This is a genomic window from Alistipes sp. AF14-19 (genome assembly GCF_003461645.1).
In the GTDB taxonomy this organism is placed as follows: Bacteria; Bacteroidota; Bacteroidia; order Bacteroidales; family Rikenellaceae; genus Alistipes; species Alistipes shahii.
Map to the genome: position 1 here is coordinate 57,672 of NZ_QTXM01000003.1, position 115,343 is coordinate 173,014.

The 115,343-nt window shown below is 60.2% G+C and carries 89 protein-coding genes (2 of these 89 cut by a window edge); 35 read left to right on the forward strand and 54 right to left on the reverse strand.

Annotation, left to right across the window (positions count from 1 at the left end; all coding sequences use genetic code 11):
- From DWW03_RS03990 to DWW03_RS04110, 25 genes are all read right to left on the reverse strand, one after another.
- A protein-coding gene (locus DWW03_RS03990; RefSeq protein ID WP_022061084.1) for a DUF4296 domain-containing protein crosses the window boundary here: on the reverse strand, nt 1–164 show its 5' end (the start). The gene continues 667 nt to the left of window position 1, outside the view; only the first 164 of its 831 coding nucleotides appear in the window; it begins with the start codon at nt 162–164; its stop codon lies off the left edge, out of view.
- Nucleotides 161–1,369 carry an ABC transporter permease gene (locus DWW03_RS03995; protein WP_022061085.1) on the reverse strand — a complete coding sequence of 403 codons (1,209 nt, stop codon included), beginning with the start codon at nt 1,367–1,369 and terminating at the stop codon, nt 161–163. Before DWW03_RS03995 ends, DWW03_RS03990 begins: the two co-directional genes overlap by 4 nt.
- A 120-nt stretch (nt 1,370–1,489) precedes the next feature.
- A complete protein-coding gene (gene rbfA / locus DWW03_RS04000; RefSeq protein ID WP_015546836.1) occupies nt 1,490–1,831 on the reverse strand; it encodes a 30S ribosome-binding factor RbfA in 342 nt (113 codons plus the stop codon).
- 12 nt (nt 1,832–1,843) lie between these two features.
- Nucleotides 1,844–2,653 (reverse strand): outer membrane beta-barrel protein, encoded by an 810-nt coding sequence (locus DWW03_RS04005; protein WP_022061086.1) that lies wholly within the window; start codon nt 2,651–2,653, stop codon nt 1,844–1,846.
- Nucleotide 2,654: 1 nt separating this feature from the next.
- Nucleotides 2,655–4,691: an Ig-like domain-containing protein gene (locus DWW03_RS04010; RefSeq protein WP_022061087.1), complete on the reverse strand. Its 2,037-nt coding sequence runs from the start codon at nt 4,689–4,691 to the stop codon at nt 2,655–2,657.
- The gene (locus tag DWW03_RS04015; RefSeq protein ID WP_015546839.1) at nt 4,688–5,641 is read right to left on the reverse strand and encodes a hypothetical protein; all 954 of its coding nucleotides are present in this window, start codon (nt 5,639–5,641) and stop codon (nt 4,688–4,690) included. Before DWW03_RS04015 ends, DWW03_RS04010 begins: the two co-directional genes overlap by 4 nt.
- 7 nt (nt 5,642–5,648) lie before the next feature.
- A complete protein-coding gene (gene folK / locus DWW03_RS04020) occupies nt 5,649–6,140 on the reverse strand; it encodes a 2-amino-4-hydroxy-6-hydroxymethyldihydropteridine diphosphokinase (RefSeq protein WP_022061088.1) in 492 nt (163 codons plus the stop codon).
- A 3-nt stretch (nt 6,141–6,143) separates the two neighbouring features.
- Nucleotides 6,144–7,289 (reverse strand): ATP-binding protein, encoded by a 1,146-nt coding sequence (locus DWW03_RS04025; RefSeq protein WP_118406355.1) that lies wholly within the window; start codon nt 7,287–7,289, stop codon nt 6,144–6,146.
- 1 nt (nt 7,290) lies between these two features.
- A complete protein-coding gene (locus DWW03_RS04030; RefSeq protein ID WP_015546841.1) occupies nt 7,291–7,473 on the reverse strand; it encodes a hypothetical protein in 183 nt (60 codons plus the stop codon).
- Between the two features lie 7 nt (nt 7,474–7,480).
- The gene (locus tag DWW03_RS04035; protein ID WP_015546842.1) at nt 7,481–8,182 is read right to left on the reverse strand and encodes a peptidylprolyl isomerase; all 702 of its coding nucleotides are present in this window, start codon (nt 8,180–8,182) and stop codon (nt 7,481–7,483) included.
- A gap of 15 nt (nt 8,183–8,197) precedes the next feature.
- A complete protein-coding gene (locus DWW03_RS04040) occupies nt 8,198–9,664 on the reverse strand; it encodes a lipopolysaccharide biosynthesis protein (RefSeq protein ID WP_022061090.1) in 1,467 nt (488 codons plus the stop codon).
- Nucleotides 9,665–9,804: 140 nt separating this feature from the next.
- On the reverse strand, nt 9,805–10,350 hold the full coding sequence (locus DWW03_RS04045; protein WP_022061091.1) for a KdsC family phosphatase: 546 nt from the start codon (nt 10,348–10,350) through the stop codon (nt 9,805–9,807).
- A complete protein-coding gene (locus DWW03_RS04050) occupies nt 10,326–11,105 on the reverse strand; it encodes a Rossmann-like and DUF2520 domain-containing protein (RefSeq protein ID WP_118406423.1) in 780 nt (259 codons plus the stop codon). Before DWW03_RS04050 ends, DWW03_RS04045 begins: the two co-directional genes overlap by 25 nt.
- Nucleotides 11,106–11,119: 14 nt before the next feature.
- Nucleotides 11,120–12,424 (reverse strand): YhjD/YihY/BrkB family envelope integrity protein, encoded by a 1,305-nt coding sequence (locus DWW03_RS04055; protein ID WP_022061093.1) that lies wholly within the window; start codon nt 12,422–12,424, stop codon nt 11,120–11,122.
- A 31-nt stretch (nt 12,425–12,455) separates the two neighbouring features.
- Nucleotides 12,456–13,601 carry a THUMP-like domain-containing protein gene (locus tag DWW03_RS04060; RefSeq protein ID WP_022061094.1) on the reverse strand — a complete coding sequence of 382 codons (1,146 nt, stop codon included), beginning with the start codon at nt 13,599–13,601 and terminating at the stop codon, nt 12,456–12,458.
- A complete protein-coding gene (locus DWW03_RS04065; protein ID WP_118406356.1) occupies nt 13,598–15,076 on the reverse strand; it encodes a ComEC/Rec2 family competence protein in 1,479 nt (492 codons plus the stop codon). The genes DWW03_RS04060 and DWW03_RS04065 overlap by 4 nt, the downstream gene beginning before the upstream one ends.
- A gap of 34 nt (nt 15,077–15,110) precedes the next feature.
- On the reverse strand, nt 15,111–15,512 hold the full coding sequence (locus DWW03_RS04070) for a hypothetical protein (RefSeq protein ID WP_022061220.1): 402 nt from the start codon (nt 15,510–15,512) through the stop codon (nt 15,111–15,113).
- Nucleotides 15,505–15,930 (reverse strand): phage holin family protein, encoded by a 426-nt coding sequence (locus tag DWW03_RS04075; protein ID WP_015546846.1) that lies wholly within the window; start codon nt 15,928–15,930, stop codon nt 15,505–15,507. Before DWW03_RS04075 ends, DWW03_RS04070 begins: the two co-directional genes overlap by 8 nt.
- On the reverse strand, nt 15,905–16,378 hold the full coding sequence (locus DWW03_RS04080; RefSeq protein ID WP_022061219.1) for a hypothetical protein: 474 nt from the start codon (nt 16,376–16,378) through the stop codon (nt 15,905–15,907). The genes DWW03_RS04075 and DWW03_RS04080 overlap by 26 nt, the downstream gene beginning before the upstream one ends.
- 560 nt (nt 16,379–16,938) lie before the next feature.
- Nucleotides 16,939–18,165, reverse strand: coding sequence for a phage portal protein (locus DWW03_RS04085; RefSeq protein WP_022062678.1), 1,227 nt, complete (start codon nt 18,163–18,165; stop codon nt 16,939–16,941).
- A 69-nt stretch (nt 18,166–18,234) separates the two neighbouring features.
- On the reverse strand, nt 18,235–19,212 hold the full coding sequence (locus DWW03_RS04090; protein ID WP_022062677.1) for a hypothetical protein: 978 nt from the start codon (nt 19,210–19,212) through the stop codon (nt 18,235–18,237).
- Nucleotides 19,213–19,397: 185 nt separating this feature from the next.
- Nucleotides 19,398–20,270, reverse strand: a complete 873-nt coding sequence (locus DWW03_RS04095; protein WP_118406357.1) for a Clp protease ClpP — start codon at nt 20,268–20,270, stop codon at nt 19,398–19,400.
- A 2-nt stretch (nt 20,271–20,272) separates the two neighbouring features.
- Nucleotides 20,273–20,533: a hypothetical protein gene (locus DWW03_RS04100; protein WP_022062675.1), complete on the reverse strand. Its 261-nt coding sequence runs from the start codon at nt 20,531–20,533 to the stop codon at nt 20,273–20,275.
- The gene (locus DWW03_RS04105; RefSeq protein WP_022062674.1) at nt 20,533–22,893 is read right to left on the reverse strand and encodes a hypothetical protein; all 2,361 of its coding nucleotides are present in this window, start codon (nt 22,891–22,893) and stop codon (nt 20,533–20,535) included. Before DWW03_RS04105 ends, DWW03_RS04100 begins: the two co-directional genes overlap by 1 nt.
- Nucleotides 22,884–23,933, reverse strand: coding sequence for a hypothetical protein (locus DWW03_RS04110; RefSeq protein WP_015546852.1), 1,050 nt, complete (start codon nt 23,931–23,933; stop codon nt 22,884–22,886). The genes DWW03_RS04105 and DWW03_RS04110 overlap by 10 nt, the downstream gene beginning before the upstream one ends.
- Nucleotides 23,934–24,289: 356 nt before the next feature.
- Between DWW03_RS04110 and DWW03_RS04115 the strand changes: the two genes are divergently transcribed.
- Both DWW03_RS04115 and DWW03_RS04120 read left to right on the forward strand, forming a co-directional pair.
- Nucleotides 24,290–24,847: an MqnA/MqnD/SBP family protein gene (locus DWW03_RS04115; RefSeq protein ID WP_118406358.1), complete on the forward strand. Its 558-nt coding sequence runs from the start codon at nt 24,290–24,292 to the stop codon at nt 24,845–24,847.
- A gap of 69 nt (nt 24,848–24,916) precedes the next feature.
- Entirely contained in the window at nt 24,917–25,900 is a 984-nt protein-coding gene (locus tag DWW03_RS04120) for a CorA family divalent cation transporter (protein WP_015546853.1), read from the forward strand.
- Between the two features lie 111 nt (nt 25,901–26,011).
- Here the strand turns inward: DWW03_RS04120 and DWW03_RS04125 are convergent, their stop codons facing one another.
- Together DWW03_RS04125 and kbl are read right to left on the reverse strand one after the other, a co-directional pair.
- Entirely contained in the window at nt 26,012–26,485 is a 474-nt protein-coding gene (locus tag DWW03_RS04125) for an Lrp/AsnC family transcriptional regulator (RefSeq protein WP_022061173.1), read from the reverse strand.
- Nucleotides 26,486–26,494: 9 nt separating this feature from the next.
- Nucleotides 26,495–27,682, reverse strand: coding sequence for a glycine C-acetyltransferase (kbl, locus tag DWW03_RS04130; RefSeq protein WP_022061174.1), 1,188 nt, complete (start codon nt 27,680–27,682; stop codon nt 26,495–26,497).
- 225 nt (nt 27,683–27,907) lie between these two features.
- On the opposite strand from kbl, the gene galE reads away from it, so the two are divergent.
- The 3 genes from galE to pth all read left to right on the forward strand — a co-directional run bounded on the left by galE (nt 27,908) and on the right by pth (nt 30,333).
- A complete protein-coding gene (gene galE, locus DWW03_RS04135; RefSeq protein ID WP_022061175.1) occupies nt 27,908–28,939 on the forward strand; it encodes a UDP-glucose 4-epimerase GalE in 1,032 nt (343 codons plus the stop codon).
- Nucleotides 28,940–29,187: 248 nt separating this feature from the next.
- A complete protein-coding gene (locus tag DWW03_RS04140) occupies nt 29,188–29,760 on the forward strand; it encodes a 50S ribosomal protein L25/general stress protein Ctc (protein WP_015546855.1) in 573 nt (190 codons plus the stop codon).
- A 9-nt stretch (nt 29,761–29,769) separates the two neighbouring features.
- Nucleotides 29,770–30,333, forward strand: a complete 564-nt coding sequence (pth, locus tag DWW03_RS04145) for an aminoacyl-tRNA hydrolase (protein WP_015546856.1) — start codon at nt 29,770–29,772, stop codon at nt 30,331–30,333.
- Nucleotides 30,334–30,769: 436 nt separating this feature from the next.
- Here the strand turns inward: pth and DWW03_RS04150 are convergent, their stop codons facing one another.
- The 15 genes from DWW03_RS04150 to DWW03_RS04220 form a co-directional block, all read right to left on the reverse strand.
- Nucleotides 30,770–31,165 (reverse strand): RNA-binding S4 domain-containing protein, encoded by a 396-nt coding sequence (locus DWW03_RS04150; RefSeq protein WP_015546857.1) that lies wholly within the window; start codon nt 31,163–31,165, stop codon nt 30,770–30,772.
- A 52-nt stretch (nt 31,166–31,217) separates the two neighbouring features.
- On the reverse strand, nt 31,218–32,276 hold the full coding sequence (locus DWW03_RS04155; protein WP_022061176.1) for a TlpA disulfide reductase family protein: 1,059 nt from the start codon (nt 32,274–32,276) through the stop codon (nt 31,218–31,220).
- Between the two features lie 10 nt (nt 32,277–32,286).
- Nucleotides 32,287–33,660, reverse strand: coding sequence for an FtsW/RodA/SpoVE family cell cycle protein (locus DWW03_RS04160; protein WP_118406359.1), 1,374 nt, complete (start codon nt 33,658–33,660; stop codon nt 32,287–32,289).
- Nucleotides 33,661–33,663: 3 nt separating this feature from the next.
- Entirely contained in the window at nt 33,664–35,013 is a 1,350-nt protein-coding gene (gene murD, locus DWW03_RS04165) for a UDP-N-acetylmuramoyl-L-alanine--D-glutamate ligase (RefSeq protein WP_022062120.1), read from the reverse strand.
- Between the two features lies 1 nt (nt 35,014).
- Nucleotides 35,015–36,259: a phospho-N-acetylmuramoyl-pentapeptide-transferase gene (mraY, locus tag DWW03_RS04170; protein ID WP_022062121.1), complete on the reverse strand. Its 1,245-nt coding sequence runs from the start codon at nt 36,257–36,259 to the stop codon at nt 35,015–35,017.
- Nucleotides 36,260–36,356: 97 nt separating this feature from the next.
- Nucleotides 36,357–37,811 carry a UDP-N-acetylmuramoyl-L-alanyl-D-glutamate--2,6-diaminopimelate ligase gene (locus tag DWW03_RS04175; RefSeq protein WP_118406360.1) on the reverse strand — a complete coding sequence of 485 codons (1,455 nt, stop codon included), beginning with the start codon at nt 37,809–37,811 and terminating at the stop codon, nt 36,357–36,359.
- Nucleotide 37,812: 1 nt separating this feature from the next.
- Entirely contained in the window at nt 37,813–40,074 is a 2,262-nt protein-coding gene (locus DWW03_RS04180) for a penicillin-binding protein (RefSeq protein ID WP_118406361.1), read from the reverse strand.
- A 6-nt stretch (nt 40,075–40,080) separates the two neighbouring features.
- Nucleotides 40,081–40,596, reverse strand: coding sequence for an FtsL-like putative cell division protein (locus DWW03_RS04185; RefSeq protein WP_015546864.1), 516 nt, complete (start codon nt 40,594–40,596; stop codon nt 40,081–40,083).
- A gap of 4 nt (nt 40,597–40,600) precedes the next feature.
- Nucleotides 40,601–41,503 (reverse strand): 16S rRNA (cytosine(1402)-N(4))-methyltransferase RsmH, encoded by a 903-nt coding sequence (rsmH, locus tag DWW03_RS04190; protein ID WP_022062125.1) that lies wholly within the window; start codon nt 41,501–41,503, stop codon nt 40,601–40,603.
- Nucleotides 41,504–42,556: 1,053 nt separating this feature from the next.
- Nucleotides 42,557–43,552, reverse strand: coding sequence for a hypothetical protein (locus DWW03_RS04195; RefSeq protein ID WP_118406362.1), 996 nt, complete (start codon nt 43,550–43,552; stop codon nt 42,557–42,559).
- Nucleotides 43,542–43,835, reverse strand: coding sequence for a helix-turn-helix domain-containing protein (locus DWW03_RS16745; protein WP_220399776.1), 294 nt, complete (start codon nt 43,833–43,835; stop codon nt 43,542–43,544). The genes DWW03_RS04195 and DWW03_RS16745 overlap by 11 nt, the downstream gene beginning before the upstream one ends.
- Before the next feature lie 229 nt (nt 43,836–44,064).
- On the reverse strand, nt 44,065–45,744 hold the full coding sequence (locus DWW03_RS04205) for a hypothetical protein (RefSeq protein ID WP_118406363.1): 1,680 nt from the start codon (nt 45,742–45,744) through the stop codon (nt 44,065–44,067).
- A 380-nt stretch (nt 45,745–46,124) separates the two neighbouring features.
- Nucleotides 46,125–46,697: a hypothetical protein gene (locus tag DWW03_RS04210; protein WP_118406364.1), complete on the reverse strand. Its 573-nt coding sequence runs from the start codon at nt 46,695–46,697 to the stop codon at nt 46,125–46,127.
- Entirely contained in the window at nt 46,690–47,610 is a 921-nt protein-coding gene (locus tag DWW03_RS04215) for a helix-turn-helix transcriptional regulator (RefSeq protein ID WP_118406365.1), read from the reverse strand. Before DWW03_RS04215 ends, DWW03_RS04210 begins: the two co-directional genes overlap by 8 nt.
- Nucleotides 47,611–47,679: 69 nt before the next feature.
- A complete protein-coding gene (locus DWW03_RS04220) occupies nt 47,680–48,882 on the reverse strand; it encodes a tyrosine-type recombinase/integrase (RefSeq protein ID WP_022062131.1) in 1,203 nt (400 codons plus the stop codon).
- Between the two features lie 413 nt (nt 48,883–49,295).
- On the opposite strand from DWW03_RS04220, the gene DWW03_RS04225 reads away from it, so the two are divergent.
- From DWW03_RS04225 to DWW03_RS04235, 3 genes are all read left to right on the forward strand, one after another.
- Nucleotides 49,296–50,129, forward strand: coding sequence for a hypothetical protein (locus DWW03_RS04225; RefSeq protein ID WP_022062132.1), 834 nt, complete (start codon nt 49,296–49,298; stop codon nt 50,127–50,129).
- A gap of 21 nt (nt 50,130–50,150) precedes the next feature.
- Nucleotides 50,151–51,161, forward strand: coding sequence for a GNAT family N-acetyltransferase (locus DWW03_RS04230; protein WP_015546867.1), 1,011 nt, complete (start codon nt 50,151–50,153; stop codon nt 51,159–51,161).
- A gap of 122 nt (nt 51,162–51,283) precedes the next feature.
- On the forward strand, nt 51,284–52,795 hold the full coding sequence (locus tag DWW03_RS04235; RefSeq protein ID WP_015546868.1) for a BACON domain-containing protein: 1,512 nt from the start codon (nt 51,284–51,286) through the stop codon (nt 52,793–52,795).
- Between the two features lie 122 nt (nt 52,796–52,917).
- On the opposite strand, the gene DWW03_RS04240 is transcribed toward DWW03_RS04235, so the two are convergent.
- The 3 genes from DWW03_RS04240 to DWW03_RS04250 form a co-directional block, all read right to left on the reverse strand.
- Nucleotides 52,918–53,196: a hypothetical protein gene (locus tag DWW03_RS04240; protein ID WP_015546869.1), complete on the reverse strand. Its 279-nt coding sequence runs from the start codon at nt 53,194–53,196 to the stop codon at nt 52,918–52,920.
- A 260-nt stretch (nt 53,197–53,456) separates the two neighbouring features.
- A complete protein-coding gene (locus DWW03_RS04245) occupies nt 53,457–54,815 on the reverse strand; it encodes a sigma-54-dependent transcriptional regulator (RefSeq protein WP_118406366.1) in 1,359 nt (452 codons plus the stop codon).
- Between the two features lie 5 nt (nt 54,816–54,820).
- Nucleotides 54,821–57,271, reverse strand: a complete 2,451-nt coding sequence (locus DWW03_RS04250) for an ATP-binding protein (protein ID WP_022062135.1) — start codon at nt 57,269–57,271, stop codon at nt 54,821–54,823.
- A gap of 112 nt (nt 57,272–57,383) precedes the next feature.
- On the opposite strand from DWW03_RS04250, the gene DWW03_RS04255 reads away from it, so the two are divergent.
- Nucleotides 57,384–57,782: a hypothetical protein gene (locus tag DWW03_RS04255; RefSeq protein ID WP_015546871.1), complete on the forward strand. Its 399-nt coding sequence runs from the start codon at nt 57,384–57,386 to the stop codon at nt 57,780–57,782.
- An 80-nt stretch (nt 57,783–57,862) separates the two neighbouring features.
- Here DWW03_RS04255 and DWW03_RS04260 read toward each other — a convergent pair whose 3' ends face one another.
- A complete protein-coding gene (locus tag DWW03_RS04260) occupies nt 57,863–59,233 on the reverse strand; it encodes an MFS transporter (RefSeq protein ID WP_015546872.1) in 1,371 nt (456 codons plus the stop codon).
- A gap of 9 nt (nt 59,234–59,242) precedes the next feature.
- Nucleotides 59,243–60,157, reverse strand: a complete 915-nt coding sequence (locus DWW03_RS04265) for a glycerophosphodiester phosphodiesterase family protein (protein WP_015546873.1) — start codon at nt 60,155–60,157, stop codon at nt 59,243–59,245.
- A 599-nt stretch (nt 60,158–60,756) separates the two neighbouring features.
- Between DWW03_RS04265 and DWW03_RS04270 the strand changes: the two genes are divergently transcribed.
- The 18 genes from DWW03_RS04270 to DWW03_RS04355 all read left to right on the forward strand — a co-directional run bounded on the left by DWW03_RS04270 (nt 60,757) and on the right by DWW03_RS04355 (nt 94,014).
- Complete coding sequence (locus tag DWW03_RS04270; protein ID WP_118406367.1) at nt 60,757–61,677, forward strand: ABC transporter ATP-binding protein; 921 nt, start codon at nt 60,757–60,759, stop codon at nt 61,675–61,677.
- A gap of 87 nt (nt 61,678–61,764) precedes the next feature.
- On the forward strand, nt 61,765–63,087 hold the full coding sequence (locus DWW03_RS04275) for an ABC transporter permease (protein ID WP_015546875.1): 1,323 nt from the start codon (nt 61,765–61,767) through the stop codon (nt 63,085–63,087).
- A 158-nt stretch (nt 63,088–63,245) separates the two neighbouring features.
- Complete coding sequence (locus DWW03_RS04280; RefSeq protein WP_015546876.1) at nt 63,246–64,508, forward strand: phosphoglycerate kinase; 1,263 nt, start codon at nt 63,246–63,248, stop codon at nt 64,506–64,508.
- A 79-nt stretch (nt 64,509–64,587) separates the two neighbouring features.
- Nucleotides 64,588–66,621, forward strand: coding sequence for a M13 family metallopeptidase (locus tag DWW03_RS04285; protein ID WP_370803541.1), 2,034 nt, complete (start codon nt 64,588–64,590; stop codon nt 66,619–66,621).
- A 308-nt stretch (nt 66,622–66,929) separates the two neighbouring features.
- Entirely contained in the window at nt 66,930–71,021 is a 4,092-nt protein-coding gene (locus DWW03_RS04290) for a two-component regulator propeller domain-containing protein (protein ID WP_022062138.1), read from the forward strand.
- Between the two features lie 461 nt (nt 71,022–71,482).
- Entirely contained in the window at nt 71,483–74,512 is a 3,030-nt protein-coding gene (locus DWW03_RS04295; protein ID WP_022062139.1) for a SusC/RagA family TonB-linked outer membrane protein, read from the forward strand.
- Between the two features lie 13 nt (nt 74,513–74,525).
- On the forward strand, nt 74,526–76,220 hold the full coding sequence (locus DWW03_RS04300; protein ID WP_118406369.1) for a RagB/SusD family nutrient uptake outer membrane protein: 1,695 nt from the start codon (nt 74,526–74,528) through the stop codon (nt 76,218–76,220).
- A gap of 87 nt (nt 76,221–76,307) precedes the next feature.
- The gene (locus DWW03_RS04305; RefSeq protein WP_118406370.1) at nt 76,308–77,567 is read left to right on the forward strand and encodes a SusE domain-containing protein; all 1,260 of its coding nucleotides are present in this window, start codon (nt 76,308–76,310) and stop codon (nt 77,565–77,567) included.
- Between the two features lie 115 nt (nt 77,568–77,682).
- Entirely contained in the window at nt 77,683–79,260 is a 1,578-nt protein-coding gene (locus DWW03_RS04310; protein ID WP_022062142.1) for a hypothetical protein, read from the forward strand.
- A 13-nt stretch (nt 79,261–79,273) separates the two neighbouring features.
- Nucleotides 79,274–81,148, forward strand: a complete 1,875-nt coding sequence (locus DWW03_RS04315) for an FAD-dependent oxidoreductase (RefSeq protein ID WP_118406371.1) — start codon at nt 79,274–79,276, stop codon at nt 81,146–81,148.
- A 10-nt stretch (nt 81,149–81,158) separates the two neighbouring features.
- A complete protein-coding gene (locus DWW03_RS04320) occupies nt 81,159–81,923 on the forward strand; it encodes a DUF5040 domain-containing protein (protein WP_118406372.1) in 765 nt (254 codons plus the stop codon).
- A gap of 10 nt (nt 81,924–81,933) precedes the next feature.
- Complete coding sequence (locus DWW03_RS04325) at nt 81,934–83,991, forward strand: alpha-galactosidase (RefSeq protein ID WP_118406373.1); 2,058 nt, start codon at nt 81,934–81,936, stop codon at nt 83,989–83,991.
- Nucleotides 83,992–84,013: 22 nt separating this feature from the next.
- A complete protein-coding gene (locus DWW03_RS04330) occupies nt 84,014–85,798 on the forward strand; it encodes a glycoside hydrolase family 2 protein (protein WP_181989602.1) in 1,785 nt (594 codons plus the stop codon).
- A gap of 6 nt (nt 85,799–85,804) precedes the next feature.
- Nucleotides 85,805–86,995 carry a glycoside hydrolase family 88 protein gene (locus DWW03_RS04335; RefSeq protein ID WP_118406375.1) on the forward strand — a complete coding sequence of 397 codons (1,191 nt, stop codon included), beginning with the start codon at nt 85,805–85,807 and terminating at the stop codon, nt 86,993–86,995.
- Nucleotides 86,992–88,275: an alpha/beta hydrolase gene (locus DWW03_RS04340; RefSeq protein WP_022062146.1), complete on the forward strand. Its 1,284-nt coding sequence runs from the start codon at nt 86,992–86,994 to the stop codon at nt 88,273–88,275. Before DWW03_RS04335 ends, DWW03_RS04340 begins: the two co-directional genes overlap by 4 nt.
- An 18-nt stretch (nt 88,276–88,293) precedes the next feature.
- Nucleotides 88,294–91,011 carry a sugar-binding domain-containing protein gene (locus DWW03_RS04345; protein WP_118406376.1) on the forward strand — a complete coding sequence of 906 codons (2,718 nt, stop codon included), beginning with the start codon at nt 88,294–88,296 and terminating at the stop codon, nt 91,009–91,011.
- Nucleotides 91,012–91,023: 12 nt separating this feature from the next.
- Complete coding sequence (locus DWW03_RS04350) at nt 91,024–91,800, forward strand: hypothetical protein (protein WP_022062149.1); 777 nt, start codon at nt 91,024–91,026, stop codon at nt 91,798–91,800.
- A 12-nt stretch (nt 91,801–91,812) separates the two neighbouring features.
- A complete protein-coding gene (locus tag DWW03_RS04355) occupies nt 91,813–94,014 on the forward strand; it encodes a glycoside hydrolase family 3 N-terminal domain-containing protein (protein ID WP_022062150.1) in 2,202 nt (733 codons plus the stop codon).
- 116 nt (nt 94,015–94,130) lie between these two features.
- Here DWW03_RS04355 and DWW03_RS04360 read toward each other — a convergent pair whose 3' ends face one another.
- Nucleotides 94,131–95,225 (reverse strand): glycoside hydrolase family 43 protein, encoded by a 1,095-nt coding sequence (locus tag DWW03_RS04360; protein WP_022062151.1) that lies wholly within the window; start codon nt 95,223–95,225, stop codon nt 94,131–94,133.
- Nucleotides 95,226–95,477: 252 nt separating this feature from the next.
- Between DWW03_RS04360 and DWW03_RS04365 the strand changes: the two genes are divergently transcribed.
- Nucleotides 95,478–96,416 (forward strand): glycoside hydrolase family 43 protein, encoded by a 939-nt coding sequence (locus tag DWW03_RS04365; protein ID WP_044054248.1) that lies wholly within the window; start codon nt 95,478–95,480, stop codon nt 96,414–96,416.
- A gap of 67 nt (nt 96,417–96,483) precedes the next feature.
- On the opposite strand, the gene DWW03_RS04370 is transcribed toward DWW03_RS04365, so the two are convergent.
- The gene (locus DWW03_RS04370) at nt 96,484–98,781 is read right to left on the reverse strand and encodes a patatin-like phospholipase family protein (protein ID WP_022062153.1); all 2,298 of its coding nucleotides are present in this window, start codon (nt 98,779–98,781) and stop codon (nt 96,484–96,486) included.
- 76 nt (nt 98,782–98,857) lie between these two features.
- Between DWW03_RS04370 and pheS the strand changes: the two genes are divergently transcribed.
- From pheS to mnmG, 6 genes are all read left to right on the forward strand, one after another.
- The gene (gene pheS / locus DWW03_RS04375; protein ID WP_015546893.1) at nt 98,858–99,883 is read left to right on the forward strand and encodes a phenylalanine--tRNA ligase subunit alpha; all 1,026 of its coding nucleotides are present in this window, start codon (nt 98,858–98,860) and stop codon (nt 99,881–99,883) included.
- 14 nt (nt 99,884–99,897) lie between these two features.
- Nucleotides 99,898–101,703, forward strand: a complete 1,806-nt coding sequence (locus tag DWW03_RS04380) for a tetratricopeptide repeat protein (protein ID WP_118406377.1) — start codon at nt 99,898–99,900, stop codon at nt 101,701–101,703.
- Nucleotides 101,704–101,710: 7 nt separating this feature from the next.
- A complete protein-coding gene (locus DWW03_RS04385) occupies nt 101,711–102,832 on the forward strand; it encodes a murein hydrolase activator EnvC family protein (RefSeq protein ID WP_022062155.1) in 1,122 nt (373 codons plus the stop codon).
- 84 nt (nt 102,833–102,916) lie between these two features.
- Nucleotides 102,917–103,354 carry an rRNA maturation RNase YbeY gene (gene ybeY, locus DWW03_RS04390; protein ID WP_022062156.1) on the forward strand — a complete coding sequence of 146 codons (438 nt, stop codon included), beginning with the start codon at nt 102,917–102,919 and terminating at the stop codon, nt 103,352–103,354.
- A 5-nt stretch (nt 103,355–103,359) separates the two neighbouring features.
- Nucleotides 103,360–104,292, forward strand: coding sequence for a hypothetical protein (locus DWW03_RS04395; protein ID WP_118406378.1), 933 nt, complete (start codon nt 103,360–103,362; stop codon nt 104,290–104,292).
- Nucleotides 104,289–106,310 carry a tRNA uridine-5-carboxymethylaminomethyl(34) synthesis enzyme MnmG gene (mnmG, locus tag DWW03_RS04400; RefSeq protein WP_118406379.1) on the forward strand — a complete coding sequence of 674 codons (2,022 nt, stop codon included), beginning with the start codon at nt 104,289–104,291 and terminating at the stop codon, nt 106,308–106,310. The genes DWW03_RS04395 and mnmG overlap by 4 nt, the downstream gene beginning before the upstream one ends.
- A gap of 119 nt (nt 106,311–106,429) precedes the next feature.
- Here the strand turns inward: mnmG and DWW03_RS04405 are convergent, their stop codons facing one another.
- The 5 genes from DWW03_RS04405 to DWW03_RS04425 all read right to left on the reverse strand — a co-directional run bounded on the left by DWW03_RS04405 (nt 106,430) and on the right by DWW03_RS04425 (nt 114,206).
- Nucleotides 106,430–107,443, reverse strand: coding sequence for a branched-chain amino acid aminotransferase (locus DWW03_RS04405; RefSeq protein WP_044054252.1), 1,014 nt, complete (start codon nt 107,441–107,443; stop codon nt 106,430–106,432).
- A 46-nt stretch (nt 107,444–107,489) separates the two neighbouring features.
- Entirely contained in the window at nt 107,490–109,532 is a 2,043-nt protein-coding gene (metG, locus tag DWW03_RS04410; RefSeq protein ID WP_118406380.1) for a methionine--tRNA ligase, read from the reverse strand.
- A gap of 154 nt (nt 109,533–109,686) precedes the next feature.
- On the reverse strand, nt 109,687–111,783 hold the full coding sequence (locus DWW03_RS04415) for a S46 family peptidase (protein ID WP_118406425.1): 2,097 nt from the start codon (nt 111,781–111,783) through the stop codon (nt 109,687–109,689).
- 39 nt (nt 111,784–111,822) lie between these two features.
- Nucleotides 111,823–112,764 (reverse strand): quinolinate synthase NadA, encoded by a 942-nt coding sequence (gene nadA, locus DWW03_RS04420; protein ID WP_022062162.1) that lies wholly within the window; start codon nt 112,762–112,764, stop codon nt 111,823–111,825.
- Between the two features lie 389 nt (nt 112,765–113,153).
- Nucleotides 113,154–114,206: an Mrp/NBP35 family ATP-binding protein gene (locus DWW03_RS04425; protein WP_022062164.1), complete on the reverse strand. Its 1,053-nt coding sequence runs from the start codon at nt 114,204–114,206 to the stop codon at nt 113,154–113,156.
- Between the two features lie 255 nt (nt 114,207–114,461).
- On the opposite strand from DWW03_RS04425, the gene sppA reads away from it, so the two are divergent.
- Nucleotides 114,462–115,343 carry the 5' portion of a signal peptide peptidase SppA gene (gene sppA, locus DWW03_RS04430; protein ID WP_015546903.1) on the forward strand. Its footprint extends 885 nt past the window's final position, so only the first 882 of its 1,767 coding nucleotides appear in the window; the start codon lies at nt 114,462–114,464; the stop codon falls past the right edge of the window.

The window sequence follows — 115,343 nt, forward strand, 5'->3', positions numbered from 1 at the left end:
AGCGAGTCGGTCTTCACGCCCTCGCTGCCGATGTAGGCGTTGGTGAGGAACGCATCGTGGAAAATCTGCGCCAGCGTGTCGTCGGGGATGATCTTGTGGCGGGCGCAGGCGGACAGCAGCAGCACGAAGGCCGCGGATGCCGCCATGCGGAGGAATCGTTTCATAATCGGTCGGTTTTAATCATACTGCGGACGGTGATGTTCGAAAGGAGGGCGGCCACGGCGGCGAACGACGCGGCGACGACCGCCAGATCAGTCGGTCGGAATTCGACGGGATAGCTCTTCGTGAGGAAGGTCTCGGCCGGGATCTCGATCAGCCCGAAATATTGCTGCGAGAGAGTCGTGGCAACGCCCAGCGTCATGCCGGCGACAGCGCCCAGACCGCATATCAGAAACCCTTCGGTGCGGAACACGGCGCGGACGAGGCCCGTGTCGGCCCCCAGGGCGCGGAGCGTGGAGATGTCGTCCCGTTTTTCGACGATCAGCATGGCCAATGCCCCCACCACCGAGAACGAAGCGATGATGAGCACCAGCAGGGCGATGAAGAAGATGCCCCACTTCTCGTAGGTCATAATGCGGTAGAACGAAGCGCGCAGTTCGTCGCGCGTGCGGACGCGGAATCCGTCGCCCGCAGCCTCCGCAACGGCCTTGCGGACCGCCGCGGCATCGGCCCCGGGAGCGAGGCGCACGACGAGCGCCGAGGCGCGGCCCGGATAGCCGAACAGCTCCTGCGCCAGCCGCAGCGAGGCGAGCACGTAGGTGCGTTCGGTTTCGAGGTCGAGGGTATAGACGCCGCCCACGGGTTCCGTGCGGCGCGTGTAGTTTTCGAGCGGCAGCAGCGAGGAGAACGATCCCCGCCGCACGGCGTAGAGCGTGACGTCGGCATCGGCCAGCGAGCGGATGCCCAGCATCCACGCCATCGACTGTCCGACGACCAGCCGTTCCAGATCGCCCAGCCGCACGCGCCACTCCCCGGCGGAAACGGCATCGCCAAGCTGAAAGACAGCCCCGTAGGCGTCGTCGACGCCCCGGATCGTGGCGGTGGCCTGACGCCCTCCGTGTTCGAGCAGGGCGCTCTGCTCCAGGGTGAACGACAGCGCGCCGACCCCCGGGATGCGTGCGAGGGCCGCGGTGTCGAGATCCCGCTGCGCAAAGGTCTGCCCCTGCCGCGGGGAGACGGTAAGATCGGCGTCGAAAGCCGAATACATCGACTTGACGAGCGATTCGAAGCCGTTGAAGACCGACAGCAGGATGATCATGGCCGCAACGGGCATCGCCACGGCCGCGACGCTCAATCCCGAGATCAGGTTGACCACCGACCGGGACTGGGACGAAAAGAGGTAGCGACGGGCGAAGAGCTGCGGCAGCATGGCGGGCGACGGATTAGAGCGTAAATCCCGAAGCCCCCGCCTCGGCAGAGGTTCGGGGGCGGATCGGACTTGCAAATGCCGCCGCAGGCAGCGGGAACAACCGGCAGAAGCGCATAACTGTCAATCTTCTTTCAACGCCTGCTCTATATGCTCGATGTATTCGAGCGAATCGTCGAGCAGGAACTGAATTTCGGGGACGTTCTTCAGCTGGTTGCGGAGCCGCTGGCCCAGGGCGCGGCGGATGAACCAGTTTTGGTGTTCGAGCCGCTTCATCACCTCGCCGCTCTGCTCAAAGGGGAAGATGCTGACGTAGATTTTGGCGTAGCTGAAATCGGGGGATATGCGTACGGCGGTGACCGTTACGAGCGAGCCGCGCACGATCGGGGCGCCCTCCTTCTGGAAGATTTCGGCAACGTCCTTCTGGATCTGCTTGGCGATTTTCTGCTGACGGGTAGTTTCCATAATTTGTGTTTTTTACAGCCCGAATTTGAAGACCTCGCGGTTCTTCTCCTTCTTGGGTCTTGGTTTCCAGGCCTCGAAGCCCTGTTTGTTGAAGCGGTAGTTCAACCCCACGGAGATCATAAGGTTGTCGAGCGGCGAACGCAGCGGAGTGGCCCAGAAGGGATTTTCCGCGCCGTCGCTGTTGTTGTCGTAGTATTTGTTGCGGTTGCGGACGATGTCCGAATAACCGAACGAGTAGCGCACCCGGAAATTCAGCTCGAAACGGCGGATCAGGAAAGCGATGCCGCCGCCGCCCGCCAGTCCGTAGCCCCAGCGGTTGTCGCGCGCGAGCTTGAAGGGATAGTCGCCTTTCCAGCCGGCGGAGCCGTTGGCCCGGGCCTGCTCGTTCTCGTAGGTGGACGAGATGTTGTAGGAGAAGGTCGCGGCCGCTTCGAGGTAGATGCGGACGTGGTTGCGCAGCATGTAGAAGTGCGGCTGCCAGACGATCGGCAGCACGACGGAATTGACATGCCGCGTATAGTAGAGATAATCCTTCTTCTCCTCGACCTGCGAAGCGTTGGTCGCAAACGAAAAGCCCTGCTGCTGGAACTCCAGATCAATGCCGAAGCCCCCCACGAAGCGTTGCTTGCCGTAGTAGCGCCACGAAAGGCCCCCGCTGTAAAGTCCCCAGATCGCCCGCATCTCCTGCTGGGGCTGGAAGCGGCCGTTGCCCATGCCGTAGCCCACCGTGAAGCCGAGCGTATGCTGCGCCGAAGCCCCCTGCCATGCGGCGAGGGCCGCAAGGGCGAAGAGCGCCGTCCGGATATGTCGTTGCATCGTCATCTTATCTGAAATTATTGAACATCCCGCCCGCAGCGTTGAAGTTGCTGTTATTGTCGTTCTGCTGCCGGTTGCGGTCCTGATCGCGCTTCGGACCCTCCTTGGCCCGTTTCTCCGCCTCGCGGCGCAGGCGCTGCGACTCGCGTTCGTCCAGCAGGCGCGAGAGCGACTGCATCGTGACCGGCGCGAAGATCCGGTTCATGTCCATCGAGAATTCGATCTCCCAGTTGGTCTTCGTGGCGAAGGTGTCCTCGCCCTGGTCGTTGGCGTAGATCTCGGCCCGCTCGGGCTGGAGACGTTCGACCACATTGCCCGAATCCCACTTGCCGTTGCCGTTGCGGTCCTCGATGACGCGGAACTTGATCTCGCCGGCGGGAACGTAATTGAACCGGATGTCGCCGGTCGTCACGTCCCGCTTCTCCTGCTTGAGCGCGTTGCTGCCGTCGAGCAGCTGGACGATATACTTCGTGCCGTCGTCGCGGCCCCTGACGTGGATGAGCACCGTGGCGAATTTCTCGGGGTCGAGAACCGTGTACTTCCTGATGATCGAGTCGTTGGAGAGGCCCGCAACGTCGGTAATGGCGCCCTCGGGGATGGTCAGCGTATACTGTCCGCCCAGCTTCCACGGGGCGCGGACCTGCCAGCGGCGCAGCATCCCCGTATCGCGCACCATGCGCACCGGAATATCCTCGATCGAGTTATCCTCGAGCAGGCGCGTCAGCAGCAGTTCAGCCGAATCGAGCTTCACGAGCGGATAGTCGAAATCGACCGTCAGGTGATTCTCGGGGTTGATCTCGCCCGAAGTGGGCATCTTGAAGGCGAAGGGGTTCTCCTTCTTGGGTTCCACCCACTCCTCGCCCGCGGCCTCGGCCTTGCGGCGTTCGCGTTCGAGTTTCTCGCGTTCGCGCTCCTGCTCCTTGGTCTCGATCAGACGCCAGGCGAGCTTCAGCGGCTCGGTGACCTCCTGCAACTGGTTGACGGTGTCGTGTTTGAAATAGGTGATCTCGCCCTTGATCGTATCGGGAAGCGACGACGAGGGGACGTTGAACCACAGGGCGATCGTATCTCGGCCCACGGTCTGCGGATCGACGATCACCCGGTCGGCCGGAATGCTGTCGAAACGGAGCCGGGTGATCTTCGGACGCGCCGCGGCGAAGTAGAGCATCGCCTTGTGCTGCAACGGCCGCTCGGTCTGCGAAAGCACCTGGCGGCGGAACGCCTTGTCGGTGAACATGCGGAAATAGAGCTGCGGTTCGGCGGTCACGTACCGGCGGATCGAGTCGTACCACATGCCGAAATCGGGCATCTCGGCAGGGTTGTAGGTCCCTTCGAGGAAACCCACCTGGTCGCTACCCGGCTCGTACATCTGATTGTCGTTCTTATCCTGAACGGCATAGACGCGGTAGGGGATCGGCTTGAGGTTCTGGGCGATGAAGATGCCGTTGTTCTCGGCACGGGCGATGGCCGCGGGTTTGTACTTGAAGATCGTGGAGTCGTATCCGGCGACCTGCTCGACCGAGTCGGCCGGGAAGAACCAGATGAAGCTCTTCGACACGGAGTCGGCCTTGTAACTGTCGGCCGTATAGCCCGAAAGGACCATCGAGTCGATCTCGGGACCCGTCGAGAAGACGTAGCGCATCGAATAGAGCGGGTTGCCCTCGTTGTTGTCGCGGATGGCGCTGCCGAAATTGAGCGCATAGGTCGTATTCGGGGCCAGCGTGTCGCGCAGCTGCACGACGATGCCCCGGCCGCGCAGGGTGATGAGCGGCTTTTTCTTCATCGCCGGCGAGGTGAAGAACTCCTTCTGCTGGTCCTTGAGCTGCACGAACTCATCGAACTCGATGTAGATCTTCCCGTGGCCGACCGTCGGCCGGCCGGTCGCGAAGTTGTCGGGCGTCATGTTCACGATGACGGGGGGCAGCGAGTCGCGGGGACCTCCCGTGGGGGTCATCATGCTCGCACAGCGGCTCATAAGGGCCGAAGCGAAGAGCAGCGCCACCGCAAGGCGCAGCACGTTAAGCATATGTCGCGGAGTGTTCATCGGCGTCGGGATTGTGTTTGGGGTTTCGTTTCAGGCGCGCGCGACGCATCGACGAAGCGCCAGCCGTCCTCGACGTAAATCCACGTCGCACGCCACGGACGGAAGACCACCGGCAGGGTCACGGTCTCGCCTTCGAGGTCGACCACCTGTTTCGAGTAGGCGTAGAGGCGGTTGGTGCGGTCGACCACGACCACCATCAGGGTCGAGGAGCTGACCTCCATCTTGTAAAGCCCGGTCTCCTTGTCCTCGTAGGCCGAGAACGGCGTGGCGGGCGGGGTGACGCCGGCGGTTTTCGCCGTGAGCTTGCCCGACACGGCATCGTCGTACGAGGCGATGTAGAACGCCGTGGTGTCGGCGGCATAGGCATACGCCTTCACGTTGGCGATCTCCGAGGTCTCGCCGCCCTCGGCAAGCTGGACCGAGGGGTCGATCAGGCAGTCGAGGTAGACGGGAGGCGCATAGAACTCGTTGTAGAAACTCCAGTTGCCCTCCTTGTAGGAAAAACCCTTCCAGGGTTTGAAAATCAGCGACACGTAGAGGTTGGGAAGGTTCACGTCCAATTCCTGCTGTGTATAGGCATAGACCCTGTTTACCGGGTCGACAGCCACGACCATCTGCGTCTCGGCCGAAAGCGGCATCTGCACCCAGCCCACGGTCCCCTCCCGCACGCAGGGTTCAGCCGCGGCGACCGGGGAGGCGATCCGGTCCGAAAGGTCGTCCTTCCGCGCAATGACGCCGTTGAGCGCATCCTCGTAGGAAGCCACGGTGTAAAAGGCCGTATCGGCGTCGAAAGCATAAGCCTTCAGCCCCTCGAACGGCTCGACAGGATCGACCGTCTGCGCCTGCGCAAGGGGTTTGAGGACGTAGTTCGTCTTGTACGACACGTCCTTGAAACACCCCGCGAGCAGCGCGGCGGCGGCCAGAAGCGGTAATATTCGTTTTGCCTTCATACCCGTTCTATTTGTTTCGGAGCGCGTCGAGCATCTCGCCGACGGTAGCTCCCGTCACGGGATGCCGCCGCTGGCGCATGATCTCGCAAAGCGGCACCAGCGCGAATTCCCGCTCGGCGAGCAGCGGATGGGGAACCGTGAGGCGTTCGTCGCCGATCACCTCGTCGTCGTAGAAAATGATGTCGATGTCGATCGGCCGCGAGCAGTAGACGGCTCCGGAAGAGGCCTTCTCGACCGCCTCGGCGGCGCGGTTGCGGCCCAGTTCCCGCTCGATCCGCTGGCAGGCGTCGAGCACCTCGTGCGGCGTGAGGTCGGTGGAGACCTCCAGCGCCTGGTTCGAAAAACGCTCCGCGGCCGGGAATCCCCACGGCTCGCTTTCATAACGGTGAGAGCAGCGCAGCACGGCCCCCACACGGGAGTTGACAAGCTGCTGCGCCGTTTGCAGGGTCCGTTTCACATCGCCCTGATTACCGCCTAAAAGAAGTGCCACACGTGCCATAAATCACAAATGTTTTATCATCTTGCTCACCGAGAGGGCAAAATGGGTGAATACGATCGTCGGATTGCCGTTCTGCGCAATCTGCGCGGCGGCGCTCTCGATCTCGGCGATCAGCGGCTCGATATTCCGCGGGCCGACGAAAGGGGCGAATTTCGAACAGAAAGCCAGCTCCTCGCCCCAGAGATAGCTGACCTCGCGGATACCGGCATGGAGCATGAAGCTCTCGCGCAAAAGCCGCGCCGCATCGCGCAGAAACGCCCGCTGCTGCTCGCGGGTGAGCTGCGCGGCATCTTCGGCCCAGGCGACCAGTTCGAGGTGCCGGTCATTGTAGCTCAAACGCATGAGGCTGCAAAAAAGGTCGAAATGCTCCTTGCGCATCGCATCGCTCTCGCCCGCCACCAGATGGCCCAGTTCCAGCAAATCGCCGCCTGCCAGGCGCGCCATGTTGCGGGCTTGCAGCGGATCGGCCACGCCCCGCTGCTGCGCCACCCGCTCCAGCACGTCGGACGCGATGCGCGGCACGCAGACCTCCTGCGTACGCGAAACGATCGTCGGCAGCAGGCGGTCGGGATGTTCGCAGACCAGGATGAAAAGCGTGCGGTCCCACGGCTCCTCCAGAATCTTGAGGATCTTGTTCGCGGCCTCCTCGTTCATCGCCTCCGGAAGCCAGATCAGCATGGTCTTATAGTCGGCCTCGAAACTCTTGAACGACAGTTTGCGGATGATCTCGTCGGCCTCGCGGGCCGCGATCATGCCTTTGAGCGTCTTGCCCAGGTCGAGACGGTCGTACCAGTCCTGCGGCGAGAAGTAGCCCCCGCGCTCGGCGAACAGCGCGCGGAACTGCGGCAGGAACTCGTCGCTGCGCATCACCTCTCCCGACTTCTTGCCCTGTTTGTTGACCGGGAAAACCAAATGCAGGTCGGGGTGCGCCAGCGCCGCGATCTGTCGGCAGTCGGGGCATTCGCCGCACGAGTCGCCGCCCGAGCGGTGGCGGCAGCAGAGATACTGGACATAGGCCACGGCCACGGCCAGCGCCCCGGAACCCGCCGTACCCGTGAAGAGCTGGGCATGGCTCACGCGACCGGCATCGACCGACTGCGTCAGATGCCGTTTCAAATCCTCCTGTCCTGTAATGTCCGCAAAACGCATTTTACTCCTTATTTTTCATCCGCCGGAAGGTCTGCACCCCGGCAATCGTCAGCAAACCCGCGAAAACCACCGCGAGGATCACGGTCCGCGCCGTGCCGCGCTCCAGCTGGAGCGCCCCGGCCCCGCAGAGGAAAAGCGCGAAACTGGCGCCCATCACGGCGATTTTTCCGGTCGTCTTCTTCATGTTCAGTCTATTTTCGAACCGCTTCGGCCCGGATGATCCGCACGTCCTCCAGCGGCCGGCCGACCGAATCGGTCGCCACGCCCTGAATGGCCTCCACGATCTCAAGCCCCTCGGTCACACGGCCGAAAACGGTGTACTGTCCGTCGAGGAACGGCGTGCCGCCGGTGGTTTCATAGATCGTCCGCAGGGAATCGGGGATCACGATCTCCCCGTTCGTCGCAGCGGTCACGCTCTGCTGAATCCGGTCGAGCGTCGCTCCGTCGAAGGGCTTGCCCCAGACGATGTAGAACTGGCTGCCGGAGGATTTCCGTTCGGGGTTCACCTCGTCGGAAGTCCGGGCCGCGGCCAGCGCGCCGCGCGTATGCGCCAGCGCCGGATAGACGATCTCGGCGGGAATCAGGTAGCCCGCATCGGACTCGCCCAGCATCGTGCCCGCCGGGGCGCGGCGCGAGGCGGGATCGCCCGCCTGGATCATAAAATCGGCGATCACACGGTGGAACAGCACCGAATCGAAAAACCCTTCGCGGGTCAGTTTCAGGAAATTGTCCCGGTGAAGGGGCGTCCGCCCGTCGAGTTCGATGCGAATGTCGCCCGCCGTGGTATGCAGCAACACCTCGGCCGGGCCTTCCGGACGGGACTGGCCGCAGGCGGCGAGGAGCAGGAGGGCCGAAGCCGCGGCTGCGATTCTGGGGAAAAGTCGTTTCTGCATACTCCGATTCACTTTTTACCTGTGCAGGAATGCGCGCAGCATCGCCCCCAGGTCGATCCGCTCGCAGCGGACGAGGTAGGCGGCATACAACGCAAAGAGCACTATATTAAACGCATAGCTTACAAACATATTGTCCGCAGAGGCGGTCAAAGCCTCGCAAACGGCGAAAACCGCGAGCGCCGCGGCGACGTATTCGCCGATGCGCCGCCAGTCGTAGGGCGTCGGGTAATAGCGGCGGTTGAGCCACCAGCTGACGGCGACCATCACCGTTTCGCTCGCCAGGCGCGCCCACGCGGCCCCGTAGTAGCCCCACAGCGGGATGAGCCAGAACCCGAAAGCGACGATGGCGACCAGTCCCGCACCCGTGACGACGATGGCCAGCGACGTGCGCTCCTCGCGCTTGTACCAGAACGAGAGGTTGAGCCACACGCCCGTCAGCACGTTGGCCCCGAGCACCACCGGAAGGATGAAGATACCCTCGCGGAAACTGCGCCCCACGATCAGCGCAAACACGTCGCGGAACAGCGCGATGCCGAGGAAAATCAGCATCGAGGCCATGACGTAGTATTTCAACGCCGCGGCGTTCATCGCCACGAAGTCCGATTTCCTGAAGTTCGAGAGGAAGAACGGCTCGGCGGCCAGGCGGTACATCTGGTAGAAGAGCATCATCACCACGGCGATCTTCGTGATGGCCCCGTAGATGCCCAGCTGGGCCATGGCGCCCTCGGGAACGAGGTACTTGATCAGCTGCCGGTCGATGAACTCGTTGGCCGTACCGGCAAGCCCGCCCACCAGCAGCGGCAGCGAGTAGGCGAAGATCGCGGCGAGCAGCGCCCAGTTGATCTTCGGAACGGTGCGGTCGGCGGTCCCGAGGATCGCCAGCCACGTCACGACGCTGGCGATCAGGTTGGCGACGAAGACCCATCCCACGCCGAAGTCGGTGGCGAACAGCCCGGCGGCGCCGAACCCGAAGGCCAGCGCCACGTTCAGAACGACGTTCATGGCTTTCAGCCCCACGAACGTCATGGCCCGGCCCTGTTCGCGCAGCCGCGAGAAGGGGATGCAGGCCCAGACGTCGAAAAGGATGATCAGGCCGACCCAGACGACGTATTCGGGATGCGCGACATACGCCTCGCCCATCATGCGGGCGATGCCGTCGCGGAAAAAGGCCGTCGCCAGGAAGAACACCGCCGCGGCGAGCGACGTGACGCCCCACGTCGTGGCGAAAAGCCGCCGCTTGGCCGCCTTCACATCGCCGCCCGCCTCCTCGGCCTTGGCCGAAAAACGGAAATAGCTCGACTCCATGCCCATCGTCAGCAGCGTGAGCGCCAGCGGGATAAGGGCATAGATGTCGGTGACGACGCCGTAGGTCTCCTGCCCGAACACACGGGTGTAGTAAGGCGTGAGCAGGTAGCTCAGGAACCTTACGACGATGGTGCTGATGCCGTAGACGGCAGTTTGTTTGGCCAGTTTTTCGAGCATGACGGAGGCTTATAGCCCGGCAAAGATACAAATTTTAGCCGGAAACCCCGCATTGTTTCCCCTTCTTTCAGAGAAAGAAGGGAAAGGCGGCCGCGCCTTTTCGTCGGCCGGGAAGGGAACCGCGTCTCTTCCGGAACGCCTTACCGCGACGCCGCGAGCGACGAGGGCGTGACGCCCTGCGAGTCGCGCGCCCAGTCGCCGCGGGCGCGGAGCACCTGCTCGACGATGTCGCGGACGGCCCCTTCGCCGCCCCGGAACTCCGAGACGTAACGCGACGCCTCGATCACCTCCGCCGCCGCGTCCGCCGGGCAGACCGGAAGGCCCACTTCGCGCATGCAATCCAGATCGGGGATGTCGTCGCCCATGTAGATCACGTTGGCCGGATCGAGCCCCTGGCCCGCCATGTATTCGCGGATGGCCGTGATCTTGTCCATGCAGTCGACGTAGAAATGGTCGATACCGAGCATCCGAAGGCGGTTTTCGAGCGTCCGGCCCCGGCCGCCGGTGATGATGCAGACCTTGTAGCCGATCTTGATCGCGTAGGCCAGCGCATAGCCGTCCTTGGCGTTGTAGCGGCGGATGAAGTCGCCGTCGGGCGTGGGGATGATGCCACCGTCGGTCATCACACCGTCGACGTCGAAGACGAAGGCTTCGCAGCGCGCTATATCTTCTTTGAAGTTTCCCATATGCTTTGACTTATCGTTGAGTAGATGTTTTTCAGTCGGAGGTCGAAGGCCAGCAGGTCGCCGTGGCGGGCCTTCGTGGCGAAATCGTTGCGCACGGCGGGTCCCGTCTGCACGTCGAGCGGCGAACGGGCGTCGCAGGCCTTGGCCGCGGTTTCGGCGATCAGCGGTTTCAGCACGTCGAAATCCAGCCCCGCACCGCGGACGATACGTTCGCCCACGGCATACATGTGATTGGCGAAGTTGCAGGCGAAAACCGCCGCGAGATGCACCTTGCAGCGCTGTGCCGAGTCGGCCCAGATGACCGTCCCGGAGAGTTTCCGGGCGAACGCCTCCAGCTCCGGACGCAGTTCGGGCGACGGCGCTTCGAGAAACACGGGGATCACGGAAAAGTCCGCTTCGCGCCCTCTGGTGAAGGTCTGCATCGGATAGAAAACGGCACGCCGGGCGAATCGTTCGGGGATGGCCGTGACCGGCACGCTTCCGGCCGTGTGGGCCACCGCAGCCTCTTCGGGAATCGGGAGCGTTGCGGCCACCTCCGCCACGGCGCGATCGCTGACGGCGATCAGGTAGATGTCGGCATCCTTGCGGAGCATTTCGGGGCGCGTCTCCCAGCCGGTCGCGGCCAGCTCCGCAACGACGCGCGCCCGCTCGGCGTTGCGGGCGAAAATCTGCACGAGTTCCAGTTCGCTCTTGGCGACGGCGCGGGCCAGCGCTTCCGCGAGGTTCCCGCTGCCGATGATGACGGTTTTTTTCAATTCAGAATTCATAATTACAGCAGGTCGGTCAGCCGCACGTTGTCCTGCGACCGGCGGGCCGACTCTTTGAGCGTCTCCAGTTCGCGGTCGATGCGCGCCAGTTCGGGCGTCTGCCCGAGGTCGAAAGTGGTCTGCCCCGACCGTTCGACCGCCTCCAGCACGCCGTAGACGGTCATCGACGCGATGTCGTGCGCCGGAGTGAAGGCCGTTTCCCGCTCGCCGTCGCCGCTGCGCACGGCGATCAGCTGCCCGGCCTGCACGAGCTGGAACAGCACGTCGTTGACGATGCGCGTGGGCAGGTCGAGGCGTTCGCGGATCTCGTCCGCAGGCAGCGCCCCGCCCCGGTCGCGGAAATTCCGCACGACGGTGAGCATCACCGCGAGCAGCACCTTGCGCCGCTGGTCGTAGCTGATCAGGAGCGATTCGCGCTCCTCGCCGAAACGCGCGATATTCTGATAGGCGAACGACAGCTCGCCGCCGAAAAGGAGTATCTCCCACGAGGTCTGCATCCAGATCAGCAGCAGCGGCAGGGCCGCGAAACTGCCGTAGATGGCGTTGTACGAGGTCATCCACCGCTGCACGTAGACGTAGCCCCACTGGAAGAGCAAGAAAATCGTCCCGGCGACGATGCCGGCCATCAGGGCGCTGCCGAAACGCACTCTGGCGTTGGGTATGACGATGTAGAGGAAGGTGAACATCACCCAGATGACGATCATCGAGGCAAGGTGCGACAGCAGGTTGAAATACCAGCTGTCGTCGAATCCGAGCAGCTGCTCGGCATAGTTGCCCACGGCGTTGGCCACGATCCAGAGGATCGGCACGATCATCACCACGGCGATGTAGTCGGTCCACTGGCGGGTGATGCTGCGCTCGACCTTGACCTCCCAGATGTTGTTGAAGGCGCTTTCGATCGACCCGAAGACCCGGATCACGGCCCAGAAAAGCATGACCAGCGCCACGGCGGCCACCACGCCGCCCTGCGTACGTGCCAGGGCGTTTTCGGCGAAGTTGACGATGTAGTCGACAATGTCGGGGTTTCGGGGGAAGAGACCGTAGAGGTTTTCGATCAGTCCGTCGGCCAGCCCGAATCCTTTCACCACGGCGAATACCACCGCGAGAATCGGCACCAGCGACATCAGCGTGTAGAACGTGAGCGCCGCCGAACGGACGATGGTTCCGTGTTCGAGCAGGCCGCGGGCCGTGTAGAACAGCAGGCGGTATTGCTGCACGAGCCACCGCACGACGGGGTTGCGCCATTCGGTGACGTCGCGCCGGAAAATCGTGTCGGTGAAGTATGTCAGAAAATCGCTGAATTTCATAAGTCGCAGCCTGGCAATCAGGCAAATGTAGCTATTTTAAACGGATAACCCAAAAATCGTTCCCGATTTTCGTGAAGGCCAGCCGCAGGCCGGCCCCGGCATGCAGCCCCAGGCGGCGCATCAACTCCTCGGCAGCGAGCGGGAAATCACGCTTGAGCACCTCCGCCTCGCGGCCTTTCAGTTCGCGCTTGAGCCGTTTGGGATCGTAGGGTTCGATGCTTTCGACGGCGAAGGTTCGTCCCAGCACGCCTTCCGGCTCCTCCACGGCGAAGCCGTAGCCGTTGTCGCTCCAGATGTCGGCTTTTCCCGCAAGGTGAATCCGCGCGAGACGGGCCTTCTGCAACGACACGTCGGGGATCACCAGATAGCCGTAACGCTCCGGGTCGAAACGGCCCGGAGGGGGTGCGGTCTCGCCCGGAGCGGCCGAAAAACTCCCGCGCCCGAGAGCCGTGGCGGTGACGAGCGGTCCCGAGCCGTCGTCATAGACCACGACCTCCTTGCATTCGTCGCCGAGCGAGAGCACCTCCACGCGGCTGTCGGGAAAGAGCCGGAGGGCCTCGCCGACGTCGAACAGCGGGGAGTTCTTGACGCACAGACGCCCCGAAACCTGCTTCAGACGCGGCTTCAGGGCGACGATGTCGGGCGAACAATCCTCCAGCCGCACCAGTTTGCGGCCCTTGTCCGAACGGCGGTCGGGATCGGCGTAAATCCAATCGAAACGCAGGCCGTCGCGTCGGAGATACTCCTCGGCGGAGGCATTCACTACGTCGACATTCGCGACGCCCATTCTGGAAAAATTCTCCGCGGCCACGCGGGCCAGCATTTCATTGCGTTCGAGCGTCACCACACGGCGGAAGCGGCGGCTCAAAAAAAGGGCGTCGGCACCCAGCCCGCAGGTGAGGTCCAGCACCGTGTCGCCTTCGAGGAGTTTGTGGGCGGCGCACGCCTCGCTCGACGCCTGCTCGAAGGCCAGCGGCGGCAGGATGCACTGCGCCGCGGCGTACGAAGGGAGTTTCTGCGCAGCCCGCGCGAGGTACTTGACCTGCGTGGCCACGAGCCGGGCGTGGGGGACGGTGCGGTCCAGAGCCACCTCCAGCGGGTCGCGGCCCCGTGCGGCGGCGACGGCGCGCCGCACTTCGTCCGTGAGCAGGAGGGAGTATTCTTCGGGGGTAATCACGTCCGCAAAGGTACGTTTTTTTTCGGTTCGCCGCTCCACGCCGCAAGGGTCGCAAGCGCAAAAACGGCGTAGACCGCCGCCGTCGGCCATCCGCCGAGGGTGTAATCGGCCGCACCTCCGGGCAGCGAGGCGGTCAGCCGGGCCAGCGCGCTGATCCCTTCGGCGGCGCTCCCCGTGACGAACCCGAACGCCGGGGCGAGGAATCCGACGGGTGCGAGCATCCACAATGCGCCGCCGAACACCACGACCCCGGCCAGCGCGATGGCCAGCGGATTGACCACCAGTCCGGCCAGCGGCACGACGCCGAACGTGTGCGAAACGAGCGGCGCAGTGGCGGCAGTCGCCACGAACCCGATCAGATAGGCGTCGACGACGACGTTCACGCCCTTCCACCGGGTCCGGCAGCGGCGGCAGAGCGGCACGCCCCAGGCGAGGATGGCCGCCACGGCGACGAACGACAGCTGAAAACTGATGTCGCCCAGCCAGTTGGGATTCCAGACCAGCATCCCGAATCCCGCCGCGGCCAGGGCGTTCAGCCCAACGTATTCCGACGCCGAGGCCAGCGCCGCCTGCAGGACCGTGCACATCGCCGCGGCCCGGACGGCGCTGGGCGGAAACCCCGCCGCCGCGACGAAAAGCCACACGGCAACGGCCGCCAGCAGGTTTTTCAGCAGGTGTCCCCGCCTGAAAAGCGGCAGCCACCACAGCGCGAGATTGACCAGCGCGAAAACGATCCCCGTGTGGAGTCCCGATACGGCCAGCAGGTGCGACAACCCGCTCCGGGAGTACGCCGTGCGGAGTTCGGGCGTGACGCCGCGCCGCTCGCCCGCCGCCATGGCCTCGACGACGGCCGCAGCCCCGGCGCTCATCGGCAGCCGGGAGAGCCTTTCGACCGCCCTGCGGTGCAGGCCTGCATGCCGGTCCGGAAGCCGTTCGAGAAGCGTCCGCTCCGCAATCCACAGGGTTCCGGCGTAGCCCCGCCGCGCCATCAGGCGGCGATAGCTTTCCGCACCGCCGCGAAACGGCCGCACCGCGCCCCGGCAGCGGATGCGCTCCCCGGCATGCAACCCCGCAAGCGAATCGGCGTATAGCCGGATACGGGCGTCCGAAGCGTGCCAGCGTCCGTCGGCCGGATCGCGCCATGCCGCCACCGACGCATCGGCGACGGCATAACGGCCCCGGTCGGCCGGAAACCCCTCGACCGTAACCTCATAGACCGTGTGCACGCCCCGCGGCACGGTGGCCCGGGGCGCACGGAACTGCGCCGCGGCGAACCCCGCCGTGAGGATCATTGCGGCCGTGGCGGCCGACGAGCGCAGCGACAGGGCCAGCACGCCCGTCACGACGAAAGCCCCTGCGAGAAACCACAGGGGCAGTTCGTAGCGGTCCGCCAGCGCGATTCCCGCGGCGAAAAACACGAGAATCTTGAGCATCGGCATACGGTCGAGCCGGTCGGGCAGGCGGGAAATCTTCATCCGGACAGTCTATTGAGCCGTAAAGATAGCAAAATCAGTCGGAAAACAGCGCCCAGCCGCGCTCGATTTCGCCGCGGTCCGCCGCCGTGCCGTTTTCCACGCGCGAGATGGCGGCGGCCAGGGGGATCATCGTCGCCGGGTCGAGCGTGTCGAGCGGCTCGTCGGGGTCGATGCCCGTGTCGGCGGCCACGGCGCGGATGTAGGCTTCGGTGTGATTCTCCACGGGCGGCGCCCAGCGGGAGATCATCCCGCGGACGGTCCGCAGGCCGTGGCGGACCCGGTAAGTATGCAACAGCACGAAGACGGCCCGGTAGCCCCAGGCCAGCGACTCGAACTGCTTGAAGGCCGGGTCCCGGGAGGGCTGCACTTCGCCCTTGTAACGCACCTTCGACTGCCGGATGTTCCCCGGATTGCAATTCGACAAACCCCTACTCATCGCCTGCCTCCTTCCGGATGCGGCGGTGCACGTAGCGGCGCAGCCAGCGGAACAGCGGAGCGTCGGAGAGCTGCGCGGCGTTTTCGAGAAACGACCACAGTTCCACGCCGCAGGTGAACCCCGTAAGAAGCCGCGCGAGGTTCAGCCGCATGAAATCCAGCACGCAGCTGTCGATCAGCCACGCCATCGAGATCGCCGTGAGCGCGAGGGCGAGCTTGAGCACCGTGCGCCACGCCTTGCAGCTCTCGAAATACCATGCGCGCCCTTCGCGGAGGGCCGCAGCGCGGTCGGCCGCCACTCCCGAGAGGAAATCGACGCCGATGAAGACGACGGTCGTGGCCGCCAGCGGCCCGATCGGTGCGAACAGCGCGGCGATCCCCGCCGCCACGCCGCTAACGAATCTGAACAAAGCCTCCATCGGTCGTACAGCGGTTGAAGATGTCGTTTTCGGGATCGTATTCCGGGAATTCATCCCGGTGTGCGCGAAGGTGCTCCGCGGCGCGGTGCAGCAGCGTGCGGGCCTGGGCCAGCAGGGCGCGCCGCAGGTGTCGGCGGGCCGTGTCCCCGGCCGGCTGGGCATAGGCGGATTTCGGAGCCGTCGTGCCGCACTGCCCGGTGCGGACGTCGAGCCGCGGCTGGAGGACGGCGCGCGTGAAGAGGGCTGCCGGGGAGGCGAGGTATTCGGTCCGGAAATCGGGATAGGAGCCTGCGAGGAGCTTTTCGTAGAGCGCCCGTCCCACGACGGGGACGATGTGACGCTGTTCGGCTCCGGCAATGTCGGCTTCGGCAATGATCTCCGGCGGCAGGTATTCCCCTTCGCCGAAGGCGAGTTTCAGCACCTGGAGGGGTGTGACTAACGTATTCATAAGGTGGAAGGTTAAAAGTGAAAAGTTGAAAGTTTGCCGATGTCACGTGATGAGAATCCCGCTCGGCAAAAAGCGTAAAGCGGTTTGAAACCGCTTTCAGGGGCGACGGCAGGATACTGCGATCCCGTTCTGTGCAAGCACCCATAAAACAGGCGTCTCACGCCTGCGCCGCCTTTGGCGGCGAAAGATCCCGGCCCGATGCCGGAGCCGTGAAACGAAGGCCCGGCTAAAAGTGGCAAGAAACGGGGCCGGGTTGCTTGCAAACCCGCGAATAGGCGCCCGTTTCGAACGTTAGACGGGACAAAGTAGGCAAAGGCATCCGCCGGGGAGTTTTTGGGTACCTTTTTGCGGAAAAAAGGTACAAAACACCCGCGACATCGTCGCGGATTTCTCTGTACTTTTGATGTCAACCGACGCACGCAGCACGAGCAGAGACCGCTTGCGGGCTATGCCGTGCCAGAAGGAGGAAAACGAGCGTAGCGAAGTTAAAAGCGCCAAAACCATCCGCATGTCGCTTTTCGCGGCAAAAGCGGCAGAATGCCCCGCGGAAGCTATGCATTTTATTCGATACTTCTAATATTATACTTCGTAATCTCGGATAAAAACGCCTGCTGGCGTTCATCCTCCGGGTCGTAGTCGAGTCCGTCGGCCTTGCGGGCCTCCCAGACCTTCATGTAGATGGGTTTCGAGCGGGTCGGCGGGCGGTTGACGATTTGCAGCGACGTCGTGTCCAGCCCCAGCACCGAGGCGATGACGGCGCGGATCGGCTCCGTCAGCTCGTCCTGCTCGGCGAGGATCACCGTGTTGAGCGCCACCTCGTATTCGTGCAGAATGCGTTCGGCGCTGAATCCCGCAGCGTAGTCCAGTCCGCTCAGCGTCCGGAACCACGAGTGGGCCACGACGATGTCGCCGACGGCCTGTTCGTGCAGCGCCTGCCAGTCGCCCTCGTTCTGCGCGGCAATGGGGATGAAGCGCGAATTGTCATCCTCGCCGCCGTCGCGGATGACGAACATCACCTGCCCGGGGTTCCCGGCGAACTTCTGTTCGGCGAGCCGCACGATGCGTTCGGCCTCGGCCTCGTTGTCCACCGACGAGTCGAGCATCATCACGCCCGACAGCTGGAACGAATTGTCGAGGCGCGAGATGTTCCAGCGGTCGGTCTTCCAGGCGATCGCCGAGACGCTGAACCCCGCGATGTAGGGCGGCACGCCGTAGTGTTCGAACATCGGTTCGTAATCCTTGTAATGGACGATCGAGCGCAGCGTGCCGTCCTCCTGCGCTTCGAAGTCGGGGTAGAGCGGCAGCGAGCGCGCCTCGGCGGGCTTGAACGCCGCCCAGTCGTGGTGCAGCAGGACGTGCTTCGAGTCGCGGGCCACGCGGCAGCGCGAGGCGTCCTGGTGGTAGAGCGACAGAAAGGTGTGCCCGGGGTCGGTGACCGCTTCGAGGAACGCGTTGCCGAACAGCGACTTGTCGAAGGCCAGTTTGCCCAGCACCTGGCGAAGGCTCTCGCCCCGGCCGTTGACGCACCGGACGAAGGCCGCCAGCTGCGGCTGCTGCGCCTCGTCGCACGTGAATCCCTTGCCGGAGATGTAGTCGGCCTTGTCGTTGATGATGCGCCGGTGGGTCGTCGAACGCCGGGCCATCAGCGCCAGCGCCGCCGGGAAGAGGTTGTCGTCGCCCCAGCGCCAGAATTTGTCGCTCTCGACCCGCGACGAACCCAGCGCATAATAGGGGTCCGTGCGGTCGGCAACCCCCACGGCCGTCTTGATTTTTTTCGTTTTGCTCATGGCGTTTTTCGGATTTCAGGGACGCGGCATCCGCGGGGAAAGCCCCTGCGGATGCGCGTTCCCGGGTTTTTACTGCTTGTATGCAAAGGAGATCAGCGCCTCGTCGAGGATCTGGGTTCCGGCCATGAAGACCGCACGCTGGCGGTTCTCCATCTCGTCGGGGTTGTACCACATGCGCACCTCGTTGCCGGGCATGTCGGCCGTGTTGACGGCCAGCACGAGGTTGCGGCGGTCGGTGAGCATGACGAACGACTGGCGGAAGGAGGTGGCGCCGAGGTAGCTGCCCAGCCTTACGTCCACGACCGGAATTCCGTGGTAGGCCAGCGTCCGGCGGCCGTTCATCGCATCGGCGTAGGCCGCGTCGGCGCCCTTTGCATCGAGGTACTTCTCGTAGAGGCGGTAGATGTCCGACGAGACGAAGTAGGCCAGCCGGTCGTCGGCCTTGAGGCCCGGGATGCGGGGATCGGCCCCGGCCCACAGCTTGTCGAACAGCTCGACCACATAGGCCGGGTCTTCGAGCGCGGCCGCCTGGTAGGAAAAGTTATAGACGCCGTCGTCGTCGACCAGACCGTTGATGCGCTTCAGCAGTCCGTCGAAGGTGTTGTAACCCGACGCCGCGGAGGTGTCGCCGATCCACATCGTGACGCGGATATTCTCGGCGAGGGCCTGTTTGAAAAGCGCCGTTTCGGCCTGTTCGAGCTCCGTGCCCGAGAGGTCGTCCATGTGGGTGTTGACCAGCGACGAGACCTTCTCGTAGACCATCGAGAAGTAGTTGGCGGCCGAGAATCCCAGTTCGGCCTTCACCCGGTTAAGATTGACCGTCTTCTCGTACTTGGTCGCCGCTTTGCCCCCGGCCCAGCCTGCGGAGGTGAATTTCTGGAGGATGTTGCGCTGGCCGTCCCAGAGCTGGACGTGCGTGGGCTGGGGCATGTTGTAGAGTACGCGCACGCCGAGGTCCTGCGCCGACTCCCCGGTGAGCATCGGGCGGAAGAAGATGTTTTCGAGGTCGGAACCGGTGTACTGTTTCGAATTTTCGAGGTAAGTCATGGTTGTTTTTGGTTTTAAATGGTTGATGAATTTGGTTGTTTGTTTTGCCTCCGCAGGGCGGGTATCGCCGGACTTCCATTTTAGGCCGAAACCTCCTTTTGTTCCTGACCGGCAGATTTTCGATTCGCCTCCGGTGAATCGGCAGCCCGAAGCCCCCCCGCTTGGCAATTTTCAATTCTTAATTTTTAATTGCGCATGCGCCTGGCGTCTTCGGCATAGGCGCGTTCGTTGGCCGAGCGGACCGTGTCGCCGCAGGAAGGGTCCTCGCGCGGCTGCGTGGAGGTCGGCGCGGCCTGCCGGCGGGCTTCGTCGGCCGCAACAGCCGAACGGCTGCGCAGAGCCTGCACCTCCCCGTCGAAATGGAGAACGTTGCGGTCGGCGGGAAGCGCCGGGCCGGGCCGCAAACCGATATTGGCCAGCAAACGCTCCCAGCCCCGGGCGATATTCCGCGCCAGCGAGGACGCCGGCTGCTCCGCAGCTTCGACCACTTTGTCGGCCAGTCCCGCCGCAACGGCCTCCTCGGGTGCGAGCCAGCGGCCGTTGCCGTTGTTCTCGGCCATCAGGGCCTCGAACTCCGCGGCCGGACGCCCCGAACGGGATGCATAGACCGCGGCGATACGCGCATCGGTCTGGTGCAGCAGGTCGATCTTCCCGGCGATCTCCGCGGCATTTCCCTCGGTCGAACAGATGGCCGTGTGGATCAGATAGAGGGCATTGGCCGACAGGAGACGGCACCCCTCCGACGCCGCCTGGGCGATGATCGTCGCAGCCGAGGCCGTATAGCCGTAACAGCGGGTCGTGACCCGCGCCGGGAGCTGCCGGAGCGCGTCGTGGATCAGCAGCGCGTCGTTCACGTCGCCGCCCGTCGAGCGGATGTTGACCACCACCTCCGGGGCCTCGATCTCCGCAATGCGCCGCAGGGTGTCGCGGAAACGCTCGTAGGTCGCCACCCGGGCGTCAGGCTCTTCGAACTGCCACTCCTCGGGTACGCCGATGGTCCCTTCGATGTCGATCTGGCAGACCCCGGCCGTGTTGTTGATTTGAATTTCCGATTTCATGATTAATGTTTGTAAGTGTTGTAAAATGCGTTGCGCACCTTCTCGTAAGAGCAGCAGAATTTCCCGGCTGTGACCTCGAAGGCTTCGCAACGGGACATGCCCTCCTTTTCGAGCCGCCCGATTTCGTCACGGATCGCGCGCTGTTCACACCCCCGGCGACTGACCAGCCCCAGTTCGAACAACCGCAATACCGCCTGCCGGGTCGTAAGCCCCCGGACCTCCCGAAGCACCGCTTCGGCCAACAGTTCGTCGTGCCGCGTCATCAGTCTTCCATGAGGCGGTTGAACGTGCAGCGCACCGAGGCTTTCGCCGGGTCGTAGTCGCCAACGGCGTGCAGCGCGGCCCGCACCACGCCCGCTCCGGTGTCGATGCGGAAGACCGAACGGATGTCCGGCGCTCCCGTTCCGGGCGTCAGAAGGGCTTCGAATTCGTGAGGCGCGAGCCGCAGCGAGAGGATGATCCGCTCACGGGAGGCCTCCCGGCGCACCTGCCCGTCGTAGAAGCGGTGCAGCCCCTGTTGTCCGTCGCGGTCCTCGAAACAGAGCGTGAACCCCTCCGCAGCGTCGTCCCCCGCGAAATGGAACGCCGCGAGCGGATACTCCGAACGCCCCGAAGGATACCCCCACCGCTCGTCGCCGGGCAGCGGATGCATCCCGGCGTAGCGGACGATGCGGAGCGTGAAGTTGGTTCCGTCCTCCTCCGCGTCGTCGCGGTCGCCGACCTCGGGAATCAGCGCCGACGGCGCATTGAGGTAATGCCCCGCGGCATTCAGCGAGGGACTGAACAGCGGATTGCGCAGCACCTTTTCGCCCTGCATCGCGGCGTAGGAATCCGCCGCAAAACTCCACGCCCCGAGCGGAGCCTCCTCCCCGGCGTCGAAGCGCGCCACCGCGCCGTCGCCGTCCCGGTACCGCCACGTCCGCACCTCGTGAATCTCCGGGGCGACCGGCCGCCGCTCGACAGGCTGCGAAAAGTCCGTCCTGCCGCTCCAGTCCGTCTCCGGCCCCGCACCGAAAAACTCCCCTTCCGGCTCGATCCAGACCCTCCGCGTCGCCTCCTCGGTGTAGAACCGCAGGTTGAACAGATGCGCGAGGGCATCGAGCAGTTCCGACTGCCGGATACGGTGCTGCGCCACGTCGGCGAATGCGATCCGCGACCCGAATCCCGGAGCCGAGAGGAAGCGCGGCCGCAGCGAGCACTCCTTGTGCAGGGTCAGCGCCATCCCGGGCTCCGCCCCCGCGAAGTAGATCAGATTGAAATACTTGGGCGATGCGGGCGAAACGCTCTCGGCGGCCGTGCGGAGCCGCACCTCGACCATCGTCTGCCCCGTCTCGCCGACGTAGCCGTTGTAGAGCGCCCAGTCGCCGCGGTAGGCGACCCACTGCGAACCGCTGCGGACCAGCAGCACGGGATCGGCGACGGTCCCCGAGGCCGGGGTGGTGACCTGCGCCGAACGGGCCGCAAAGTCGGTCCACACCGTGCCGGGCACGCCGTTGCGGGTGTAGGTCAGGCGGTACTGCGCCCCGGCGAGGTGATCGAAAACCAGCGCGCGGTAGGTGAAATTCGGCGCAACGGCCTCGCGGAGGTCCCTGTACCGGTTGGCCAGCTCGAACCGGAACTCGGCCCCGGGACCGAGATACACCGTATCGAAGCCCTTGAGCCGCGTCCGCGAGACGATGCGGTGGGCGGTGGTGTATTTCAGGCGGTATTCGAACCCGACGCTGATCTCCGTCGGCGGCGTGAAGACGATCTTGCCGTTGTCCGTCGAGAAACAGTTGCCGTTGTTGAAAAGCCCGTCGATCGCCTCGCCGTCGGCGTCGACGCTCTGGGGCGTGGCCGTGTCGACGATGTTGCCCACGGTGTTGGCGACGGCCTTGGGGTTGGCCGAAACCCGCCCCAGTTCGTTCGCCGCAGCCGTCGCTGGAGCCAGCCGCCGCGCCGAGAAGCCCATGCGGCCGGCCGCCGCCGTGGTGTCGCGCGAGGAGTAGGCCCCGCTCATGTAGAGCGACCGGAAAAACGCCGATTCGAAAAAGCGGCTCTTCACCTCGTAATCCGCCTCCCGAAAAATCTGCCCGACGAGCGTGGCGACGTGCAGGAACGGGTGGTAGTCCTCCACCGAGAGCAGGCGTTCCGCCGGAAGCAGGTCCGAGGAGCTGTTCTGCCGACGGTATTCGTCGCGGTGGATGGGGAAGAACTTCACCGGGGAGTCGTCCGTCCAGCTCTCGACGATCGCCGTCGGGGTCAGGACATTGTCCCACGCCACCCCCAATCGGGAAAACATGCGGCGGGCGGCATTTTCGGCCCATCCGGCCCCTCCGTCGCGGATTTCGAGCGTGTACCCCTCTCCCGACGCGGCCAGCAGACGCACCGTTCCGCCGATCAGCACCGAACCTTCGGCCGACAGCTCCGCCGTGTGGAGCGCGTCGTTGAACCCGCCGGCGGCGTGCGGGTCGCAGGCAAACCCCACGAGCGCATCGTTGCGCGGCGTCGCGGGAATCGGGATTTTCAGCGACCGCCCTTCGCGGCAAGCCTCCGGATCGGCGAGCCGTGCGGCATCGTAGCCGGGAACGGCAATGCTCCCCGCCTTCAGGTCGCAAATCTGTCCGTCGATTTTCAGTTCCATGCTGCGTGTTTTTTACGTTTGGGGCGAATGGCGATCTCCAGACAGCTCAACGTGCCGCGCCGCTGTACGACGGCCTCTTCGGTGGCGATGTCTACGGGTATATAACGCTTTTCGGTGACGATCCATGCCGCTGCCGTCGCTGTCAGTTCGGCCAGCGGCTCCAGCATGCTCCGGGTCTCGTAGGCCGATACGAGCACTATTTCGCGGTCTGTTTCCGCCGCCGCGACCACACGTCCCTGCGGACCCTCCGCCTCGCGCCTTTCGGTGCGCACGGTTGTCGTCCGCACGATGGGAAAGGTGTAGTGCTCGACCGATCCGGCGCTGCTCCGCCAAGCCAGCCGCACCTGTCCCTGAACGGCCGGAGTCACGGAATAGACGACCGTGCCGCACGTCCCGGCATCGACCGTCACACGCTCCGCGCCCGGGAAATCGCGCATGTCGAGACGAAACAGGTGCAGCCCCGCCTCGCTCGCGCGGTAACTTTCGGCCGTCGCGGTGTCCCCGGCCTCGGCCGTCACCGTCACGATGCAGGGTCCGTCGGTCAGCAGCGTCAGTTCGTCGCATGCGTCCTCCGGGATCAGACGCACGAGCGGCATCGAGGTCCGCAGGCCGGGCGTTCCGGGGGCGTCGCCGGGCAGAAACGTGCGCGCCGGAGCGACCGCCGCGGCCGCTTCCCCATCCGTCCCGGCAGCCTCGACGACGGCCGTGACGGTCCGTCCTTCGGCGGGGTAAAATCCGGTCCGCCCCGTTGCGGGCGTGAAATGCAGCCGTCGCCGGAGGTAGGGCGCCGCATCGAACGCGGCCTCGGCGACGGCCGCAAAACGTTTTGCACCCAGCAGCGCACTGCCGTCGCCGACCGGTCCGCGCGTGCCGGCTCTGTCTGCACCGCCGGGCGAGACCGCCGCGCCGATTCCGGCTGCGGACCCGGCCGCCGCATCGACGATGCGGATGTCGATGTTTCCGGCCGTCTCCTGACTGACGGCGTAGCGGAGTTCCCCGCCGAGCGGGGCGTACTGTTGCGGAATTCGAGTAAATAGCATAATGGATTTTTAAGAGAGATGACTGTATTCATTCGCCGCAGGACACGGCGCAATGCGGCATGCGGATGCTTTTGACACTTCCGGCATCACAGGCACAGAGGCGACCGGATTGTTGACAACGGGTTTAAAACTTGTCGATAAATGGAGATAACAATTCACAAAATGCGGAAACAGAAGCGTTTCCCGATGTTGATAACTTTGCCGTCCCTGCCGGCCGGCTGTGAATCGTACGGCAAATATACGACACCGGACACCCCCTTGTCAAGACCCCGATGCACTTTTTCCACATTTTATAGAAAAACTTCGGGATTTTGTCGTACCTTTGTTTCGCAAACCAACAGTTTTACACCTTATGGATGATGGTCATAGTTCCACGTATAGCCGTCGTGTCGTGCTTCAGCACGACGCCATTCATCTATGGTATCCAGCACGAAGATAACCTCCGCGCCGGATTGCTGTTGTCCGACCCCGCCGAAACAATCCAAGCCTTTTCCGAGCACAAAGCCGACATCGCCCTGATTCCGGCCGCCGCCATGCCGTCGCTGACAGACGCGCGCATCGTCACCGAATACTGCGTCGGAGGCGTTCCCGCATCGAAGGAGGCCCTGCTCGCCAGCGACGACGCGCTGGTCGGGGCGTGGAAACCGTTCGGAAAACTTCCCTGCGCCTTCGCCGTCTGGGCGGCGCACGCCGACACGGACCCCGACGCCGTCGAGACCTTGCAGCATGCCCTGACCTACGGACTCGAACACGGCTACGAGGCGATTCTCGAATCGGCTTTCGCGGCCGATCCCGGGCGCGCCTACGCGGAACTCGCACATTTCGACTACATCTTCGACAATCAGAAAGACAAAGCGCTGAAAAAGTTCTGGAACTCGGGCCTCAAGGCGGTTCCGAGAGCCAATCCCGGCTGAAGAGCTTAGCGGACCGGAGATCCGCCTCTCTGCACGTAAACGGATTCACGAACTTTAAGAGAGCGTCTTATGATTACAATTTACCTCAAGCAATACAACAAGATCATCCGCAATGCCGACACCAAGCTCTTCGATGAACTGGGCTACGACGACATCCTGTGGATCGACATGTTGCTGCCCACGATCAAGGAGCAGAAGGCCGTCGAGAACTTCATGGAGATCAGCCTCCAGACCAAACAGCAGGTCGAGGAGATCGAGTCGACGTCGAAATACTCCGAGAACGAGAACTCCATCATCTCCAACTCCAACTTCTTCGTCCCCACGGGCGACTCGTTCATCGTCGAACCGGTGTCGTTCATCATCTCGAACGAGGGTGTGCTGGTCTCGGTGCGCAGCGCCGAGTTCCGGACCTTCCGCGAGACGGAAAAACGGCTCCAGATGAACTACCGCAGCTATTCGACGGGCTACCACCTCTTCATTTCGCTGCTGGAGGTGCGCATCGACTTCGACGCCGACCTCGTGGAGCTGATCGCCAAGCAGGTCGCGGCGCTCTCGAAGGACATCAACTCCGAGAATTCGATCGACAAGGAGGTGCTGCACCGCATCAGCGCGTTGCAGGAATCGACCATGTCGCTGCGCGAGAATATCTTCGACCGCCAGCGCGTGCTGTCGGGCATCCTGCGTTCCGAACGTTTCCCCAACGACATCTATCCGCGCCTGCAGCTGATGATCAAGGACGTCAACTCGCTGATCAACCACGCCGATTTCAGTTTCCAGCGACTGGACTACATCCAGGACGCGGCGCTGGGTCTGATCAACATCGAACAGAACGAGATCGTCAAGATCTTCTCCGTGGCGGCGGTGATCTTCATGCCCGCGACGCTCATCGCTTCGATCTACGGCATGAACTTCAAGTTCATGCCCGAACTGGACTGGACGCTGACGCTCGGCAACGGCTGGAACATCCCCCTGGGCTACATCTTCGCCATCGGGCTGATGATCTTCTGCTCGGCCCTGACGATCTGGTACTTCAAGTACAAAAAATGGCTCTGACACTTCAAGTTCCGGCAGGACGCGGATTGCACCAAAACGCACAAGGGGGCTGTATTGTATACAGCCCCCTTGTGTGTCATCAGTACGGAGATACCTCCGGCAATCTGCAACCTATTCGTCGATAAAGTCGATATTCACCTCGCGCTGGAACACCTCCTGCAACGAAATGTTCGTCTCGGTGGTGGCGATGCCCTGAATGCGCAGAATGCCGTCGAAAATCGTACGCATGAGGTGTTCGTTGTCCACGCAGTAGAGTTTGACGAGGATGTTGCCCTTGCCGGTGATGAAATGCGCCTCGACGATCTCGGGGATTTTCCGCAGTTCCTCGACGGTCTGTTTCAGCAGCTGCGGGTCCTTGAGCGTGATGCTGATGTGGGCGCAGACGTCGAAGCCCATCATCTTGGGGTCGACGATCAGGCGGCTCCCGAGAATCACGCCCGACTCGTCGAGCTTGCGGATGCGCTGGTGAATGGCGGCGCCGGAGATGCCGCATTCGCGGGCGATCTCCAGAAAAGGCATGCGCGCATTCTTGATGAGGTATTTGAGGATCTTGCGGTCGATCGCGTCCAATGCGGTTTTAGCCATGGCAGTAAGTTATTTGATGACATTCAGTTCTTTGCCGACCTTCGTGAAGGCGGCGATACAGCGGTCGAGCTGTTCGATGGTGTGGCCTGCGGAGACCTGCACGCGAATGCGCGCCTGACCCTTGGGAACCACCGGGTAGTAGAATCCCGTGACGAAAACGCCCTCGTCCTGCAATTTCGCGGCGAATTCCTGCGACAGTTTGGCGTCGTAGAGCATCACGGCGCAGATGGCCGACTGGGTGGGTTTGATGTCGAAACCCGCCGCCATCATTCCGGCACGAAAATGTTCGACGTTGGCCACCAGCCGGTCGTGCAGTTCGTGGCTCTCCGCGAGCATCTTAAAGGTCTCGATCCCGGCGCCGACCACGGCAGGGGGCAGCGAGTTCGAGAAAAGGTAGGGACGCGAACGCTGGCGCAGCATGTCGATGATCTCCCTGCGGCCGGTGGTGAATCCGCCTACGGCGCCTCCGAATGCCTTGCCGAGCGTACCCGTGAGGATGTCCACCTGCCCGCGCAGGTCGTAGAGTTCGGTGATGCCGCGGCCCGTTTCGCCCAGCACGCCCGCCGAATGGCACTCGTCGACCATCACCAGCGCGTCGTACTTTTCCGCCAGAGCGCAGATCCGATCGAGCGGTGCGGCGTTGCCGTCCATCGAGAATACGCCGTCGGTGACGATGATGCGGAACCGCTGGGCCTGCGCCTTCTTCAGGCACTCCTCCAGTTCGCCCATGTCGGCATTGGCGTAGCGGTAACGCACGGCCTTGCACAGACGCACGCCGTCGATGATCGAAGCATGGTTCAGCGAATCGGAGATGATGGCGTCCTCCTCCGAAAAGAGCGGTTCGAACACGCCGCCGTTGGCGTCGAAGCAGGCGGCGTAGAGAATCGTGTCCTCCGTACCGAAATAGTCGGCGATAACCTTCTCCAGCTCCTTGTGGATGTCCTGGCAGCCGCAGATGAAGCGCACCGACGACATGCCGTAGCCGCGGGCATCCATTGCTTTCTTCGCCGCCTCGATCAGCCGCGGATTGTCCGACAGTCCGAGGTAATTGTTGGCACAGAAGTTGAGCACCTTCCGACCTGCAACCTCGATCTCGGCCCGCTGGGGCGAAGCGATGATCCGTTCCCGTTTGTAAAGCCCTGCCGCCTCGATTTCGGCGAGTTCATGTTGCAGGTGCTCCTTGATTTTCCCGTACATATCCGTTAATTTTTTGATGAAATTCCGAGTGCAAAGTGTCGATCTGTTACAAATGTACGATAAATTTCCGAAAACAGACACTCCCCGAACGCTTTTTTCTCACGCCGGGTTACAATTTGTTATTCGCCACGCCACCAAGGCTTCCGGGCGGTTTTTTCGGCGGCGTTTTTTTGCCGCCGCATAATTTTTTAATACCTTTGTTGCTCAAATAACAACCAGCTACCTATGAAAAAATCGTGTGTATTGGTCAGCGGCGGTGCAGGCTACATCGGCTCGCACACCTCCGTGGAACTCATCAACGCCGGCTACGACGTGGTGATCGTCGACAACCTTTCGAACAGCGACCTCAACGCCGTCGAAGGCGTGCGCAAGATCACCGGCGTGGACATCCCCTTCGTCGAGGTCAACTGCTGCGACCGGGCGGCTTTCCGCAAGGTCTTCGAACAGTACGAATTCGACTCGGTGATCCACTTCGCAGCGTCGAAAGCCGTGGGCGAGTCGGTGCAGAAGCCGCTCGAATACTACGGCAACAACCTCACCTCGTTTATGAACGTCATCGGCCTGATGCGTGAATTCGGCCGCCGGAACATCGTCTTCTCGTCGTCGTGCACCGTTTACGGCGAGCCGGAGAAGCAGCCCGTGACGGAGCAGACGCCCCGCAAGCCGGCCACTTCGCCCTACGGCAACACCAAGCAGATGTGCGAGGACATCCTGCGCGACTCGCTCGCCGCCTACCCCGGCATGAAAGGCATCGCGCTGCGCTATTTCAACCCCATCGGCGCACATCCTTCGGCGCTGATCGGCGAACTGCCGCGCGGCGTGCCGCAGAACCTCGTGCCCTTCATCACGCAGACCGCCGCCGGACTGCGCGAGTGCCTCTCGGTCTTCGGCGACGACTACCCGACGCCCGACGGGTCGTGCATCCGCGACTACATCGACGTCGTGGACCTCGCCAAAGCCCACGTGGCGGCGATCAACCGCATGGCCGGCGACAAGAACAAGCAGGCCTACGAGATTTTCAACGTCGGCACGGGCCGCGGCGTCTCGGTGCTGGAACTGGTGCGCAAGTTCGAAGAGGTCAACCACCTGAAGCTCAACTACAAGATCGCACCGCGCCGTGCGGGCGACATCATCGCCATCTGGGCCGATCCCACGCTGGCGAACACCGAACTGGGCTGGACTGCCGAGCGCACGCTCGACCAGACGCTCGCCGCCGCCTGGGCCTGGGAGAAGCACATTCGGGGAATTAAAAATTAAAAATGAAAAATTAAAAATTGGGCGAGTCCCGACTCTGATAAAGTCGAGGCTCGCTTTTACAACTCACCGCAGACGTCCAAACGTTTTGGACAATTGCGGGTTGTGAAACAATTTTTAATCCCTAATTTTTAATTCTTAATTATTTACCTTATCTTTGCGCTCCCAAAGCAGGCGGAAATGGGATGCGGTCCGCGAGTCCGCATTGAGAACCGCCGAAGGCAACACACATTAAAAAACAAATTTTCATTATGAAAACCATTTCAGTCAAGGCCGTAAAACGCGCTGATTTCGGCAAGAAGGCCGCCAAGGCGATTCGCCGCGAGGGCATGGTCCCCTGCGTACTGTGCGGCAACGGCGAAACCGAGACCTTCTCGGTAGACCCCCGCGAGATCAAACCCCTGATCTACACCCCGAACTCCTACATCGTAGAGTTCGACATCGAGGGCAAGAAAGAGCAGGCCGTGCTGCGTGAGGCACAGTTCCACCCCGTACGCGAGGAGATCCTCCACCTGGATTTCTACCGCATCGCCGAGGGCAAACCCGTATCAATCGCCATTCCGGTACGCCTGACCGGCAACGCCGAGGGCGTGAAGGTCGGCGGTAAGCTGGCCCTGTCGGCCCGCAAACTGGTCGTCAGCGCACTGGTCGAGAACCTTCCCGACGAAATCGTCGTGGACGTTACGGAACTGGGCGTAGGCAAGACCATCTTCGTCGGCGACCTCGAGTTCGAGAACCTGAAGTTCATCACCCCCGCTACGACCGCCGTCTGCGCCGTTCGCGTAACCCGTGCGTCGCGCGGAGCTGCCGAGGCTGCGAAATAAGCCGGGAATATGAAATACCTCATTGTTGGGCTGGGGAATATCGGCGCCGAATACGCCGAAACCCGTCACAACATCGGTTTCAACGTGTTGGACGCCCTTGCAGAGGCGTCCAACACTGTTTTTACCACCCAACGTTACGGCGACGTGGCCGAAGCGAAGTACAAGGGCCGGACACTGGTGTTGCTGAAACCCTCGACTTACATGAATCTCTCGGGCAAGGCCGTCCGCTACTGGATGGACGCCGGGAAGATTCCGCCGGAGAATCTGCTCGTCGTTTCGGACGACATCGCGCTGCCTTTCGGCACGCTGCGCCTGCGCCCGAAGGGGAGCGCCGGAGGGCACAACGGACTGAAAAACATCTCCGAACTGCTCGGAACGGAGGAGTATGCCCGCATGCGCTTCGGCGTGGGCGGCGATTTCCCGAAGGGGCACCAGGTGGAATACGTACTGGGCGAATGGACCGACGAGGAACGGAAGGCCCTTCCCGAACGGCTGAAGGTCTTTGTCGACGCCATCCGGTCGTTCGCGACCGTGGGAACCCAATTGACCATGACCAATTTCAACAAGAAATAGGAAAAGCGGCTTTCGGGCCGCTTTTTTGCATTTCCGCTTTTTTTCGTTACCTTTGAGGTTGTACGACCCTTTTAAAGGTCCGGAGGTTTTGCCGAACCGCAAGACGGTTCGGTTTTGGATACGTTCCGGCTTTTTAGTACCTTTGTAAGGAGAGTTCCGACTTTATTGCGTTCTTGACATAGTACGTTGTATCGAAGCATCTGAAATTTTGGCGAATTTTATGCACAACAGATACAGCACCCCCGGAAGGGTGTGTGCTGTTTTCTGGTTGTGCAGGGCCCGCCAAAAGCCTCAGATGCCGGGATTCGGCGCCGCCCTTTCGTTTTGCGCGGACCTGCCGGATTCCGCTGAAAAAAGAACCCGGCAGGATGCCTTCTTTTTCTCTTCAAATTCTTCAGGAAAAAGACGGGATTGCGCTCCTGCCGGGATTCTCCTTTTATTCCTCCTCGTCGTAATAGATCTCCTCCATCAGCCCGTCCAGTTCGCGCCGCTCCTTCTTGGTCGGACGGCCCGTACCGCGGTCGCGGACGATGAAGATCGTCTCGCGCGGAACGTTGAGTTTGTCCAGCTCCTCCTGCGGAGTAACGTTGAGACAGTAAAGAGGCACGTTTTTCGCCGGCTGACGGCTCGACACCAGATCGAGCACCTTGTAGGAATAGGTCACCTGCATTTTGCGCACGGCGATCACATCGCCGATTTTCACCTCGCGCGAAGGCTTGGCATAAGCGCCGTTTACCGTCACCTTGTTCGTGCGCACGGCATCTGCGGCATCACTGCGGGTCTTGAACACCCGCACCGCCCAAAGATACTTGTCCAAACGAATATCGTCCATATCACTTGATGTTTTGCTCCATTTTTTCCAGCAGGCTCCCCTTGCCGTAACCCTACCATACATCCTGAATCCGGCCGTCGGGAGCGATCAGCACGAAATGCGGAATTTCCTTTACCCCATAACGCATCCCAAGCCTGGTATCTCCGTCTACAAGTTCGTTCCATTGGTTTCCGACCAACTGCTTTTCGGCAATAAACTCCTTCCACACCGGCTTCGGGTCTTGGCTGATGCTCACAACCGCAACCCTGCCGGCATACTTTCGTGCGATCTCTTGCAGTTCGGGAATCGCCTGTACGCACGGACCGCAGCCCGCACTCCAGAAATCGAGCAAAATATATTTCCCGATGAATTCCGCCAGGCGATGCAGATTCCCATCCGCATCGTACAGATCCCCGTCCACCAGCCGGTCTCCGACTCCGACCGCCGGAGCCGGATTGAGATAAGCGTCAATCCGCCGGCCCATCGGAGACTGCCGCTGTTCTTCCGTCATCCGGTCGTAAAGCGCAAGCATTTCGGCCTTGTGAGCTGTACCTATTCCGAACTGCAAAAGACGGGCGCATTCGGCCAGTTTGTTCAACCAGACCCGCGTCACGGGAGCCGTCTGCATACGACGGACGGTTTTCTCCGACACTTGCCCGAACAGCTCCATATAACGGGCAAAATCCTGCTGTGTATTCAGCATGTCCTGAAACCAATTCAACTCACAGATTTGAGGTTCGACCAGAGCACGGTACATGTCTTCGTCCGCCTGCTCCGCAATGTCCGAAGCGGCCTCCCAAAGCCAAGCCTGCTTATCCTCACCACGGACCTCGATACGTTTGCCGGGGGCAACCCAAACATCGAGCGTACCGCCCCGGTAATCCCCAACCGTCACACTGATCTGAACAACTTTCGGGAAAGCGACCGTATCCCGGAAGGAAAACCGACCGCCTGCCAGCGTATCCACGCCTATTCCCCGCAACATTTGCCCCTGCGGTTCATACAGACGCACTACCGCGCCGTCGGGCACGTTCTCGATTTTTCCGACAATCCGGAATTCGCCGGCGGGAACGGCGGGAGCGCAAGCCGTTGCGGCCACCGCGGCAACAAGCAGGGAGAGCGGTTGTTTCATCGGTTTTCTCCTATTTTTCGTACAACGTTTCGCTTTTCGGCCGGTCGTGCGACTGTTCGTCGTTCTGGCGGCTGACGCTCAGGATCATCCCGAAGGCGATCATCGTGAAGAGCATCGACGAGCCGCCGCGCGAAATCAGCGGCAGGGTCTGCCCCGTCTCGGGGATCAGGTTCACCGTCACCATGATATGCAGCAGCGCCTGACACGTGATCAGCAACGCAAGCCCCAGCACCAGCAATCCCGGAAAGGCGGTTCCGCACCGCCGGAATATCTCGATTCCCCGGAAGAAGACCCACAGGTAGAGCATCAGCAGCAGCACGGCCAGGATGAAGCCGTACTCCTCGACGAAAAAGGCATAGGCATAGTCGCTCTCGGGGTGGATCATCTCCACGCGCATGGCGCTCTGCCCGGCGCCTTCGCCCAGGATGCCGCCGTTGTAAATGGCGATCATCGAACGCTCCGTGTCGGAGAGGTGTTCGATGGGTTTCTCGGTCTGCGACTTGGTCCAGAGGTGAATCCACGTCGAAACGCGCCCTTCGGCGGTCTCGCTGCGCCCGAGGTTCAGCGTCATAATAACGACGATGGCCGCAACGCCCCATCCCACGAGTTTCATCAGCTCCCCGAAACGGACGCGTCCGATGAGCATCATCACCCACGACGCCAGGCACACCAGCACGGCCGACGAAGTGTGCGCCGGAAAGATCACCATTGCCGAAACGACGACCGGCAGCAGAATGGGGCGCGTACCCTCGCGCCAGATTTTTCGCTGCACGGGCGACGAACGCCACGTCCAGAACTTCCACGTCGGCACGATGCGTATCTTGTCGATCTTCGACTGCCGTCCGGCGAGCTGCCGGGCGAGGAACAGCACCGTGGCGACCTTCAGCGCCTCGGAGGGCTGGAACTGGAAGGGGCCGAGCGGAATCCAGCGGGCTGCGCCGTTGGTCGTTGCTCCGATGAAATAGACGGCGACGGTCAGCGCCACCGAAAGAAAATAGGCCGGCCGGGCCAGAAGATTGTAAATGCGGCAGTTGATCTTCTGCACGGCGACCATGATCAGCAGGCTGCCGACCAGCAGCAACAACTGCTGACGCAGGAAATGCGCCGTCGTACGGGCCGTATGGGCGTCGTAGGCCATCTTGGCCGTCGAGGAGTAGACCACCAACACCGAGATCACCGCCAGCGCGGCGACGATGATCCACAGCACGCGGTCGCCCGTAAAGAGGCGGAACCCCGATTTCCCGGCCGTTCCCGTCCCGCAGGCGCACTCCTCGCCGGAGGCCGCGTCACCGCTCCCCGAAGTCCGCCTGCCGCCGCGCGGCGCAGCGTCGCGCGCCGCCTCCGCCGTCGCCCGGTCGTCGTATCTGCTCTCGTCCCGCACCATCGGCTATGCTTTTTCTTCGACCCAGTTCTTGAACAGTTCGCCGCGGTTCTCGTAATTCCGGAAAAGATCGAAACTCGCGCAGGCAGGCGACAGCAGCACCGCATCGCCGGGACGCGCCGCGGCCTTCGAGGCCGTCATGGCCGCTTCGAGCGAATCGGTCGAGACCACCTCCGGGACCACGCCCGTGAACTCCCGGACCAGTTTGGCGTTATCGAGACCCATGCACACCAGCGTGTGCACCTTCGCCCGGGCGAAGGCCTTCAGCGGCTCGTAATCGTTGCCCTTGTCGGTCCCGCCGGCGATCCACACCACGGGGCGCGTCATGCTCTCCAGCGCATAGTAAACCGAATCGACGTTGGTGGCCTTCGAGTCGTTGATCCACAGCACGCCGTCCTTTTCCGCCACGGGTTCGAGCCGGTGTTCGACGGGCGCGAAGGCGTAGAGCGATTTGCGGATCTTCGCCGGGGCGACGCCCGCCGCAAGGGTCGCGAGGGCCGCGGCCATGGCGTTGTAGGCGTTGTGAAGCCCCTTGATCTGCAACTTTGCGGTGTCGATCTCCACCGACGCCTTGCCGGCCGTTGCGGTGAATTTTCCGTCGCAGAGAAACGCGTCGCCCGCACCGCTCGCCACGGCGTTTTTAGCGGCGAAGGGCAGCTGGCGCATCCTCAAATCGTACTTCGGAATCTCGTTCCAGATCACCTCGTCATCGCCCGAGTAGACGAACCAGTCGCGCGAGGTCATATTCTGCACGATTCTCATTTTCGAGTCGGCATAGTTCTGAAAACAATGGTCGTAGCGGTCGAGGTGATCGGGCGTAATGTTCATCAGCACCCCGACATGCGCCCGGAACCGATACATTCCGTCCAACTGGAAAGAGCTCAATTCCAGCACATACCAATCGTAGTCGCCCGTAGCGACCGACCAGGCGAAACTCTCGCCGATGTTGCCGCCGAGGGCGACGTTCATCCCCGCGTCGCGCATGATCTTGTAGATAAGCGACGTGGTGGTGGTCTTCCCGTTCGATCCGGTGATGCAGATACATTTGGCCTTGCCCATATAGCGGCCCGCGAACTCCATTTCGGAGATCACCGGAATGCCCGCCTCGCGGATCTTGCGCACCATCGGGGCCGTATCGGGAATGCCGGGCGACTTGACGACCTCCGTGGCCGCGAGGATGCGCTCCTCGGTGTGGCCGCCCTCCTCGTAGGGGACCTCCCATTCGTCCAGCTTGGCCTTGTAACGGTCGGCAATGCGCCCCGCATCGGAGAGGAAGACCCCGAACCCCTTCTTTTTGGCGAGGATCGCGGAACCGTAGCCGCTGATTCCCCCGCCCAGAACGACGATCTGTTTCATATTATCTTATTTTCAGCGTTACCAGCGTAATGGCCGCCAACAGCAGCGAGATGATCCAGAAACGGAGAACGATCTTGGTCTCGAAGATGCCCTTTTTCTGGTAGTGGTGGTGGACCGGAGACATCAGCAGGATGCGACGCCCTTCGCCGTAGCGGCGTTTGGTGTACTTGAACCAGCCGACCTGCATCATCACCGAGAAGCTCTCCACGAGGAAGACGCCGCACAGCAGCGGCAGCAGCAGCTCCTTGCGGATGCAGAGCGCGAAAACGGCGATCACGCCGCCGATGGCCAGCGAACCCGTGTCGCCCATGAAGATCTGGGCCGGGAAGGAGTTGTACCACAGGAAACCCACCAGCGCCCCCACCAGCGCCGCGGCGAAGACCACCATCTCGCCGCTGCCCGGGATGTACATGATATTGAGGTAGTCGGCATAGACGATGTGGCCCGAAAGATAGGCCAGCACCCCCAGCACGGCGACGATCGGGACCGAAACTCCCGTCGCCAGACCGTCCAGGCCGTCGGTGAGGTTGGCGCCGTTCGACACGGCCGTCACCACGAAAATCGCGACCAGCACGTAGAGAATCCATGTGGCAACGGAGTTTCCGCCCGTCAGCCATCCGTAGTCGAACTCGTTGTTTTTGACGAAGGGGATGGTCGTCTGCGTGGTCTTGAGGCTCTCGGAGCTGACGACCACGTGGCGCTGAACCGTTTCGAGCACCGTGCCGTTCTCGTTCAGATAGACCGTCTGCACGGGCTGCGTGACCTTCTCGCGCACGACGATGTCGGGCGAGAGCCACATGGTCGTTCCGACGATGACGCCGAGGCCCACCTGCCCCACGATCTTGAAACGGCCCTTCAGCCCCTCCTTCCTGTGGCGGAAAACCTTGATGTAGTCGTCCAGACCGCCGATCAGGCCGAGCCAGACCGTCGACACGAGCAGCAGCTGGATGTAGACGTTGTCCAGCTTGCCGAAGAGCAGCATCGGGACCAGGATGGCGACGAGAATGATCACGCCGCCCATCGTGGGCGTGCCTTTCTTCTGCAACTGGCCCTGAAGCCCGAGGTCGCGGATCTCCTCGCCGATCTGCTTGCGGCGCAGGAAGTCGATGATCGAACGTCCGAAGATAATGACGATCAGCAGCGAGAGGATGATGGCTGCCGCGGCGCGGAAGGAGATGTACTGGAACATTCCCGAGCCGGGGAGGTCGTAGGCCTCGTCCAGGTACCTGAATAGATGGTAAAGCATGGTTTCAATTAAAAATTAAGAATGAAAAATTAAAAATTACCATACGATGGCATTACGACAAGCGAACAAATGAAAAACAATTCTTAATTTTTCATTTTTAATTGAGAAGCGCAAAGCGCTTCTTTATCTCTTCCCGGTCGTCGAAAGGATGTTTCACGTCGCCGACAATCTGATAGGTTTCGTGCCCCTTGCCCGCCACGAGGATGATGTCGCCCGGACGCGAGAGCATCACGGCCGTGCGGATCGCCTCGGCGCGGTCGGCGATGCGCAGGTAGCGCGCACCGGGCTCCAGCCCCGCGACCATGTCGTCGAGAATCGCCTCGGGCGACTCGTGGCGCGGATTGTCGGAGGTGAAAACCGCCGTCGTGGCATACTTCACGGCAATGGCCGCCATCTCGGGACGCTTGGTCCGGTCGCGGTCGCCGCCGCAGCCGCACACCACGATCAGCTGCTGGCCGGGAGTGCGGATCTCCTCGATGGTCTGAATCACGTTCTCCAGCGCATCGGGCGTATGGGCATAGTCGACGATGGCCGTCGTGCCGTTCGCCGCGCGGATCTTCTCGAAGCGGCCGCTCACGGCGTGCAGCATGCTCAACACGCGCAGCACCTCGCCCCGGTCGAGTCCCAGCAGCGCCGCCGCGCCGTAGACCGCCAGCAGGTTGTAGGCGTTGAACCGCCCCAGCAGCCCCACCCACAACTCCTGCCCGTCGATGCGCAGAAGCATGCCGTCGAGGTGCATCTCGACGATCTTGCAGCGGAAATCGGCCATCGCGCGCAGCGAATAGGCGCTCACCGCCGCCGCGGTGTTCTGCACCATCACGCGTCCGTTCCGGTCGTCGGCGTTCGTCAGAGCGAAAGCCCCCTTGGGCAGCCCGTCGAAAAAGAGCTTCTTGGCCCGGATGTACTCGGCGAAGGTCTTGTGGTAGTCGAGGTGGTCGTGCGTGATGTTCGAAAAGATGCCGCCCGCGAAATCGAGGCCCCGCGTGCGTTCCTGCACGATGGCGTGCGACGAACACTCCATGAAACAGTATGCGCACCCGGCGTCGGCCATTTCACGCATCATAGCGTTCAGGCGGATCGAATCGGGCGTGGTGTGGGTGGCTTCGACCTCGCGGCCGTCGATCTTGTAGACCACCGTCGAGATCAGCCCGGCCTTGTAGCCCATGGCCCGCACCAGGTCGTAGAGCAGCGTCGCGGTCGTGGTCTTGCCGTTGGTCCCGGTGATGCCCACGAGTTTCAGCTCGCGGCTCGGGTAGTCGTAGAACGCCGCGGCCATATCGGCCATGGCCCCCGCCGAGTCCCCGACGAGAACATAAGCGACGCCCTCCGCCGCATCCGCCGGCATCCGTTCGCAGACGATTGCCGCCGCGCCTTTTTCAACCGCCATGGGAATATAGTCGTGTCCGTCGCTCTGCGTGCCCGGAACGGCGAAGAAGCAGTCGCCCGGTTTCACGGCGCGCGAATCGTAGACCAGCCCGCCAATGGCGGCGGCAGTATCGCCGCACACCTCCCGGACGGGGGTATTTTTCAGAATATCGGTTAATTTTTTCATCTTATTTCAACGTTATGACGACCGCCGTGCCCGGTGCTATGCGCGCTCCGGCGGTGATACTTTGCTGCGTTACGGCTCCCCGTCCCGAGAAGCGGACCTTCAGTCCGCGGCTTTCGAGCACGAACAGCGCGTCTTTCAACCCCATGCCGCGCACGTCGGGCATCACGCCCCGGTCGCCGGGCAGGCTCGTGATGACGACGTTCGAGAGGCTGTCCACCGCGACGTGCCCCCAGCCCGTGCGGCTTTCGAACGAGGCGCGGGGCGACAGGCGGTCGGCCACGCGGCGGACCTGCGCGATGTCGCCACCCTTCATCCGGTCGGGATAGCGGCGCGGACCGCCGTCGTCGACACGGCCGTACCAGTCGCGGCCGCGGTTGAAGATGTAGTCGACCATGCGCTTCACGACGGGACCCGCCAGCGGTCCCCCGTAGTAGGCTTTCCCGGCCTGGGCGCGGGTTTCGATGGTCGTGAGCACCGTGTAGCGGGGCGCGTCGGCCGGGAAGTAGGCCACCATCGAACCCAGGTAGTAACGGCCCTCGCGGCTGCGGGCGTCGGTGATCTGCGCCGTACCGGTCTTGGCCGCCACCCGCAGGCGCGTCGTGTCGCGGAAAAAAGCGCTGGCCGTACCCTCGGTGCAGACCGCCTGCAAACACTGCTGCACCTCGCGCAACGCCGCCCGCGAGGCGATCGACGAGGCGATGGTACGGCTTTCGAAACGCTCCTCGACCCGATCGCCGCGGCGCAGTTCACGCACCAGCACGGGCGAAATCATCTTCCCGCCGTTGGCAATGGCGTTGTAGAAGGTGATCATCTGGATCGGGGCCAGCCGCACACGGTAACCGTAGGACATCTTCACCAGCATCACGCCCGGGTCGGGAACCTTCCAGTCCGTGGTGACGGAGGGCTTCCGCTCGCCGAGCCGCTCCAGCCCCACGGTCTGGCCCAGATGCAGCTCCTTATGGAGAAAATCGCTGTATTCCTGCTTTCTGCCCGTACTTCCGTAACGGTCCCAGATCGCCTTGGCGAAGTAAACGTTCGACGACGAAGCCACGGCGCGCCGGAAGTCGATTTCACGGTCGCCGCGGTGCGAATCGCGGATGTTCCTGGCCGGGCCTACCGTCACCGGATCGCCGTTGTGGGTGTCGTAAACCGTCGAGACGGGCATCCGGGCGTCGTCGAGCAGCGTGAGCATCGTCGCCAGCTTGAACGTCGAACCCGGCTCCATGCTGCGGCCCAGGGCGTAGTTCTCCCGTTCGGCGAAACTCCCGTCGGCATTGCGGCCGAGGTTGACCATCGCCAGGATTTCGCCCGTATGGACCTCCATCACGATCGTCGTGCCCCACAAAGCATTCTGGGCTTCCAGCTGTCGCCTCAACGCCTTGTCGGCCACATCCTGCAGGTCGAGGTCGAGCGTCGTGACGATGTCGAAGCCGTCCACCGGGTCCTCGTGGTCCCCGCCCGCCACCCGGCCGTAAAAGCCGCGCGCGATGCGCTGGCGCAGGGCTTTGCCGTCGCGGCCCGCCAACTCCTCGCGGTAGGCCTCCTCGATGCCGTAATTGCCCTTGTCGCCCGTCAGTCCGATCGTACGGCGCGCCAGTTCGCCCTGGGGATAGATGCGTTCGTCGCGCTCGATCAGCCGGTAGACCATGCCCATGTTCCAGTTCAGCAGCGGATAACGCCGCAGGGTCTCCCACTCGGCGAAATCCACCTCGCGGGGAAAGATATTCACGGGCGTATGGTCGCGGATCGTGTCGTAGATGCGGCGTTTGACATATTCCTCGCCCCGCATGCGGTCCATCATGCGCGAAATCCACCCCTCGGAACGCAGGTAGGAGGTGTCGCGCGGATTGACCAGCCGGTAACGGCGGGCGTGCTCCTCGCGGAAACGTTTGGCATAGGCCGAGGCGGGCTTGTCCCGGAAGAAGGCAGCCAGCAGTTTCGCGAGCGAGTCGGCCTGTTCGCGGAAGGTCTTGAGCGAATCCAGCCCCGGCGACGCGAAGTCGAAGGCGGCCTGATAGCGGAAGATCGAGGTGGCGAGGGGTTCGCCGTCGCGCGAAAGGATGCTCCCTCGCTGCGCCGGGATGACCTCCTCGGTGAAGATGCGGCTGGCGAGGCGGTCGGCATTGTAGGCCACCTCCGCACTGAACAGCTGCACCCAGACGAGCCGTGCGAGCACGATGGCCCCGGCGAGGATGAAGAGCACGTACAGAAGCCTCACCCGCAGCAGAATATCGCTTTTGACCTTCGAACGTTCCTGCTTCATCGCCGTTTAGTTTTCGATGATCTCGCCCGGCGCCTGCGGGTCGTAAAGCTCGATGCCCCGCGCCCGGAGCTGTTCGACGATGGCCGAATGGGTCGTGCGCTGGTAACGCTGCTCCTGAAGGCGGATCGAGCGTTCGCGGAGTTTCTGCACGTCGCGCTCGAGACGCGTGTAACGCATGTCGAGGTGCAGCGACCAGAACATCACCATGATGCTCAAAAAGAACATCCCGGCGATGGTCAGCATATAGGGATAGTATTTCGAGACGCCCTCGCGCACGAGGATCGTACCCGAGAACAGCTGCCAGAAGGTGCTGGACCTGCGGCGTCGCTCGCGGCGTTCGCGTTCTTCGGCTTCGGCCCGCTCTTCGGCCTCGCGCTCCTCGTCGGCGCGGATGTCCTCTTCGGCTTCGCCCCGCTCCATGCGCCGCACCTCGCGGCGCACACGGCGCGCGAACTCCTCCTCCTGCTCGCGGCGGGCCTGCTCCTCGGGGGTCACCGGGTCGAATTCGTGGTCTCGGTACATCGTATCAGCGTTTTACGGCCGCCCGGAGTTTCGCCGAACGGGAACGGGGATTGCGGTCGAGTTCTTCGGCCGAAGGGGTCACGGCCTTGCGCGTCACGAGGTCGAACGGGGCCTGCGAACGACCGAAAAAGTCCTTTTCGACCTGCCCCGAGAAGTTGCCGCTGCGCATGAAATTCTTCACCAGCCTGTCTTCGAGCGAATGGTAGGAGATAACGACCAGCCGGCCGCCGGGCTTCAGCACCCGCAGGCTCTGCTCCAGCGCCATTTTCAACGCCTCCATCTCGCCGTTGACCTCGATGCGCAGGGCCTGGAAAAGTTTGGTCAGGAATTTCGCCTCGTCCTTTTTGGGCGTGCAGGGCTTCACGGCTCCGACCAGCTGCGCCGTGGTCGTCACGGGCGCCGCCGCACGGGCCTTGACCAGACAGTTGGCAACCTTCCACGGTGTTTCTACCTCGCCCCAGTCGCCCAGAATGCGGGTCAGGTCCTCCGCGGTGTAGTCGTTCACCACGTCGGCCGCCGTGAGCCGCCCCCTCTGGTTCATGCGCATGTCGAGCGGAGCCTCTCCGCGGAACGAGAATCCGCGCTCCACGGCGTCGAAATGGTGCGACGAAACCCCCAGGTCGGCCAGAATGCCGTCGACCTCCGTCACGCCGCGCAGCCGCAGCGCCCCCCGCAGGAAGCGGAAATTGCTCTCCACGTAGTGAAAACGCGCATCGTCGGGACGGTTCTCCAGCGTGTCGCGGTCCTGGTCGAAACCGTACAGACGGCCTTCCGGCCCCAGGGCGGAGAGGATGCGGCGCGAATGGCCGCCTCCGCCGAAAGTGAGGTCGGCGTAAGTGCCCGCAGGTTCGACAGCGAGCAGTCCCACAGACTCTTCCAGCAGTACGGGAGTATGGTATTGCGACATAATAGTTATTTGCAAAGGTCTATTTGGGTGTAAAGTTAGGGATTTTTCAAAAAAGAATGCCTATATTTGTAAATATAATCGGCAATAATTTCCCGCCTCATTCTAAGTCGTTTACGGGAGCGCAAAAATTACGAGGGTTAAAATTAGGGTTAAAACACGATCATTTTCAACAATTCAAACTCTCTAACAATCATCTCAATACACGAATAGTTAATAATAAATCACACTTTCAATAGTGTACCATTACACCCTCTATTCGTCCGGATCGCTGGGTAGGCTTCAATAGTACACCGTCGTAACAAACGCTCCAACGCAGAACTCGCTATTACAGCCGTCAATTCCAATAGAGCAACACTCCTTTTAGCACACGCCAATCCTTCACGTCAGCAACAGCCCGTCCATACAACGACAAGAGGGACGATCTCCAAGCGTTTCCATAGCCTACCGGGCAGTAGTTCGCCGGAGGCTTCAACGATCTAAAATCGGGTTCTCCAAGAGTTTCCCGTTTTCACGCCACGACATCGCGCCAAACGTAGGTATAGGCAGGCTGGCAGATAGCGGTCGATCTCCAACAACACCCCGCGCCGCGGCCCGAAATAATATCCGTTCGTATTTAGGGTATTTCTCCAATACAAAGACCCGTCTAAGACCTCCGAGCGCCAATAATTAGGAGCTTCGCCTACAAGGCCGAAAACAGCGATTTCCAGGAGGCCTTTCCTTCGGGCGGGTAAATACTCCTTCGAAGCGGCAGGAGCGTAGAAATCGGCATTTACAACAGCATAGCGGAGAACGCCGTGAGAGCTGGCCGAGGGCGCGTATTATAGAATGTCGAGGAGCCTGACGGGGCGCGGCTCGAAATAATATACGACGTTCCTCCTATTAGGCAAGGACGAGATCATCAAGGAGCTCTTATTACAACATACGGCGTTTCTATATACAACGATTTCATTACAGCAGTCTCTATATTTACATTATAACGTTTACAGCATTTACAGCGAGAGACATTACCCAGCTTTATTCAGCGGGTAATTTCCCCTCGTTTTTTATCTTATATCATAAGTCAATATTATCACGCCTCTGGCGGTTATTCAGCCTAATCAAATCTATCAAGTGCCACTTTATCGCCTCGGTAAATTCAATACGGTAATCCGGGTATAAGTAATCCTTTTCCCGCTCGTGACGCCTTCGCAGCCACTTTCTAAAGTCGCGCTGCGCCCCTTTCGACAACAGCCCGGTATAGCCGTCCAATTCAGCATGAGATAGGCTCGCCAATCCCAGAACCACGAAATAATCGGTCAGTTCCTTCAAGCTCCCCCGTTTGGGGTGAAACGACGGCCGACGGCCTATATTATCAAAGGCAAAAGCCTGACAATTCCGCCAAAAGAAATTCACAATCCGGGTATATTCTTCAAGCAGTCCACCGAGCGTTCCTTCCTTCAACCGGGAGAGTACCTTCCGTCGCCCGCCTTTCAACGTAAATTCAACCCGAAGGGCGTTTTTCTCCGGGTAGAGGTCCGGATTCCGTATTAGCACGTTCCGATTATCTTTATTTATTTCAGCGATTTTATCATAAATTTTAGCAGTGAAAAATCCCGAAACAAACTTTCGGCATGTAGGACGCGAATCGTTCAACTCGTAGCATTTCGACTTAAATGCACGGATTCGGTGTATCATTTCGACACATTCCATATCAAACGGGACATTCAGCCCTATTTCAATCTCGGAAATTTCAAAGGTTCTCAACGTATCGAACGAGATGCCAAGTCGTTTGGCCACTTTCCGCCAAGCCTTTTCCAAATCCGTTTTAGTCAAATCATCCAACGAAGTCGCGCCGTAGTACCACTTTCGGATACTACCGTAAATTTTCATAAAGTCTTCGTAAAATTCAATTATCAGATCATGCGCATCATCCCCGGATTTCCCATTATTTAATACCAACTTATCATACCATCTCCCATTTATCCAATTCGATTTTTCAACGAAAGTTCCATAACGCAGGTGATGATAGACCTCCTTATCGTAACATTTCAAAGTAATATTATCGACCATATTTTTTCAATTTCAAAAGTTCGTCTTTACAATACCTCTTAGAACGCCCGTAGCGCATAGGCGTAATCAAACCTTTTTTCTCCCAACGATAGAGCGTCGAGCGACTGACCTTCATCGAGCCTTCAACCTCTTTCGCAGTCAGCAACTCCGCTCCGAGGAGAGCCTTCGTAAGATAATTAATAATCCAATCCCGATTCTGGGCTATCCCCACTTTAATCAGCGTTTGGAGCATCTTCGGAGATACGATAATCTCACACTCCGTTTTAATTCTTAAATTATTCATAGCTTTATATCAGAATTAGCGGGCGATTTCTCGCCCTTTATTTCCTAATATATAATGGTGGATAATACGAAGGTCCTTTTTTAGATAATTATTTATATATCAATTAATTAACATTAAAACGGCTCCAAAACAACCCCAAAAGAGGGTCAAAAGATCATTTTTGCCGACTTACAGAACACAAAAAACCGCCCCGGTCAGGGGCGGTCTACATAACCTACACAAACAAATTTTATTCAGTTAACGCGGTTTTAATTATTTCGAATCCGCCGTCTTTACAATTCTTTTCAGACAGACACGCATTCCGGATACTACTCAGTTCAACGCAGGTGGCATTCTCCAATTCCGGAACAAAATCAAGCCACTGGGCCTTACTTCGGGCATATACGAATATAACATTTTTATCAATCAGATATTTTACCAGCCGTTTCGTATACTCCTGAGAAGGAAGCAAGCCCATTTTCGCCGGAAATGGCTTATATTTCCTGGAATGATAAGCCATTAGCTGAACCGCCGCTATCTTCGTTTCAGCTCCGGGAACAGCTTCCCGAATTATCCGCGTTTTCTTCGCCCAATACCAATCCTGCTCCTCATTAAACGGCTTATATTCCGGACCGGAATAAAAAATCGCACGATCTTCGAGTAGCATCGCTTGGGTCTGCGCCCGAATGACGAAGCGTTTTTCTTCATCGCTCATCTTTTCATGAGCTTCGATATTCGACGACACCTTATAACCCGGGTTTGACATTAACAGTACGACCCGCGCACCAAGAACATCGCCGATAAACGGATAAGGCAATATTTCGGTATGCAACTGATACTCGGGCTCGTTTTTCGTTCGCTCATTAAATTCTTCGATAAACGGGATGTCATCGGCATACGCATTCAACTTTTCCAATCGCATATAGCCGTTCTTCTCGATTTTTTCGGCTAATACCCGCCACGGGTTTTCTTTTAACAAGGTTTCTTTCGTTTCCATAATAAAAGGTTTAATAGTTAGGTTCCCAAAGATAAGATATTCTCGCCCTTTTTCAATATCGAGGGTGGTGATAATTTCATCCATTTTTTCTTCGCCCCGGTAGTCGATCCCGACCGTCCACGCGCTATTCGTCCCGCCATCCCAGCAAAACACCTCTTCCAGACGTTCGCGGAGTTCGGCAGTAAGCAGGGCCGTCAGCCGACTTTCGGAGAGGCAGGCCTTTTCCAACAGAAAATAATGTAACACGGAGGTCGCTTCACCCGTCCGCAGGTAGCTGATATAGTACGCCAACGAGTGGGGAATCCGGTCGGCATAGTCGGGGTGGTTCTCTTTATAGCGAGCCAAAACGACCTCCAAATCCCCGCCGTAATGGATATACAAGGCGAGGTTCAGTAACTTTTTCTCCCAGCCAATCCGCCCGAACTCGAAACACAGATCGTCCCAATAAGCCCGTCGGGCGACAAGGTCGTCATAGATTTCCCGCTTTTCAGCAACCGGCATCGCCGGGTCGCCGAGGGATTTCGAGACCGGGGTGGCTTCATCCCGGTATTTTTTGACGACGAGATCGTCGGCGCTGACGGAATCGGCCTCCATCCACCTCTGCAACCATTCCGATTTTTCGGCGTCCTCCAACTTTTCAAAATCGCCGCTCTTTAATCCGTTTCTCGACAGATAGTGTCGAAATTCTCGCTCCAATCTCGCTATCCGGCTCCCTTCGGCGGCGGCATACAGGAATTTCGGGGGCAGGTCCTCAATCCACATCGTCGAGCGGATTGCCTCCCGAAACCGTATCGCCTCGATCATATCCAGCAGGGGAAATTCCCCGCGAAAGGGAATCAGCCGCGACGGAATTTCCCGGTCTACAAGCAGGCCGGCCATACCACCCGCCACGGAGCACATTCGGTCCCTCGTCGAAAGTCCACTCTTTTCCATATCCCGTTATTTCGGTTAAAAACTCTTTACGGCAAAATTATCAGTCGCTTCCGCCAACCCCCGGCGCAAGGGCAGATTATTTTTCAACCGTCAAAGAGGCAAATAAAGAAAGCGTGGCGCTGAAGGCTTATTCTATACGGCAGGCTCTGGAATAGCCCGAATACTAAAATAAGCATCAGCCCACGCCCTTTTTCAAGGACATAGGAATAACAACGCTTATTCCCGTATTCATCAGAATTTTCCAGATTCGCCGTAGAGAATAAACTTACGCTTTCGCGTCTATCAATATGTCATAGACAAAAGTACAAAGATTTCGCGGATTTCCAACAAAAAAGGCTTCGACCTAAATCGAAGCCCCTTCAAAATTCATTCATCGTCAATCAAAAAAAATCGGCCGTTTCAGTTTTATAGCATCCTATGGGTGTCTCAATCCATATTAATTTATCTCCCCAATCGCATTCGTTCTCAGGAAACGTATACCATAATACAAAAATTATTAGATTCAAGTCTTTCGCTATTTTCATCACCTCTAAATAGAATTTTTCATCTTCCCCCTTTTTCAAAAGAAAATCTGGGAAAGCCCTATCATCAAGAGAAATTACAATCGCTTTCAAATCATCTTCAATGGCAATTTTTCGTATCTCGTTTAATATTAGAACATAGTCTTTTACAGCACGAGAACGCAACTTAACAAACGGATTAGCACTCTCCCAATGGAGTAGTCCCGTAGATATTTTAGCTTTCTCTAAAAATGAATGTAACACGGGGCCTAACATCAGCATTATATCTTCAACATCATAAATTTGGTTAGGCGTAAAAATCGTTATTACCTCCGAATATTTACAGATAATAGGACGAGCATTTTCCGCATCAAAAGTTAGATACACTCCTTCCTTACACGAACTAACAGATATATTATCGCGTCTTAATTTTACAATAATTTTTTCACTCATATCTATCCATCATTTTAGCAACCACATTTTTCACCTCTTCCCGGAACCACGCAGGTTGCAACACCTCTACATCCGCGCCGTTCGAGAGCAGTTCCATCCGAAAATCGTAAGTCGGTGCCAACCGGTATTCGAACACCGAATATTCCGCGGTCCGCTCGGTTTCACGCTGGGTAGGGTGCAGGGGCAGAGCCCGGACGTAGTTCGCCTGCTTCCCCAAGACGCGGATTTCGACCCGTTCGGCCTTCCGGTCCCGTTCACGGATAATTCCGAAGGCGTCGGCATAGAATCCGGCACAATCGAAATCAGAGGGGATTTCAGCCGCTTTCGCCGTCGGAACCATACTTCGTACCCGGTCAAGGGCGAACGCGTAAATTCCGCCCATTTCCACGCTATTGGCGATCAGGTACCAGCGCCTCCGGAACGCCTTCAATCCGTAAGGCTCGACCTCGTAACGATTTTCTCGTTTTTCATCGTAGGTATGGCGGTAGACGATCTCCAAGCATCGGTTTTCCTCCATCGCCCGGAGTACGGCAGTCAGATAGGCGTAGCCCGAAGGGATCGGCTCCAACGCGATCCGTCGGCGCAGGCGTTTACTATTTACCAAGAGGTCGTTCACGGCGAAGGTTTCCAACAGCCAGCGTCGCAGATCGTCGCGCACCAGGTCGTCGCCGCATTCGACGTAGTATTCGTTCGTACGGCGGTCGCAGGCGATATTCACGTCGAACAACTCTTCAACGGCTTTCCGGTGGTTCTCAAAGGTCTTTCGGGGCAGTTCCTCGCCGCCCGACATCTCGTTCCGCTGCCAACGGACGCGGATTTCATCCAGGGTGATACGGCCCGCGGAGTAAATCACGTCCAAGAGCCACAGATAACGGCGAAACAAGGTCGCGGTGTTATTCGTCAAGGCGTTCATCGTTCAAAGGTTTTTCACAAAGATAAAAAAGGCTTCCGCCAAAACTCGGCGGAAGCTCTCGTTTTTTTATCAGGCACCCAGTTTTTTCATCGCTTCGATCAGCTCCGTTCGTTCGGTATTCGTATAGACCCGGTGTACCATATCGAGGCTTTTATCCCCCAAAAGTTTCGCTACCATATAGAGCGGGGTGCCCGCGTTCGCCAAATGGGAAGCGAAGGTATGCCGACCGACGTGGAACGAGAGGCGTTTCCCGATTCCGGCTTTCTCAGCCAACATTTTCAGTTTCCGGTTTATACAACCATTCGATAGACGCGGAAAAACATGCTCGCCCGTGGACACGTTCCGGTACTTGGCAAGCAGGACCTTCGGCCATTTCAACGTCACCGGAATTTCAACCAGTTCTTTCGTCTTGCATTGAATCTTAGAAATATAGGTCACGCCTTTAATATTTTTCAAGTGCGTCCACTTCAGGTCCAATACGTCGCTGAACCGCAAGCCCGTTTCACAACTGAAAATAAACAGTTCTCGTGTCAGTTTCATCGCCGGATCACCTTTATCCGGCAGGGCCTTTTGCAGGAACGCGTCGTATTCATCCTTTGTCAGAAAAACCGTCCGGGGTTTCGAGCGGTTTAGGAATTTCAATCCCTTCCCGAACGGATCGTCGATCGGATAGCCCAGCCGTCCGGCCCATTTCACCACCGAACGCAGGCGGTTCAATTTCGTATTAATCGTATTATCCGCATTCCGACGGACCGTCCGCAAATACTTTTTATACTCCTGAATAAAGAGAATATCGAGCTGGTCGATCGTCCGTTTCTTACTCCGTTTCGAAAATTTCGCCATATCCTTTTTAAGGTCCAATATACCTATAATCGTTCGCTCGCAGCGGTTATCCGTCCGCAGTTTATCTACATAGGCATCGAAGATTTCATCGAGGGTGGCGTTCGTCTTTTCACTCGGAGCCGTCCGCGCCTTTCCGGTGAGTATTTCCCGGATTCGCTCCAGGTCCACGGTTTCACCCAACATCTCGCACTGGAACAGATAGCGTTCGTATTCGGTTTCCTTCCCGTTCAGATAGCCGTTAATTACGCTTTTTTCAGGGCAGTTTCCGACAACACGTCCGGATTTCTTATCCCAGCAAGCCGGGGCAATCGAATAGGGAGTCGCAAATTTCGTTTGGCGGCCGTCGAGATATACACGCAGGTCGATACGTTTTTCCAAACCTTTCCTCGAAAGGTCATCACGCAGAATAGGTCTAATCGTTTTTTTCATAACTATTCGTTTTACGATTTTGCTTTTTAATAGTGGCTGGTTCCAAGAAAAATCGAGGAAATTTTTCCCGCAAGGACTAATTTAGGCTCAAAATACTGATTGACAAAGAGTTCTTTCGATAAAAATTCTCGAAAAATTTTACAACGTCCTCCAATCGTCATCCAGCCGAGATTAGGCAACAAACTATTTTTACAAGAAATTCACCGGAAAAATCAACCCGAAAAAAGGGGGCTAAAAAAAGCCCTTCAAAAACAACAAGGGTTAAAATTAGGGTTAAAATTTCGACACAAAGCGAAACAAGGTGAAAGACCTACCCTTCGCCAAAACGCGTTCTAACGACGATTAACTTTCAACAAGGTGCATCTTATAGCAAAAAAACCGTATATTTGTGGATATAATTTTCCGAACATTCCATGCCCAAAATCGACATCGGCGCCGTACTCAGGCAGAAAGCCCCGCGGCTGGCTCGCTGGATTCCCCGTCCGGTCGTGAACTGGCTGCGCCGCACGATCCACGAGTCGGAAATCAACCATATCCTCGAACACTACTGGTCGCTGCCTCCGCAGGAGTTCATCCGCGCCTGTTTCCGCGAATGGCAGGTCACCTATTCGATCGAAGGACTCGACAAGCTCGCCCCCGGAGGCCGTTACCTCTTCGCCTCGAACCATCCGTTCGGGGGCATGGACGGCATGATGCTCGCCGACAAGCTGATCGACCGTTTCGGCGACGCGCGGGTGGTGGTCAACGACCTGCTGATGTACCTCGAACCGCTGCGCCCGCTGTGGATTCCGGTGAACAAGCACGGCGCGCAGAGCGCCTCCTACGCCCGGAAGTTCGACGAAGAGTTCTTCGGCGATCTGCCGGTCCTGACCTTTCCCGCGGGTCTCTGCTCGCGCCCCAACGGCGGCGAGGTGACCGACCCCGAGTGGAAAATCAGCTTCCTGAAAAAGGCCTACGCCTCGCAGCGGCAGATCGTTCCGGTCTTCGTCGAAGGGCGTCTGTCGAAGTTCTTCTACCGCGTCTACCGAATCCGCAAGGCGCTGGGCGTCAAGTTTAACATCGAGATGCTGTGGCTGCCCGACGAAATGTTTTCGCAGAAGTGCCGCCATTTCCGCATCGTCGTCGGCGACCCGATTCCCGTGGCCGAACTCCAGCGTTTCGGGTCGCTGCACGAACAGGCGCTGGAAGTACGTAAAAAAGCGTATTTTTTGGAAAAAACGCTCGCCGGCCCGAATCAAAACCGCTAATTTTGGTATTTTTGCCCTGTCATGCAACAGAAAGAGAATACAGTACCCATCATCGAACCGGTCGCCCGGGAACTGCTGCTCGCAGAACTGACGCCCGCCCGCAAGATGCGCAACACCCACCGGGCAGGCAATGAAATCTACATCTTTTCGGCCGCCGAATGCCCCTCGCTCATGCGCGAGGTGGGCCGCCTGCGCGAAGCGGCCTTCCGCGGCGCCGGCGGCGGCACGGGGCAGGAGGTGGACATCGACGAGGAAGACCTCGCGGGCGACGGCTACTACCAGCTGATCGTCTGGGACCCCTCGGCGCAGGAGATCGTCGGCGGTTACCGCTTCATCGTCTGCACCACGCCCAACCCCCGCCATCTCTCGACCGAACACTATTTCCGTTTCAGCGAGCGTTTCCGCCGGAAGTTCCTGCCCCGGACCATCGAACTGGGGCGTTCGTTCGTGCAGCCCGCCTACCAGGCCCGCGGCAACGCCAAGAGCATCTATGCGCTGGACAACCTCTGGGACGGACTGGGCGCGCTGATCGTATTGAACCCCAAGGCCAAATACCTTTTCGGCAAAGTCACCATGTACACGACCTACAAGGCCGTGGCCCGCAACGCGCTGATCTGGTTCCTGCGCCGCTATTTCCCCGACCGCGACCAGCTGGTGGAGGGCATCCATCCCATACGGCTCGACCTGGACGACCCTTATTACGAGGAACTGTTCTGCGGCGCGACCTACATGGAGAACTACCGCATCCTGATCCAGCAGATCCGCAAGTTCAACGAGAACATCCCGCCGCTGATCAACGCCTACATGAACCTTTCGCCCACGATGCGGGTTTTCGACACGGTGTCGAACCCCGATTTCGGCGGTGTGGAGGAGACGGGCATCCTGGTGACGATCCGCGACATCTATCCCGAAAAACGCCTGCGCTACACCCGCTGGCTGGGGTGGCGGGCCAATCTGAAACACCGCCGCGAGGAGTTCAGCGAACGCCTGCGCGAACATTTCGAACGCATCAAGAAAAAGCGGAACGCCTGAAAACGCCCTGTTTCCCCCACGGCCGTCCGGACAATCGGGCGGCCTAAATTTTGCATGCCGTGCAGTAAACCGCACATTTCCGCATTTAACGATACGAACGACTCAACTAAAAAACACCTCGCATGAAACGATTATTTCGTCTTCTTCTGATCCTGGGCCTCGCGGCCGGAACCTGGTCCTGTGCGGACGACGGAACTCCGTCGGTCAGCATCAACGGCGGAACCGATTTTCTGTCGCTCGACCACCTCGCCCGCAGCGGCAAGATCACCGTCAATGCTCCGGCGCCCTGGAGCGTGACGCTGGCGCCGGAAAACTACGGTCAGGACGAAAAACCCGACTGGCTGACCCTCTCCGCAGAAGAAGGACCGGCAGGGTACTCCGAGATCGACGTGACCTTTGCCGAGAATCCGGGTCCTGCCCGCAGTGCGTCGCTTCTTTTCTCCTGCGACGGAAAGACCTTGGCTTTCACCGTCTCGCAAAGTGCGGGCGGCACGGGATTCGACGCCCCGGACTACTATTTCTACATTTCGGTCGGAACCATGCCGACCCTCTATTCGGGCCTGCACCTGCTTTCGCACGACAAACCGAGCTACGTCTCCTACGAACGCGCAAGCACCTTCGACGCCGCCGAATTTCCCGACCGGGCCTTCGTGTACCCCGTCGCCGACCCCACGGGCCATGCCACCAACGAGGAATTACGGGCCATGAGCGAAGCGATGAAACGCCGCATCCTGGAGATCAACGCCGAGGACCCCACAGCGGTCTTCGGGCTATGGGTCGACGACCTGCGGTGCCGCCTGGGCTACGACTGGTTCGTGGCGCAGGGCATCGACTCGGCACGCGTGAAGGTGACGATGCTCTCCGACGGCACGGCGACCTACAACAATTTCCACAACTACTTCGGCGATGCCGCCACGGCCGAGCAGAACTGGAACGACTACGCCGCCGAAGTCGAAGCCCTCGACTGGAACCACGGCGGCCGTTATCCCGAGACCCGCGCGCCGGAGGAGTTCGCCTCCTACACCTGGCCCTACTACCTCTCGACGCGCCCCGATTACCGGCTGATGCTGCAAAACAGCAGCCTGATGGAGTCCTCCTGCCCGTTCATCGCCGACCGGCTGGCTGCAATGAAGATGGAGAGCGTCCAGCCCTACGAACTGCTGACAGCCCTTCCCGAGGCTTCGAAACAACAGTTCTACCGCATGGCCAAATTCGACTACGCCCGCTTCGCGGGGCTGTTCGACCTGTCGCCGAAGAAAAACCTCATCATCATCGGCACGAGCCACAGTTCCGCCGCGAGCGAACAGCAGCAGGCGGCCTATGTGGAACGGATCATACAGCAGTACGGCAGCGATTACGACATCTTCTTCAAGCCCCATCCCGCCGACAGCTCGTCGGCCGGTTACCCCGACCGGTTCGAGGGGCTGACGCTGCTGCCGGGCCAGATGCCGTTCGAAATCTTCGTCTGGGCGCTGCTCGACAAAATCGACATGATCGGCGGCTACCCCTCGACGACCTTTATCTCCGTACCGCTCGACAAGGTGGGCTTCCTCTTTGCCGCCGATGCCGACGGACTCGTCCGGCCGCTGAACATCCTTTTCCGCGACGCCGCGAACGTGGAATGGATTCAGTAAATGCCCCCGGCGCCGAAAAACGCCACCCGGCTCGGGTGGCGTTTTTTTCGCGCAAAAAAATCCCCCGCCGAAGCAGGGGACCAGGCAAACAATTGTTTAACTAAATGATTTCGGGCGGAAGATTACCGGACGACCTCTCCCGACTGATTCTCCAGGCTTGCGTTCTTCTCCGTCTTCACCGGCTCCGATTTTTGCTCGGCGGGTTCCGATTCCGGCTCTGCGGGAGTCTGTTCCGGCTTCACGGGGTCGGGTTTCTCTTCCGGAGCGGTAGGCTCCTGCTTCTGCTCGGGAGCGGTGGGATTCTCCTTCTGGGGCGTGTCCTGCTTTTCGGGCTGCTGGGCATAAACCATTCCTCCGGCTGTCAGCATCAGCGCCGCCATCATCACAATCGTCTTTTTCATAGCTTTAAAATTTAAATGGTTGAACTTCATTCTTTCGTTAGCGGGTCGTCTTACTCGCGTTCTGACTTCTGAAAGTTCAAGCGAAGTGCCACAACGGCGCAAAACACGCAACAAGCAGATTTCCAACGCAAACGCCATTGCGCTAAAAATCGGAGAAGGTGTGGAAAAATGTGGAGACGGGACAGAAAGTGTGGAAAAATTCCACAGCCGGAGTGTGGAACGGCCGTCCGGAAACCGGAACGGGACAGGCGGGAAGCCTCCTATTCGATACCGTAAAGATGGAGTTTGTTGTAGAGCGTCTTGCGGTCGATGCCGAGCAGTTTGGCGGCCTGCGACTTGTTGCCGCCCGCCGTTGCGAGGGCGCGGCGGATCTGCTCCTCCTCGGAAGCGGGATCGCGCAGCGAAAGAGGCGCCTCCGCAGGTTCCGCCGGACCTCCGGTGACTTCGGCCGGCAGGTCGCGGCAGGTGATGTACTCGCCCGCGGCGAGCAGCGTCGCCGACATCACCGCGTTTTTCAGCTGCCGCAGGTTCCCCGGCCAGTCATAGGCGGCAAGGGCCGCGGCGGCCGCGGCGTCGAACCCGACGATCCGCTTGTCCAGCTCCCGGTTGGCCTGGTCGAGAAAGAAGTCGGCGAAGAGCGGAATATCCCCGCGCATCTGCCGCAGGCAGGGCATGCGCAGCGTGAAGGAGTTGATGCGGTGGTACAGGTCGGCGCGGAACGTCCCGCGCGCGATGGCCGCTTCGAGGTCCTCGTTGGTCGCGGCCACGAGACGGATGTCGACGGGAATCTCGCGGTTGCTGCCGACGGGACGGATACGCCGCTCCTGCAGGGCGCGCAGCAGCTGCACCTGCGTTTCGTAACCCAGGTTCCCTACTTCGTCGAGAAACAGCGTGCCTCCGTCGGCCGCCTCGAAAGCGCCCGTCTTGTCGGCCAAAGCCCCCGTGAAGGCCCCCTTGACATGACCGAAAAACTCCGAAGCCGCCAGATCGCGGGGAATGGCCCCGCAGTCGACCGCCACGAAGGGCTTTCCGGCCCGCTTGCTTTCCCGGTGGATCAACTGCGCCACATGCTCCTTGCCCGTGCCGCTCGCACCGTTGACCAGCACCGACATATTGGTCGGGGCCACCAGCCGGATGTGTTCGTACAACTGCCGGGCGGCGTCGCTGCGGCCCTCGATGTAGTTGAGCGGCTGCTCCGAAAAGCTCCCGGCCGCACGCGGCGCGGGCTTCGAAGCGGATTTCGCGGCCGGCGCCGCCGGAACATCCAACGCTTCACGGATCTTTTTCAGCAGTTCGTCGGGATTCACCGGTTTGGCCACATAGTCGCGTGCGCCGAGCTTCATGCACCGCACGGCGTTCTGGATTTCGGCGTAACTCGTCATCACGATCACCGGCGCCGCGACACCCGCTCCCGCCATCCATTGCAGCAGGGCGATGCCGTCCTCGTCCGGCAGGCGCATGTCGCTCAGCACGAGCGAGAAGCCTCCCGCCTCAAGAGCCGTGCGCGCCGCCGCCACCGACGAGGCGGTCCCGACTCCGAAACCGCGTTTCGAGAGCCACGTGCGCAGCATCAGGGCAAAAGTAATATCGTCGTCGACAATCAGAATCCGCTCTTCCATAGGCTTCACAAAGATAGCGTTTTTTCAGCTTCCGCGACAATCGCGCGGATTTTTCCCGCCGCCGCACGCAGTTCGCCGCAAAGGGCCTCCGGCAACGGCCCTTCGCACGTCTCGCCCCGGCGCAGCGTCTCGGCGACCTCCGCCGCCCCGAGCATCGTGAAGATCGGCAGCATCTTGTGCGCCAGCGTCTTCACCGTCGCGGCATCCCCCTCGCCGAGCGCCCTTTCAAGCTCCGCGCAATTTCCCGCCGTCTGTTCGGCAAACGAGCGCAGGATGCTTCGCGCCGCCTCGGGATCGTCCCCGGCATAGGCCGTCAGAGCCGTAAAATCGACCCCGTCCGCCGATGGGATCTCCGGGTCCCCGCCCTGCGGGACGATCTCCCCGCTGCCGCAGGCCGCCCGTATCGCCGCCATCAGTTCGCTGTAAGTGAACGGCTTGCGGAGGCACCCCGCAAAACCCCGGGCCGCGAAATCCGCAGCGCCCAGGTCCCCGCGCGCCGACACGGCGACCACTTTCAGCCCGGGATCGACCCCGCGCACCGCCTCCAGCACGCCGAACCCGTCGGCCGACGGCATCTGCAAATCGGTCAGCACCAAATCGAAACGGCTCTCGCCGACGAGTTTGGCGACATACTCGGGATATTGGCAGCTCTCGCATCCGACCCCGGCACGGCGGCACATCGCGGCGGTCATTTCGAGTTGCAGGGGATCGTCATCGACCAGCAGCACGCGCAGTCCCGCCTGGGGCGCAGACTCTTCGGCTCCGGCAGCCGCACTCCCGGCCGCCGCTTCACCGACGGGGACCGACACGATGAATTTGCTCCCCTCTCCGAGACGGCTTTCGAGCGAAATCGTACCGTCCAACAACTTCACGAGACGGTCGACGATCGACAGCCCCAACCCGAATCCGTCGACTCCCTGCGCCGAACTCAAACGCACGAACTCGGCGAAGATGCGTTCCCTCTCCTCGCGGCCGATGCCGCGGCCCGTGTCGCGCACCGAGAAGACCAGCCGCCCCCGCACCACGTCCACGCGGAGCGTCACCGACCCCTCGTCGGTGAATTTCAAGGCGTTGGAAATCAAGTTGTCGGCGATCTGACGGATGTGGAGCGCATCGCCCGACACCTCTCCCGCGGCGGCCGGTTCAGCCTCCAGACGCAGTTCCAACCCCTTTGCGGCGGCCGCGGCGGCAAATCCCGCACGGATGGTTTCGAACAGCTGCGCGGGACTGAACGCCACGCAGCAAACCTCGATCTTGTTAATATCCAGCCGGTAGAAATCCAGCAGACTGTTGACCAGCGCCAGCAGGTGTTCCGACGACCCTTTCATGTTGCGCAGGTAGAGTTCCTGCCGCTTGTCGCCCGTCAGCCGCGCAAGCAGGTCGATATAGCCCATCACCGATCCCAGCGGGGCCTTGATGTCGTGCGTGATGGCCAGCATCAGCTTCTCGCGCGCCTCCAGCAGCGACTCCTTGTCGCGGTTGGCGCGCTCCAGCTCGCGGCGGTAACGGTTGCTGCGATTGATGTCGCGCCAAAGCATCCCGACGAACAGGAGCATCAGCACCACGGCCCCGATGGCCACGCCGCCCAGGATGCGCGACGACCGTCTGCGGAAAGCCTCGTTGCGCTCGATACGCTGCATCAGGTAGGCCGTGTCCTCGGCCTCGAAGTCCATGATCAGGCGGTATATCTTCGTATTGACCAGTTCGTTGCTGTAACTCAACCGCAGCCCCTCCTGCCACGCATGGTCGTAGATGCCCTGCCGGTTGCTCGTGACGCTGTCCTGCAAGGCTTGCAGCACCAGCACGATGGTGTCCTTCACCGCGTCGACGGGGATGACCGGGGCGATGGTCTCGCGGCGCGAGATCACGAGGCTCGAATCGGCCTCCGGGGGACTGAACAGATCGCCCAGCCGCTGGAAAAAGCGGCGTTTGGCGCGCGGCACGGCCGTCGTGTCCTGCCGCACGATGCTGCGGAACGGGATCGTATCGGCCACGACGGCCTCCCGGGGACCGATCAGACTGCGGATGTTCTTGTCCAGCAGGCCCGCCGTGGCCCCGGCGCGGATCGAACGGCGCAGGCTCACCGTGCGGCGCTCCTTGTCGGCGATCAGCCGCGTGATGCTGTCCAGACGCATCGTCTGCAACGAATCCCCGCCGACGGTCAGCGCCCGGAGCGAGTCGATCGAGGCCCGCACGGTACGCAGTTCCCGCCTGTAACGCGCCTCGTAAGAGGCGTATCCGGCGATCATCAGCTGCCCGTAGCTTTCGGCCTGGTAGAGGTGGTAGAGGGTCCGGTTGACGGCGCTGCGCTTGGTATGCAGCAGAGCGTAACTGCGGTCGGGCGCCGAGAAACGGACCGCCACCCGGTAGACGTAGCCCACCGAGAGAATACAGACCGCAATCAGCAGGAGATAGCCCGCCACGATCTTCGTTTTGACGAATTTCGACTCCTTCACAGGCCCAAATATACGAAAAAGCCCGGAAACCCGCGTGCGGAAAATGCACGGCGGCACGATTTAATGCTTATCTTTGCGGCGAGGGCACGGACAAAACCGGCGCACGAAAACCATGAGAAAGCATTGGGTACTGATTACGATAACGATTGCCGCCGTGCTGGCGGCGGCTGCCTACTTCCGGTTCTTCTTCGTCTTCGGCGAGGGCGTCAAGAGCGGAGAACTGAACTACGTCGTCTACAAGGGCGTGCTTTTCAAGACCTACGAAGGCAAACTGATCCAGACCGGCATCCGCTCGAAAGCCGCCGGGTCGATCCAGTCCTACGAGTTCGAGTTCTCGGTCGAGAACGAAGCGCTGGCGCGCGAGCTGATGCTGCAAGGGGGAAAGACGCTCGAACTGCACTATAAGGAGTATTTCGGGGCGCTGCCCTGGCGGGGCTTCACGAAGTTCGTCGTCGACAGCATCATCACCGTCCGGCCTGCGGAGCAGGGAAAACAGGGCGTCGACCGATAAAGCGGCCCGCTCCGCACAAACGAAAAAACGTTGCAGGCAAAGGCCCTGCAACGTTTTTTTTCGAATCTGTTCCGGGTTTTCTAAAACTCCTTGACCTTGCCGCGGTTCAACAGCGGCAGCAGGAACGAGATGACCGCCGCCGCAAGCCAGAAGATCGCCACAGGGCCGAAATCGTAGTGTTTCACCCCGTCGGCGGCAACGGTGATGTTGGAGTCGATCAGCCAGCCGCTCGCCACGTCCTGAATGCCCGCAGCGATATAGGAAGTCATCCCCACGACGCCCAGTGCGGCGCCCGTAGCCTTCCGCGGCACGATGTCGACGGCCATCAGGCCCCCCAGGAAGCAGATCAGCACGCCGATGGCGATGCCGAACAGCACCATCGACAGCACGTTGACCCACATGGCGTTGCCTCCGTAGAAGAACAGCGCCAGCGCCGCGGCGTTCAGCACGCCGAAAATCAGCGCCGGAACCTTCCGGTCGCCCTTGAAGAGCTTGTCCGAGAACCACCCCGAGAGCACCGTGCCGAGAATGCCCAGCAGCGCGTTGATCGAGACCACCGAGATCGCCTCGACGTCCGAAAAACCCTTCGCCTCCTGCAGGAACAGCACGCCCCAGCCGTTGATCGCGTAGCGCGAGATATACATGAAGGCGCTCGCAGCGGCAAGAATCCATACCGCGGGGGTGCGCAGCACCTGCTTCTGAATCTCCTTCACCGACTTGTCGGCCGAGGCCGCCGGTTTCTCGTGCGCCAGCGCCTCCACCGGAGGCAGACCCTTCGATTCCGGGGTGTCGTGCAGCATCAGCAGGATCACGACCACGCCGATGGCCCCGGCTATCGCCGAGCCGAAGAAGCCCGCCTGCCAGCCTGCGAAGGTCACGATCGAACCCACGAACAGGAACGAGAAGAACTCCCCGAGGTTGTGGCTCGCCGAGAAGAAACCGTAGTAGGTCCCCCGCTCTTTCAGCGGATACCAGCGCGAGAGCGAGATGATCGCCGGGGCGGCGCCCATCGACTGCGACCAGCCGTTCAGGCCCCACATCACGGCGAACGCGATGAAGATCACGGCCGTGGGGATGACCGAGTGCATCAGCCCCAGCACGCCCATCAGCATGTTGGCCGCCGCAGAGACGATCAGGCCGGTGGCCATGAAGCGTTTGATGTTGCAGTAGTCGGCGATGAATCCGTTGACGAATTTGCCGATGGCATAGGCGAACAGCAGCGCCGAGCCGATAACGCCCAGCTGCGAGGCGTCCAGCGAGCCGCTGTCGAGAATCGGTTTCTTCATCACGTTGAGGCTCGTCCGGCAGACGTAGTAGAGGCTGTAACCGAGCGTGGCGGCGATGAAGGCCTGCATGCGCAGGCGGCGGTAGTATTTGTCGCGGGCGGCCTCGTCCATCTCCCGGGCGGGAGCGGGGGCGCTGATGCGGTAGAAGCGGGAAATGCGGTTCATTGCAGCTCCTTAATTATGCAGCCCGCGCGAGCGGAGGTAGGATATCAGCAGTTCGGGACGGTCCGTCTGGATCATCGTGGCCCCCATGTCGACCAGCTTCCCGTAGACTTCCGCCGGGTCGCCGCCGAAGGCCGCATCGTCGTCCAGCCCGCCGCAGAGCGAGGCCCAGAGCGAGTTGACCCACAGTTTCGAGCCGCCCGCCACGACCTTGTCCATGCACTCCTTCACCTCGGGGGTGTATTTGTTCCAGCAGACCTCGTAGGCAAGCGGCGCGATGCCCTTTTCCTGATACTCGGCGAAAAGCGCCCTGCCCTGCGGCTTGAGGATGTCGATGATCGGCATGTACATCATGTTGCGCGGATGCTCGGCGAACTTCGCGGCCACGGCATCCGTGCTGCGCTTGCCCTTGATCAGAATCTGGTCCGTGACGCCCAGCTCCTCCGTGACGGCCAGCACCAGGTCGTAGTACTCGTAACCCTGGTCGACATTGACCACGATCCGGTCCTTGCACACCTCCAGCGCCTCGCGGAGCGTCGGCATACGGTGCGTCGTCTTCACGCCGTGACCCGTCTTCAGCACGCACCGCCGGATCGAGTCGTAGGTGATGTCGCAGACGCGGCCCTTGCCCGAAGTCGTGCGGTCGATCGTCCGGTCGTGGCAAAGCACCAGCACACTGTCCTTCGTGAGTTTCAGGTCCAGCTCCATGATGTCCACGCCCATGCCGATCACCGATTCGATGGCGGCGATCGAGTTCTCGGGGTAGTTGCGCCAGTCGCCCCGGTGCGAAGCCACGACGACGTTTTTGGAGCGGGGGTTGTGGATTTCGGCGACGATCGCCGCAGCGCGGTTTCCGGAAACCGGTTCGGTTTGCGTGCAGGCCCCGAGCAGGGGAAGGCAGGCGAAAAGGATCAGCAGTTTTTTCATTTTTAGAAATTTAAATTGGGTTAAATAAGGTACATAAAACAGCGCTCCGCAAAACCATGCGGAACACCCACCCGGCCCTATCTCCGCGAACGAAAACCGAAATCGTCCGAAGGCCCGTACAAATGTAACGAATTTTCGCGCAAATGCAACACTCCCGGATAAAAAATCGCAACGTCCGTTACGTATGCCGGGGTCTTTTTTCGTACTATATACAGGCAAGGTCCCCGATTAACGGGCAAAACCGCCCGCCCGAACAAACCAAACCGACGAAACCCGAAGAACACCCCCCCGGCCAAAACCGAAACCGAAACCGCCCGCACTCCGACACCGGAAATTTCCGCCTCCCGGCAGCTCCCCGGGATGAAATTCGTCATCTCCGAAACCCGCCCGACGCCTCTCCCGCCGATCCGAAAGCCCCGTCCGCCCCGTCGTCCTGCGAACCGGATCATAACCCCTGCATGGGGTCCCGCCCGCCATACGAATGTCCTGCAAAGAGACATTCGAAAAACTTTATCGAAAAACGATAAATATTTTTTGATATTCAAAATTTGTTCCTATATTTGTCGCCGTAACGATCCAAAAACAAAACATCAGCGACTATGGATTTACTCACAGTAGAACACGTCACCAAACGCTACGCTTCGCACACGGCGCTCGACGACGTATCGCTCGCCATCCCCAAAGGTTCGGTCTACGGACTGCTCGGACCCAACGGAGCCGGCAAGACGACCCTGATCCGCATCATCAACCGCATCACGGCGCCCGACGCGGGCCGCGTGCTGTTCGGCGACCGGGAGATCGCTCCCGACGACATCTACCGCATCGGCTATCTGCCCGAGGAACGGGGTCTCTACAAGAAGATGAAGGTCGGCGAACAGGCCGTCTTCTTCGCCCGTCTCAAGGGCCTTTCGCGCCGCGAAGCCGTCGTGCGGCTGAAGCAGTGGTTCGTCCGGTTCGGCATCCAGGAGTGGTGGGACAAGAAGGTGGAGGAACTTTCGAAAGGCATGGCCCAGAAGGTGCAGTTCATCGTCACGATCCTGCACGAACCCGAGCTGCTGATCTTCGACGAACCGTTCTCGGGCTTCGACCCGATCAACGCCAATCTGCTGAAAGACGAAATCCTGGCGCTGCGCGACAAGGGCGCGACGATCATCTTCTCGACGCACAACATGTCTTCGGTGGAGGAGATCTGCGACCACATCACGCTGATCAACAAATCGCGCAACATCCTCTCGGGCGAGGTCGACGAAATCCGCCGCCGCCACGGCTCCAACATCTTCGAAGTGGCCTACCGCGGCGAGGAGCAGACCCTGCGGCAGGCCGTCGCGGGCCGCTGCGAAATCCTCGACGGCACGCAGGAGGAGTCGGTCTACCGGACGCTCAAGCTCCACGTCGAGAGCGACGCCGACGTGCGCGGGGTCATCAGCGCGGTCAACGACGCCGTCGAACTGCGTTCGTTCCGCGAGATCATCCCCTCGATGAACGACATTTTCATCAGAGCCGTGAACGGCTCGTTATGAAAAGCCGTTCCGGCCAGACGACAATCCCCCGTTGAAGAGGGGAGGAGTTTCGAAAACCAACGACAAACGACTTAATCACATCCTGTCATGTCCAACATATCCATCATCATCCAGCGCGAGTTCAACGAGCGCGTACGTAAAAAATCCTTCATCATCACCACCTTGCTGATGCCCGTGCTGATGATCGGGCTGATGGCCGCCCCGGCGCTCATCATGCAGTTCTCGCGGGGCGACGAGAAGGTCATCGCCGTCATCGACGACAGCGGGCTGGTGGCCCCGAAACTCGAAAACGACGAGGAGATCCGTTTCGAGACCACGGAACTCCCGACCGAGGAGGCCCGCAAGCAGCTGACCGACAAATTCGGCGTGCTCTACATCGGCGGCGACATCCTGAAAAACCCGAACAACGTCCGGCTCTACGCCAACTCGTCGTCGTCGCTCTCCCTCGAAAGCAACATCACGGGGCAGATCGAACGCATCCTCGAAGCCGAGAAACTCAAGGCCTACAACATCGAAAACCTCTCGCAGATCCTCGACGAGGTGAAGACCTCGGTCAACATGCAGACCTTCCGCAACGACAAGTCGCAGGAGGAGGACACGCAGGCGCAGTCGTCGGCCGTGGCCACGGGCGTGGGTTACGTCCTGGGATTCATCCTCTACATGTTCCTGCTGATCTACGGCTCGATGGTCATGCAGTCGGTGATCGAGGAGAAGAACAACCGCGTGCTGGAGGTGATGGTCTCGTCGGTGCGCCCCTTCGACCTGATGATGGGCAAAATCCTCGGCGTGGCTTCGGTGGCTATCGTACAGGTGCTGCTCTGGGGCGTGCTGATCGCCGGCGTCGGAGCTTTGGTGATGCCCCATCTGATGCCCGAAGACGTGATGGCGAGCGCCCAGGCCATGCAGCAGGGCATGCCCGACGCGGCTTCGATGTCCGGCATGAACCCCGAGATGCTGCAAGCCGTGGCCGCCATGACCGACCTGGGCTATATCGTCAAGATCTTCGTCAGTCTGCTGCTGTTCGTCTTCGGCGGCTACCTGCTCTACTCGGCGATGTTCGCCGCCGTGGGTTCGGCCGTGGACAACGTGCAGGACGCCTCGCAGCTGCAAATGCCCATCACCCTGCCGATCATCCTCGCGCTGTTGATGATGTTCGTCGTCATCAAGGACCCCAACTCGCAACTGGCCTTCTGGTTCTCGATCATTCCGTTCACCTCGCCGATCGTTATGATGGCACGCATCCCCTACGACATTCCGCTGTGGGAGGTCGCTCTCTCGCTCGTGGTGCTCTACGCCTCGTTCGTGGGCATGGTGTGGTTCGCGGCGAAGATCTACCGCGTGGGCATCTTCATGTACGGCAAGAAACCGTCGCTCAAGGAGCTGTTCAAGTGGATACGGTACAAGTACTGACGCCGGGCGTCAATTAAAAATGAAAAATTAAGAATTAAAAATTGGCACCTGTTTTTCTGTTATCAAAATAACAGATTCTTAAAATATTTTCATAAATTTGTCCCGAATTAGGACTTACCGAAAATCATTTCAACAAAATACTTAAAAATCAAATAGCTATGATCTCGATCGACAACTACGATTTCAAAGGCAAGCGCGCGATCATCCGCGTGGATTTCAACGTGCCCCTCAACGAGAAGGGCGAAGTGACGGACGACACGCGCATCCGCGCCGCCATCCCCACCATCAAGAAGGTGCTCGCCGAGGGCGGCTCGGTGATCCTGATGTCGCACATGGGACGTCCCAAGAAGAATCCCGATCCCAAATACTCGCTCGAGCAGATCGTTCCCGCCGTCGAGAAAAACCTCGGCACGAAGGTCGAGTTCGCCGGCGACTGCATCGGTGAGAAGGCCGCCGAAATGGCCAAAAACCTCAAGCCCGGACAGGTTATGCTGCTGGAAAACCTGCGTTTCTACGCCGAGGAGGAGGGCAAGCCCCGCGGCCTGGCCGAAGACGCCTCGAAGGAGGAGAAGGACGCCGCCAAGAAGGCCCTGAAAGAGGGTCCGCAGAAGGAGTTCGTCAAGAAACTCGCTTCGCTGGCCGACTGCTATATCAACGACGCGTTCGGCACGGCCCACCGCAAGCACGCTTCGACCTACCTGATCGCCAAACAGTTCCCCAACGACAAGATGTTCGGCTACCTGATGGAGAAAGAGGTGAAGGCCATCTCCTCGCTGATGGAGGCCCCGGCCCATCCGTTCTGCGCCATCGTGGGCGGATCGAAGGTTTCGTCGAAGATCGGCGTGATCAAGGCGCTGATCGAGAAGGTCGATTCGATCATCATCGGCGGCGGCATGACCTACACCTTCGCGGCTGCGCAAGGCGGTAAGGTCGGCGGCTCGATCTGCGAACCCGACATGTTCCCCGTAGCGCTCGAGATCCTCGAGCTGGCCAAGAAGAAGGGCGTGCAGCTGGTCATGTCGCCCGACGCGCTGATCGCCGACGCATTCTCGGCAGACGCCAACACCAAGGAGGCGCCGGCCAACGACATTCCCGACGGATGGGAGGGTCTGGACATCGGCTCGGAGGGCAAAAAGGTCTTCCGCGAGCACATCCTGGGCTGCAAGACCATCCTCTGGAACGGCCCCGTGGGCGTGTTCGAGATCGACAAGTTCGCAACCGGCTCCAAGGAGGTGGCCCAGGCCATCGCCGAGGCTACGAAGAACGGCGCCTACTCGCTCATCGGCGGCGGCGACTCGGTAGCCTGCATCAACAAGTTCGGCCTGGCCGACCAGGTGTCGTACATCTCGACGGGCGGCGGCGCGCTGCTCGAATACATCGAATTCGGCGACCTGCCGGGCGTTGCGGCCATCCGTGACTAACCGGGCATACCGTAACAATTACAACGGCGGGGATTTCCGGTTTTCACGGAAGTCCCCGTTTTATCAAATCCCGAACGACATGAAAAAAATCATTCTTTTCGCAACAACAATGGCTTGCATGACAGCCTGTCAGAATACCCCCAAGACCCCGGCCCTCGACATGGCGAACTTCGATCTGTCGGTAGCCCCCAACGCCGATTTCTACGAGTACGCCACGGGCGGCTGGCAGAAGAACAACCCCCTGAAGCCCGAATATGCGCGCTACGGCTCGTTCGACATCCTGCGCGACAACAACGAGAAGCGCATCAACGAGCTGTTCTCCGGCATGACGCAGCAGAAAGCCGAGCCGGGAAGCGTCAAGCAGAAGATTTCGGACCTCTACAAGATGGGGCTCGACTCGGTGCGCCTGAACGCCGAGGGCGCCGCTCCGATCAAGGCCGCCGTCGACGGAATTCTCGCCATCGGCGACCGCTCGCAGCTGACCGCCGCAGTGGCCAGGCTCCACTCCTCGATCGCCAATCCGTTCTTCGGCGTGGGCGTGCAGTCCGACCTGATGAACAGCGACATCAACGCGCTCTACGCCTCGCAGCCCGACCTGATCATGGGCGACCGCGACTACTACCTCGATCCCGAGAACGAGTCGATCCGCACCGCCTACAAGGAGTATCTGGGCAAAATCTTCCGGCTGTCGGGCGTTCCCGAGGCCGACATCGACAAGGCCGTCGCCGGCGTGCTGTCGATCGAAACGAAGCTGGCCGAGAAAAACTGGTCGAGCGTCGAACTGCGCAACATCCCCGCCATGTACAACCCCACGAAGAAGGCCGATTTCGAGAAGGCCTACGATGCCATCGACTGGGCCGAGTACTATAAGACAATGGGCATCGGCGATTTCGAGCAGATCATCGTGACGACCCCCTCGGCCCTGGCCAACGCCAACGAACTGATGAAAACCGCCCCGCTGGAGGACATCCGCTACTACCTCGCCGCACAGTACATCGGCGCAGCCGCCAGCTACCTGAGCGACGACTTCATCAACGCGTCGTTCGACTTCTTCGGCCGCGTGATGTCGGGCAAGCAGGAGCAGAAACCCCGCTGGAAGCGCGCCATGTCGGTGCCCAACGGAACCCTTTCGGAAGCCGTCGGCGAGATGTACGTGGCCAAGTACTTCCCCGAGAAGGACAAGGCCCGGATGCTCGACATGGTGAAGAACCTGCAAACGGCCCTCGGTCAGCACATCGCCGCCCTCGACTGGATGTCCGACGCCACGAAAGCCAAGGCGCAGGAGAAACTCGCGGCCTTCACCGTGAAGATCGGCTATCCCGACAAGTGGAAGGACTACACGACGCTGAAGATCGACCCTGCGAAGAGCTACTGGGAGAACATCGTCGAGGCCAACGCCTGGTATACGTCCGACAACATTTCGAAACTGGGCAAGCCCGTGGACAAGGACGAGTGGCACATGTCGCCCCAGACGGTGAACGCCTACTACAATCCCACGACCAACGAAATCTGCTTCCCGGCCGCCATTCTCCAGCCGCCGTTCTACAACCCCGACGCCGACGACGCGGTGAACTACGGCGCCATCGGCGTGGTGATCGGCCACGAGATGACCCACGGGTTCGACGACCAGGGCCGCAATTTCGACAAGGACGGCAACATGAACAACTGGTGGACCGACGAGGACGCCGCCGCGTTCAAGGCCAAGACGGACATTCTGGTCAAGCAGTTCGACGCGATCGAGGTTCTGCCCGCCAAGGAGGGACAGCCTGCGATCTTCGCCAACGGCGCATTGTCGCTCGGCGAGAACATCGCCGACCAGGGCGGCCTGCGCGTTGCCCGCACGGCCTACCGCAATTCGCTCGCAGGCAGGGAGGCTCCCGCCCCGATCGACGGATTCACTCCCGAGCAGCGTTTCTACCTGGGCTACGCCACGCTGTGGGCGCAGAACATCCGCGACGAGGAGATCGCCCGTCTCACCAAGCTCGACGTGCATTCGCTGGGCAAATGGCGCGTGAACGCCACGCTGCGCAACCTGCAGGATTTCTACGACGCCTTCTCGATCGCCGACGGACCGATGTTCCTGCCCGAACAGGATCGCGTAATCATCTGGTAACCCGCTTAAGAAGCGGGTTTCAGGGGCGGTGCCGGGCCATTCTGGCTTACGATCCAGCTCTGCGCCCGCCCGCTTGAGAAGCGGGCTTCAGGGGCGGTAAACGCCCACCGGAATCACGCCCCGGTCCGGAACGCTTCATTCAATAAAAAAGACGGCAGGGAGTTTTCCCTGCCGTCTTTTTCGTCTCCGGGCGGTGCAGCCCGGCTTTCCCCGCCGCGCGCCCGGTCCGGCGGCGGAGAACCGAAAAACCGGGCTTCGAAGCATCCATTTTTCGCTTTTTCTTTTAACTTTGTGCTAAAGAAGAAACGATGACCCGACATAAGGCATATACGAAAATTCCGTTTGCGGCGCTGTTTTTCGCCGCAACGCTGATTTCTCCGGCGCTCCATGCCCTGAACATCCCGGACTACCGCTTCCACACCATGCCCGAGACCTCCTATTACGGAGGCATCCACAGCATCGCCAAGGACAGCGTCGGGCGTATGTGGTTCAGCGGCTACGACGCCCTGTTCATGTACAACGGCACGTCGTTCGTACGGATGACCGACCTGGTCACGAACCTCTTGCCGAATTCCTACTGGTCCTACGGACAGGTGATCACGGACAACCGGAAAGGCCTGTACGTAGGGACTAACCAAGGGCTGCTGCGCTTCAACTACCGGAAGCTGGAGTTCGAATTCGTTCTGGAGGGCAATATCGGCTCGGTCACGGCGAACAACGACGGGACGGTATGGCTGATCCGCAACAACGGCATCGAATCGTTCAGCCCCGAACGGCTGCCCGCCGTGACCCGCTATCCGATGCCTCCGGAGATGTCCGCACCCGGGCGGACGCTGACGCTGGTGTGCACGAAGGAGTACGTTTACGCCGCGTCGGGCGGCGATCTCTACCGCCTGAACCGGGAGACCGGGCAATACGTCCTCTTCGCATCCGTCGGCGGCGGCAGCTGCGTGATCCGCGACGTGGTGGAGTGCAACGGGTCGGTATATGTCCTCACGCTCATGGACGGGCTCTACGAATGCGACGGCAACGGCAGGATCGGACGGTATTTCCGACTGCCGCTCGAATACGAGAAATCCGCCGGCGCCAAGGAGCTTCACCTCGATTCGCAGGGCATCATCTGGGTAGCGACGCAATCGGGACTGCTGCTGCTGGAGCCGCTTACCGCCAGCACGCAGCTACTGCGTTCCGACCTCCACTATCCCTACTCCCTGCCCAACAATTCGGTATGGTCGATCTTCCCCGATCCCGACGGCGGGATATGGGTCGGCACATACGGCGGCAAACTGGCCTACATGACCTTCGCGGACAACGGCGTGGACTATTTCAAAGCCACGCCGGGCGGGCTGAACCATCCCATCGTCAGCTGTTTCGAAGAGGATTCGGAGGGCAATCTCTGGATCGGAACGGAGGGGGGGGGAATTAACCGCTGGGACCGCCGCGACGGCCGGTTCGTCTATTACACGCAGGAGAGCCGCTGCGGCCTGACGTCGAACATGATCAAAAAGCTGTGGCACGACGGAAACGACAGGCTGCTGGTCTCGGCGTTCAACGGCGGAATGCGGGTCTTCGACGAACGGCAGGGACGTTTCTCCGACCTGTACATGAACCATCCGGCCTCGGGACAGCCTTTGAGCGTCTATGACTTCGCCAAGGAGGGCGACCGGGGCATCTGGCTGACCGACCCGGACGCCGAGCTGATGTACAAGGATGCGAGTACGGGACGCGTGGAGACGGTCCGGCTGACAGACGCACAGGGAAACGCCGTCCGCATCCATATCGAAACGCTGTTCCACGACGAGCGGGGCGACCTGTGGCTCGTCGGGCACGACGGCGCATACGTCGTCGATCCCGCCACACGGCGGATTCTGAAGCGCCATTACATCGCAGAGGCCCCCTATTCGGTCAACAACCTCTGCTCTTACTGCGTCACCTCCGACTCCGACATCTGGTTCGGAACCCGCGGCGGCGGGGTCAACCTGCTGCGCCGCAACGGCAGTTACGTCAATTTCAGGGACCGGAACGGCGAAGGGCTGGAGGGCAAAACAGTCTTCGGCATCCTCGAAGACACCCCCTCGAAAGATGTCTGGTTCAGCACCAACGACGGGCTTTACTATTACGACCATACCGACGGGGTGATCCGCAAATCGCAGATCGACATCCCGAACCGCTGCGGGGCCTACTACGTGCGGGCTTGCTACAAGACCTCGAAAGGCGAAATGCTGTTCGGAGGGACGGACGGCTTCATCCTCTTCACCCCGGGAAAGATCAAATACAACGACCAGAAGCCAAAAGTCTATTTTACGGACCTGCTTATCAACAGCCGGCCGGCCGTGCCCGGCGCCAAGAACTCGCCTCTGGAGAAAGCCATTTCCACGCTCTCCTACCGCGGAGGCGAGGGCGACGTGATCGAACTGTCGCACCGGGAGTCGAATTTCGAAATCCGCTTCTCGGCGAACAGCTACCTGAACGCCGAGAAAAACCAGTATGCCTACCGCCTGCTGGGACACTCCGAAAGATGGTCCCTGCTGCCGCAGGGACAGAAGGCGGTGCAGTTCTTCAACCTGCCCGCCGGAAACTATGTCTTCGAGGTCAAGGCGGCCAACAACGACGGCCTGTGGGGCGACGAGGTTTCGGCGCTCGGCTTCAGGGTGCACCCCTCGCCCTTCCTCTCCCGCTGGGCCTACCTCGTTTATGCGGCGCTGCTCTCGGCGGTGGCCTACTTCATCTGGCGGTATTTCACCAACAAGAAGATTTTCGAACAGCGGCTCGAACTGGAGCGGATCAAGGAACAGAACATGAAGCAGCTGACCCAGGCCCGGATCAACTTCTTCACGAACATCTCCCACGACCTCAAAACTCCGCTCACGCTGGTCGTCGACCCGCTGAAACAGCTCAAGGAACACCTGCCCGCCAATGCGCCGGGCAATGCCTACGTGCACCTGATCGAGAAGAACGTGGGGCGCATCCAGCGCATGATCAGCCAACTGCTTCAGTTCCGCGAAATCGAGAGCCAGAAGATCACCCTGAACCGCCAGCCGGGCGATCTGATCCGCTTCATCGACAGCATCTTCTCGCTGTTCGAGTTCTACGCCAACAAGAAGGGGATCGAAACCGGCTTCAACTCCCAGTATGAAAGTTTCTACACCAAGTTCGACCACGACGTGATCGAAAAAATCTTCACGAACCTCTTCTCCAACGCGATCAAGTACGCCTCGGAAAACGGTTATGTCGGCGTGAGAATCTACCCGGCGCGGCAGGACCAGCGCCCGGAGTCCGCTCCGCCGGCCGCCGGCACCGAATACATCGCCTTCACGGTCACCAACACCGGGGCGGAAATTCCCGACGACAAGAAGGAGGCCATCTTCGAATCGTTCAACCACCTCTCCGACCGCCGTCCCCAATTCGAGAGCAGCAGCGGCCTGGGACTGGCCATCGTCAAGGAGCTGGTCGGCAACCTCAACGGAACCATCACCCTCCGTTCGGGCAACTCGAAAGTCGCGTTCACGGTGGTCCTGCCCTTCACGCTCAACGCCGAAAAGACCGACAGCGCCGCCGAATCGTACGAATACACGGTCTCCGAAATCGACAACCTGCTGACCGAATCCGACGTCATGGCTCCCAACGACCGGCACGACCGCAAGGCGTGCAACATCGTGGTCATCGAGGACGACCCCAACCTGCGGAGCTACCTCGAACAACGGCTGTCGAAACACTACAACGTATACACCGCGGCAAACGGCAGCGAAGGCATCGCCAAAGCGGAGAGAATCTGCCCCCAGATCGTCATCACCGACCTGATGATGCCCGAAGCCGACGGCTTCGAGGTATGCCGCTCGCTGCGTTCGAACATCAAGACCAGCCATATCCCGGTGATCATGCTTTCGGCTCTGGGCAAAAACACCGAAAACAAGATCAAGGCACTGGAATGCGGAGCCAACGTGTTCATCGACAAGCCCTTCGATATGGATTTCCTGCTCAAACAGGTTGCCAACCTCATCCGCAGCCAGCAGGAACTCAAGGAGCGTTACAGCAAGAAGTACATCGCCGAACCGTCGAAGATCACCATTTCGTCGATGGACGAGGAACTGCTGAAAAAGGCGATGAACTACATCGAACGGAACATGGACAACAGCGACTACAACGTGGATTCGTTCGTGTCGGACATGTCGATCGGACGCACGCTCCTCTACCAGAAGATCAACGACATCACGGGCATGTCGATCAAGGAGTTCATCATGGACGTCCGGCTGAAACGGTCGGCCCAGCTGCTCCGGGAGTCGGACCTGACCATCTCCGAGATCTCGGTCCTGACGGGATTCGCCAATCCCAAATATTTCAGCATCTGTTTCAAACGGCATTTCGAACTGACCCCATCCGAATTTAAGAAGAAATCCTGACGCAAACCGCACGAAAGGAGCCGACCGAACCGGCTATGAATATCTCGTGCTTTCGTATCCGCCGGAGCAGCGTCCGCATCTGCCCGCAGAAACCTTCCCGCCGTCGCCCCGCGCGACCGGCAGGGAGGTTTCATTTTGTCCGGACGGGACTCTTCGCAGGTCTGCGCAGCGCCCGCAGCGCCCGGATATGCTCCTTTTTTTTACCCCTCCGTACGAAATGGAACCATTTCCGAATAAACGACGCCCATCCGGTCGCCCCGTTTTATTGACCTTTGCAATACGGGGTCCGAAGTCCCCGGCGTCCGCTTTTCCTTCGAAATACATAAAAAATTTAAAAAATTAAAACCTGAAACCTATGAAAAGATGATCGGAAAACCACACCAGGCGACGAAGTGTCTCCCGCCCCTCCAGACAATCCCTTTATAACGGAGATACAAGCACTAACCAAAAAGAAACCTTTTATGATAATGAGCATGTACAAAAAGCTTATAGGCAGCCTGACGATTTCCCTCTTATTCCTGCTGTCTGCAACACCGTCGTTCGCCCAGCAGAACGACGTCAAAGTAACCGGTAAAATCACCGACGGAAGCGGCGCCCCGCTGGCGGGAGTCGTTGTCGTGGTAAAGGACGGCAAAAGCAACAACGGAGCCGTATCCAATACGCAAGGTGTTTATGAAATCAAAGTTCCCGCATCCTCGACGCTTCTTTTCACCTGTCTGGGCTATACCGACCAGGAAGTGAAACTCGGCGCATCGAATGTCGTAAACGTGACGATGACCGAAGACGCCCAGTCCCTCGACGAAGTGGTCGTCGTGGGTTACGGTACGCAGAAAAAGAAAGACCTCACGGGAGGTCTCGCCGTCGTCAGCAAACAGACGCTGGAAATGGTCTCGACCAACAACCTGATGGACCGTCTGGTCGGCCAGGTCGCCGGTCTGAACATCACGACCGGCAACGAAGCGCCGGGCAGCAACCAGACCCTGCTGATCCGCGGCCAGAACTCACTGACGGCCAGCAACGACCCGCTGATCATTCTCGACGGCATTCCCTACTCGGGCGGACTGGCCGACCTCGACCCGAACATCATCGAGAACATGTCGGTGCTGAAAGACGCGTCGGCCGTGGCCATCTACGGTTCGCGCGGCTCGAACGGCGTCATCCTGATCCAGACCAAGCGGGGTTCGCAGGGCGAATTCCATGTCACCTACAAAACGAAGCTCGCCATCGCCGAGCCGATGCAGCGCATCGAAACCATGGGTCCCAACGAGTTCATCCGCCTCAAACAGGACATGGGCCGGCTCAAGAACAATTACAGCGGCGAGCAGCTCGATCCGCTGGTAGGTTCGATTATCAGCGCCAGCGAGAAGGTAAACTACGCCAAGGGCATCACCAACGACTGGCAGGACTATGTCTTCCGCACGGTCTTCACGATGGACCACCAGCTGAGCTTCCAGGGCGGCAACGAGAAGACCACCTATATGGCCTCGGTTTCCTACCTGGACAACCCCGGCGTGGTTTACAATTCGAATTACCAGCGCACGAACGTCTATGCCAGCATCAACCAGAAAATGAACGACTGGCTGTCCGTAGGTCTCACCACGCAGTTCGTGAACCGTGAGACCGGCGGTGCGACGCCGAACCTCGAACATGCCATCAAGCAAAGCCCCTACGGCATCTACAAGGACGAGACCGGCGCCTACTACGAGGAGCCGATGGACTACTCGAACCTGCCCAACCCGATGAAGGACGTCAACGCCGACCAGAAACGCACGGGCCGCAACTTCATGGCCAACGGGTTCCTCGATCTCAAACTTCCGGTCAAAGGGCTCTCTTTCCGGTCGCAGTTCGGCTACAACTACCGCAGCCAGATGAACGGAACCTACTACGGCCGCAACACCGTAACGGGTAAGAAAGTCGACGGCCGCGCCGAGCTGGCCAACAACCACACGACGGACTGGACGTGGGAGAACGTGCTTAAATTCGACCGGAATTTCGGCAAACATCACATCGACTTCACAGGTCTCTTCTCCATGCAGGAGGCCCAGTATACAGCCGCTTCGCAAAGCGGCGAAGGCTTCGTAAACGACGACTCGAGCTTCTACCGGATGGACGGCGCCGAGAACAAGATCGCCATCAGTTCGTCTTTCTGGAAAGAGAACTTCGTTTCGGGCATGTTCCGTGTGAATTACGGCTTCAACAGCAAATACCTTCTGACACTCACCGGACGCGCCGACTCGTTCTCGGCCTTCGCTGAAAACCACAAATGGGCTTTCTTCCCCTCGGCTGCCGTTGCCTGGCATCTCGGCGAGGAGAGCTTCATCAAGGACAACGCCTCTTGGATCGACATGCTGAAGATCCGCCTCTCATACGGCGCCAACGGAAACAACGCCATTTCACGTTATCAGTCGCTCGACCGTCTCTACTCGACCAATGGTGTCAAATATATTTGGGGCGACAACAGCGACGCCGCCAACTCGGCCTACCTGCCGAGCGACGGTATCGGCAATCCCGACCTGCGTTGGGAGACCACCTATACGGCCAACCTCGGTATCGACTTCCAGTTCTTCAACGGCCGTCTGGGCGGTACGATCGACATGTACCTCTCCAACACGCACGACCTGCTGATGTCGCGTACCGTTCCCATTATGAACGGTTACAGCAAGATTCTCTACAACGTCGGCCAGACCCGCAACAAGGGTATCGAACTGACGCTCCATTCGCAGAATATCCGCAAGAAGGATTTCAGGTGGGAGACCGACTTCACCTTCTCGCTCAACCGCGACAAGATCGTCGCGCTGCGCGGCGACGGCAGAGACGACATCAACAACAAGTGGTTCATCGGCCAGCCGCTGTCGGTCTACTACGACTGGAACATGATCAGCATCTGGCAGGAAGGCGACGAGTTCACGTTCATCGACAAGGACGGCAAGGAGGTGGCCCACCAGACTGGAGCCACGCCCGGAGCCGCCAAACTGGAGGATGTCGACGGCAACGGCGTCATCGACTCCAAAGACCGCAAGGTGATCGGCAGCAAACAGCCGAGCTTCACGATGTCGATGGGCAACCGTTTCTCCTACAAGGACTTCTATTTCTCGTTCCTGTTCAACGGCGTCTTCGGCAAGTGGATGACGGACAACGTGGCCAACATCTCCTCGTATACGTTCGGTTCGGGCAACTACATCCACGGCGTGAAATACTGGACGCCGGAGACCCCCGACGCAGAGGTCGTTTCGCCGGGTTACCAGGCCTCCTTCAGCCACGGCTACTACAAGAAGCTCAACTACGTGCAGCTGCGCAACATCACGCTGGGCTACCGTGTCAATCAGAAATTCGTCCGCCGGATCGGCTTGAGCGCCATCGACGTGAATTTCAGCGTGAACAACGTCTGCGCCTTCTCCAACATGCGCCAGATGCTGAACTACGACAACACCTGGTTCGCATCGTTCCCGACCGCCCGTTCCTACGTACTGGGATTAACCTTAACCTTCTAATCAAGACCTGACTATGAAAACGATGAATTATATCAAGATCGGCATCGCGAGTTCGATCCTCTCAATAGCTGCGGGCTGCACCTCCTTCCTGGAAGAGGATCTGAAAAGTTCGCTGGCCCCCGACAACACTTACACCAGTTCACTGGGCTTCGAGGTGGGAGCCACGGGGCTCTACGCCATCGCCCGCTCGGAATACAACACCTGGGGTGAAAACGGCGCTTTCATGCACAACGGCGCCTGCGCCTACGAGGTCCTCCAGATTTCGACCGACCTCTGCCGCATGGGAACCGTCCGCGACGGTTCGCTGGTTCCGTTCGCCGAAATGACGCTCAACCCGTCGACGCTTTTCGTCGGCTCGTACTGGAACTGGGCCTACAACCTGATCGCTTCGGCCAACGAACTGCTGATCTATTCCGAAAAGAACGACAACTGGGACTATCCCACCGACAAACAGCTTTACCAGGCCGAAGCCCGTTTCTTCCGGGCTTACGCCTACCGCACGCTGGTCTACCTCTACGGCGACGTGCCCTGGGTCGAAACCATCCAGAAGCCCTTCCTGCTCTCGTTCTCGCGCGATCCCAAGATCGAGGTGCTGGGCAACATCATCAAAGACCTGGAATTTGCCAAGACGTACCTTCCCGACAATCCCGACAACGTGAAGGAGGGCAAGCTTACGACGTGGGCCGCACGCCACCTGTTGAGCGAAATGTACCTGCTGCGCGGCGCCGAAGGCGACTATAAGCTGGCCGAGGAGAATGCCCAGGACGTGATCGACTGCCCGTATTACAGTCTGATGAAAAGCCGCTTCGGCAACGCCAAGAACGATCCCGGCGACTATTTCAGCGACATGTTCGTCGAAAACAATCAGAACCGTTCGGCCGGCAACACCGAGGGTATCTGGGTCATGCAGTTCCAGTACAACACGGTCGGCGGCGGCACGAATTCCGACGACTGGACCCGCCGCGCCTGGAATCCCCAGTACCACGCCATCGACGGATTCGCACTGGCCGACTCACTCGGCGGCCGCGGCCTGGCGCAGATCTATCCGCTGAAGTGGTGGATCGGCGTCAAGGGGACCAACGCCACGACAGCCGGAGAAAAGGAGGGGTTCCCCGATATTCAGGAAAAAGGCATCTTCGAAGACGGCGACATCCGCAACTCGGAGTACAACATCAAGCGCAACTGGTACTACAACAACCCGCTGACGCCCAACAAGCTGGGACAAAAATGCCCCATCGACGACAAATCGTGGTCGCAGGCCCAGCTCTTCCCGGCGCTGAAGAAATTTTTCTTCGGTAAGGAGGAAAACCTCCAGCTCACCGGCGCATACAAGGACCGCATGAAATTCCGCCTGGCCGAGACCTACCTGCTGCTGGCCGAAGCCTACCTGCGTCAGGACATGCCCGATAAGGCCGCCGATGCCGTGAACGAAGTGCGCCGCCGCGCCAAAGTGTCCGACGTTTCCGACGAGGAGATGACGATGGATTTCCTGCTCGACGAGCGCATCCGCGAACTCTACGGCGAAGAGAGCCGCCGCTTCACGCTGATACGCACGGGCAAACTGCTCGAACGCGTGAGAAAGTACAACCCCGAGGCGCGCGACCTCATCCAGGATTTCCACGTGCTGTGGCCCATTCCGCAGGCTATCCGCGACGCGAATGTCGGCAATTTCCCGCAGAATCCCGGATATGAAGGTTACGAAGGCTAAAAACCTTCGTCCCCGCCTCCGGGCGGATCAGACAAGAATGTGTCCGGCAGATTCCGGACCGTATCAGCAACCACGAAAAAAACAGTTATGAAAAAGATAAAATTTGCATGCAACCTGTCGCTGCTGACCCTTTTCGCACTCGGCCAGTGGGCCTGTGAATGGGACCCGTACGAACACGACAGCGACCCGGTCCGGGAAACTCTGGAGCTGACCGCCTCCTCCTCCCAGATCGCTTTGGACGAAAACGACCTTTCGGCTACGGTACTGACCTTCGACTGGACGCCCGCGCGTCCGATGCCCGACGAGTATCTGGTGTCCTACACGACCAAACTGGACCTGCTGAACAACAACTTCGGTTCGTCCACCGCCATCGTGACGAGCGAAGACGACGGCATCTTCAGCCGGAGCTACACCTCCGAGCAAATCAACAACTGGGCTAACGAGCGCTGGAAAGTGCCCGTAAACAAGACCTTCACGCTGGCGTTCCGCGTCATCGCGGAGTATGCGGGCGGCCCCACATACGAAATGCCCGAAGTGCGCACCGTGGAGGTGACCGTAACCCCGATCAAGGTCGATGTCTTCGATGCCGACAAGGTGTCGCTTTCCGGCACGGCCATCAGCAGCGTGACGGAGATCGAAAAGACGGTCGAGAATGCGAACCTCTATGCCTGGTACGGCGAATTGAGCATCGGCGAGTTGCAGATTCCCGTCGAGCTGGAGGGCCAGACCTACTACATCGTTCCGAGCGACGGCAACGGCGCGCTCCGCGACGGGGAGCTTGTCGACGTGAAGATGACGGAAACCCCCGTTTCGTGGAATATCCCGAGCGCCGGCAACTACCGCCTGCTGATCGACATGGAGAACAAACAGGTGCGCATCTACTCGTCGGCGACCGACCTGAAGCCGCTGTCCGTCACATTCCACCCGAGCGGTGCGGAAACCAATCCCGAGGCAACGATCGAAGTGCTCGATCTCTACGCCTACGGAGCAGGTACGGGCTGGGGCGTGCGCAAACTCAACCTGAAGCAGAGCTTCGCCGACCCGCAGATCCTGATCTATGACGCCGAAGAGCACAACGGCACGAAACTTTCCAGCGGCATGAAGTTCTGCGTAGCCCAGAATTTCTCGGTCGGCGATGCGGATTACAACCAGAACAACGCCTATTGCTTCACCTGTCCGCTGACGGCAGAAGGCAAGAGGCAGAACCTCACGCTGACTCTCGGCAAGGTGGGCGAACTGCACGGAGGCGCCGACGGAGAGACGCGCAACTCGTATTACACGATCCCCGCTTCCGACCTGCTGATCTTCGATCTGCGTCACGGAACGATCCTGGCCCGGAACAAATAACGCCGGACCGCACGACTGAAAAATATTGCCGTATCGGAATGGAGACTGGGTTCCGGCCGACAGGAAGATACGGCAATATTCCATTACAACGACAATCAATCGTAAAAACAGCAACATGATACACATGAGAAATCTGATGACCGGCTGTCTTCTGGCAGCATTTCTTTGCGCCGCTTCCTGCGGTTGCTCGAAGGACAACGGCGGCGGCGAAGAAGGCGGCCAAGTTGCCGGTGTGACCGTAAAGCCCGCCTACAACAAGTCGGAAGTGCTGCACAACCCGCTCAACGGCTGGGTGATGTATGTCAGCGCGGACTACGATCCCTCCTATTTCGACAAGGAGATCTACGTACCGCTGCTCGGAAAGAACGTAAGGGTGGCGGACTACGCTTCGGCCTGCTATATCCGCACGAAATGGTCCGTGCTGAATCCCGCAGACGGGCAGTACGCTTGGAAAGACCCCGATTCGAAGGTTTACAAACTGGTTCAGAAAGCCCGGGAGCTGAAACTCCCCATCGCTTTCCGCGTCGTGGTGGACGGACGTGACCAGGGCGCCAATACGCCCCAGTTCGTCTACGATGCCGGAGCCGAATACGCGATGTCGGAGCCGAAATACCCCGACCGCAAGACCCCGATGCCGCAGGACCCGATCTTCCAGCGCTACTACGAGAAGTTCGTCGCAGCCCTCGCCGAGGAGTTCAACGATCCGGAATACACCTCGTTCATCGACGGCTACGGCCTCGGCAAGTGGGGCGAGGGCCACAGCGTGGCTTACAACAAGGACGACGTATCGGCTGTCGATGAGAATACGGAAACGGTGAAGCGCGAAGTCCTCGACTGGATCACCAAGCTCTACGCCAAACACTTCACGAAGGTTCCCCTGGTGATCAACTACCACCGCGTACTGGGCCATCCCACGAGCCAGGGCACGGCAAACCCGAACAGCGAAAGCCTCGTGGCCCTGGCCATCAGCAACGGCTACTGCATCCGCTCCGACGCCTTCGGCATGAACAACTCCAGCTGGGGTTACAGCACCTGGGAGAAGGCAATCGCCGCACAATGGCGTTACAAGGTCCCCATCATCATGGAGGGCGGATATATCGTCAGCAGCCACAGCTACTGGAACGACCCGGCCGGCTACCGCCAGGGACACCCCGAAGATGTCCGCCAGGGCGAATTCGACTCCTCGGCCGAAGCCCGCGTCAACATGATGGACTTCCGTGTCGGCCAGGAGACCGAGTCGTGGTTCAACGATGCCTTCAGCCTCGTGCAGCGCTTCGTCTCCGAAGGCGGCTACCGTCTCTATCCCGACCAGGTGATCGTTCCCGACCAGGTGAGCGCAGGCAGCCGTGTCAAGGTCGCTTCGCGCTGGCGCAACATGGGCTGGGGCTATTTCCCGAACAACCTGCCGCAGTGGAACTACAAATACAAGGTGGCCTTCGCTTTGATCGACGCTTCGGACAAGGCGCAGAAGGTCTTCGTCGACAAGGACTGCGAGCCTTCGACCTGGGTCGAGAGCAAGCCCTTCTCCTACACCTTCGAAACGCCGGCCGTCGATCTTCCCGCGGGGAAATACACGTGGGGCATCGCCATCGTTGACACGACGAAGGAGAACCGGCCTGCCATCCAGCTCGCCGTAAACAACGAAAAGACGGCCGAAGGCTGGGTGAAACTGCACGAAGTACAGATCAACTAACGCCTGAAAAACCATGAAGAGGGTTGCATTGCTTTCCGCAGCGCTGCTGCTGTCCGTCACCGCCTCCTTCGGGAGCGGCGTCCTGGTCGAGGCCGAGAGTTTCCGCGACAAGGGCGGGTGGGCCGTGGACCAGCAGTTCATGGACCAGATGGGTTCGCCCTACCTCATCGCGCACGGCATGGGCAAACCCGTGGCGGACGCCGTGACGACGGTCGAATTCCCGGAAACGGGAACCTACCGGGTCTACGTCCGGACGTTCAACTGGGTCGCCCCCTGGTACGACGGGGAAGGTCCCGGAAAGTTCGCCCTCCGGGTCGGCAGCCGGAAACTGTCCGCGACGCTCGGCTGCACGGGCAGCGAGTGGATGTGGCAGTGCGCCGGAAAGGTCTCCGTCCGGAAAGGTCCGGTCAGCGTTTCGCTGACCGACCTTTCCGGATTCGACGGCCGCTGCGACGCCGTCTATTTCACCACCGAAGAGGGCGACGTCCCTCCGTCCGGAAGCGCGGAACTCGCTGCGTTCCGCAAACGGATGCTCGGCATCCCCGCAACGCCGCAAACCGCCGAATCGTTCGATTTCGTCGTCGTGGGCGGCGGCATCGCGGGCATGTGCGCCGCGGCCGCGGCGTCCCGGCTGGGGTGCAGCGTCGCTCTGGTCAACGACCGCCCGGTGCTGGGCGGCAACAACAGCTCCGAAATCCGCGTGCACCTGGGCGGTGTCATCGAGCTTGGCCCCAACGAGGGACTGGGCCGCATGATCCGCGAATTCGGCCACTCGCGCGAAGGCAACGCCCGACCGGCCGAAAACTACGAGGACGCGAAGAAAAGTGCGTTCATCGCCGGGGAGCAGAACGTGAAGCTGTTCTCCAGCTGCCGCGCCGTAGCGGTGAACAAAGAGGGCGGCCGGATAAAATCCGTAATCGTCCGCCACATCGAAACCGGGGAGGAGACGACGCTCGAAGCGCCGCTTTTCGCCGACTGCACGGGCGACGGAACCGTCGGATTCCTGGCCGGAGCCGACTACCGCATGGGCCGCGAGAGCCGCGACGAATTCGGCGAAACGCTGGCGCCCGAAACCGCCGACCGGATGACGATGGGTTCGTCCGTCCAATGGTATTCGGTCGACACGGGCCGCAAAACCTCGTTCCCGACGTTCAGCTACGGCGTGGAGTTCAACGCCGAAAACTGCGAGCGGGTGACGATGGGCGAATGGAAATGGGAGACGGGCATGAACCTCGACCAGATCCGCGATTTCGAACGCATCCGCGACTACGGCCTGCTGGTGATCTATTCGAACTGGAGCTTTCTCAAGAACGGCCTGAAAGACAATGCCAAGTACCGCAACCGCGAGCTGGGCTGGGTGGCCTATGTGGCCGGCAAACGCGAATCGCGGCGGCTTCTGGGCGACTACGTCCTCAAACAGGACGATATCGACAAGAACGTCTTCCACGAAGACGCCTCGTTCACCGCGACGTGGGACATCGACCTGCATTTTCCCGATTCGCTCAACTCCGTGCGCTTCCCGGGCCGGGAGTTCAAGGCCGCGACCAAACACATCCACATCTATCCCCATGCCGTGCCTTACCGGTGTCTCTACTCCCGCAACGTGGACAACCTGTTCATGGCCGGGCGGAACATCAGCGTGACGCACGTGGCCCTCGGAACGGTGCGGGTGATGCGCACGACGGGCATGATGGGCGAGGTGGTCGGCATGGCAGCCTCGCTGTGCCGCAAATACGACGCTTCGCCCCGCCTGATCTACCAGAAACACCTCGGAGAACTCCGCAGGCTGATGCGCGAAGGCGTCGGCAGAAAAGAGGGGATTCCCGATAACCAGAAATTCAACACGGGCGGTTCTCTGAAAGCGCCCCGCGCACTGCGCAACGACTGAAACCGCAACAATGAAAAAACTACTGACACTGCTGCTTGCGCTGCCCCTGCTGTGGGGGCATGCCGCAGCGCAGGAGAACGCGAAATATACGATCCTCCTCACCGGGGCCTCGTTCGCCTCGCCGCAGAACGGCTGGTTCGAAATCGGCTGCCGGCAACTGGACGCCCGGGCGCTCAACCGGGCCATCGGCGGCGAGTCGATCGCCGACACGGCCAACCGGATGGCCGAGGGCACGCTCTGGAACGCCGGGGAGCTGGACGAGATGGATGCGCTGGTCATCATGCAGGTCCACAACCGCGACGTCTCGGCCACGGGCGGCCTGAAAGAGAAGTACACCGATTACACGACGCCGTTCGACCGAAGCAACTACGCCGCAGCGTTCGATTACGTCATCAAACGCTACCAAAGCGAGTGTTACGCCCTGAAGGACGACCCGAAATCGAAGTACTACGGCACGAAATCGGGTAAACCCGCCGTCATCGTCCTCTGCACCGACTGGCACGACGCGCGGACGACCTACAACGCCGCCATACGGCGCCTCGCCGCACGGTGGGGCCTGCCGCTCGTGGAGTTCGACAGGAACATCGGCTTCTCGAAAGACACTCCGAACCCGGCCACCGGGACCCAGCAGAGCCTGCTCCACGCCCAGGACACGCAAACCATCGAAGGCGTCGCCTACGGGTGGCATCCCCAGCGGGGCCAAGACAAATACATCCAGCAGCGGATGGCTGCGATCTTTACCGACACGATGCGCAGAATCCTGCCGGCAAAATAGAATCCCGACCATGAAACACACACTCCCGATACTGTTCACGATGCTGCTCTGCGGCACGTCCGCCTTCCCGCAGGAGGGCTGTTACAGCCGTTTGCAGAACGACACCCTGACGATCGGCAACTCCCGGATCGAACGCCGGTTCGTCTGGAACGGCGGCAACCTGATGACGCAGAGCCTGACCGACTTTTCGTCAGGACAGGTGTGGACTTCCCGTTCCCTGACGCCCGACTTCAAGGTCGCGGGCGATACCCGAAGCACCGGCGGACGCTGCTCGACGAAACGGATCGCCGAAACCGACATCCATCCGGCGCGGCTGGAAATCACCGTGGAATTTTCGCTGGGAACGCTCGACGTACGGCGGATTTACCGCATCTGCGCCGACACTCCGGCGATCGCCTGCGACACCTACCTCAAAGGCAGCGCCGCACAGCTTCCCGAGAGCCGGGCGGTCAACGCCGCCGACCGCAAGAACATCGAATCGACCGCCGACATGCAGTCGCAGCCGGTCGCCGCGACCCTCGACCGGTTCAACCCCGGCGGGTTCCACTGGCACACGCGGATCGTGGAGTTCCAGGACGTCACGGACTGGAACAACAACCTGGTCTTCGAAACCGACGTCATTCCCTACCGGAAAAACAGCTACCGGGGCAACCTGCTCTTCGCCCGCAACGCCGAGAACGGCCGCGGATTCTTCTTCCTGAAGGAAGCCCCCGGTTCGGGCGTGCAACTGGCCTATGGCGGCGGGGACTTCACGGCGGAGTTCGGCGATTTCACGGTGACGGGACTGGGCGTGACGGAGAAGGACCTCCGCGAAGGGGAGTGGGTGAAAGCCTACGGATGCGTCCTCGGAGTCTGGTCGGGCGGAGAACTCGAACAGTTGACGGCCCTGCGGAGCTACCAGAAAAATTTACGGAAGCTGCTTCCCGGACGCGACGAGATGGTGATGATGAACACATGGGGCGACCGCAGCCAGGACACGAAGGTGAACGAACGGTTCTGCCTGGCCGAGGTCCGCAAGGCCGCGCATCTGGGCATCACGCATTTCCAGATCGACGACGGCTGGCAGGTGGGCAAAAGCCCCAACTCCGCCGTGGCGAAGGGGTCGTTCAAAAACATCTGGGACAATCCCGACTACTGGAAACCCGACCCGGAGAAATACCCCCGGGGATTGCACCCTGTCGTGGAGCTGGGCCGGGAACTGGGCGTGGAGATCTGCCTCTGGTTCAACCCGAGCGTACAGGACGGCTATGCCGACTGGGAGAAGGACGCGCAGGCCCTCGTCGGTCTCTACGACGAGTACGGCATCCGCACGTTCAAGATCGACGGACTGGCAATCCCCGACAAACGCTCCGAAAGCAACCTGCGGCGGCTGTTCGACCGCGTGCTGGAGCGGACGGGCGGCCGAGTGGTCTTCAACCTCGACGCCACGGCCGGACGCCGCGGAGGCTACCACATGTTCAACGAGTACGGCAACATTTTCCTCGAAAACCGTTACACCGACTGGCAGAACTACTACCCCTACTGGACGCTGCGCAACCTGTGGATGCTCTCCAAATACGTCCCCGCGGAGAAGCTCCAGATCGAGTTCCTCAACAAATGGCGCAACACGGAAAAATATGCCGGCGACCCGTTCGCCCCGGCCAATTACAGTTTCGAATACCTCTTCGCAACGACCATGGCCGGACAGCCGCTGGCCTGGATGGAGGCGAGCGGACTGCCCGAAGAGGCGCTGGGCATCGGCGCGCTGATCGAACGCTACAAAGAGGTGCAGCACGATTTCCACCGCGGAGTGATCCTCCCCGTGGGCGACGAACCGTCGGGCCGTTCGTGGACCGGATTCCAGTCGGTCGACGGCGAGCGGGGCTACCTGATCTTCTTCCGCGAGCAGAACCCCGACCGGAAGGCCCGGATCGAAACGTGGCTCCCCGAGAACTCGAAAGTGCGCCTCACGCCGGTGCTGGGGAGCGGGAAGGCCGCCGTGCAGAAGACCGGACGCCGCGGAACGCTGGAGGTGGAACTTCCCGCGCCCAACGACTACGCGATGTACCGCTACGAACTGATCCGCTGACGAACCACAAATCCTGATAACAATGAAAACACCGATAAAATTCATCCTGTCATTTGCTCTGCTGCTGCTCGCGGCGGCCGACATCGCAGCCCAGGAGCTGATCACCAACGTTTACGGACGCGACGTGCAGTCGCTCAACGGAAAGTGGGACGCCATCGTCGATCTCTACGATCAGGGCCGCAAAAACAAGATCTACCTCAACCGCAGGCCGGAGGGAAAGACCGATTTCTACGAATATTCGTTCGACAACGGCCTGCGGCTCGACGTTCCCTCGGACTGGAACTGCCAGATGCCCGAGCTGAAATACTACGAAGGCACGGTGTGGTATGCCCGGCGGTTCGACGCCCCCGAGCAGGCCGGCCGGCGGCAGTTCCTCTATTTCGGAGCCGTCAGCTACCGCTGCCGGGTCTACCTCAACGGCGAGGAGATCGGCGCCCATGAAGGCGGATTCACACCCTTTGAGATCGAGGTGACGGGCCGCCTCAAGCCCGAAGGCAACTTTCTGGCCGTGGAGGTCAACAACACCCGCACCACGGACGCCATCCCGGCGATGGCCTTCGACTGGTGGAACTACGGCGGCATCACGCGCGACGTGATGCTCGTCAGCGTGCCCGACGCCTTTATCCGGGACTATTTCATCCGCCTCGGCAAGGATTCCGACGACCGGATCGACGCCGATGTGCAGCTGGCGGGCGCCGCTGCCGGAACGGCCGTACGGATCGAGATTCCCGAACTGAACGTAGACCGGACCGTCACTGCCGGAGCGACCGGTACGGCCTCGGCGTCGTTCCGGGTCAGGAGACTGCAACGCTGGTCCCCCGCCGATCCGAAACTTTACCGGGTGATCGTCTCCACGGACCGCGACCGGGTGGAGGAGTCGATCGGGTTCCGCAATATCCGCACCGAGGGCGAAGAGATCGTCCTCAACGGCTCGCCCGTGTTCCTCAAGTCGATCTCGTTCCACGAAGAGATCCCCCAGCGCATGGGCCGGGCACACTCCGAGGCCGACGCCGTGATGCTGCTCAGCGAGGCCAAGGCACTCGGCTGCAACATGATCCGTCTGGCGCACTACCCGCAGAACGAACATATCGTCCGGCTGGCCGAAAAGATGGGCTTCCTGCTCTGGGAGGAGATTCCCATCTGGCAGGGCATCGACTTCGCCAACGACCAAACCCGCGAAAAGGCGGGCCGCATGATCCGCGAGATGGTCGCGCGCGACAAGAACCGCTGCGCCCTGACGTTTTGGGGCGTGGCCAACGAGACGCAGCCTTCCGGGCCGCGCAACGCCTTCCTGCGCCACCTGATCGCATGCTGCCGGGAGATCGACGACACGCGCCAGATCGTTGCGGCGTTCGATCTGGTACGTTTCGACCGCCAGCGGCAGCTGTTCGTCATGGACGACCCGTTCATCGGGGAACTGGATGTCGTGGCCATCAACAAATACATGGGCTGGTATCACCCGTGGCCCCTCACGCCCGACAAGGCGGTGTGGGACGTGGCGCGCGGCAAACCGCTGATCATCTCCGAATTCGGCGGCGAGGCGCTCTACGGCCAGCACGGCCCGGCCGATGTGGCCAGCTCGTGGAGCGAGGAGTATCAGGAGGCCCTCTACCGCGACAACCTGCGCATGTTCGAGAACATCCCCAACCTGCGGGGCGTGTCGCCGTGGATTCTGTTCGACTTCCGCTCGCCGTTCCGCTTCCACCCCGCCAACCAGGAGGGCTGGAACCGCAAGGGGCTGGTTTCCGACCAGGGATACCGCAAGAAAGCGTGGTATCTGATGAAAGCCTATTACGACAAACATTAAAAGAAGATGAAGAAATTTTTGACATACACGCTTCTCGGCGTCCTGCTCGCAGGCTGCGCCGGAAGCGGGCGGGAACCGCTGGAGACCGTCGTGGACAAGGCGCTGGCCGGCGCCGAGCGGCAGACGCTGCTGATGGCCGAGAAGTACAGTGCGCGCGAAGGCCGCCTGCCGCGCACGTGGGAGAACGGCGAGGACGTCTCGTCGGATTCGCGCTGGTGGTGCAGCGGCTTTTTCCCGGGCGTGCTGTGGTACGTCTACGAGAACGGCCGCAACCCCCGGGTGCTGGAGTACGCCCGGATGTTCACCGCACGCGTCGAGCGGGAAAAACACACCACCGACAACCATGACGTGGGGTTCATGCTCTATTGCAGTTTCGGCAACGGACTGCGCCTCACGGGAGACAAGTCCTACGAGGAGGTGCTGCTCACCGGGGCGCGCTCGCTGGCGACGCGCTTCAAACCCGAAGTAGGGCTGATCCGCTCGTGGGACCACAACCGCGACAAATGGCAGTATCCGGTCATCATCGACAACATGATGAACCTCGAACTGCTGATGTGGGCCGCCGACCGTTCGGGCGACAAGTCGCTGCGCGACATGGCCGTATCGCATGCTGACAAGACGCTGAAACACCATTTCCGCCCCGACTTCAGCTCCTGCCACCTGGTCTCCTACGACACGATCTCGGGACAGCCCCATCTCAAGCAGACCCATCAGGGCCTCTCCGACTCCTCGGCCTGGAGCCGCGGACAGGCATGGGGACTCTACGGCTACACCTGCATGTACCGCCTCACGGGCGACGCCCGCTACCTCGAACAGGCCCGCGGCATCGCCGGATTCCTCATCAACCACAGGAACATGCCCGCCGACGGGATTCCCTACTGGGATTTCGACGCTCCGGCCCTCGCCTCCACGCCGCGCGACGCATCGGCTGCCGCAATCATGGCCTCGGCACTGGTCGAGCTGAGCGGCTTCGTGCCCGCAGCCGAAGGGGAGCGGTACATGGCTTTCGCCGAAAAGCAGATCCGCACGCTGGCCTCGCCCGAATACACCGCTCCGGCGGGTGAGAACGGAGGCTTCATTCTCCGGCACAGCACGGGAGCCTATCCCTTCTCCTCGGAGGTCGACGTGCCGCTCACCTACGCCGACTACTATTATCTGGAGGCGCTCACGCGCATCAAACGCCGATTGCAGCCATGACCGCCGTGAAAAAATACGCGCTGCTGTCGCTCTGCGGCCTGACCCTGTTCTGCGCCCGGGCGCAGATGCCCGCGACAAACTACGACGAATCGCAGGTTCCGGCCTACACGCTGCCCGACCCGCTGACAACCATCGCCGGCAAAAAGGTGACTGACGCCGAAACGTGGACTTCGGAACGCCGTCCCGAACTGCTGTCGCTGTTCGAAAGCGAGGTCTACGGAAAAGCCCCCGGCCGCCCCGAGGGACTGCATTTCGAGGTCTTGAGCGAGGACCGCTACACGCTGGGCAACATGGCCACCCGCCGGGAGATCGCCGTCTATTTCACCGAGAGCGACGCACATTTCATGACCATCCTGCTCTATATCCCCAACAAACGCACCGACGCCGTTCCGGTCTTTCTGGGGCTGAATTTCAAGGGCAACCACACGATCTGCGACGACCCGTTGATTACGGAGTCCGTTTCGCGCATGAAGCCGCGCGAAGAGGGCGGCAGCGAAGTCCGCGCAAAAGGGTTCCCGCGCGCCGCGGCGGCATCGCGGTGGCCGGTCGAGATGCTGATCGCCAACGGCTACGGCCTCGCCACGATTTACCGCGGCGACATCGACCCCGACTACGACGACGGCTTCCAAAACGGCGTTCACCCGCTCTTTTACCGCGAGGGGCAGACCAAACCGGCCCCCGATGAATGGGGCACGATCGCGGCCTGGGCCTGGGGCTTGAGCCGCGCGATGGACTACCTCGAAACCGACGAGGATGTCGATGCCTCCCGCGTGGCGGTCATCGGGCATTCGCGGCACGGCAAAACGGCCCTTTGGGCCGCAGCCGTCGATCCGCGCTTCGCCATGGCCGTGTCGAACGACTCGGGATGCGGCGGCGCGGCGTTGTCGCGGCGTTGTTACGGCGAAACCGTAGCCAGGATCAACAGCCTCTTCCCGCATTGGTTTTGCGGGAACTTCAAACAGTATTCGGGCAACGAGGCGGCTTTGCCCGTCGACCAGCACGAACTGATTGCGCTGATAGCCCCGCGCCCGGTGTATATCGCCAGCGCTGTCGAGGACCGTTGGGCCGATCCGAAAGGCGAGTTCCTCGCGGGGGTCCACGCCACGCCGGTCTACGAGTTGTTCGGCCTGGTGGGACTTTCGGGAACGGAACTGCCCCAAACCGACGCGCCCGTGCTGTCGGGACACATCGGCCACCACGTCCGTTCGGGCGACCACGACATCACGCTCTACGACTGGCGGCAATTCGTGAAATTCGCGGACAAACACCTGAAACGATAATCTAAAACAACACCATACATGAAAAACCGGTTTATAAAACTGCTTCTCGCGGCCGTGCTGTTGGGCTCCCTCTCCCCGGCGGCCGCCCAGACCCGCGAAATGGACCTCTCGGGAGAGTGGAGGTTCCAGACGGACGTGATGGATTTCCGCAGGGGATCGCTTTCGCCGCGCTACAACCACCAACTCCAGGAGACCATCATGCTCCCCGGCATCACCGACGACTACAAAATCGGCTACAAATCACCCTACCGCCATGTCGACCGCCTGACGCGCGTCTACGAGTACATGGGTCCGGCGTGGTATCAGCGCGACATCGAGTTCCCGGCCGACTGGAAGGGCAAGTGCATCTTCCTCTATTTCGAGCGCACCCACTGGCTCAGCTCGGTATGGGTCGACACCAAGGAGGTGAGCCGACTGGACTACATCAGCGTCCCCCACAACCACGACCTGACGGATTTCGTCACCCCGGGCAAGACGCACCGCATCACGGTGTGCATCGACAACCGGTTCCAGTACAACACCCACAAATGGAACCACGCCCACACGGAGTTCACGCAGATCAACTGGAACGGCATCCTCGGCGAGATGAAACTCGTGGCCGTAGACCCCGTTTACATCGACGACATGCAGCTGTATCCCGACCTCGCGACGAACAGCGTCGACGTGCGCCTGAAGATCGACAACCGCACGAAAAAGCCTTTCGAAGGAAAGGCGCTGCTCACCGTCTCGGGCAACGGCCTGCACGTAACGAAGGAGGTACCTGTCGGCAGCGAAGCGGAGGAGATGGACCTGACCGAAACCGTCGCGCTGGGCCGGGAGGCGAAACTCTGGGACGAATTCAACCCGAACCTCTACACCGTGGAGTGCACGCTGCTGACCGGCACCGGAAAAGAGTCCTTCGAACATAAGAAGTCGGCGACGTTCGGCATGCGCGAAGTGGCGCAGGGCCGCAACCACATCCTGCTCAACGGCCGGCCGCTCCACCTGCGCGGAACCGTCGAGAACGCCGTGTTCCCGAAAACGGGCCACGCCCCGGTCTGCGACGCCGAATGGGAGCGTATCATGCGCATCGTCAAGGACTACGGACTGAACCACATCCGTTTCCACTCGTGGTGCCCTCCCGCCGCGGCTTTCCGCATGGCCGACCGCCACGGCGTCTACCTCGAAGTCGAGATGCCCATGTGGGGCAAGGACGCCGAGCCGGACGAAGCGCGCTACGACTTCTTCCGCCGCGAGATGCGCGCCATCCTCAAGGAGTACGGCAACCACCCCTCGTTCGTCCTCTACTGCAACGGCAACGAGATCACCGGCAACTTCGACTTCATCGAGGAGCTGACCGCCGACGGCCGCAAACTCGACACGCGGCATCTGTACAGCGGTTCGACGGCCCGCACGCGCGTCCCGTCCGACCAGTATTACGTCTCGCAGCAGACCAACAAAGGCCCCGTGAAGGTCTACGAGGGACGGCCCTCGACCGACTGGGACCGCAGCAAGGAGTCGGACGTGGACGTTCCGGTAATTTCCCACGAGTCGGGCCAGCGGTGCGTCTATCCCGACTTCCGCGAGATCGGGAAATACACGGGACCGGTCGAGGCCCGAAACTTCGAACTGTGGCGCGAGATGCTCACCGCCAACGGCATGGGCGATCAGGCCCACGACTTCTTCCGGGCCTCGGGCGCGCTGACCGTCGTGGAGTACAAGGCCGTGATCGAGGCGCTGCTCCGCTCGTCCAAATCGGCCGGATTTCAGCTCCTGTCGCTCAACGACTTCCCGGGCCAGGGTTACGCCCCGGTGGGTGTGCTCGATCCGTTCTGGGACTCCAAGGGCCTGGTGACGCCCGAGGATTGGCGGGCCTTCTGCGCGCCGACCGTGGCGCTGCTCCGCTACCCGAAAAGCGCCTGGTTCGAAGACGAAACCTTCACGGCAAAGGCCGAGGTCTACAACTTCGGCGCGGCGGCGCTCAAAAATGCGAAAATCCGCTGGTCGATCACCGACGGCAGCGGGAAAGCCATCGCCAAGGGCAGTCTGAAATCGCAGACCGTAGGCACCGACGGCGTGTTCCCCGTCGGGGAGTTCTCCGCTCCGCTCGGCAAGGTGCGAGGCCCGCAGAAGCTGACCGTGCACCTGAACGTCGGTGAAAAGACAAGCAACAGCTGGGACATCTGGGTCTATCCGCGCAACGCACAGCTGATGCAGTCGGATACGGAGGTGCTCTACACGACGGAGTTCGGCGAGCAGGCCAAACAGCACCTCGCCGCGGGGAAGAAGGTCGTCCTGACCCCCGCGCCGAACAAGGTCAAGGGGCGCAAATCGACCTTCCACAACCATTTCTGGAACCCGATCATGTTCGCCTGGGCGCCGATGACCATCGGCTGTCTGATTCACGCCGAGGAACCCGTGTTCGCCGACTTCCCGACCTCGTACCACACCGACTGGCAGTGGTGGGACATTCTGGAGAACGCCAAGGTGATCGAGATGCAGCAGACCCCGCGCCAGCTGCGGCCCTTCATCCAGGTGATCGACAGCTTCGACAACAACGAAAAACTCGGCATCGGCTTCGAAGCCCGCGTCGGCGGCGGCAAACTGCTCGTTCTGGCGGTCGACACGAAAAAGAAGATGGACCAGCGCCCCGCCACGCGCCAGCTGCTCGAAAGCATCGACCGCTACGTCCGCAGCGACCGGTTCGCTCCCGAGGTCACACTCGACGAGTCGTTCATCACCTCCTTCATGCGCTAAAACCGCACGATTATGAACAAGATCTGTCTACTGCTCTGCTGCCTGCTGCCCGGCCTGTTCCGGGCAGGGGCGCAGGAGCTGAAAATGACCGAATACGCCCCTCTGACGCAGATTTACGGCGAGGTCTGCGAGTCCGACGAACTGCTTCCTATGGGCGATGTGGGGGTGGAATTCGGATACGTCCTCTACCAGGCCGCAATCACCGTTCCCGCAGGGGAGGCCGCGCTCGAACTGGAGAACGTGCGGGACTATGCCGCGGTTTACCTCGACGGCGTGTTTCAGGGAGCCCTGACCGACAACCGCAAAACGCTGACTCTGAAGGCCGAACCCGGCCGGCACACATTGCAGCTCTATGTCGAAAACATCGGCCGCATCACCTACGGCCCGGAGATTCTCGACAACTCGAAAGGACTCTTCGGCGAAGCCCGCCTCGGCGGCGAAACGATCGCCGGCTGGACGATCACCCCGCTCGAAGTGCGCGACACCGATCCCGAAACCCTCGAGTTCGAAGCCCTCGGCCCGTGCAACACGCCCTGTTTCCGGCGCGGGCAGTTCGACCGTGCGGCGCACGAAGGAGCCGTTTACCTCGACGTGTCGGGATGGGGCATGGGCGAGGTGTGGATCAACGGCCACTACCTCGGCTCGTTCTGGGACGAGGAGAAACAGCAGTCGATCCTCATTCCGGCCGAAATCCTCGCCGAAAAGGGGAACCGCATCGTGGTTTTCGACCTCAAAAACAACGACCCCGGCGCAACGATGCGCCTCTCGGACAAACCCGTGTTCAAATAACAAGCACAACCTATGAAAAAAATAACCGTTATCGCTCTGCTGCTGGCCGCCGCCCTCGGGGCGCAGGCCCGGAACGGGAGCGGAAAGCCCGCCTACAAGGACGCCGGACGCCCCGTCGAAGAGCGCGTCAGCGACCTGCTGTCGCGGATGACCCTCGAAGAGAAGGTCATGCAGCTCAACCAGTACACGCTCGGCCGCAACGACAACGCCAACAACGTGGCCGATCCGGTGGACAAGATTCCCGCCGAGATCGGCTCGCTCATCTACTTCGACACCTCGCCCGGACTGCGCAACCGGCTTCAGAAAAAAGCCATCGAGCAGTCGCGGCTCGGAATCCCCGTGCTGTTCGGCTACGACGTGATCCACGGCTTCCGCACCACTTACCCCATTTCGCTGGCCCAGGCCTGCTCGTGGAATCCCGCACTGGTGAAGCAGGCCGCCGAAGTGGCCGCACAGGAGGCGCGGATGTCGGGCGTCGAGTGGACCTTCTCGCCGATGATCGACGTGGCGCGCGACGGCCGCTGGGGCCGCGTCTCGGAGGGCTACGGCGAGGACCCCTACGCCAACGCCGTCTACGGAGTGGCGGCGGTCGAAGGCTACCAGGGCGACAACCTCGCCGACTCCCGCCGCGTGGCCGCCTGCCTCAAGCATTTCGTCGGCTACGGCGCCTCGGAGGCCGGCCGCGACTACGTCTACACCGAAATCTCGCGTCAGACGCTCTGGGACACCTACATGCCGCCCTACCAGGCGGGCATCGAGGCCGGAGCCGCTACGGTGATGAGCTGCTTCAACGACATCAGCGGAACGCCCGGCACGGCCAATCCCTACATCCTGACCGAGGTGCTCAAGGAGCGCTGGGCGCACGACGGATTCGTCGTCTCGGACTGGGCCGCCATCGAGCAGCTGCGCTCGCAGGGCGTGGCCGCCGACCGGAAGGAGGCCGCCGAAAAGGCCTTCAACGCGGGTGTCGAAATGGACATGATGAACCGCTGTTACGACGCCCATCTGGCCGCCCTGGTCCGCGAAGGCAAGGTCTCGCAGGAGAAACTCGACGAGGCCGTGCGGCGCGTTCTGCGGCTGAAATTCCGGCTCGGGCTGTTCGAACGCCCCTACACCCCGGAGTCGGAGGAGACGGACCGGTTCCTGCTTCCCGCGAGCCTCGCCGTCGCCGAGCGGCTCGCCGAGGAGTCGATGGTGCTGCTGAAAAACGAGAACAACACGCTGCCGCTGAAAGCCGCCCGCCGCATCGCGGTCATCGGCCCGATGGCGCAGAACCGGCTGCACCTGCTCGGCGCGTGGTCGGCACACGGCCGCGAAGAGGACGCGGTGAGCCTCTTCGCCGGGCTGGAAAACGAATACCGGGGCCGCGCCGAACTGCTCTACGCCCGGGGCTGCGACTTCGACGGCGAGGACCGCTCCGGATTCCGTGAGGCTGTCGCCGCGGCCGCGGCTGCCGACGTGGTGGTCCTCTGCCTCGGGGAGAAAAAGCAGTGGAGCGGCGAGAACGCCTCGCGCTCGACGATCGCGCTTCCCGAAATCCAGGAGCAGCTGGCCGCCGAACTGGCCCAGACCGGAAAACCGCTGGTCTTGGTTCTGTCCAGCGGCCGGCCGCTGGAGCTGTGCCGCCTCGAACCCCTCTGCGGGGCCATGGTGCAGATGTGGCAGCCCGGCATCCGGGGCGGAAACCCCCTGGCGGGAATTCTGTCGGGGAGGATCAACCCCTCGGGACGCCTCGCCATGACGTTCCCCCGCTCAACGGGCCAGATTCCGATCTACTACAACCGCCGCCAGAGCGGCCGCACCCATCAGGGCAAATATCAGGACATCCCCAGCACGCCGCTCTATGAATTCGGACACGGCCTGAGCTATACGACGTTCGAATACGGCGACCTGCGCCCGTCGGCAACCACGCTGCGCCGCGGGGAAAAGGTGACGGTCGAGGTCTCCGTGACCAACACGGGCGGCATGGACGGCGCCGAGACGGTTCACTGGTTCATATCGGACCCCGTGTGCCGCATCTCACGCCCCGTCAGGGAGTTGAAACACTTCGAGAAACAGCCGATCCGCCGCGGCGAGACCCGCACGTTCCGGTTCGAGATCGACCCCGAAAAGGATTTGAGTTTCACGGACGGCGACGGCAACCGGTTCCTCGAACCGGGCGACTACTTCATCCTCGTAAAGGACAAAAAGGTGAAACTGACGCTGACGGACTGATCCCCGCTCCCATTAAAGGACAGAGCTGTAACCTGAAAAGTTACAGCTCTGTCCGTATCAGGCCGCAGTCACCCAGAGAACGGGACGCCCCGCCGATTCGCAGGAAAGCCGCCCCCTCACAGGCCCTTTGTCCACACGGGTACGGGCTGGGGCGAGGTGGTCGGGCCGAAGACCTTCAGACGACCGTCTTCGGTCACCTCCATCGGGTCGATGAAGACCATGCGCACATCGCCCGTCGGGGCCGTCCGGCCGTGGTAGACGCAGTACATCCCGCCGCCGGGAAGCTTCAACACCATATTGTGCCCCGTTCCCGTGACCTCGCCGCCCTTGTCCGCATTCTTCTCGAGGACCGGATTGTCCGACGATTTCACGAAGGGACCCAGCGGCGAACCGGCCGTAGCATAGCCCACCGCATAATGCTGCCCGCCGTAGAAGTTGGCGGAATACATCATGTAATAGGTCCCGTTTTCCTTGAAGGCGTACGACCCCTCGGTCCAGCGCCGGTTGACCTCTCCGGCGGTGACCGAACGGCTCTCCCACCCGGTTTGCGGGTCGGAGGCAGACTGCGGGGGCGTCAGCAGAGCGACCGGCTCGCCGATGACGCCGCTGAAATCGAGCTTCATCTCCACACCGTACACCCAGCTCTCCTCGATCTCGTCGAAAAGCCCCTTGTCGCGCGCCCACGCCGAAAGCTCGCTTTCGACGGGATGCTTGTAACAGCAGCGCGAATAATAGAGATACACCCGGCCGTCATCGTCCCACAATACGTTGGCGTCGATCACCGGATAGCCGGGATCGAACACCGGACGGTCATACAGGTCGGAAAAGGGACCCGACGGCGAATCGGCAACCGCCACCCCGATGCGGAACGTTTCGAGGTCGCCGTTCGGGTTATGCCGCCAGTTGGCACTGAAAAACAGGTAATAGCGGCCGTCGCGTTCATACACTTCGGGCGCCCAGAAGCAGTCGGTTCCCCATGCCGAGGCATTGCCGTCGTAGACGACATCGCCCTTCTGCCAGGTAACGAGGTCGTCCGAGACGCAGACGCGAAAACCCCGGATGTCGCCGCTCGTTCCGTACATATAGAATTTTCCGTCAGCGGCGTGGAGGATGAACGGGTCGCCGAACGCAACGTCGAGCGGATTACGATATGCAGGCGAGTCGCATCCGAGCAGGATCGCCGGCAGGAAGAAGATGAGCAGTTTTTTCATACAGGTTATTTGAATGGTTTGAATCCGTCGTAAAATGCCATTTGGCGCGTACTCCGACAAAATTATTCGTTTTATCCGATTTTCAGCCATGCCGTCACCCGATGGGCCGCAATTGATCAAAGAGTTATACATTATGGAAATATTTTTCCATTTTGCGCCGGGCCGGACACCTATCTTTGCAGGGTCCGGAGACTCCGAAGCCCGTTCGTCCGCGGCCCTCATCCCCGGTCCCAACCTTAAATCTTACGACCTATGAAACGATTGCTTCCATTAATCGCGACGTTGTTCGCCATCGCCTGCTGTGCGGCGCAAAACCTCCGGAAAGTGCCCCTGGCCGATCCTTTCATCCTGCTTTACGACGGGGTGTATTACGCCTATGGCACAGGCGCCGGAAGCGGCATCGAGGTGTGGACATCCCGCGACCTCTCCACGTGGGAGAGGGCCAAAGGCAACGCCCGCGACGGACTGGCCCTGCACCGCACGGATGTCTGGGGCGAAAAATGGTTCTGGGCGCCCGAGGTCTACCGGCTGAATGACAAATTCTACATGTATTTCACGGCCGAAGAGCACATCTGCGTCGCCACCTCCGACTCGCCGCTGGGTCCTTTCGTACAGGAGAAGCGGCAACCGATGATCGCCGATGAAAAGTGCATCGACAACACGCTGTTCATCGACGACGACGGCCGGGCGTACATGTATTTCGACCGGTTCAACGACGGGCTGAATATCTGGGTCGTCGAGCTGGAAGACGACTGCACGACGCTGAAAAAAGAGACGATGCGCCCCTGCATCCATGTTTCGCAGGAGTGGGAAAAGGTCTGGCCCCGCGTCAACGAAGGCTGCTTCGTGATCCGGCGGAACGGCACTTACTACATGACCTATTCGGCCAACAGCTACGAAAGTCCCTTCTACGGCATCGGCTGCGCCACGGCCGACTCGCCGCTGGGCCCCTGGACCAAATACGACCGCAATCCGCTGTTGCAGAATCCCGGCGAACTGGTCGGCGTCGGGCACAGCGCCCTGTTCCGGGACAAGGCGGGCAACCTGAAGATCGTTTTCCATGCCCACAAAAGCAAAGGCGCGATCCATCCGCGGGAAATGTATATCACCGACGTGCGTTTCCGCCCCGTCGAGGGCGGCTGCCGGATGGAGATCGACCCCGGATACTCGCCGGCCCTGATCGCTGAATGAACGACGCCCGGATGCAGCATGTGCATCCGGGCATCGTTTTTACAGGAGGGTGAAACCGGCCTCGCGATCAATAGAACGTCCCTTTCGGGGCGAAAATCGCATACCCGAAATTGAAGGTCAGGTACATGTTGCGCCAGTTTTTCAGGTCGTATTTCGTCAGCGCGAGGCTCACGGGACCGATCGGCGTGTGGTAGACCAGCGACGCCTCGGCGATATAATGCCAGCGCTCGTCGGGATTCTTCAGGGGGTTGAAGTCCCGTTTTTCACGGAACATGGTGTAGAACCCCGTCCGGAAGAAGCAGTTGGGCAGCAGGTCGAAGGTCGGCATCAGGCCCCACGCCGCAAAGCGTTTGCCCCGGAAATCGGGCATGTAGATCATCCGGGCATGCGGCACGGGCGCATAGTCGGGCATCGACATCAGGGTCGCGGATTCGGTCCGGAACCGCGGGTGGTTGGTCCACACGGCATCGACGTTCAAACCGAACGAGAACCAGCTGACGCCCGGCACATCGAAGAACTTGTCCCACGAAAAACGCCCTCCGATCCACTGTCGGGTTTCGCGCGAAATGAAGTCTTTCGCATCGTAAGGCTGGTATTTGTCGCGTCCGGCGACATAGATGGCCGAGAGATGCAGTTCGGAACCGCGGCGGGGATAGAGGAACTTGTCGAGCGTATTGCGGGCGACCCCGGCCCGCAGGCCGAAGAACGAGAAGCGCGAATGGTCGGTGTCGTCGGCGAACAGCACGTCCGAATCGTAGCGGTAGTTGATGTGTCCGGCGTTGGCGCGCAGCGTCAGGAGGCTGCGGTGGGTCAGCGGCATCCCCACGCCCGTCGAAAAGAAGCTCTCGCTGTTCTTGACCTGCTGGGCGTTGCGGACCTTGGTGACGTTACCGAAATAGCCGTGGCGGAAATTCCGGACCGCGAAATTGTAGGAATAGTCGAGGAATATCGGCTTCCACGCGTAGAAATCCGTCCGGCCCCCGATCGCTCCCCAGGTGTAGATCGGCCCCAGGTAGAGGTCTGCGCCCAACTGCTGCGCGACGCGGCCGATGTTCTTGTAATTGATGCCGATATAGGCCTGGTTGAAGGCCGTCGAGGAGATGTTTCCCCCGAGGATGATCTTGAAATTGGGCCGCGTGCCGAACTTGGCCTCGAACGAATAACGTTCCCGGACGGAGTCGTAGCGCACGGTGGGGAAGTCCATCGTGAAATCGCCGCCGGCAAGCACCTCGAAGAGATTGTCTTTCAGCTCCTCGAAGCCCATCGGCCGCTGAATGCCCGGCGTGCGGCGGTCCACCTGCACGAAATCGCGGATATACTCCCGCTGGGCGCGCTTCAGCCCTTCGAGTTTGTAGTCGTCGAAGACCAGCGGCGGACACTTGGCGCGGAACGCCTCGCGACGCCCGGCGTAGTAGGCCGAGTCGCGGCGTTCGGCGACTTTCTCCAACAGCTGCGGCATGGCTGCCACGGCGTCCTCATAACCTGCGTTCATAATCGCCTCGGCCTGGTCGAAATCGAGCATGTTGACCCCCACGGCGCGGCGGATCGTGACGCTGCGCTCCTCGGGCAGCGTGTAGTCGGTATCGTGCATGGCCAGCATGAAAGCCTGGTCCATGATGTTGCTCTCCTCGCTGGGCGGGGTGTTGCCCTCGGTGCAGATCGAGCCGACGATCAGATCGGGCCGGAAATCTTCGTCGAGGGGTTTCCACGGGAAGTTGTCGTAGATGCCGCCGTCGTAGAGCAGCATCGAGTCTTTCACCATCGGCTTGAACACCAGCGGAATGGACATCGACGAGCGGACCGCCTCGCTCAAATCCCCCTCGCGCAGGACCACCGGCCCGCGGTGGTTCAGGTCGCTGGCCACACAGAGGAACGGAACCATCAGGCGGTCGAAATCACCGTCCGCAGCGGCCGTCGCCGGGGCGAACAGCTCCGTGAGGGCCATGTCAATCTGCGTCGAGGAGATCAGGTTCCGGGGTACGCGCAGCCGCTTCCCGGAGGGACTCTCGACGTCGATGCGCAGGCTCAAGAACGCGGGATTGCTCCCCACCTGCCGGTAATAGGCCATGTATTTGTTGGGGTCGATGCGCCCCGAGACCCACTCCTTGACCACCCCCGATTTGACGATCGCACGCATTTCGGCCGGGGAATAACCGGCGGCGTACATCGCGGCGATGATCGAACCCATCGAGGTCCCGGCCACATAATCGATCGGCACGCCGTTCTCTTCGAGCGCCTCCAGGACGCCGATGTGGTAAAGCCCCTTCGCGCCGCCGCCGCTCATCACGACCCCTACCTTCTGGGCCGCAGCAGGGAGCGCCGCCAGCAGCAGCATCCCGACAAATGAGCCGATTTTACGCAACATATCTCAATTTTTTTATAACTTTGCACGTTACTACGATGTCGTTCAAAAGTAGACAAAAAAGAAACACGATCAAAATATGACTGACAAAATCAATGAACTCCTGCGACGTGTCGAGGAGTTTAAGCCGAAAGCCGCCGCCGAAATCGAGGAGTTCCGCATCCGGATCCTCGGCAAGAAAGGCGAGTTGACCGCCCTGATGGAGGAGTTCAAGACGGTAGCCCCCGAACTGAAACGCGAACTGGGCCAGCAGTTGAACCGTCTCAAAAACGAGGCCACGGAGCGCATCAACGCGCTGCGCGAGCAGTTGCAGAACGCCGCGGCCGACGAGGCCTCGTCGTCGGGCGACCTGACGCGCCCCGGCACGGCCGAGCACCTCGGTTCGCGCCACCCGATCTCGCTGGTGAAAAACCAGATCGTCGAGGTCTTTTCGCGGCTGGGCTACACCGTGGCCGACGGACCCGAGATCGAGGACGACTGGCACGTCTTCTCGGCCCTGAACTTCCCGCCCGAGCACCCGGCACGCGACATGCAGGACACGTTCTTCATCGAGAAGGACCCCGACATCCTGCTGCGCACGCACACCTCGTCGATCCAGGTCCGCACGATGGAGCGTCAGAAACCGCCCATCCGCGTCATCTGCCCGGGCCGCGTGTTCCGCAACGAGGCCATTTCGTACCGCGCGCACTGCATCTTCCACCAGATCGAAGGACTTTACATCGACGAGGGCGTCTCGTTCGCCGACATGAAGCAGTCGTTGCTCTACTTCGCCAAGGAGGTCTTCGGCGAGCAGGCCGTGATCCGCATGCGCCCGTCGTACTTTCCCTTCACCGAACCGTCGGCCGAGGTCGACGTGTCGTGCAACCTCTGCGGCGGCAAGGGCTGCAACGTCTGCAAGGGCACGGGATGGCTCGAAATCATGGGTTGCGGCATGGTGGACCCGAACGTATTGAAAGCCAATAATATCGACCCCGAGAAATATTCCGGATTCGCCTTCGGCATGGGTATTGAACGCATCGCCATGCTCAAGTACGGCGTGAAGGACCTGCGTCTCTATTTCGAAAACGACGTGCGGTTCCTCCACCAGTTCGACGAAGCGCTCTAAACCCCCTGACGCCCATGAAACGCCTCACAGCGACAACGGTCCTCTGCCTTCTGCTCTTCTCCGCGGCGTTCGTCACGGGAAAGGGTCCCTCGGCGGCGCCCGAATACCCCGATTCGCTGCGCAGCGTATGGCTCTACACCGAAGGCGTCAAGCAGAATGCCATCGCCGGAGACTCGGTGCGCGCCCGGGAGCTGTTCCTCGAGGCGATCCGCAACGACTCGACCTACGCCCCGGCCTACTACGAACTCGCGGCGAACGGCATGTACGCCACGCCCGACGAGGCCGTGGAACTGGCCCGGAAGGCTTTCCGGCTCGACACGACGAACAAGTGGTATCACCAGTTCTACGGACAGGCGCTCATCTACGCCGGGCGTTACGACGAGGCGCTGAAGGTCTACCGCCGCCTGCAAACGGAGAACCCGAAAGACCCCGACAACTACCGCATTCTGGCGGCCCTCTACGAGCAGAAGCAAAGTCCCGTCATGGCCCTCGTGACACTCGATTCGGCCGAACTGCGCTTCGGGCGCATTCCCGTGTTGAGCGCCATGAAACGGCGTCTGCTGGTGGCGACGAACCAGATCGACAAAGCCGTGGTCGAAGCCCGGGCGATGGTCGAAGCTGCCCCCTATGAGGCGCAGCGCCACGTGGTCCTCGGCGACCTCTACGCCATCGCCAAGAAGGATTCGCTGGCCCGCGCCGAATACGACCGCGCGTTGCAGATCGACTCCACAAACGTACAGACGCTGATGGCGCTGGCCGATTTTCACGCCGGACGGCAGGATTACCGGGCGCTGCTGGCCGTCACGCGGCAGTTGTTCCAATCCGACGAACTGCCGCTCGAAACCAAGATCAAACGCTTCGGGCAGTTCACCTCCGACACGCGCTTCTACCGCGAATATTACTTTCAGCTGAACGACCTGGCCTCGACGCTGGCCATCCGCTATCCCGACGACAAGCGCGTCGTGGAGCTTTACGCCGGCCACCTGATCGCTTCGGGCGAACTGGAGCAGGCCCTCGCGCTCTACAAGAGCCACCTCGCCGACCAGCCTCCCGCGGAAGAGTATTTCCGGGCGGTGATCGACATCGAAAGCTACCTCCAGCACCCCGACTCGGTCGACAAATACGTCACCCGCGCCCTGGAGCTGTTCCCCGCGAAGGTCGATTTCCACCTCTCCAAAGGGCATGTGATGAGCAACTCGAAGCAGTACGTCAAAGCCATCGGCGCCTACAAGGGGGCGTTGCGCCATGCCGACACGGATTCGCTGCGCAGCGTGATCTGGGGCATGATCGGCGACGCCTGGCATCAGAAGGCCGAGGCCGGAGAGCCGAACCTGGAGGAATGCCTGCCCCTGCAAACGGGTCTGCTCGGCAAAAAGGGCATTGCCCGCAAAGCCATGAAAGAGTGCTACAAGGCCTATGAGCGAAGTCTGCGCTACTGGCCCGACAACACAATGGTGCTCAACAACTACGCCTATTTTCTCTCGCTCGAGGAGCGCGATCTGGAACGGGCGCTCACCATGTCGAGCCGCGTCGTGGCGCTCACCGACAACAACCCCACCTACCTCGACACACACGGCTGGGTGCTCTTCAAGCTGGGACGCACGGACGAAGCCAGGAAGATTCTGCAAAAAGCCGTGGCGCTCGACGGACAGAAAAGCCCCGAACTAATGGTTCACTACGGTGACATCCTGCACCTCCTGGGCGAGCAGTTCATGGCTGAAATCTACTGGCGGAGGGCGCTTGAAAAGGGTTACGACGCCCGGCAGATCGAACAGCGGCTGAAACAACCCGCCGTCAAAAAGCCCGAACCCAAAGAATAGCCCTGCCATGAGACCGCTCCGCATCCTGACCCTTGCGTTCCTGCTCTTCACCCTCACCGCCGCCGCACAGACCGACCGCCGCATCGAGGAGCAGAAACGGGTCATCGCGGCCCTCGAAAAGCGGATCGCCACCGAAGAGCAGGAGATTTCGAAGATCCAGAAGGGCCGCACGGCCACCGAGGAACGGGTGCGCCGCCTGGCGTGCCAGATTGATTCGCGCAACCAGCTGCTCGACGAGACCGAAAAGCAGGCGCGCCTCCTGCGCGGAGAGATCGCCCGCACGGACAGCGTGGCCGGGAACCTTTCGGCAAAGCTCGAACGCGACCGCGCGCAGTACGGCGAAATGGTGCGCGAAGCCTACCGCAACTACAAGCACAACAACTACCTGACCTATATCTTCTCCTCGCGCGACTTCACGGACGTGGCGCGCAAGATCACCGCCCTGCGCGAGGTCGCCTCGCTGCGCGAACGCAAACTGCGCGACATCGAGGCGCTGACCGCCGAGGTCCGCACCGAAAAGGAGACGCTCGACCGCCGCAAGCGGTCGCTCGACTCGGTGACGCGCAGCCTCTCGGCGCAGCGCGAGAAACTCCAGCGCGACGCCCGCAACGCCAAGGCCAGCATCCGGTCGATGTCGCAGAAGGAAAAGACGGCCCTGCAACGCAAAATCGCACAGGAGCAGCAGCTCGACGTGGCCATCGGCGAACTGCGCAAGCTGACCAAAGGCAACACCGAGGGCGCCTCGTTCTCGGCGAAAACCTCCGGGTTGCGTCTCCCGGTGACTGCCGGACGCGTGAAGCGCTACAAGGAGAACATGGCCGAGATCACCGGTCCGAAGGGAGCGCACGTCATCTCGATCTACGACGGCAAGGTCGTCGACGTGAAGCGCAACCGCATCACCAACAAATACGACGTTTACGTCGCTCACGGCGAATACATAACCTCCTATGCCAACATGGGGACGATCTGCGTCGAGAAGGGCCAGAAAGTGGCAAGAAACGCACAGATAGGGACCATCGGCTCGGCGGTCAACGTGATGACGATGGAAACCGAATACAAACTCGTCTTCGGCATCTACCCGCCCAACCCCGGACAGAAGATGCGGGCGGAGGAGTGTTTCCGAAAATAAAACCGCCGTTTCATGCGGTTCCGTGCGGTGGCCGGCACGCCGTCCGCCCCGGGACGGACAACGACATAACAACAACGAAAAAAAATGGCTGTCAGATACTTTACCGACGACTGCACCTACCGACTCCCGCAAAAGCGCCTCACGGCACGATGGCTGCACGAAGTGGCCGCAGGGGAGGGCTACGCGCTGGGCGACGTCACCTATATTTTCTGCTCGGCGCAGCGGCTGCTGGAGATGAACCGCCAATACCTCGGGCACGATTACTTCACCGACGTCATCACGTTCGATTACAGCGACCGCAAAGGCGCGCGGATCGTCTCGGGCGACATCTTCATCGACGTCGAGACCGTTGCCGACAACGCCCGCCAGTACGGCGCGACGACCTTGCAGGAGATGCGCAGGGTAGTGGTCCACGGGGTGCTGCACCTCTGCGGGCAGGGCGACAAAACGCCCCGCACCAATGCACAGATGCACCGAAAGGAGGACAAATACCTGAAATTCTGGGAGGACCCTCGGCAGTGACCTCGATGAAACACGCCCGATTTATCGCAGCGACCGTCCTCGCGGCTCTCCTGCTGGCCGGATGTACGGGCCGCCGCACGGCCGGAGACGCCGCAGACAAGGCTTCCGCCGGCGACGGCACGTCCGAAACCGCCGTTTCCACGCCGGAGCCGACAGGAGAGGAGACGCCGGCAGGGGAGAGGTCTCCGCTCGCCGCATCCCGTACCTGGACCGGCAGCGACGGCAGCAGCAAACGGTGGGGACCCTTCGCGGAGAACGACACGACGTTTCTCTTCGTCCACGAGTACCTTATCGGCAGCGACACGAACCGCTATAAGGTCTTTATCCGAAAAGGTCCGCAGCCGAACGACATTCCCAATTTTGCAAGCCTTTCGCCGCAGAACGAGTCGGCATGGAAGGATTTCACCGACCTGCTGCACACGCTCAAGAAACGCCGTCCCGGGCCGCTTGCACACCATGCGGCGCTGGCCGGACTTCCGCACAGCTGGACGCCGGTCCGCTCTTTCCGGGGGAGCTACTACGTAAACTGTTTCAATCCCTATCCGGTGTGGATTTCGGATTCGCTTTTCGTCCGTCAGACAATGGACGGCCCGCGGCCCTCACGCATCAGTGCGGCGGAACGCATCGCCCCGACGCATTACCGCCTCCGGACAACGGCCGGAGACGCCGGCATCGACCGGGTCGACATATACCTTGTGGACACCGTGTGCAGGATGGCTGTGTTCGCCTTCAGCAATGACCGGAAAACAGAACGGTTTCAGTCGCTTTATGTTCCCTTTGAAACGGGACTTGAGATGGATATGATCGACTTTCACTCGCTGGAACTGCCCGACGAGAGCGAGGTGGAGTGGGACGAAACCGACTTCGAAGCGTTGATTTCCGGAGCCGTACCACTCCGGGAGACAGATCCGAAAACAGACAAAACGAATAACGAATGACACTCGATTACGACATTATCGTCATCGGCGGAGGACACGCCGGATGCGAAGCCGCCTCGGCCGCCGCACGGCTCGGCTCGCGCACGCTGCTGCTCACGATGGACATGGCCAAACTGGCTGCCATGTCGTGCAACCCGGCAGTCGGAGGAGTAGCCAAAGGTCAGATTGTCAGAGAGATAGACGCATTAGGCGGCCAAATGGGCCGTATCACCGACCTCACGACCATTCAGTTCCGGATGCTCAACCGGTCGAAGGGTGCGGCAATGTGGAGCCCCCGGGCGCAATGCGACAAAACCCGTTTTTCGGAGGAGTGGCGTCGCACGCTCGAAAACACCTGGAACCTCTATATCTGGCAGGACGCCGCGACCGAACTGCTGTTCGCCCCGGCTCCGGAAACAAACGCGGCGCCGTCGGACAATCTGCCCGACGAAACCACAACGTCGTTCAATTCCGCGCCCGGCACGATTTCTTCGGCAGCCGAATCGGATGCAGATTCAGATCCGACACTCCGAAATGCACCGTCGGCCGCCGGAAAACTCGCCATCCGGGGCGTTCGGACCCGCATGGGCGTCGAATTTTCCTGCCGGAAAGTCATACTCACCTCCGGCACATTCCTCGGAGGAGTGATGCACTGCGGAGCCTCGCACGCCGAGGGCGGCAGGGCGGGGGACGCCGCTTCGCACGGCATTACGGAGAGTCTCCGGGCCATCGGTTTCGAGACCGGACGCATGAAGACCGGAACCCCGGCGCGCCTCGACGCCCGGACCATCGATTTCGAAATCCTCGAACCGCAATACGGCGACGAAAACCCCGCCAAATTCTCCTTTTCACCCGAAACGCAACCGGTTAAAGAGCAGCTTCCCTGCTTTCTGGTCTACACTTCGAAAGAGGTTCACGACATCCTCCGCACCGGATTCGACCGGTCGCCGCTGTTCAACGGCACGATCTGCGGCATCGGTCCGCGCTACTGCCCGTCGATCGAGGACAAACTCCGCACCTTTGCCGACAAAGACCAGCACCAGCTCTTCCTGGAACCCGAAGGCAGTTCGACCAATGAATATTACCTGAACGGCTTTTCGTCGTCTCTGCCCTGGGAAATTCAATGGAAAGCCCTGCACAAAATCCGCGGATTCGAGGATCTGCACATTTTCCGGCCCGGATACGCCATCGAATACGACTATTTTCCGCCTACACAGTTGCACCATTCACTCGAAACGAAACTGGTTTCGGGTCTTTACTTCGCCGGGCAGGTCAACGGTACGACAGGATATGAGGAAGCGGCGGCGCAGGGCCTGATAGCGGGCATCAATGCCCACCGGGCAATGAAAGGGGAGAGTCCGGTCGTTCTGAAACGCGACGAAGCCTATATCGGCGTACTGATCGACGACCTGGTGACCAAAGGCGTCGACGAACCCTATCGCATGTTCACCTCCCGGGCCGAATATCGCATTCTGCTCCGACAGGACAACGCCGACATCCGTTTGACTCCGCTGGGATACAAAATAGGTCTGATTTCGCAAAAACAATACGATCATTTCACCAAAAAAAACACACTCGTAGAATCGCTTATTTCATTCGCCCGCGAACAGAGTGTCAAAGCAGCCGAAATTAACGACTATTTAAAATCGGTCGATTCAGAGCCTTTATCGCAGGGAAGAAAGCTTTACGACATTCTGATGCGCAATAACGTCACATTCGATTCGCTGCAAAACGCACTGCCCAAACTGCGGAAATTCATCGCGGCAAACGAAATAACTCCCGAAGCGATCGAAGAGGCGGAAATCCAAATCAAGTATAAAGGATATATCGAACGCGAAAAATTCATCGCAGAGAAATTGCGACGCCTCGAAAACATCCGAATTCCGGAAAATTTCGATTTTCATTCAATGAATGCTCTGACCATCGAGGCCCGGCAGAAACTCTCGCGCATCCGACCCGAAACGATTGGTCAGGCATCACGGATTCCCGGAGTTTCACCTGCCGACGTCAATGTATTGCTTGTAAAATTCGGGCGATAGGGTATAATGTTCCACGTGGAACAAGCGCAAGAAAAACACACCGGATACCCACACAAAACAACTAATATTAAAAAGCCACTCCTTCGGGAGTGGCTTTTTAATATCAATATTTCGCTATTTTACAACACAACCGTACACCAGTCGTATTTATCCTCCGCACGACCATACTGAATATCCTGCAAGCGCGTATAGAGTTCCATGCAGTTCTTTCCTACCTCGTCGCCATAATCATACGATTTTTCGGTCTGCATATCGTAAATATATCCGATAGGGGAGATAACCGCTGCCGTTCCGCAGGCGCCGCACTCCTCGAAAGATTCCAACTCCTCGACCGGAATATGACGCTCCTCAACAACCAAACCCATATCGCGTGCAATCTGACGAAGGCTCATGTTGGTAATCGACGGCAAAACCGAAGGCGACTTCGGCGTGATATACTTACCATCCTTGATACCGAAGAAATTGGCAGCTCCGCACTCTTCAATGTATTTATGCTCGGCAGCATCGAGGTACATGATATTCGAATAACCCATTTCATGTCCCTTTTCACCCGACAACAGGCTGGCCGCATAGTTGCCTCCGACCTTCACATCGCCTGTTCCACGTGGAGCAGCGCGGTCCTGCTCCCGGTCGATAGCAACCCGAATCGGTTTGATTCCCGATTTAAAATAGGCTCCGACGGGCGAACAGTAGACGATCAGCAGGGCTTCCCTGGCCGGTTTCACGCCCAATCCGACCGTCGTTCCGAACATCACCGGACGCAGATAGAGCGAAGCTCCCGTACCGTAGGGAGGAACGAAACGCTCGTTGCGCTTGACGACCTCGATGCAGGCATCGACGATCATTTCAATCGAAGGAACCGGCAAGCACAAGCGTTTCGCCGAGGACTGGAGACGCCGCGCATTGTCGGCAACGCGGAAAAGACGCACTTTCCCGTCTACACCGCGGAAGGCCTTGAGACCCTCGAAAAGTTCGATGCCGTAGTGCAGGCATGAAGCCGACATATGCATCTGGATATATTCGTCATCGGTAACCACCATATCGCTCCATTTCCCGTCGGCAAAGGAGTAGCGAACATTGTAATCGGTTTTGCGATAGTCGAAGCCCAAAGCGCTCCAATCTGTATTTTCCATATCCTATGTTTTTAAAAGATTTATCGAAAATTAGCTATATCAACGATCAACCCACAACAGCCCCGTTGTGGGTCGCCTCGCCGGGTTGCAGCAGGCGCAGTTTTCCGGAAGCATCCTCCGCCATCAGAATCATACCGTTCGAAAGAATACCCTTCAGTTCGCGCGGAGCGAGATTCACCAGGACGAGCACCTGCTGTCCGACCAACTCTTCGGGCGTGAAATGTTCGGCGATTCCCGAAACTATCTCGCGTTTGTCGATACCCGTATCAATCGTCAGTTTCAGCAATTTCTTCGTTTTGGCGACTTTTTCGGCCGCCAGAATCGTCGAAACGCGAATATCCATTTTCTGAAAATCATCGAATTGAATCGTATCTTTTTGAGGTTCAACATTTTGAGCAACTTCAGCGGCTTCATTGGCTGCTTTGGTCGCCGCAAGTTTATCCAGCTGACGCTGAATCACGTCGTCCTCGATCTTTTCGAACAGCAGAGCAGGTTCCCCGATGGCGTGTCCCGCCGGAATCAGGTCCATTGCACCGAGGCGTTCCCAGCCGAATTTACCGACAGCCAGCATCCGGAGGATCTTCTCCGCAGAGAAGGGCATGAACGGCTCGATGGCGATGGCCGTGTTGGCCGTGATCTGCAAAGCGATGTTGAGAATCGTCTCCACACGCGCCGGATCGGTCTTCACGACCTTCCACGGTTCGGTGTCGGCCAGGTATTTGTTGCCGATGCGCGCGATGTTCATGGCATCCTTCAGCGCCTCGCGGAAACGGTAATTTTCGATATTTCCTTCGAGCGAAGCCTTTACGGCGGCAACCTCCGCGATCGACTGACGATCGTAATCGGTCAGTTCACCGCAGGCCGGAACCTTGCCGCCGTAGTATTTCTGGGTCAGCACCAGCGCCCGGTTGACGAAATTTCCCAGCACAGCCACCAGTTCGTTGTTGTTGCGGGCCTGGAAATCCTTCCACGTGAAGTCGTTGTCCTTTGTCTCCGGAGCATTGGCGCAGAGCACATAGCGCAGGACATCCTCCTTGCCGGGGAACTCCTCGAGGTACTCGTGCAGCCATACGGCCCAGTTGCGCGAGGTCGAAATCTTGTCGCCTTCGAGGTTCAGGAACTCGTTGGCCGGCACGTTTTCGGGCAGGATATAGTCGCCGTGGGCCTTGAGCATCGACGGGAAGACAATGCAGTGGAAGACGATGTTATCCTTGCCGATAAAGTGGACCATCTTGGTGTCCTCCGACTTCCAATAACGTTCCCAATCGGGCGTAAGGTCCTTTGTAGCAGATATATAACCGATAGGAGCGTCGAACCACACATAGAGCACCTTGCCCTCGGCCCCCTCGACGGGAACCGGGATGCCCCAGTCGAGGTCGCGGCTCACGGCACGCGGCTGAAGACCTCCGTCGAGCCAGCTCTTGCACTGCCCGTAGACGTTCGTTTTCCACTCCTTGTGCCCGTCCAGAATCCATTCGCGGAGGAATTCCTCGTAACGGTCCAGCGGCAGGTACCAGTGTTTCGTCTCCCGCTTCACGGGTACGGAACCCGACACGGCGCTGTGCGGGTCGATCAGTTCGTCGGGCGAAAGGGTAGAGCCGCACTTCTCGCACTGGTCGCCGTAAGCGCGGTCGTTGCCGCACTTGGGACAGGTCCCCACGATATACCGGTCGGCCAGGAAGGTCTGCGCCTCCTCGTCGTAATACTGCATTGATGTCTTTTCGATGAACTTGCCTTCGTCGTAAAGTTTCCGGAAAAAGGCCGACGCCGTCTCGGCGTGGGTCTTGGACGAGGTCCTCGAATAGATGTCGAACGACATGCCCAGCCCCTCGAACGATTTTTTGATCAGCGCGTGGTAACGGTCCACGATCTGCTGGGGCGTCACGCCCTCCTTGCGGGCCTTGATCGTGATGGGTACGCCGTGTTCGTCCGATCCGCAGACCGAAATCACGTCGCGCCCCCGAAGCCGCAGGTAACGCGTATAAATGTCCGAAGGTATGTAAACTCCAGCCAGATGGCCGATATGTACCGGACCGTTCGCATAAGGGAGCGCCGATGTCACGAGGTAGCGTTTGAACTCTTTTGCCATAAATGTAAAATAGATACAGTATTACTAATTTCTGTCAAAATTACTAATTTTTAAGAGAATCGGGAACGAAAAGCACATATTTTGTGAAAGGTTTAAAGAAAAGAAGGCGCACCCGCCGGGCACGCCTTCTCGATCTCACCGGAAAATCCGGCCTTTATTCGAACTGCAATTCGTCGAGCAGCCATCCGGCTCCGGCGAATTTGTCGATGACAAACAGCACGTAACGCACGTCCACGGCAATCGTCCGCTGCAATTCGGGTTCGAACGCCACATCGCCCGACATGGCCTCCCAGTTGCCGTCGAAAGCCAGACCTATCAGTGCCCCTTTGGCGTTCATGACCGGGGAACCGGAGTTGCCGCCCGTGATGTCGCAGTCGGCCAGGAACGCCACGGGAAGCTCTCCCCGTTCGTTGGCGTAACGGCCGAAATCCTTCGCCGCATACAACTCCTTGAGGCGGGCGGGAACGGTGAACTCCGTTGGATTCTGCGGATTCTCCTTCTCCATCACGCCCTTGAGCGTCGTATAGTAGTTATAGTGAATGCCGTCTGCCGGATCGTAGGGCAGCACGCGCCCATAGGTCAGACGGAGTGTGAAATTGGCGTCCGAAGCCCAGGCCTTGTTCGGCTGCATGCGCATCAGCCCCGCAATGTAGAGCCGCTGTCCGTCGGCGAATTTCCGCTTCCCGGCCAGCTGCGCCGCCGCCAGTTCCCGCATTTTCGCCGTATAGGATTTGTTCAGCAGCACGGCGGGATCGTTCGAAACGTCCGTTCCGGCGGCGGCCGCAGCCAGCGCCTTCCGCTCGTCGGCGAACACCGAATTGTCGTAGAGATAATCCACATAGGCGTCCGTATCGCCGCCGAACCGCTTGCCGATCACCTCGGCGAACACCGAAGGCAGCTCCTTGCAGTTCTCCCCGACGATCCGGAACATCCGCTTCGCCACGCGCCGGTCGGTCGGCATGTTGTAGTCCTTGTAGAACGCTTTCAGCGCCTCGGTCAGCTCCCCGCCCTTCTTCGAAACGGCCAGGCGCGCCGGTGCGAGAATCTCCACCGAACGGCCTATCGCCTCGCTCAAGTACTGGCTCGAAGCGAAATAGGGGGCCGTCTCCTCCACCGATTCGCGGATCAGGTTCAGAGCGTTCGAATAACCTTCCGTAGGCAGCGTGTTCTTCGCCGCCCAGGCGGTGAAAGCCGCCTCCTGCTCCTGCTTGCGGCCCTTCACGTCGAGCCGGCGGATACCGCGCGACTTGCCGATCGAGTTCTTCCAGTAGTTCGACGACTGGGCGTACTTCGAAGCGTACTGAATGCGGACCTTGGCGCTGGCGGCCATGTCCTCCTTCAGAATGGCCTGCCGCTCGCCGCGGATGAAGATGCGCTGCGGGTTTTCCACTTCGAGCAGACGGTCGATCTCGTAGGAGGTCATGTAACGCTGCGTCGACCCCGGGAAACCCATGATCATCGCGAAATCCCCCTCGTCGTAACCGCCGAGCGAAATCTTCAGGAACTTTTCAGCCTTGTAAGGGCGGTTTTCGGGCGAATAATCCGCCGGCCTGTTGTCCGGTCCGGCATAGACGCGAAAGACCGAGAAATCGCCCGTATGACGCGGCCACATCCAATTGTCGGTGTCGCCGCCGAACTTGCCGATCGACGTGGGAGGCGCACCGACCAGGCGGACGTCCCTGAAGACCTCGATCACGAAGGCGAAATACTGGTTGCCCCCGAAAAAGGACTTGATCTCGACATCCATACCGGGATTCTCCCCGGCGAGGCGTTCCGAAACGGCCTTCACCTGTCCGGCGACCAGCTCTTCCCGCTCCCCGCCCCCGGCGATGTCGGGCACGGCGCCCAGCACGTCCGGCGTCACATCGACGATCCGGCGGATAAAGCGCACCTTGAGTCCCGGAGCCGGCAGCTCTTCGGCGCGCGACATGGCCCAGAAACCGTTCTTGAGGTAGTCGTGCTCCACGGACGAAAGCGACTGGATCGACCCGTAACCGCAGTGGTGATTGGTGAACAGCAGTCCGTCGGGCGAAACGATCTCACCCGTGCATCCGCCGCCGAAAATGACGATGGCGTCCTTGAGCGAAGAGTTGTTCATGCTGTAAATCTCCTCGGCCGAGAGTTTGCATCCGCGGGCCTTCATGTCCTTGCTGTTCATTTTCTGGAGATAGGGCAGCATCCACATGCCCTCGTCCGCCGCCGCCGAGAGCGTGACGCACGCTGCGGCGAGCAGTAAAAAGATTTTCTTCATAAAGTGCATTAAAGATTAATCGTATGTAATCGCTTCAGATTATTTGACATTGATCATATTCAGAATGGACCGCTCCGCCGCCCGGCGCACCTCGTCGTCGAGCACGATCTCGGGCGATTCGTTCTCGAGGCACGCGCAGATGTTCTCCAGCGTCACCATCTTCATATACTTGCAGTTGTTGCATCCGCACGTCTCGTCGTCGGGAGGCGCCGGGATGAACTCTTTTTCCGGATAACGCCTCTTCATCTCGGCGAGGATTCCCGCCTCGGTCACCACGATGAACTCCTGCGCGTCGCTCCGGCCGCAATATTCGAGTATCCCCGCCGTGGAACCCACATAGTCGGCCACTTCGACGATATAGGCCCGGCACTCGGGGTGCACGACGACCTTCGCCGCCGGATGCTCCCGTTTGAGCGTCAGCAGTTTTTCGAGCGAAAACTCCTCGTGGACGTGGCACGCTCCGTCCCACAGCACCATGTTCCGACGCCCGGTGAGCTTCTGGATATAGGAACCCAGATTACGGTCGGGAGCGAAAATCACGGGCTGGTCGGCGGGAATCGACTCCACTACCTTCAGCGCGTTGGACGACGTGCAGCAAATGTCGGTCAGCGCCTTCACGCCGACCGTGGTGTTCACATAGGAGACGACCGTGTGACCGGGGTATTTTGCCTTGAAAGCCGCGAATTCCCCGGCGTCGCACGACTCGGCCAGCGAGCACCCCGCCTCGGGACAGGGGATCAGCACCTTCTTTTCGGGGCAGAGGACCTTGGCGGTCTCGGCCATGAAGTGCACTCCGGCGAAGAGGATGATGTCGGCGTCGACCGACTGCGCCCGGACGGAGAGGGCGAGCGAGTCGCCCAGAAAATCGGCGACGGCCTGCACCTCGGGCGTCGTATAGTAGTGCGCCAGGATCACGGCGTTTTTCTCGCGCTTGAGATCCCCGATGCGGCGGCTGAGCTCGGAGGAGTTTTCCACGTTCATTTTTTATTTTTATTCCTTTAATTAATTTAAATAATAAAAAGAAGAATAGATATAATAGCTGTTGATACTGTTGACAAGTGGAAGTGTTATTTTCCAATCAACACTTTTTATTTTTATTGTTTCTTATTTTAAATTTTAATTGATTCAAAATCAAAAGAATATAAAAACAATCGACAATTGTTGAAACAGTTTGTCGACATATCGACAGCCTTTTGTTTTAAACATTCTCTTCCGGTTTCATCCCTTTTCCGGGTATGACAACTTCTTAAAACTATTTTTGGTTTCGGCGAAAAGATTTTTATACCCGTTCTCTTTTTCGAAAAGCAAATTTTTCAGCTTCGACTTTTCATTCTTTTTCATCGGTTATCAACGCGGTTTTCGACAAGTTGTCAACCGTTTTTCATCACTTTGCCGACAATCTTTTCGGCGATCCCGCGGTAGTGTTCCTCGACGCGGGAATCAATTCCCGCTGCCGGCGTCCCTGCGTCTGCTCCGTCCATAATCGACTGGATGATAGGTATTTCTCCCAGGAACTCCACCCCGCTTTTTTCGGCGTATGCGCGTGCCCCGCCGCGGCCGAAGATGTAGTAGCGGTTTTCGGGCAGTTCGGCGGGCGTGAACCACGCCATGTTCTCGACGATGCCCGCCACGGGGATGTTGACGTTTTCGTTGCGGAACATCTCCACGCCGCGCACGACGTCGGCCACGGCGATCTGCTGCGGCGTCGAGACAATCACCGCGGCGTCGATTTTCAGTTCGCCGATGATCGACAGATGCACGTCGCCCGTGCCGGGAGGGAGGTCCGTGAGCAGGAAGTCCAGCGTCCCCCACCGGGTCTGGTGAATCATCTGTTTGAGGGCGCTGACAGCCATTGCGCCGCGCCACAGCAGCGCGTCGGTGGGTTTGATGAAGAAGCCGATCGACATGAGCTTTACGTCCATTGATTCGGCCGGGACGATGTGGTCCACCCCGTCCTCGGCGACGGCTTCGGGCATGTACCCTTCCACGCCGAACATTTTGGGCTGCGACGGTCCGTAGATGTCCGCATCGAGGACGCCGACGCGGAAACCCATGTTCCGCAGGGCGATGGCCAGGTTGGCCGTGACGGTGGACTTGCCTACCCCACCCTTGCCCGAGGCGACGGCGATTACCCTGGCGATGCCGCCCGTGGTGGTCTTCAATTTGGGTTCGGGACGCGGAGCCGCCCCGCCCTCCTTGATCACGACGAGCACCTCCGCGCCCGGAAACGCCTCGCGCAAAAGCGATTCGGCCTGGTTCTTGATCTTCACGGCGAACGGGTCGCGGGCCTTGGCGAAGCGCAGCACGACGGTGACTTTGCCTTCGGCGGACGCCGTATGTTCGATGAATCCGCTCGAAACGATGTCCTGTCCGGTTTCCGGGTGGACGACCGATGCGAGCAGGCGTTTGATTTTTTCTTCCATTGTCGTATTCAGTTTCTTTTCGGCAAAAATATGAAAAAGCGGAACGGGCTTAAAACCGAATCGCATGGGGTTCGGTAAAACGCTCCGGCAGATAAAAGTGTCGTTACGCCACCAAAGATAACGTATATTTTGGAGAATATATATAGTATGTCTAATTATTTTATCGAAAAACGATAAATTTTATTTGTTTTTCGTATAAAATCGCTATATTTGCGACAACATACGGAAGAAGACAACAACAAAATAGAACGAACTATGAATTTTATCAAGACTTTTCTGGCAGGGCTTCTCGCGGTCGTCGTGGGGACGTTCCTGGTGTTTTTCCTGTGGATTTTCATTTTGCTGGGCATTGCCGGCTCGATGGAGAAGAGTGTGGCGGTGCATCCCGAGTCGATCCTGAAGATCGACTTCTCGGAGGTGCTGACCGACGCCCCGTCGTCCGATCCGCTGGCGGGTCTCGACCTGATGACGCTCCAGACCCAGCGGCAGCTTCCGCTCCTGAAGGCGCTCCGCGCCCTCGAAGCCGCGCGTGACGACGACCGCATCAAGGGCATCTACCTGCGGATGAACGGCACGGGGGGCGTAACCGGTTCGGCGATCCTGGAGGAGCTGCGCGAGGCGCTCGTGGAGTTCAAGCAGAGCGGCAAATTCATCGTCGCCTACAACGAAACCTATTCGCAGGGCGGCTATTACCTGGCTTCGGTCGCCGACAAGATCTACATGCAGCCCGAGGGCATGATGGAGTGGGCCGGACTGTCGATGAACCTGATGTTCTACAAGGGGCTGCTGGACAAACTCGACCTCAAGGCCGAAGTGTTCCGCCCCACGGCCTGCAAATACAAGAGCGCCGTCGAACCTTATATCTATGACAAGATGTCCGACGCCAACCGCGAACAGATGCAGCAGCTTGTCAGCTCGATGTGGGGCGTCATCGCCGAAAGCGTCGCCGAGGCGCGCGGCATCGAACTGAAGACGCTGAACGAAATGGCCGACAGACTGGAGGTGGCGCTTCCCGACGAGGCGCTTGAAAAAGGGCTTGTCGACAGTCTGATCTACGAGGACCAGATGGAGGATGTCTTTGCCGAACTGGGCGTTTCCGACGATTACGACTTTGTTACGCTGGGCGACTACGCCGCG

What these genes read in the sequence shown, in the direction of transcription:
- DWW03_RS04355 (WP_022062150.1), top strand. Translation starts at nt 91,813, where the DNA reads ATGAAAAAAATAACCGTTATCGCTCTGCTGCTGGCCGCCGCCCTCGGG.
- DWW03_RS04100 (WP_022062675.1), bottom strand. Translation starts at nt 20,533, where the DNA reads ATGACGCGGCACGACGAACTGTTGGCCGAAGCGGTGCTTCGGGAGGTC.
- DWW03_RS04335 (WP_118406375.1), top strand. Translation starts at nt 85,805, where the DNA reads ATGAAGAAATTTTTGACATACACGCTTCTCGGCGTCCTGCTCGCAGGC.
- DWW03_RS04240 (WP_015546869.1), bottom strand. Translation starts at nt 53,196, where the DNA reads ATGAAAAAGACGATTGTGATGATGGCGGCGCTGATGCTGACAGCCGGA.
- DWW03_RS04405 (WP_044054252.1), bottom strand. Translation starts at nt 107,443, where the DNA reads ATGGAAAATACAGATTGGAGCGCTTTGGGCTTCGACTATCGCAAAACC.
- DWW03_RS04205 (WP_118406363.1), bottom strand. Translation starts at nt 45,744, where the DNA reads ATGGAAAAGAGTGGACTTTCGACGAGGGACCGAATGTGCTCCGTGGCG.
- pheS (WP_015546893.1), top strand. Translation starts at nt 98,858, where the DNA reads ATGACTGACAAAATCAATGAACTCCTGCGACGTGTCGAGGAGTTTAAG.
- DWW03_RS04040 (WP_022061090.1), bottom strand. Translation starts at nt 9,664, where the DNA reads ATGCTCGAAAAACTGGCCAAACAAACTGCCGTCTACGGCATCAGCACC.
- murD (WP_022062120.1), bottom strand. Translation starts at nt 35,013, where the DNA reads ATGAAACAGATCGTCGTTCTGGGCGGGGGAATCAGCGGCTACGGTTCC.
- folK (WP_022061088.1), bottom strand. Translation starts at nt 6,140, where the DNA reads ATGGCACGTGTGGCACTTCTTTTAGGCGGTAATCAGGGCGATGTGAAA.
- DWW03_RS04010 (WP_022061087.1), bottom strand. Translation starts at nt 4,691, where the DNA reads ATGAACACTCCGCGACATATGCTTAACGTGCTGCGCCTTGCGGTGGCG.
- DWW03_RS04265 (WP_015546873.1), bottom strand. Translation starts at nt 60,157, where the DNA reads ATGAAAAAACTGCTGATCCTTTTCGCCTGCCTTCCCCTGCTCGGGGCC.
- DWW03_RS04285 (WP_370803541.1), top strand. Translation starts at nt 64,588, where the DNA reads ATGAAAAAAATCATTCTTTTCGCAACAACAATGGCTTGCATGACAGCC.
- DWW03_RS16745 (WP_220399776.1), bottom strand. Translation starts at nt 43,835, where the DNA reads ATGAATAATTTAAGAATTAAAACGGAGTGTGAGATTATCGTATCTCCG.
- DWW03_RS04245 (WP_118406366.1), bottom strand. Translation starts at nt 54,815, where the DNA reads ATGGAAGAGCGGATTCTGATTGTCGACGACGATATTACTTTTGCCCTG.
- DWW03_RS04280 (WP_015546876.1), top strand. Translation starts at nt 63,246, where the DNA reads ATGATCTCGATCGACAACTACGATTTCAAAGGCAAGCGCGCGATCATC.
- DWW03_RS04090 (WP_022062677.1), bottom strand. Translation starts at nt 19,212, where the DNA reads ATGACTTACCTCGAAAATTCGAAACAGTACACCGGTTCCGACCTCGAA.
- DWW03_RS04070 (WP_022061220.1), bottom strand. Translation starts at nt 15,512, where the DNA reads ATGAGTAGGGGTTTGTCGAATTGCAATCCGGGGAACATCCGGCAGTCG.
- DWW03_RS04025 (WP_118406355.1), bottom strand. Translation starts at nt 7,289, where the DNA reads ATGCGTTTTGCGGACATTACAGGACAGGAGGATTTGAAACGGCATCTG.
- DWW03_RS04125 (WP_022061173.1), bottom strand. Translation starts at nt 26,485, where the DNA reads ATGGCTAAAACCGCATTGGACGCGATCGACCGCAAGATCCTCAAATAC.
- DWW03_RS04365 (WP_044054248.1), top strand. Translation starts at nt 95,478, where the DNA reads ATGAAACGATTGCTTCCATTAATCGCGACGTTGTTCGCCATCGCCTGC.
- DWW03_RS04315 (WP_118406371.1), top strand. Translation starts at nt 79,274, where the DNA reads ATGAAGAGGGTTGCATTGCTTTCCGCAGCGCTGCTGCTGTCCGTCACC.
- DWW03_RS04215 (WP_118406365.1), bottom strand. Translation starts at nt 47,610, where the DNA reads ATGAACGCCTTGACGAATAACACCGCGACCTTGTTTCGCCGTTATCTG.
- DWW03_RS03995 (WP_022061085.1), bottom strand. Translation starts at nt 1,369, where the DNA reads ATGCTGCCGCAGCTCTTCGCCCGTCGCTACCTCTTTTCGTCCCAGTCC.
- DWW03_RS04340 (WP_022062146.1), top strand. Translation starts at nt 86,992, where the DNA reads ATGACCGCCGTGAAAAAATACGCGCTGCTGTCGCTCTGCGGCCTGACC.
- DWW03_RS04270 (WP_118406367.1), top strand. Translation starts at nt 60,757, where the DNA reads ATGGATTTACTCACAGTAGAACACGTCACCAAACGCTACGCTTCGCAC.
- DWW03_RS04415 (WP_118406425.1), bottom strand. Translation starts at nt 111,783, where the DNA reads ATGAAGAAAATCTTTTTACTGCTCGCCGCAGCGTGCGTCACGCTCTCG.
- DWW03_RS04105 (WP_022062674.1), bottom strand. Translation starts at nt 22,893, where the DNA reads ATGGAACTGAAAATCGACGGACAGATTTGCGACCTGAAGGCGGGGAGC.
- DWW03_RS04035 (WP_015546842.1), bottom strand. Translation starts at nt 8,182, where the DNA reads ATGCAGAAACGACTTTTCCCCAGAATCGCAGCCGCGGCTTCGGCCCTC.
- DWW03_RS04115 (WP_118406358.1), top strand. Translation starts at nt 24,290, where the DNA reads ATGATGGTCATAGTTCCACGTATAGCCGTCGTGTCGTGCTTCAGCACG.
- DWW03_RS04360 (WP_022062151.1), bottom strand. Translation starts at nt 95,225, where the DNA reads ATGAAAAAACTGCTCATCTTCTTCCTGCCGGCGATCCTGCTCGGATGC.
- DWW03_RS04230 (WP_015546867.1), top strand. Translation starts at nt 50,151, where the DNA reads ATGCAACAGAAAGAGAATACAGTACCCATCATCGAACCGGTCGCCCGG.
- rsmH (WP_022062125.1), bottom strand. Translation starts at nt 41,503, where the DNA reads ATGTCGCAATACCATACTCCCGTACTGCTGGAAGAGTCTGTGGGACTG.
- DWW03_RS04005 (WP_022061086.1), bottom strand. Translation starts at nt 2,653, where the DNA reads ATGACGATGCAACGACATATCCGGACGGCGCTCTTCGCCCTTGCGGCC.
- DWW03_RS04325 (WP_118406373.1), top strand. Translation starts at nt 81,934, where the DNA reads ATGAAACACACACTCCCGATACTGTTCACGATGCTGCTCTGCGGCACG.
- DWW03_RS04330 (WP_181989602.1), top strand. Translation starts at nt 84,014, where the DNA reads ATGAAAACACCGATAAAATTCATCCTGTCATTTGCTCTGCTGCTGCTC.
- DWW03_RS04345 (WP_118406376.1), top strand. Translation starts at nt 88,294, where the DNA reads ATGAAAAACCGGTTTATAAAACTGCTTCTCGCGGCCGTGCTGTTGGGC.
- DWW03_RS04275 (WP_015546875.1), top strand. Translation starts at nt 61,765, where the DNA reads ATGTCCAACATATCCATCATCATCCAGCGCGAGTTCAACGAGCGCGTA.
- DWW03_RS04120 (WP_015546853.1), top strand. Translation starts at nt 24,917, where the DNA reads ATGATTACAATTTACCTCAAGCAATACAACAAGATCATCCGCAATGCC.
- DWW03_RS04030 (WP_015546841.1), bottom strand. Translation starts at nt 7,473, where the DNA reads ATGAAGAAGACGACCGGAAAAATCGCCGTGATGGGCGCCAGTTTCGCG.
- DWW03_RS04180 (WP_118406361.1), bottom strand. Translation starts at nt 40,074, where the DNA reads ATGAAGCAGGAACGTTCGAAGGTCAAAAGCGATATTCTGCTGCGGGTG.
- DWW03_RS04095 (WP_118406357.1), bottom strand. Translation starts at nt 20,270, where the DNA reads ATGAAATCGGAAATTCAAATCAACAACACGGCCGGGGTCTGCCAGATC.
- DWW03_RS04015 (WP_015546839.1), bottom strand. Translation starts at nt 5,641, where the DNA reads ATGAAGGCAAAACGAATATTACCGCTTCTGGCCGCCGCCGCGCTGCTC.
- DWW03_RS04220 (WP_022062131.1), bottom strand. Translation starts at nt 48,882, where the DNA reads ATGAAAAAAACGATTAGACCTATTCTGCGTGATGACCTTTCGAGGAAA.
- DWW03_RS04395 (WP_118406378.1), top strand. Translation starts at nt 103,360, where the DNA reads ATGAAACACGCCCGATTTATCGCAGCGACCGTCCTCGCGGCTCTCCTG.
- DWW03_RS04055 (WP_022061093.1), bottom strand. Translation starts at nt 12,424, where the DNA reads ATGAAATTCAGCGATTTTCTGACATACTTCACCGACACGATTTTCCGG.
- DWW03_RS04305 (WP_118406370.1), top strand. Translation starts at nt 76,308, where the DNA reads ATGAAAAAGATAAAATTTGCATGCAACCTGTCGCTGCTGACCCTTTTC.
- DWW03_RS04290 (WP_022062138.1), top strand. Translation starts at nt 66,930, where the DNA reads ATGACCCGACATAAGGCATATACGAAAATTCCGTTTGCGGCGCTGTTT.
- DWW03_RS04085 (WP_022062678.1), bottom strand. Translation starts at nt 18,165, where the DNA reads ATGAGCAAAACGAAAAAAATCAAGACGGCCGTGGGGGTTGCCGACCGC.
- DWW03_RS04175 (WP_118406360.1), bottom strand. Translation starts at nt 37,811, where the DNA reads ATGAAAAAATTAACCGATATTCTGAAAAATACCCCCGTCCGGGAGGTG.
- DWW03_RS04295 (WP_022062139.1), top strand. Translation starts at nt 71,483, where the DNA reads ATGATAATGAGCATGTACAAAAAGCTTATAGGCAGCCTGACGATTTCC.
- mnmG (WP_118406379.1), top strand. Translation starts at nt 104,289, where the DNA reads ATGACACTCGATTACGACATTATCGTCATCGGCGGAGGACACGCCGGA.
- metG (WP_118406380.1), bottom strand. Translation starts at nt 109,532, where the DNA reads ATGGCAAAAGAGTTCAAACGCTACCTCGTGACATCGGCGCTCCCTTAT.
- DWW03_RS04160 (WP_118406359.1), bottom strand. Translation starts at nt 33,660, where the DNA reads ATGGTGCGGGACGAGAGCAGATACGACGACCGGGCGACGGCGGAGGCG.
- DWW03_RS04385 (WP_022062155.1), top strand. Translation starts at nt 101,711, where the DNA reads ATGAGACCGCTCCGCATCCTGACCCTTGCGTTCCTGCTCTTCACCCTC.
- DWW03_RS04110 (WP_015546852.1), bottom strand. Translation starts at nt 23,933, where the DNA reads ATGCTATTTACTCGAATTCCGCAACAGTACGCCCCGCTCGGCGGGGAA.
- DWW03_RS04300 (WP_118406369.1), top strand. Translation starts at nt 74,526, where the DNA reads ATGAAAACGATGAATTATATCAAGATCGGCATCGCGAGTTCGATCCTC.
- kbl (WP_022061174.1), bottom strand. Translation starts at nt 27,682, where the DNA reads ATGTACGGGAAAATCAAGGAGCACCTGCAACATGAACTCGCCGAAATC.
- DWW03_RS04370 (WP_022062153.1), bottom strand. Translation starts at nt 98,781, where the DNA reads ATGTTGCGTAAAATCGGCTCATTTGTCGGGATGCTGCTGCTGGCGGCG.
- DWW03_RS04425 (WP_022062164.1), bottom strand. Translation starts at nt 114,206, where the DNA reads ATGGAAGAAAAAATCAAACGCCTGCTCGCATCGGTCGTCCACCCGGAA.
- DWW03_RS04380 (WP_118406377.1), top strand. Translation starts at nt 99,898, where the DNA reads ATGAAACGCCTCACAGCGACAACGGTCCTCTGCCTTCTGCTCTTCTCC.
- DWW03_RS04320 (WP_118406372.1), top strand. Translation starts at nt 81,159, where the DNA reads ATGAAAAAACTACTGACACTGCTGCTTGCGCTGCCCCTGCTGTGGGGG.
- DWW03_RS04310 (WP_022062142.1), top strand. Translation starts at nt 77,683, where the DNA reads ATGATACACATGAGAAATCTGATGACCGGCTGTCTTCTGGCAGCATTT.
- DWW03_RS04210 (WP_118406364.1), bottom strand. Translation starts at nt 46,697, where the DNA reads ATGAGTGAAAAAATTATTGTAAAATTAAGACGCGATAATATATCTGTT.
- DWW03_RS04080 (WP_022061219.1), bottom strand. Translation starts at nt 16,378, where the DNA reads ATGAATACGTTAGTCACACCCCTCCAGGTGCTGAAACTCGCCTTCGGC.
- DWW03_RS04225 (WP_022062132.1), top strand. Translation starts at nt 49,296, where the DNA reads ATGCCCAAAATCGACATCGGCGCCGTACTCAGGCAGAAAGCCCCGCGG.
- DWW03_RS04045 (WP_022061091.1), bottom strand. Translation starts at nt 10,350, where the DNA reads ATGGGAAACTTCAAAGAAGATATAGCGCGCTGCGAAGCCTTCGTCTTC.
- DWW03_RS04155 (WP_022061176.1), bottom strand. Translation starts at nt 32,276, where the DNA reads ATGAAACAACCGCTCTCCCTGCTTGTTGCCGCGGTGGCCGCAACGGCT.
- galE (WP_022061175.1), top strand. Translation starts at nt 27,908, where the DNA reads ATGAAAAAATCGTGTGTATTGGTCAGCGGCGGTGCAGGCTACATCGGC.
- DWW03_RS04235 (WP_015546868.1), top strand. Translation starts at nt 51,284, where the DNA reads ATGAAACGATTATTTCGTCTTCTTCTGATCCTGGGCCTCGCGGCCGGA.
- DWW03_RS04140 (WP_015546855.1), top strand. Translation starts at nt 29,188, where the DNA reads ATGAAAACCATTTCAGTCAAGGCCGTAAAACGCGCTGATTTCGGCAAG.
- DWW03_RS04075 (WP_015546846.1), bottom strand. Translation starts at nt 15,930, where the DNA reads ATGGAGGCTTTGTTCAGATTCGTTAGCGGCGTGGCGGCGGGGATCGCC.
- DWW03_RS04255 (WP_015546871.1), top strand. Translation starts at nt 57,384, where the DNA reads ATGAGAAAGCATTGGGTACTGATTACGATAACGATTGCCGCCGTGCTG.
- DWW03_RS04195 (WP_118406362.1), bottom strand. Translation starts at nt 43,552, where the DNA reads ATGGTCGATAATATTACTTTGAAATGTTACGATAAGGAGGTCTATCAT.
- mraY (WP_022062121.1), bottom strand. Translation starts at nt 36,259, where the DNA reads ATGCTTTACCATCTATTCAGGTACCTGGACGAGGCCTACGACCTCCCC.
- DWW03_RS04065 (WP_118406356.1), bottom strand. Translation starts at nt 15,076, where the DNA reads ATGAAGATTTCCCGCCTGCCCGACCGGCTCGACCGTATGCCGATGCTC.
- pth (WP_015546856.1), top strand. Translation starts at nt 29,770, where the DNA reads ATGAAATACCTCATTGTTGGGCTGGGGAATATCGGCGCCGAATACGCC.
- nadA (WP_022062162.1), bottom strand. Translation starts at nt 112,764, where the DNA reads ATGAACGTGGAAAACTCCTCCGAGCTCAGCCGCCGCATCGGGGATCTC.
- DWW03_RS04150 (WP_015546857.1), bottom strand. Translation starts at nt 31,165, where the DNA reads ATGGACGATATTCGTTTGGACAAGTATCTTTGGGCGGTGCGGGTGTTC.
- ybeY (WP_022062156.1), top strand. Translation starts at nt 102,917, where the DNA reads ATGGCTGTCAGATACTTTACCGACGACTGCACCTACCGACTCCCGCAA.
- DWW03_RS04350 (WP_022062149.1), top strand. Translation starts at nt 91,024, where the DNA reads ATGAACAAGATCTGTCTACTGCTCTGCTGCCTGCTGCCCGGCCTGTTC.
- DWW03_RS04185 (WP_015546864.1), bottom strand. Translation starts at nt 40,596, where the DNA reads ATGTACCGAGACCACGAATTCGACCCGGTGACCCCCGAGGAGCAGGCC.
- rbfA (WP_015546836.1), bottom strand. Translation starts at nt 1,831, where the DNA reads ATGGAAACTACCCGTCAGCAGAAAATCGCCAAGCAGATCCAGAAGGAC.
- DWW03_RS04260 (WP_015546872.1), bottom strand. Translation starts at nt 59,233, where the DNA reads ATGAACCGCATTTCCCGCTTCTACCGCATCAGCGCCCCCGCTCCCGCC.